We start from the raw sequence: 115,343 nt of genomic DNA, 5'->3' as shown, positions 1-115,343 counted from the left end.
TTGGTCCCGATCTGACGGTGCAACTGGCCCAGCAGGACTGGCCAGTTGAACTGGTGGTGTGCGCCTCGCCGGCGCTACTGCAGCAGCGCGCAGCGCAGCTTGGCCTGCCGCTGACGCTGCGGACTTACCAGCCTGGCGTAGCGGCACAGCCGCAGCAGGCCGGCACGCTGACCATCCTGCCGGTCGATACCGCACAGCCGGTTACGCCAGGCGAACTCTGCGTGGCCAACAGCGATTATGTGCTGACCACGCTGGCGCGCGCCTGTGACGGTTGTCTGAGCGGTGAGTTTGCCGCCCTGATTACCGGCCCGGTGCATAAAGGCGTGATCAACGATGCCGGTATCGCCTTCACCGGTCATACCGAGTTCTTCGCCGATCGCGCAGGCGGCCATCGGGTCGTGATGATGCTGGCAACCGAAGCGCTGCGGGTGGCGCTGGCCACCACCCATTTGCCGCTGAAAGAGGTCTCTGCCGCGGTGACGCGCGAGTGCCTGCATGAAGTCATCACCATTTTGCATCACGATTTGCAGCAAAAATTCGCCATTGCCGAGCCGCATATTTACGTTTGCGGTCTTAATCCGCATGCGGGCGAAAGCGGCCACATGGGTCGGGAAGAGATCGACGTTATCATCCCGGCGCTGAATGAACTGCGTCAGCAGGGTATTCAGTTAACCGGCCCGCTACCGGCGGATACGCTGTTCCAGCCCAAATATCTGCAACATGCGGATGCGGTGCTGGCGATGTATCACGATCAGGGCCTGCCGGTGCTAAAATTTCAGGGGTTTGGCCGGGCGGTAAATATCACCCTTGGCCTGCCCTTTATCCGGACTTCAGTTGACCACGGTACCGCGCTTGAACTCGCCGGACTGGGTCAGGCTGAGCCGGGCAGCTTCATCACGGCGCTTAACCTCGCCATCACTATGATCAAGAGCAGTAATGAATAATCGCGTCCATCAGGGGCACTACGCCCGTAAACGTTTCGGGCAGAACTTCCTGAACGATCAGTACATTATCGACAGCATTGTCTCCGCAATCCACCCGCAGCGCGATGAAGCGCTGGTGGAGATCGGTCCTGGCCTGGGTGCCTTAACCGAGCCGGTGGGCGAACGCCTCGACAGCTTAACGGTGGTGGAACTGGACCGCGATCTCGCTGCGCGCCTGCAAACCCATCCGTTCCTCGGACCAAAGCTGACCATTTTCCAGCAGGATGCCATGACCTTCGACTTCGCCGCGCTGGCGCAGGAAAGAGGCCAGCCGCTGCGCGTATTTGGCAACCTGCCGTACAACATTTCGACCCCGCTGATGTTTCATCTTTTCAGCTATACTGGTTCGATCAAAGACATGCACTTCATGCTGCAAAAAGAAGTGGTCAACCGTCTGGTCGCCGGTCCGGGTAGCAAAGCCTACGGCCGTCTGACGGTGATGGCGCAATATTACTGTCAGGTGATTCCGGTGCTGGAAGTTCCTCCGCACTCGTTCACGCCGCCGCCGAAAGTTGATTCTGCCGTGGTACGCCTGGTGCCGTTTGCCGAGCCGCCACATCCGGTCAGCGACGTGCGTATCCTGAGCCGCGTGACCACTGAAGCATTTGGTCAGCGTCGTAAAACGCTGCGCAATAGCCTGAGTCACATGGTGACCGCCGGTGCGCTGGAAGAGTTGTCGATTGATCCAACCCTGCGGGCTGAAAACGTTTCGGTCGCGCAATATTGTCAGCTGGCAAACTGGCTGGCGAACCATCTGGGAAAATCGCAGGAGTAAGTGATGAGTGAAACGGCCCGCGTCTCGGTTCATGTGCAAAGCCAGTACGTCGCCTCGCAATCCTCACCGGATGACGAGCGTTACGTCTTCGCCTATACCATTACCATTCGCAACCTCGGCCGTTCACCGGTGCAACTGCTGGGACGCTACTGGCTGATTACCAATGGTAACGGCCGGGAAACCGAAGTTCAGGGCGAAGGCGTGGTCGGCGAACAGCCGCATATCGCAGCCGGCAATGAATTTCAGTACACCAGCGGTGCAGTGATTGAAACCCCGATGGGCACCATGCAGGGACACTATGTGATGATCGACGAACAGGGTGAAACCTTTCAGGTCGAAATCCCGGTTTTCCGCCTTGCAATTCAAACTCACATTCATTGATTTGCACGCCTGTTGCCCGCTTCGTCGGGCAAATTTTCATACTGGATAAAAGTCTATGAGCACATACCTGATTGGCGACGTTCACGGGTGCTACGACGAATTACGTGCGCTGCTGCAGCAGGTCGATTTCAATCCTCAGCAGGATACTCTGTGGCTGACCGGCGATCTGGTGGCGCGCGGCCCGGGTTCGCTTGAGGTGCTGCGCTACGTGAAATCACTGGGCGATGCGGTGCGGCTGGTGCTGGGCAATCACGATCTGCATCTGCTGGCGGTCTACGCAGGTATCAGCCGTAACAAGCCTAAAGATCGCCTGACGCCACTGCTGGAAGCGGACGATGCGGATGAGCTGATCAACTGGCTGCGGCGTCAGCCGCTGTTACAGGTCGATGAAGAGCACAAGCTGGTGATGGGCCATGCCGGTATTACGCCGCAGTGGGATATCGAAACCGCGCAAAAGTGTGCGCGTGAAGTGGAAGCAGTGCTCGCCAGTGACAGCTATCCGCTGTTCCTGGATGCGATGTATGGCGATATGCCGAACAACTGGAGCGACGATCTTACCGGGCTGGCCCGCCTGCGCTTCAGCACCAATGCTCTTACCCGGATGCGTTACTGCTTCCCGAATGGTCAGCTGGATATGATCTGCAAGGATGCGCCGGAGTCGGCACTGCCGCCGTTAAAGCCGTGGTTCAACATCGAAGGACCGGTGGCGCGCGACTATACCATTGTGTTCGGTCACTGGGCCTCGCTGGAAGGCAAAGGCACGCCAGAAGGAATTATTGGCCTGGATACCGGCTGCTGCTGGGGTGGCACGCTGACCCTGCTGCACTGGGAAAGCCAGCGCTACTATGTGCAGCCTTCCAATCGCCAGCAACCGTTGCCGGATGAGGTTATCTCTCAGCAATCCGCCGGCTGACCCGACAAACAAAAACGCCCTGCAATATGCAGGGCGTTTTTTTATTGCGATCGGGCTTAACGGCGGCGATCGAGGATCTCAAAACAGTAGCTGTGTGAGTTCTGTGCATCAGCGTCATGAAATTCGCTGAAGGTCGACTGCCACTCGTCCGGCTCGTAGTCCGGGAACTGAGTATCACCCTCCACTTCTGCATCAATGTGGGTCAGATAGAGACGGTCGGCACGCGGCAGCATCTGCTCATAAATCCGGCCACCACCAATCACCATAACCTCTTCAGCATCACCGGCGGCCTGCAACGCCGCATCCAGCGAGGTGACCCAGGTGACGCCTTCGGCGCTACCCGGCTTGCTGCTGACCACGATGTTCAGCCGGCCCGGCAGCGGACGACCAATAGATTCAAAGGTCAGCCGGCCCATAATCACCGGCTTTTTCAGCGTATTGCGCTTAAACCACGCCAAATCTGCAGGCAGGTCCCACGGCATGGCGTTCTCCATACCAATAATGCGATCTGCTGCTAATGCCGCGATAAGACTAATCATGTTAACCACTCACTGGAAAAAATTGGCGCCATCATACGTAAAGGCGAAACTTTCGTCGATAGCGAGAAAGGTCTATTTGAGTAAAGCTTTTTTGCCACCGCTTTTTTGCGCTGAGGCAGAGTTTTTCACCGTGCAATGACGATGGCTGGCCGCAGCACGCCAGAGATCCGGCTTATGCTGGTACAAAAGGAAGAGAGACAAATAAAAACGGCTCCCGCAGGAGCCGTCAGCGTAATCAGAAATCGTAGCGCAGACGCACCAGATTCATATCACCGAGGTTATCGGTGCTGGAGGTGAAGACGTGTTCGTAATCGACGCGGAAACCGTAGTCGAGGAACAGCGTCACGCCCAGTCCGTTATCGATGCGCTGGTAGTTACGGCCGTTAGCATATTCGATACGGTCACCCATCACGTAAGGCTGCACCGCTTTCAGACCATATTGCGCCACCGGGACTTTATAACCGGCAAAGTACTCAATGCCCCACGCGTCGCCAGCAAAGTAGTCATGCACATCTTTGCGCTTGGTGGTCATGAAGTTCTGATACCAGCCACCGCCTGCTGACAGGGTCCAGTTGCCTGGTGTCCAGCTCAGTGCGGTACCCAGAATGTTCTGGTCATAATCTTTGCTGTCGCCGTTGTCCGGGTTACGCATCGCCGCATGCGTATAGTTCCACGCCGTGCCCCAGCTAAGATCGTCGGTAATGTGATAATCCAGCCCCAGCGAGCCGCCGCCTTTGCGCTTGTAGCGCAGGCCGTTACCCGGCAGGTATTCGTTATCCTCGAACAGATAAGAAGCGTAGAGATCGACATCGCCGAAGGTGTTTTTATACTTCAGCTGCTTACGCGAACGGTAAGATCCGTCATAGTCACCGTTGATTCCGTTGCCCGGTGCCTGGCCAATCATGTCGTAATCCCAGATATCGGTTTTAGCGCCGACCGTATCGTAATAAACGCTGTTCTGCTGGCCAAAGGTCAGCTGGCCCCAGGTCTTGCTTTTCAGGCCGGTGTAAAGCTGGCGACGGGTGGTGTTATTCGCGCCATCTGCGTAGTGGCGATCCCAGTCGAACACGGCGGGTACGTTGACGCCCAGCTCGTAGTAGCTGATCCAGCTGACATCATCAAACAGATAATAGTCAGCGCCAAAACGGAAACGGGTACCGCCGTCAAAGCCGTCGCGCTTGTAAGATTTGTCGTTCACGCCAGTCTGGTGATTAACCTGGGCACGAATACTGCCGCCCACGGTAAAGTTCAGCCGGCTAAGCGGATCGCCCGCCTGCGGGTCCTGTTTTAACAGGGTGATTTCCGCCTGGCTGGCGAAAGGAAGCATTGCCATCAGTGCAGCCACTGCACTCAGAGAAAAAGTACGCATTTTCATTTTATTTATGTCCTGAAGCCGCTCTGGTAATGAGCGGCAGGCATAGTACTGATGAAAAATCTGTACAGGAAGTGTTTCATTTATAAAAATGTGCGAAACGGCGTTATTCGCACCGAAAGCTAAAAAATTAAGCCAAATCAGCAGCTTTAATTCAAATGCGTCTGTTTCTGATACGCGATTCAGGGCCAGCGAATGCCAAAAAAAACGGCCCCCGAAGGAGCCGTTGCGACGATTATTTCGCTTTGATTTGCGCGTGCATTTCCTGCACCGAGATAACCTGCTCGGTTGGATCAGCATTCAGCGCCATCGCCGTGGCGAATCCGCCGTTCAGCGTGGTGTCATAGTGCACTTTATACTGCAGTGCGCTGCGGCGAATCAGCTTCGAATCTTCAATCGCCTGACGTCCCGCGGTGGTATTGACGATGTAGGTATATTCGCCATTCTTCAGACGATCCTGAATGTGCGGACGCCCTTCATGCACTTTGTTGACCAGGCGCGGATTGATGCCCGCTTCACCCAGCACCACCGCCGTACCGTGAGTCGCATCCAGTTCGAAACCAAACTTCTGCAGCTTGGCCGCTAGGTCGACGATACGTTTCTTATCGCCTTCACGTACCGACAGCAGCGCACGGCCTGACTTCTTCATGTTGCTCTGCGCACCGAGCATCGCTTTGGCAAAGGCTTCAGCGAAGGTCCGGCCGACACCCATCACTTCACCGGTAGAGCGCATTTCCGGGCCAAGAATCGGGTCGACGCCCTGGAACTTGTTGAACGGCAACACCACTTCTTTCACCGAGTAGTAAGGTGGGATCACCTCTTCGGTCACGCCCTGCTCGGCCAGCGTTTTGCCGGCCATCACGCGCGCCGCTACTTTTGCCAGCGGCACACCGGTCGCTTTGGAGACGAACGGTACGGTACGGGCCGCACGCGGGTTGACTTCAATCAGGTAAACTTCGTTGTCTTTGACCGCGAACTGCACGTTCATCAGACCACGTACGTTGAGTTCAAACGCCAGCTTCTCAACCTGCTGACGCATCACATTCTGAATCTCCTGATTCAGGGTGTAGGCGGGCAGCGAACAGGCGGAGTCGCCGGAATGCACGCCAGCCTGCTCAATGTGTTCCATGATGCCGCCAATCAGCACCCGCTCACCGTCGCAAATCGCATCGACATCAACTTCTACCGCGTCATCAAGGAAGCGATCCAGCAGTACCGGCGCATCGTTAGAGACCGAAACTGCCGTCTGGAAGTAGCGCTTGAGGTCGATTTCGTCGTAGACAATCTCCATCGCGCGACCGCCGAGCACATACGAAGGACGCACCACCAGCGGATAACCCAGGCCGGCAGCTTTCTCAACCGCCTGCTCCAGCGTCGCTACCGTGGCGTTAGCCGGCTGCTTAAGGTTCAGGCGATCGACTGCCTGCTGGAAACGTTCACGGTCTTCAGCACGGTCAATCGAGTCCGGGCTGGTGCCGATAACCGGCACGCCGGCCGCTTCCAGTGCACGTGCCAGTTTCAGCGGCGTCTGACCGCCATACTGGACGATGACGCCTTTCGGCTGCTCAATGCGCACAATCTCCAGCACATCTTCCAGCGTGACCGGTTCGAAGTAGAGGCGATCAGAGGTGTCGTAGTCGGTCGACACGGTTTCCGGGTTACAGTTGACCATAATGGTCTCGTAACCGTCTTCACGCAGCGCCAGCGCCGCGTGAACGCAGCAGTAGTCGAACTCGATGCCCTGGCCGATACGGTTAGGCCCGCCACCCAGCACCATGATTTTTTCACGGTCCCGGTTCGGATTCGCTTCGCACTCTTCTTCATAAGTGGAGTACATGTAGGCGGTGTCGGTCGCGAATTCTGCGGCGCAGGTATCAACGCGCTTGTAAACCGGATGCAGGTTGAACTGCTGACGCAGCTTACGAATTTCGCTTTCGGCCACACCGGCCAGCGTCGCCAGACGTGCATCGGCAAAGCCTTTACGCTTCAGGGCACGCAGGAACGTATAGTCGAGGCTGTTCACCCCTTCGCGTGCGACCTGCTCTTCCAGCCGCACCAGCTCTTCAATCTGCACCAGGAACCAGCGGTCAATGTTGGTCAGGTTGAACACGCCGTCGACGGACATGCCAGCGCGGAACGCATCAGCGATGTACCAGATGCGGTCGGAACCGGCATCTTTCAGTTCGCGACGGATGCGGGTCAGCGCTTCCGGGTCGTCGAGATGAACTTTCGGGTCGAAGCCGTTGGCACCCACTTCCAGACCACGCAGTGCTTTCTGCATCGACTCCTGGAAAGTGCGGCCAATCGCCATCACTTCACCCACCGATTTCATCTGGGTGGTCAGGCGATCGTTAGCGCCGGCAAATTTTTCGAAGTTGAAACGTGGGATCTTGGTGACAACGTAGTCAATCGATGGCTCAAACGACGCTGGCGTTAAGCCACCGGTGATGTCGTTCATCAGTTCGTCGAGGGTAAAGCCGACCGCCAGTTTGGCCGCCACTTTGGCAATCGGGAAGCCGGTGGCTTTCGAGGCCAGCGCGGAAGAACGCGAGACGCGCGGGTTCATCTCGATCACAATCAGCCGGCCGTTTTTCGGGTTGACTGAGAACTGCACGTTGGAGCCACCGGTTTCGACGCCGATTTCACGCAGCACCGCCAGCGAGGCGTTACGCATGATCTGGTACTCTTTATCGGTCAGCGTCTGGGCAGGCGCTACCGTGATCGAGTCACCGGTGTGAATGCCCATCGCATCAAAGTTTTCGATCGAGCAGACGATGATGCAGTTGTCATTCTTATCGCGCACCACTTCCATCTCATACTCTTTCCAGCCAATCAGCGACTCATCGATCAACAGCTCATTGGTTGGAGAGAGGTCGAGACCGCGTTCGCAAATCTCTTCAAACTCTTCGCGGTTATACGCGATACCGCCACCGGTGCCGCCCATGGTGAACGAAGGACGGATAATGCACGGGAAGCCGACATCTTCAGCCACTGCCAGCGCTTCTTCCATGGTGTGCGCGATGCCTGAACGGGCAGTATCCAGCCCGATGCTTTTCATCGCGACGTCAAAACGGCGACGGTCTTCGGCCTTATCAATCGCATCGGCAGTGGCACCAATCATGGTGACGCCAAACTCTGCCAGCACGCCCTGACGTTCCAGTTCCAGCGCACAGTTCAGCGCCGTCTGGCCGCCCATAGTCGGCAGTACCGCATCCGGACGCTCTTTTTCGATGATTTTACGGACCACTTCCCAGTGAATCGGTTCGATGTAGGTCGCATCGGCCATTTCCGGGTCAGTCATAATGGTCGCCGGGTTGGAGTTGACCAGAATGACGCGGTAACCCTCTTCACGCAGCGCCTTACACGCCTGCGCACCGGAATAGTCAAATTCGCAGGCCTGGCCGATCACAATCGGACCGGCGCCAAGAATCAGGATGGATTTTATGTCTGTACGTTTTGGCATGATTAGCTCCTGATTACTTCGCTTTCGAACGGAATGCGTCAATCAATTCAATAAAGTGGTCAAACAACGGCGCGGCATCGCCCGGTCCAGGACTGGCTTCAGGGTGGCCCTGGAAACTGAAAGCCGGCTTGTCAGTGCGGTGAATGCCCTGCACGGTCTTATCAAACAGTGAAATGTGGGTCACACGCAGATTAGTCGGCAGATCGGTTTCATCAACCGCGAATCCGTGGTTCTGCGCGGTAATCATCACGCGGTTGTTATCGAGATCTTTCACCGGATGGTTACCACCGTGGTGGCCCAGCTTCATCTTGACGGTCTTTGCACCGCTGGCCAGCGCCAGCAACTGGTGGCCGAGGCAGATACCAAACAGCGGGATATCGGTGTTCAGAAATGCCTGAATGGCGGTGATCGCATAGTCACACGGCTCCGGGTCACCGGGACCGTTGGAGAGGAAAATGCCATCCGGGTTCAGCTTCAGCACTTCTTCCGCAGACGTCTGAGCCGGCACTACCGTCAGGCGACAGCCGCGATCCACCAGCATCCGCAGAATATTGCGCTTGGCACCGTAGTCGTAGGCGACCACATGGTAAGGCAGCGCATCGGCTGATGACTGCTCTGGCAGTCCTCCTTCCAGCTGCCAGCTGCCCTGCTGCCAGCTGTAGGTTTCGGCCGTGCTGACTTCTTTCGCCAGATCCATGCCTTTCAGACCCGGGAACGCCTGGGCTTTTTGCAGCGCCAGCGCTGCATCCGGGTTGTCACCGGCGATGATGCAGCCGTTTTGCGCCCCTTTCTCGCGCAGTAAGCGAGTCAGCTTACGGGTATCAATATCGGCAATCGCCACAATGTTATTGCGCTGCAGATAGGCGGATAAGCCCTCTTCACTGCGGAAATTGCTGGCAATCAGCGGCAGGTCGCGAATAACCAGGCCCTGAGCGTGAATCTGACTGGATTCTTCGTCGGCGGTATTGGCACCGACATTGCCGATATGAGGATAAGTGAGAGTGACGATTTGGCGGGAATAGGAGGGATCAGTGAGGATTTCTTGATAACCGGTCATTGAGGTGTTGAAAACGACTTCCCCCACTGCCGACCCTGTTGCCCCGATGGCCCGACCGTGGAATTGGGTTCCGTCTTCCAGAACCAAGAGCGCTGACTTAATCAAAACATCCTCCAGGGAATAAACAGTCACAATATCTGCATATTAATTCAAAATAGTGGCCTGAATCAATGCAAAAACCGCCTGAATTGTCGATTTTTGGCAAATTGCGCGCATTCTAATGATCGACCTGGTACTTGTCTACCCTGAGCCGGAATTTTTTTTACTATTATCTGCCTTCTGAACGTGAAACCGCGCATAAGCGGTAAAAAGAGAGGAAAACTCGGCGGAATAATCGTTTGCCAGACGGCAAAAAAGCGAAACAGCCAGCAGGATACTGTTATTTTTGACCAAATGGTCAAAAACAGCGAAAGCGGCAGAAAAAGATCACAGCAAATAACGAAAAATAACACTTACGAGAGGGATTTTATCAGAGAGGCTTATTTTTTATAAAATTAAGGGCAATGAAAACATTGCCCCTTTTCAATCAAGCTATTACCGATTGAAATAACCACATCACGATGGTTCACAACACTCACAACATCGACAAATCCAGCACATCACGCATGTCAAACAGGCCAGATTTCTTATCTTTCAACCAAAATGCCGCCTTAACCGCCCCCTTTGCAAAGGTCATTCGGCTTGAAGCCTTGTGGGTTATCTCTACCCGCTCGCCGATATCTGCAAACATTGCCGTATGCTCGCCGACGATATCCCCTGCGCGCACCGTGGCAAAGCCGATGGTCTGCGGCTGGCGTTCGCCGGTGTAACCTTCACGGCTGTAAACCGCATGCTCATCCAGTTTCCACTGCATGGCATCGGCAATGGCTTCCCCCATCGCCAGCGCGGTGCCAGAAGGCGCATCCACTTTGTGGCGATGGTGAGCTTCAATAATTTCGATATCCGCGTAGTCGCCCATGACTTTGGCGGCCTTCTCCAGCAACTTCAGCACCAGGTTAACGCCAACGCTGAAGTTAGCGGCAAACACGATCGCAATCTCTTCTGCGGCCGCCCGGATCGCCGCTTTACCGGCTTCATCAAACCCGGTGGTGCCAATCACCATCGCTTTACCGTGCTCACGGCAGACAGCCAGATAATCCAGCGTACCTTCAGGACGGGTAAAGTCGATCAGCACATCGAAGTCATCGATCACCGCGCGTAGGTCGTCAGCGATGATGATGCCATTTTTGCCGATACCGGCTAATTCACCGGCATCGCTACCGATCAAAGAGGAGCCAGGACGCGCCAGTGCCGCACCCAGTTCCACCGCTTCCGTCTGCTGCGTCGCCTGGATCAGATTACGGCCCATACGACCCGGTGCGCCGACAATTGCAATACGGATAATTTTCATATTTATTCATTCCTAAAACAAAACTATGCATCCAAAGCGTGATCAGGTTAACCACGAGTTAACAGGCACGCCACTATTAATCAGGGATAATAAGAATTTTATGCCAGCCGCGCACGATTATCAGTAAAAGCAATCGCGATGGCGTAAAGTGCCGTGTCGGCTGTATAGAAAAACAAAAAAGGCCGAACTGAGTCGGCCTTTATTTTTGAATTACATCAGAAGGTTACTGCACTTCACGTACATCGACGCGCAGCTCTTTCGGCACTTCGAAGACGATATTCTCTTCCCGGCCAATCAGCTCAATCGCCGCTTCGCCGCCCATCTCACGCAAACGCTGGATCACCTGCTGCACCAGAATATCCGGCGCAGAGGCACCCGCGGTGACGCCGATGCACTCAACGCCCTTGACCCACTCTTCCTGAATATCATCTGCCGAGTCAATCAGCTTCGCCAGCTTACCGGCACGCTGTGCCAGTTCCGCCAGGCGGTTAGAGTTGGACGAGTTCTTCGAGCCGACCACCAGCACCACGTCTGCGTCACGCGCCAGAGTACGTACGGCTTCCTGGCGGTTGGTAGTGGCGTAGCAAATATCATCTTTGCGCGGCCCGATAATCGACGGAAAACGCTGACGCAGCGCGTCAATGATGTCAGAGGTATCGTCCACCGACAGCGTGGTCTGGGTCATGAAGCTGAGATTGCTCTCATCTTTAACCGTCAGCTTAAACACATCTTCCGGCGACTCGACCAGGTACATTCCACCGTTGGGGTTGTTGTACTGCCCCATGGTGCCTTCCACTTCCGGATGACCAGCGTGACCAATCAGAATCGCTTCCACACCCTTACGGCTGGCGCGGGCCACTTCCATATGCACTTTGGTCACCAGTGGACAGGTAGCGTCAAACAGCATGGTGAGATTGCGCGCTTTGGCTTCTGCGCGCACGGCCTGAGAAACACCGTGCGCAGAGAAAATCAGAATCGCGTCATCCGGCACTTCGCTGATCTCTTCAATAAAGATCGCACCACGCTCACGCAGGCTGTTGACCACGTAGCGGTTGTGCACCACTTCATGACGCACATAGATCGGCGCACCATACATCTCCAGTGCGCGCTCGACAATACTGATTGCCCGATCAACGCCAGCGCAGAAACCGCGCGGATTAGCCAACAGGATTTGCATCGTTCGCCTCCAGCGCCGGATCAATTTCCAGCACCTCAATATCAAACTGAATGCGATGGCCTGCCAGCGGATGGTTGAAATCCACAGTGATGGAATCACCCGAGACTTCACGGATCACGCCTGGCATTTCGCTGCCGCCCATGCCGGTAAACAGCATAATGGCACCCACTTCTGGCTCGCCCGCATCGATAAAATCACGCCGGGAGAAGTACTGAATCAGATCAGGACTGACGCTACCGAACGCCTCTTCCGGTGCCAGGGTGAACTGTTTAGTTTCACCGGCTTTCAGCCCGAGCAACGCCTGTTCCAGCGCGGCCGACAGGCTGCCATCGCCCAGACGAAACAGCGCCGGCTTACCGTTTGCACGGGTCGATTCCGCCGTCGAGCCATCTTCCAGCTTCAGCGTAAAATGCACCAACACCGCGCTGTCGCGCTGTACAGACTCACTCATCACTTACCCTTTCTGTTTTGCCTGTTTGCCGGTAGGGCTGAGAAAGCCCTCCAGCACCACTAACGCCGCACCAATACAGATGCCGCAGTCAGCGATATTAAATGTAGCGAAGTGCCAGTTACCGACGTAGAAATCGATAAAATCGACCACAAAGCCGTGATAAGAGCGATCGAACAGGTTGCCTATCGCCCCGCCGATGATCAACGCATAAGCGATGTTGGCGATCTTCTGACTGGCACGGTTGCGATACATCATCACCAGCAGCGAGACCACAATTGCCAGCGCGATGCCGGCAAAGAACCAGCGCTGCCAGCCACCTTTGTCCGCCAGGAAACTGAACGCCGCACCGTAGTTGTGGGCGTAAAACAGGTTCAGGAACGGTATCAGCGGCTGCGTTTCGTGCAGCATCATGTTGTTCATCACCCACTGCTTACTGGCGAAGTCGACAACAATTACCACCAGCACCAGCCACAGCCAGCGCAATCCGGTTGATAAAATAGGTTTACGCATCAGGCAAATTTACGCTCTTCACCGTTACCGGCTACGTTGGTATAACAACGACCGCAGACCTCAGCGTGCTCCGGGTTCTGACCGACGTCGGTAGTGTAATGCCAGCAGCGCTGACATTTCTCGCCTTCCGCTTTATGCAGGGCAATTTTCAGACCTTTCAGCAATTCGCTCTGCTGCGCTTCGTCGTTCGCCAGGGCGTAATCCGCCACCTGCGCACCTGAGGTCAGCAGCACAAAGCGTAGCTCATTGCCCAGCGCCTGCAGTTTGGCTGCCAGCTCCGGCTCGGCATACAGCGTCACCGTTGCTTCCAGTGCACCACCGATGCGTTTGTCGGCACGCGCCTGCTCAATCACCTTGTTCACTTCACCGCGTACTTGCAGCAGCTCAGCCCAGTAGGCGTCGTTCAGCGCTTCATTGTCCGCCAGGCCAAACAGGCCCTGGTACCACTCTTCGGTGAAGACGTACTGAGCGCGTTCGCCTGGCAGGTAGCCCCAGATCTCATCCGCAGTAAACGACATGATCGGTGCCATCCAGCGCACCAGCGCTTCAACGATGTGCCACAGCGCGGTCTGACAGCTGCGACGCGCCAGGCTGTCGCCTTTGGCGGTGTACTGACGGTCTTTGATGATGTCGAGATAGAAGCTGCCCATCTCCACCGAACAAAACTGCATCAGACGCTGAATCACTTCATGGAAGTCGTAGTTTTCGTAGGAGGCGGTGATATCGGCCTGCGCCGCCTGTGCGCGGCCCACTGCCCAGCGATCCACAACCACCATCTCTTCCGGCTGCACCAGATCGGTGGCCGGATTGAAACCGCTGAGGTTAGCCAGCAGGAAACGTGCGGTGTTGCGGATACGACGATAGGCATCGGCAGAGCGTTTCAGGATCTCATCCGAAACCGCCATTTCGCCAGAGTAATCGGTAGAGGCGACCCACAGACGCAGAATATCAGCGCCCAGTTTGTTCATCACATCCTGCGGCGAGACGGTGTTGCCGATCGATTTTGACATCTTACGGCCCTGACCATCCACGGTGAAACCGTGCGTCAGTACCTGACGATAAGGCGCTTTGCCTTTCATCGCCGTCGAGATCATCAGTGAAGACATAAACCAGCCGCGATGCTGATCCGAGCCTTCCAGATACATATCCGGGGTGTGACCGCCAAATTCAGGACGCGCATCGACCACCGAATAGCTGGTTGAACCGGAGTCAAACCAGACGTCCAGCGTGTCAGGCACCTTAACGTAGTGATCGGCATCGTCGCCCATCAGGTCACGCGGATCGAGATCCCACCACGCCTGAATGCCATCCTGCTCAACGCGCTGCGCCACTTTCTCCATTAGCGACAGGGTGTCCGGATGCAGCTGCTCTGTCTCTTTATGGACGAACAGCGCCATCGGCACGCCCCAGGTACGCTGACGCGAGATGCACCAGTCAGGACGGTTAGCCACCATTGATTCAATACGCGCCTGGCCCCAGTCCGGGATCCACTGCACGCCTTTGATCTCCTGCAGCGACTGCGCACGCAGGCCTTTCTGATCCATGCTGATGAACCATTGCGGCGTGGCACGGAAGATAATGGGCGTTTTGTGACGCCAGCAGTGCGGATAGCTGTGCAGCAGTTTCTCAACGTGCAGCAGCGCGCCTTTCTCTTTCAGCAGCTCAACGATCATGTCGTTGGCTTTAAATACGTTGACCCCATCCAGCGTCGGATAGGTGCCTGGCAGATAGCAGCCATCCGGACCGACCGGATTGGCGGTTTCGATGCCATATTTCTGGCCGATGACATAGTCATCCGGGCCGTGGCCAGGCGCCGTGTGTACCGCACCGGTACCGGCTTCCAGCGTCACGTGATCGCCCAGCACCACCAGCGACTGAATCGCCAGGAACGGATGCTGGAATTTCTGCAGCTCCAGCGCCGCGCCTTTGCATTCGCCCAGCACACGCCATTCGCTGACGCCCGCGCGCTTCATTACGCTCTCGACCAGATCTTTCGCCAGGATCAGCGCACGACCGTCGATCTGCAGCAACTGATAGTCAAATTCCGCGTTTAACGAGATGGCGCGGTTAGCCGGCAGCGTCCACGGCGTGGTGGTCCAGATCACCAGTGAAATCGGACCCTCAACCTGCGCAGCGCCAAAGGCCTGACGTACCGCATCGGCATCAATAGCGTTGAACATCACGTCAATCGAAGGGGAAGTCTTGTCGTAGTACTCTACTTCCGCTTCTGCCAGCGCAGAACGGCAATCAAGGCACCAGTGCACCGGCTTGGCGCCTTTGTGCAGGTGGCCGTTGTCGATGATTTTACCCAGCGCGCGAATGATGTTGGCTTCGGTCGCAAAGTCCATCGTCAGGTAAGGACGATCCCAGTCGCCCAGCACGCCCAGACGGATAAAGTCCGCTTTCTGGCCTTCAACCTGTTCGGCGGCATATTTACGACACGCTGCGCGGAACTCGGCAGCGCTGACCTTCTCGCCTGGCTTGCCGATCATCTGCTCAACTTTGTGTTCGATAGGCAGACCGTGGCAGTCCCAGCCCGGTACGTACGGCGAGTCATAGCCCGCCATGCCTTTCGACTTGACGATAATGTCTTTCAGAATCTTGTTAACGGAGTGACCAATATGAATGCTGCCGTTCGCATACGGAGGGCCATCATGCAGGATAAAGGTTTTTTTCCCTTTTTTGGCTTCGCGGATAATGCCGTACAGGTTGTCAGCATTCCAGCGTTGCAACATTCCCGGTTCGCGTTTGGCCAGATCGCCACGCATCGGGAATCCCGTTTCCGGCAAATTCAGGGTAGATTTATAGTCACTCATCAGATTCTCGATTCCGTTTTTCGCTCAGGTTAACGCCCGAAGAACTGCCGGGCCGTTACCACATCTTTCGCAATTTGTTCTTTCAACGCCTCCAGTGAGGCAAAGCGCTGCTCGTTTCGTAATTTCTGCTTCAGCACCACGTCAATGTGCCGGCCATATAGATTCATATTGATGTCAAGCAGGTGAACTTCAAGCTGCTGGCGTAAACCTTTTACGGTCGGACGGGTGCCAATGTTGGCCACGCCGGGGATCGGCTCAGGCGTCAGGCCATGAACCTCAACCGCATAAACGCCTTTCACCGGCGAAACGCTGCGGCGCAGAGGAAGGTTAGCGGTCGGAAAACCCAGCGTGCGTCCCAGTGCATCACCGTGCACCACACGACCTGAAATACTAAAAGGGTGGCCTAACAGCGATTGCGCCAGCGCTAAGTCATCTGCGGCCAGTGCCTGACGCACGGCGGTGCTGCTGATGCGCTTGCCGCCGTCACAGAAGGTTTCAGTGCTGACAACATCAAAGCCATACTCCGCACCGGCTTTCTGTAATAACAGGAAATCGCCCTGGCGACCAGCGCCGAAGCGGAAGTCATCGCCCACCGCGAGGTATTTCACGTCGAGTTTTTCAACTAATAATTCGCTGATAAAACTCTGCGCCGACAGCGCCGCAAAACGGCGATCAAAGCGAACGCACAGCACTTTATCGACACCGGCTTCAGCCAGATAGCGCAGTTTTTCACGCAGACGCGTCAGACGCGCCGGGGCTTTGTCGCCAGCAAACAGTTCCAGCGGTTGCGGTTCAAAAACCATCACCACCACCGGTAAATTACGCTTCCGTCCCTCTTCACACAGGCGGGACATCAGCGCCTGATGACCGCGGTGCACGCCATCGAAATTACCAATGGTCAGAACGCAGCCGCGATGCTGCTCGTTAAGATTATGAATACCGCGGATAAACTTCATGGCTGACTCAAACCGGTGGAAATCGGCGGATTATACCCTTGAAACCGGCTAAGGTTAACCCGTCAGCACGCCTTTCATGCTTAACGGTGCGCATTTACTGGCGCGGAGGCCGCGGATAAGAATTTTGTCGCGAAATACTGTATTCAGCGAGGGGAAGCTGGTAGAATCTTGCGCCATCAAATACGTAACCGAGTGCTGCTCATAGAGCGACGCTTATTTGCACAAATCCATTGACAAAATCAGGTTGGAAGGGCATAGTCCTCGGCCTTTGATTTGTCTCTATAGAACACATTTGGGAGTTGGACCTTGGCTAATATCAAATCAGCTAAGAAACGCGCCGTAACATCTGAGAAACGCCGTAAGCATAACGCTAGCCGCCGCTCTATGATGCGTACCTTCGTTAAGAAAGTATACGCGGCGATCGCTTCAGGCGACAAAGCTGCTGCGCAGAACGCATTCAATGAAATGCAACCAATCGTGGACCGTCAGGCTGCTAAAGGTCTGATCCACAAAAACAAAGCTGCACGTTATAAAGCAAACCTGACTGCACAGATCAACAAACTGGCTTAATCGCCGCTTGTTCATCGCTTTGTTGAAAGAACCGGCTTTTACGCCGGTTTTTTTTCGTCTGTAACAGGGCGTGGAAACAGCGTGCTGAAGTCTGCATGACAGATGCGCTGTACCGCCGGATGCTGAATCATCCGCTCAGCAAAGATGATGTGATACTCCTCTAATACCGTATCCAGCCGCCCGACCTCTTCGATCACCTCACGCTGCCAGATATCCTGCCGGTCCAGCACCGGAGCGACAAAAATGGCATTCTGCCCGGCCCCGAACGCTTTCATTAACGCCGCATCATCAAATTCGCCCAGGATGTCGACCTGCAATCCCTGACTGCTGATCCAGTTAAGAATCTTACGTCCCAGCATCGAACGGCGTCCCGGAATCAACAGCCGGCGCGTCTCCAGACAGGCCGGAAAAGGCCGCTCGGGCAGCGGCAGCGTTGACCAGAAGCTGACCGGACACTCGCCCAGCTTGACCGAAAACAGCCCCTCCTGCTGGGTCGAATCGATCGGGCAGTCAGAGATAATCATATCCAGCTTGTGCTGGCTGAGCTGCTCCAGCAGCATTTCATGGGTCGACTCAAAGCAGCGCAGATGAATCTTCTCATCCGCCACCACCGCCGTCTCCAGCACCTTGCTCACCAGTTGTTTAGACAGCGCGTCCGCCACGCCGACGTCAAACAGCAGATGCGACTCTTTGCGGTAGTTAACAATATCCAGCATCTCCTGGCCGAGCATGAACATCCGGTCCGCATAGCGGAACACCAGCTGTCCCAGCTCGGTCGGCACCAGCCCGCGCCCCTGCCGGCGGAACAGCTTGCCCTGCAGGCGCTCCTCAAGCGCCTTAATCTGTCCGGTGATGGTTTGCGGCGTCAGGGAGAGCGCCTCAGCGGCACCGACAATCGATCCGGTCCGGCAGGCGTGCCAGAAGTAGTAGAGATGATTGTAGTTAATGTGCGACATCATTCCTCACTCCCTGCTGCTCAGCCGGCACGCTGTGCCAGACGCCGCCACAGAATCAGGTAGCCCAGCACCGCGGAGAGAATCGATCCGATCAGAATGCCCAGCTTCGCCAGGGTAATCAGTTCAGCATTAGTGTCGCCATAAGCCAGCGAGCCGATGAAGATCGACATGGTAAAACCGATGCCACATAACACCCCAACCGCTGCGATATCCTTAATGTGAGTATTTTCAGGCAGCCGGGCGAGGCCCATTTTTACCGCCAGCCAGCAGAACAGCGTGATACCCAGCGGCTTACCAATCAGCAGACCAGCAATGATGCCGAGCGGCAGCAGCGAGAACAGGCTGTCGAAGGAGACGCCATCCAGCGAGACGCCGGCATTAGCGAAGGCAAACAGCGGCAGGATCAGCCAGCGCACCCACGGATGCAGCGCATGCTCAAGGTGGATTGCCGGTGAATGCCCCTCTTTCTTCGCCAGCGGGATCAGGAAACCCACCACCACACCGGCCAGCGTGGCGTGTACGCCTGACTTAAGCACCGCGGTCCACAGCACCATGCCCACCAGCAGATAGAGGCCGGTATTGCGCACGTTAAGCAGGTTCATCAGCGCCAGCACCCCAATCGCGGCGGCAGCGACGCCCAGTGACGCGACCGACAGATCGTGGGTATAGAACAGCGCGATAATCACAATCGCCCCGAGGTCATCAATGATCGCCAGCGCCATCAGGAAGATCTTCAAAGCCGGTGGCACCCGGCTGCCTAGCAGCGCCAGAATACCCAGCGCAAATGCAATGTCGGTGGCGGTCGGGATCGCCCAGCCGCTGCGCGTCTCAACGTCAGCGCCGTTAAACAGCAGGAACAGTATTGCCGGGGCCACCATGCCACCCAGCGCGGCGATCAGCGGAAAGATGGCCTGCTCACGTTTCGCCAGCGCGCCCATCACCAGTTCACGCTTAACCTCCAGCCCGACCATCAGGAAAAACAGCGCCATCAGCGCGTCATTGATCCACAGCAGCAGGTTTTTGTTGATATCGAGATCGCCGAAACGGAACTGCACCGGAATCGCCAGCAGATCGCGATAGCCCTGCTGCGTTGCGTCGTTATTGGCGAGGATCATCGCCAGCGCGGCGGCCAGGATTAATACCACGCCACCGGTGGCATCACTATGCAGGATTTTTTTTAGTCTGATATTCACACGCAGGGTCCTTCTCCAGAGATCAATCAAGGCTCTAAGAATACCGATAATGATAGCTCGAAAAAAACAGATTATTTAGCGTATATCACTCGGAAAAGACGAGTTATGGTAACAGGCAAAAAAAAGCCAGCGACAATGCGCTGGCTTCAGAGGGTGATGCGCTTAACGGGTTAAGTCATCAAAGAATTTTTTCACGCCGTCGAAGAAGCTTTTGGAGCGCGGGCTGTTGTGTTCACCGCTCGGGCCACCAAAGCTCTCTTCCAGTTCACGCAACAGCGCTTTCTGTTTCTCATTGAGGCTGACAGGCGTTTCCACCACTACCCGGCACAGCAGATCGCCGACCGCGCCGCCGCGTACCGACTTCACGCCGCGTCCACGCATGCGGAACAGTTTGCCGGTCTGGGTTTCAGACGGCACTTTGAGCTTCACGCGACCATCCAGCGTTGGCACTTCAATCTCACCGCCCAGTGCTGCCATCGCAAAGTTGATCGGCACTTCACAGTAGAGGTTGTTCTCTTCACGTTCGAAAATCGGGTGTTTCTTCACCGATACCTGAACGTAGAGATCGCCGGCTGGTGCGCCCTGCTCACCCGCTTCACCTTCACCGCTCAGCCGAATGCGGTCACCGGTGTCGACCCCGGCCGGGATTTTCACTGACAGCGTTTTCGACTTCTCTACCCGGCCATGACCATGACAGGCATTGCACGGATCTTTAATCACCGAGCCACGACCGTGGCAGGTCGGACAGGCTTGCTGTACGGTGAAGAAGCCCTGGCGCATCTGCACCTGGCCGGCACCGTGACAGGTCGAACAGGTCTGAGGCTGCGTGCCCGCTTTCGCGCCGCTGCCGTGGCAGACGTCACACTCTTCCAGCGTTGGAATGCGGATCTCTTTGGTCACGCCGCGTACCGCTTCTTCCAGCGACAGCTCCATGTTGTAGCGTAAATCGGCGCCACGGGCTGCGCGCTGACGGCGGCCACCACCAAAGATGTCACCGAAAACGTCGCCAAAGATATCGCTGAAATCTGCGCCGCCGCCACCAAAGCCGCCGCCGCCGAATCCACCGCCGCCCATGCCGCCCTGTTCAAAGGCTGCGTGGCCATATTGATCGTAAGCCGCCCGCTTCTGCGCGTCGGTCAGGATTTCGTAGGCTTCCTTAACCTCTTTGAATTTGGCTTCGGCCTCTTTGTCACCGGGATTACGGTCCGGGTGAAACTTCATTGCCAGGCGTTTGTAAGCCTTTTTGATTTCACGCTCGTCTGCGGATTTGGCGACGCCTAAAATCTCGTAGTAATCACTCTTCGCCATATTTATTTAGCCCTTAACATGATCGCACGGGCGTGGAGAGAACTCCTACGCCCGTGCTGGTTTCAACGGCTGTCAGGCCAACCGTCGCGCCCGGTCAGGGGCAATTATTTCTTGTTGTCTTTCACTTCTTCGAATTCAGCGTCGACAACGTCGTCATCTTTCTTCGCTGACGCATCGCCGGCATCCGCCGCACCCGCCTGAGACTGCTGTGCTGCTTCCATCAGTTTGCCGGACACTTCCATCAGCGCCTGCATTTTGGCGTCGATTTCCGCTTTATCTTCGCCTTTCAGCGCGGTTTCCAGTGCAGCCAGCGCAGCTTCGATAGGTGCTTTATCGTCAGCGGTCAGTTTGTCGCCCGCTTCATCCAGCTGCTTACGCGTGCTGTGGGCAATCTGGTCACCCTGGTTACGCGTCTGTACCAGCTCTTCGAACTTACGGTCAGATTCGGCGTTCGCTTCCGCGTCGCGCACCATTTTTTCGATCTCTTCATCGTTCAGACCAGAAGAGGCTTTAATGGTGATTTTCTGCTCTTTACCGCTGTTCTTATCTTTCGCTGACACGTGCAGGATACCGTCCGCATCGATGTCGAAGGTCACTTCGATCTGCGGCATACCGCGCGGTGCAGCCTGGATACCGTCGAGGTTGAACTGGCCCAGTGACTTGTTGTCATTGGCGCGCTTACGCTCACCCTGCAGCACGTGAATGGTCACGGCTGACTGGTTATCTTCAGCAGTTGAGAACACCTGGCTATGCTTGGTCGGGATCGTGGTGTTCTTGCTGATCAGCGACGTCATCACGCCACCCATGGTTTCGATACCCAGTGACAGTGGGGTAACGTCCAGCAGCAGCACATCTTTCACGTCGCCGCCCAGTACACCACCCTGAACCGCTGCACCCACTGCAACCGCTTCATCCGGGTTCACGTCTTTACGTGGCTCTTTACCAAAGAACTCAGTCACTTTGGCCTGAACCAGTGGCATACGAGTCTGACCACCGACCAGGATAACGTCGTTGATGTCAGAAACGGACAGACCGGCATCCTGCAGCGCAACTTTCAGCGGCGCGATAGAACGGGCAACCAGATCTTCGACCAGTGATTCCAGCTTCGCACGCGTCACTTTGATGTTCAGGTGTTTAGGACCGGTCGCATCAGCCGTGATGTACGGCAGGTTCACGTCGGTCTGCTGAGCAGAAGAGAGCTCGATTTTCGCTTTTTCTGCCGCTTCTTTCAGACGCTGCATCGCCAGCGGATCGTTGTGCAGATCGATGCCCTGATCTTTCTTAAATTCAGCCACCAGGTAGTTGATCAGGCGGCTATCGAAGTCTTCACCACCGAGGTGAGTATCACCGTTGGTTGCCAGTACTTCGAAAGTTTTCTCGCCGTCAACTTCGTCGATCTCAATGATTGAGATATCGAAGGTACCGCCACCCAGGTCGTAAACTGCGATGGTGCGGTTGCCCTGGCCTTTATCCAGACCATACGCCAGCGCTGCTGCCGTTGGTTCGTTGATAATACGCTTAACTTCCAGACCCGCGATACGGCCGGCATCTTTGGTCGCCTGACGCTGCGCATCGTTAAAGTAGGCCGGAACGGTAATCACGGCTTCAGTTACTGGCTCACCGAGGTAATCTTCGGCGGTTTTCTTCATTTTTTTCAGCACTTCAGCAGAGATCTGCGGCGGTGCCATTTTCTGACCTTTCACTTCCAGCCAGGCGTCACCGTTGTCTGCATTGGTGATTTTGTACGGCATGATTTTAATGTCACGCTGTACTTCTTCGTCCTGGAAGCGACGACCGATCAGACGCTTAATCGCGAACAGGGTGTTCTGCGGGTTGGTCACTGCCTGACGTTTAGCCGGTTGACCGACCAGAGTTTCGCCGTCCTGCGTGTAAGCAATAATTGAAGGCGTGGTGCGATCGCCCTCGGCATTCTCCAGCACGCGTGCTTTAGTGCCATCCATGATCGCAACACAAGAGTTGGTTGTACCCAGGTCAATACCAATAATCTTACCCATCTAAACATCTCCCACTTAAATTCGTTGCCAATTTGGGTTGTGAACCTTTTATGTGGGCGAGTTGTTTGCATTCAACCTGCCAGCACATGCTTTTTTTCCAACGTTCACAACGCTCGATGACAAGTAAATGGGGCCGCTTCGATGCGCATCAAGGGTTAAACCAAAAAAAATTTTTCAATATTGGCCCTGTTGGGATCAAAGACCGTGGGCAGGACACTGAATATGATGCGGCGCTCTGCTCACCTCGCGGATCGAGGCTGAGACCTTTTTTATCATCAATGATCATTTTACCGCCGAGGAACTATGGCAAATTCAACACTGGCTAACCCTGCCCCGCTGGGATTAATGGGATTTGGCATGACAACCATCCTGTTAAATCTGCACAACTCGGGCCTGTTCGCCATGGACGTGGCGATTCTGGCCACCGGCATTTTTTATGGTGGTATTGCGCAGGTGCTGGCCGGACTGCTGGAATACAAAAAGAACAATACCTTTGGGCTGACCGCGTTTACCTCTTACGGCATGTTCTGGCTGAGCTTTGTGGCGATACTGTTGCTGCCGCAAATGGGCCTGACAAAAGCCACTGATCCACACTTTCTGGGAGCCTGGCTGGCCCTGTGGGGCATCTTCACGCTCTTTATGTTCGTCGGGACGCTGAAGGGTGCGCGGATGTTGCAGTTTGTGTTTGCCTCGCTCACGCTGCTGTTTGCCCTGCTGGCGGTAGCGCATCTCGCCGATCTGCCGGCTCTGGTGCCGTATGCCGGCTGGGTGGGTATCGTCTGTGGTGCCAGCGCCTGTTATCTGGCCATGGGTGAAGTGCTGAACGAAACCTTCGACCGTACCATTCTGCCGATTGGCGCAAAGCCGGTCTGATTGCGTTAACACGCGGAGCCCGGCTCCGCGTGTCGCTACTACGCCTGTTTCACCGCCTCAGGCAGGCCAGGCGCATGGCTGATATCACGCCGCAGCCAAATCCCGGTAACCAGTCCTGCCAGCGCCAGCGCCATCACATACCAGCACGGTGCCATCACTGAAACATTCATCAACAACGACACACAGATCGGCGTCAGGCCGCCAAAGATCGCATAGGAAAGATTGTAGGAAAAAGAGAGTCCGGTGAAGCGCACTTCCGGCGGAAAGGCCCGCACCATCACAAACGGCACCACGCCGACCACGCCGACGCTCAGCCCGACCAGCCCATACAGCAGGAACAGCTGCTGCGGATAGAGCGCGGTCAGGTGATAAAACTGCCAGCTGCAGAGTGCCAGCAGCACACTACCGGCACACAGCGTACGGCTGGCACCAAAACGGTCAGCCGCCATACCGGCAATAATACAGCCGAAGCAGAGCATAATACTGGCGATGCTGTTGGCCTGCAGGGTCAGCGCAGGCGCCATCCCTTGCTGCTTCTGCAGCCAGACCGGTGACATCAGGATCACCACCACAATGCAGGCGGAGAGCAGCCAGGTCAGCAGCATTGAGATCACAATCGATTTCTTATGATTCGCCAGCACGGTTTTCAGCGGCAGGGTTTCGGCCAGCGCTTTGCGCTGCTGCATCTCAGTAAACACCGGCGTTTCATGCAGCCAGCGACGCAGGTACATCGCAGCCAGTCCAAACAGGCCGCCGAGGAAGAACGGGATACGCCAGCCGCCATCATGAATCGCCTGCGGTGACAGTGAGGTATTGATCAGCGTCGCCACCACCGAACCCAGCAGAATACCGACGGTCAGCCCGGCCGTCAGCGTGCCGCAGGCGATGCCGATGCGTTTATAGGGCACATGCTCAGCGACAAATACCCAGGCGCCCGGCACTTCGCCACCAATCGCCGCTCCCTGCAACATGCGCATCAGCAGCATCAGCAACGGTGCGGCGATACCGATAGTCTGATAAGTCGGTAACGCGCCCATCATCAGCGTCGGTAACGCCATCAGCAAAATGCTCAGACTGAACATCTTTTTACGCCCGACCTTATCGCCAAAGTGCGCCATGATGATGCCGCCCAGCGGACGCGCCAGATAACCTGCCGCAAAGATGCCAAAGGTTTGCAGCTGACGCAGCCATTCCGGCATGTCGGCGGGGAAAAACAGTTCGCCAATCACCGTGGCGAAGAAGACAAAAATAATGAAGTCGTAAAATTCCAGCGCGCCGCCCAGAGCGGCCAGCGCCAGCGTTTTGTAATCTTTGCCAGTCAGGCGCTGAGCAGGTGTCGGATTCATAATATTCCACAGGCAAAAGAAAAAGGTTGTAAAGCTGGGCTTACTATACCGTCAATCTTTTGCCACACCAGTCAGGCTGTAGCTTATGCCTGAAATGCGGAATATTTAGTTATTTATCTCACGTATCGCGCTTTTAGGCCGAAAAGCTGCTACCACTTCGGCGTGCGTTTCGACGTACGGCCCTTCCAGCAACTGTAAACAATAAGGTACGGACGCGAAGATACCGTGCACCTTCACCTTGCCCTGCTGGTCCTTCAATCCTTCCAGCGTCTCTTTAATCGACTTTGGCTGGCCGGGCAGGTTGAGGATCAACGATTGCTTACGGATCACGCCGACCTGACGCGACAGAATGGCGGTTGGCACAAACTGCAGGCTGATCTGCCGCATCTGCTCACCAAAACCGGGCATTTCACGGTCGGCGACGGCTAAGGTGGCGTCGGGTGTGACGTCACGTCGTGCCGGTCCGGTACCCCCGGTGGTCAGCACCAGATGGCAGAAACGCTCATCAACCAGTTCACAAATGGCCTGCTCAATCATCGGTTGCTCATCCGGCACCAGCCGTGACTCAATCTCAAATGGCGTGCTGATGGCGCTGCTCAGCCAGCTTTCCAGCGCCGGAATGCCCTGATCCTGATAGATGCCGTTGGCGGCGCGATCGGACACCGAGATCAGGCCTATGCGTAGTGTGTTCATGATTATGTTCGCTGTGATGTACCGCAGTGCGGCAGAAAAAAAGGGAAGAGCAGAAAGGATAATACAAAGCGAAAGTGACGGAAAAGGGAAACCGTGACGGACGGTGCCGTCACGGTGAATCATTACAGCAGTTCTGCCAGCATTTTCTCAAGTTTGCCCTGATCAACGGCAAAATTGCGGATACCTTCCGCCAGTTTCGCCACCGCCATTGGGTCCTGGTTGTGCTGCCACAGGAACTCAGACTCGGTCATTTTAGCCGGACGCGCTTTCACTTCGCCGCTGTAGCTCAGTTTACGCTCCAGTGTGCCTTCGCTCTCTGCCAGCTCTTTCAGCAGCGCAGGTGAAATGGTCAGACGGTCACAGCCAGCCAGCTCGATGATTTCGCCGACGTTACGGAAGCTGGCGCCCATCACCACGGTTTCATAGCCGTGCTGCTTGTAGTAGTTGTAGATTTCAGAGACGGAAACCACGCCTGGATCTTCGTGTGCCGCATACTCTTTCTTATCGGTGTTGGCTTTGTACCAGTCGAGGATACGGCCAACAAACGGTGAAATCAGGAACACGCCCGCTTCGGCACAGGCACGGGCCTGAGCGAAGGAGAACAGCAGCGTCAGGTTACAGTTGATGCCCTCTTTTTCCAGCTGTTCCGCCGCGCGGATACCCTGCCAGGTTGAGGCCAGTTTGATCAGGATGCGGTCGTTGCTGATGCCGGCATCGTTATAGAGTTTGATCAGGCTGCGGGCTTTAGCGATGCTGCCTTCAGTATCGTAAGAGAGACGGGCATCGACTTCAGTCGAGATGCGGCCCGGGATCAGCTTAAGAATTTCCAGACCAATGTTAACTGCCAGCTTGTCAGAAACCAGCTGCAACTGCTCTTCTTTGTTGCTGCTCTGCTCACGCGCCCAGCCGATCGCTTCATCGATCAGTTTGCGGTATTCAGGGATTTGTGAGGCGTTGAGAATCAGAGAAGGGTTGGTGGTAGCGTCTTGCGGCTGATACAGCTTCATGGCTGCAATATCACCGGTGTCGGCTACCACGGTGGTGAGCTGACGCAGGGAAGTAAGTTTGTCCGTCATGTTCTTTTCTCTTAGTTAACTGTCAGGGTGAAAAAAGGCTGTTGCGATAATATCACGCGGCACCGGTGGCGCAAGGTCAGGGAATGCCGTTTACCCTCGCCTGAACAAATCGGTGTGATTCGTCATTCTTTACGCCTTTTTTGTTACACTGCGCGGCTATACCCACTGCCAATGCCCTGTAAAACCAGGTGTTAACCGAGGAAGCAACTATGTTGATGGTGATCTCGCCCGCCAAGACGCTGGATTATGAAAGTCCGCTGGCGACCCCGCGCTTTACCCAGCCGGCCCTGTTAGAAAAGTCACAACAGCTGATTGAGATTGCGCGCGATCTGTCACCCGCCAACATCGCCTCGTTAATGGGGATCAGCGACAAACTGGCCCACCTCAACGCCGAGCGTTTCAATAGCTGGCAGCCTGATTTCACCCCGGACAACGCCCGTCAGGCGATTCTGGCGTTTAAAGGCGATGTGTATACCGGTTTACAGGCAGAGACCTTCAGCGATCAGGATTTCGACTTTGCTCAGCAGCATTTGCGTATGCTGTCAGGTCTGTATGGCGTACTGCGTCCGCTCGACCTGATGCAGCCCTATCGGCTGGAGATGGGCATCCGGCTGGCCAATCCAGCGGGCAAAGATCTCTACAGCTTCTGGGGCGATTTACTGACTGAGACGCTGAATGCGGCACTGGCGGAACAGGGTGATGCGGTGCTGATTAACCTCGCGTCAGACGAGTACTTCAAAGCGGTCAAAGCGAAGAAACTGCAGGCACAGGTGATCAAGCCGGTCTTCCTCGATCAGAAAAACGGCAGTTATAAAGTGATCAGCTTCTACGCCAAGAAAGCGCGTGGATTGATGAGTCGCTATGTGATTCAGCAGCGCCTGACGCGACCGGAGCAGCTGAAGCAGTTTGATCTGGAGGGTTACTGCTTTGATGCCGCCAGCAGCAGCGAGACTGAGCTGGTCTTCAAACGCGCCGAACAGTAAGCGTCCGTATCGCCTGTGCTGACCAGCAACGGCAAGCACAGGCGGAACCGGGTTCGCGCTTATTTCAGTAAAAACGCCCGCAGCGCGGCAAAATCGGCCTGCATCGGGTGTGACAGCAACGGCAATTCTGCCCGCTCGGCTAACTCTGGCGGCAGCGTCAGCGTCTGCTGCAGAATCTCTTCTACGCTCTCTCTGAATTTCGCCGGATGCGCGGTGCCGAGGAACAGACCATATTCCCCTTCCTGCAGCTGATCGCGCAGCAGACGCCAGGCAATTGCAGCGTGCGGTTCAGAGACATAGCCAATTTCGGCCAGCTCACGCATCGCAGCGCGGGTGGTCTCATCCGAAACGGCACCGTAGGCCAGATCGGTTAAACGCCAGGTCTTACGACGGAACAGCTCTTCGACGCGCGGCCAGTTGTTTGGCTGGCTGACATCCATCGCATTCGACAAGGTAGACACCGTCAGATTAGGCTGCCACTCACCGTTCCCCAGGAAGCGCGGCACCGTATCGTTGGCGTTGGTGGCGGCAATAAAGCGCTTGATCGGCAGGCCCAGCGATTTCGCCAGCAGACCGGCAGTCAAATCACCAAAGTTACCGCTCGGTACTGACACCACCAGCTGATTCCGCTTCTCTTGTGGCAGCTGGGCGACCGCTTCAAAGTAGTAACAGATCTGCGCCAGCAGACGGCTGATGTTGATCGAGTTCGCAGAGTTCAGGCCAATCGCCTGCTTCAGTTGCTGATCGTCAAACGCCTGCTTCACCAGCGACTGACAGGCATCAAAGTCACCGTCGATGGCGATGGTTTCGATGTTGCCGCCCAGGGTACAGAACAGTTTTTCCTGCAGCGGACTGATTTTGCCCTGCGGATAGAGGATCACCACCCGCACATTTTTCATGCCGTAAAAGGCGTGCGCCACCGCTGCGCCGGTATCGCCGGAGGTGGCGGTTAAGATGGTGATTTGCTCATCTGAGCCGCTGACGTAAGCCAGCATCTGGGCCATAAAACGGCCACCGAAATCTTTAAACGCCAGCGTCGGGCCGTGGAACAGCTCAAGGCAGGCGATATCTTCACTGACCGCTTTGACCGGTGCCGGGAAAGCAAACGCGGCTTCGACGCGCTCGGCCAGCTGGTGGGCCGGAATTTCGTCACCAATATAAGCCGAGAGAATTTTGCTGCTGCGGCTGACAAAATCCATCTCCAGCATCGCGTCGATGTCGGTCAGTTCAAACTCTGGCAGCTCGAGCGGAAAAAACAGCCCCTGCTGCGAACCCAGACCCTGTTTCACCGCCTGGGCGAAGCTGACCTGCTCGTTGTGATCCTTAAGATTGTAGAGTTTCATGCGTTATCCCAATTGTCGTGCGCCAGCCGTGTCAAGACGGCAGATATGGACGAAGCCTTCATCATTCTGCAGATAGTGCTGGCTCAGCCAGTCAGCCATCCGCTGTGCCGTTTCCATCTGATTGCAAACGGCGAAAAGGGTCGGACCGGAGCCGGAAATACCGCAGGCCAGTGCGCCAATATCCTGCGCGGCCTGTCGCGCTTCGGCAAAGCCGGGCAGCAGGCGGGTGCGATAAGGTTCGGCAATCACATCCTGCATAAGTTTAGCTGCCAGCTGCGGCTGACGCGTATGGCAGGCATGAATGAAGCCCGCCAGCAGGCGACCGTGCTTGATGCAATCCTCTTTGCGGTACTGCGCCGGCAGGATCGCCCGCGCTTCGGCGGTAGAGACTTTAATGCCCGGATAGGCCATCACCCACAGCCAGTCATCAAAGCCCGGCACCGGCTGGCTGATGATGCCATTCTCTTCCAGCATCAGCTGAATGCCGCCGAGGAAGCACGGTGCCACATTATCATAATGGACGCTGCCGGAAATCCGCCCTTCCAGCTCACCCATCAGGCTCAGCAGCTGGCTGTCGCTGAGCGGTTTGCCGCAGAATTCATTCATCGCCATCAATCCGGCAACCACCGAACAGGCGCTCGACCCCAGCCCGGAGCCGATCGGCATGTTCTTCTCCAGCGTCATCGCCACCGGAATCTCTTTACCCACCGCCTCGCAAAACCGCTGCCAGCACTGATAAACGATATTCTCTTTGGGATCGGCCGGCAGCTTGCTGACAAAGCGGCCCGCGTTGGTCAGGGTGAAACGATCGGCCGCTTCGACCGAAACGCAGTCGCCCAGCAGTGAACCATCCACCGGCGATACCGCCGCGCCCAGCACATCAAAGCCGACGCTGACGTTGCCTATTGAGGCCGGTGCATAAATTTTTACCATTATTAAACTCCCAACTTCCACGACAGCGTGCGCAGCAGGTCAGCAAAAACACCGGCTGCCGTCACATCATTTCCTGCACCGTATCCGCGCAGCACCAGCGGAATCGGCTGATAGTAGCGGCTGTAAAACGCCAGGGCATTCTCGCCGTTTTTCACTTTATACAGCGGATCGTTACCGTCGACTGCGTCGATTTTCACTTTGCAGACGCCGCCCTCTTCAATCACACCGACGTAGCGCAGCACTTTACCCTCATCGCGTGCCTGTGCCACTCGCGCGGCAAACGCATTATCCAGCTCGGGCAGACGCTGCATAAACTGTTCGACATCCTGAATGGCGGTCAGGTTATCCGGCAGCAACGGCTCAATCTCAATGTCGCTCAGCTCCAGCTGATGACCCGCTTCACGCGCCAGAATCAGCAGCTTGCGCGCCACGTCAGTACCGGAGAGATCGTCACGCGGATCGGGCTCGGTGAATCCCATCTCCCGCGCCATGTTTGTCGCCTGCGACAGCGACACGCCCTCATCCAGCTTACCGAAGATAAACGACAGCGAGCCGGAAAGGATACCGGAGAAGCGCAGCAGCTCATCACCGGCATTCATCAGGTTCTGCAGGTTTTCGATCACCGGCAAGCCCGCGCCGACGTTGGTGTCGTAAAGGAATTTACGCCGTGACTTCGCGGCCGCCGAGCGCATCTGCTGGTAGTAATTCCACGACGAGGTATTGGCTTTTTTGTTCGGCGTCACCACGTGGAAGCCCTCGCTGAGGAAATCCGCATACTGATCGGCCACCGCCTGGCTGGAGGTACAGTCGACGATCACCGGATTCAGCAGATGGTACTCTTTCACCAGACGGGTCAGACGGCCGAGGTTGAACGGCTCTTTGGCTTCGCTCAGCGCCGCTTTCCAGTTGCTGAGATCGATGCCGTGTACGTGGGTCAACAGCGCGCGCGAGTTGGCAATGCCGCAGACCCGCAGATCGATATGTTTCTGCTTCAGCCACGTCTGCTGACGATGTAACTGATCCAGCAGCGCGCCGCCAACCCCGCCGACGCCGACGACAAACACCTCGATCACCTGATCGGTGGCGAACAGCATCTGGTGTACGACGCGTACCCCGGTGATCACTTCGTCATTGTTAACCACCACCGAGATTGAGCGCTCGGAAGAGCCCTGAGCAATCGCCACGATATTGATATTGGCGCGCGCCAGCGCCGAGAAGAATTTTGCCGAGATGCCGCGCAGAGTGCGCATGCCATCGCCGACCACCGAAATCACCGCCAGGTTTTCAATGATATCCAGCGGATCAAGCAGGCCATCTTTCAGTTCAAGATAGAACTCCTCTTCCAGCACGTGACGCGCCCGCGCCAGCTCATTTTGCGGCACGCAGAAGCTGATGCTGTATTCGGAAGAGGATTGGGTGATCAACACCACTGAGATACCGGTGCGTGACATCGCAGCGAACACCCGGGCCGCCATGCCCACCATCCCTTTCATGCCGGGACCGGAGACGTTCACCATCGCCATATTATTCAGGTTGGTGATGCCTTTGACCGGATTCTCATCCAGCTCGCCGTGGCCGCCGATCAGCGTGCCTGGCGCCTGCGGATTGGCGGTATTTTTAATCAGGCAGGGGATCTGGAACTGGGCGATGGGCGCGATGGTGCGCGGGTGCAGAACTTTGGCGCCGAAGTAAGAGAGCTCCATCGCCTCCTGGTAGGACATCGACTTCAGCAGACGCGCATCCGGTACCTGACGCGGATCGCAGGTATAGACGCCATCCACATCGGTCCAGATTTCGCAGCAGTCGGCGCGCAGACAGGCTGCCAGTACCGCCGCCGAATAGTCTGAACCGTTGCGCCCCAGTACCACCAGTTCACCACGTTCGTTGCCTGCGGTGAAGCCGGCCATCAGGATCATGTTGTGCGGCGGAATCTGGCTGGCGGCAATGCGGCGGGTCGATTCGGCGATATCCACGGTCGATTCGAGGTAGTGACCGACCGCCAGCAGTTTTTCCACCGGATCGATTACGCTAACTTCGTGACCACGCGCCTGCAGCAGCGCTTCCATGATCGCAATCGAGAGTTTTTCACCACGGCAGATAATGGCCGCATTGACGCTGTCGGGGCACTGGCCTAACAGGCTGATGCCATGCAGCACCTGTTTCAGCTGCGCAAATTCAAGATCAACGCGGGTTTTCAGGCGATCATACTCAAAGCCGGGCTGGGCGGCAGCCAGACCCGTCAGTAGCTCGCTGAAGATGCGTTCGGCATCGCTGATATTCGGCAAAGCATCCTGACCGCTGATGGTTTTTTCAATCATCGCCACCAGATGGTTAGTAATCTTTGCTGGCGCAGAGAGCACGGTTGCAACCTGTCCTTGTTGCGCATTACTTTCCAGAATGTCGGCGACGCGAAGAAACCGTTCCGCATTCGCCACCGAGGTCCCGCCGAATTTCAGCACTCGCATGATATAAACTCTCCTGAATTTAAGCCGAAAAAAAAGCCCGCACTGTTTAGGTGCGGGCTTTTTTCTGTTTTTTCCTGTATGCGTCAGCCCGCACCGTTACCTGTGGTAATGGTGGTGGTAATAATTGTGGTGTTCAGGCTGATTTTACGCATTAAGATTTATTTTCTGTCTGTTTTTGTCTGTCCGTCTGGCTTTCAGAAGTAAAGCAAAGCGCACGTTAAGTCAACGAATTTGTCCGAAGCTCAAATTTACATCACTGCGCACAGCTGCCTGTGAAAGCGCAAAATGGTGTGCGATCGTTTGCCTTGCTAAAATTCTCTACGATCTGTTGCTGTGAAATCAGCTTTTTCCCGAGGATTTATCTATAAGTTTTTTTTCTATGTCGTGCAGCAGGCGATGCAACATCGCGCTGTCACGCTGTTCCAGCAGGCCAATACGCTGATCGATCCAGTCTGCCATTTTCTCGTCGTCACTGACCTCCAGCGATTGCAATAACTGGTGAAAACGCTGACGCAGCGCCTGCAGCTGCTGCCCATCTGCCGCTGGCACCGCCGGTGCCGCAACCTGATTCAGCTTCGCCAGCTGGTAACAATAAACCATCACCGCCTGCCCCAGATTCAGCGACGGGTAGTCATTTGCCATCGGGATACCGGTCAGCAGATCAACCTGCTCCAGCTCCTCGTTAGTCAGCCCACTGTCTTCGCGGCCAAACACCAGCGCCATGCTGTTTACCCACTGCCGTTTTTCCAGTAGCTGGGTTTCGACCTGTTCAGGCGTGGCGTAGTAGCGGAACTTTGCCCGGCTGCGCGCGGTGGTCGCTACGGAGAAATCGATGTCAGCTAACGCCTCGGTCAGGGTCGCAAACGTCTGAAGGTTATCGAGAATATCACCGGCGCCATGTGCAACCCGGCGTGCAGCCGGCTCCTGCCAGGCATCGCTGGCGACAATCCGCAGCTGGCTAAAGCCCATGGTTTTCATGGCACGCGCCGCAGCGCCAATATTTTCAGCCCGTGCAGGCGAGACGAGAATCAGGGGGAAAAGCATGTTTATTCCATTGGTTTGCTGACATAACGCCATATTAACACGGCTGTTAATGATTAAGCCGCCCGCTGAGAATAAGAAAACAGGATGTTAAAACTGGTTAAAATCATCGATCGGTGGCCTTTTCGGCCTTAAGCATCTGTTCTTGACGAAAGGTTTATAAAGTTTTTTTAATTCAATAAGATAAAATATCATTGCCGGCCGGTTTTAGTTTGCGATTTGTCCGTCATAAATGTAGCGAAAAAGCTGCTTTTTGTGAGCTAAGCAGGCAATCTACGAGAAGTTTTTCACAAAAGTGTTAACGTGCTACAATTGCATTTGATATAAGTCAACGAAGCGTTGTTTTTATGCTTATCGGTTGTAGTTGGTGCTGTTAGGTTGCTGTTAATGCAGTTAGGATATGCGCCATTATTATTCTCTCACGGGGCATGCAATTTTCATCCTGACTGGCTGAGCTAATCCTGTTGTTGACGTTGATAGATGGCTTATCAAAATAGTATTCCATACAACGGTTCAGCACGGTCCGCCGCTCTCGATGATGAAGAACGCCATACCGATGTACGCCCTGTTTTCAATTTGTTGGCAAATTTTAGGTAGCTAAACATGCAGACCCCGCACATTCTTATCGTTGAAGACGAACTGGTCACGCGTAATACCCTCAAAAGCATTTTTGAGGCGGAAGGTTATGTGGTGTATGAGGCGACTGATGGTGCTGAAATGCATCAGGTGCTGACCGACAATGACGTCAATCTGGTGATCATGGACATCAACCTGCCCGGTAAAAACGGCCTGTTACTGGCCCGTGAACTGCGCGAACAGGCTAACGTCGCCCTGATGTTCCTGACCGGCCGTGATAACGAAGTCGATAAAATTCTCGGTCTGGAAATTGGCGCTGACGACTACATCACTAAACCGTTTAACCCGCGTGAACTGACGATTCGTGCCCGTAACCTGCTGTCACGCACCATGAATCTGGCGCTGCCAAGCGAAGAGCGTCGTCAGGTTGAAAGCTATAAGTTCAACGGCTGGGAGCTGGATATCAACAGCCGCTCACTGATCAACCCGAACGGTGAACACTATAAGCTGCCGCGCAGTGAATTCCGCGCCATGCTGCACTTCTGCGAGAATCCGGGCAAGATCCAGACCCGTGCGGATCTGCTGAAAAAAATGACCGGTCGCGACCTCAAGCCGCATGACCGCACCGTTGACGTCACCATCCGCCGGATCCGTAAGCATTTCGAATCCACGCCGGACACGCCAGAGATTATTGCCACCATTCACGGTGAAGGTTATCGCTTCTGCGGTGATCTGCAGGACTAATCGCTGCGCAGAGAAAAAACGCCCTGACGGGCGTTTTTTTTTGCCTTAGTGCCACGGCATTATTGGTACGGCGCTCAGCGCATTTTTCGGCGAGCCTTCCACCACTTTGTCGGAGTAGGTCAGATAGACTAAGGCGTTGCGCTTTTTATCGAAGAAGCGTACAACCTGCAGCTTCTTGAAGATCAGCGAGGTGCGCTGGCGAAACACCACGTCGCCCTGCGCTTTGCCCTGCGCAATCTTGTCGCTCAGCTCGACCGGACCGATCTGCTGACAGGAGATTGCCGCATCCGAGGTATCTTCCGCCAGACCCAATCCGCCTTTAATGCCGCCGGTTTTCGCCCGACTGATATAACAGGTTACATTTTTAACATCGGGATCATCGAAAGCCTCAACGACAATTTTATGGTCGGGGCCAAATATCTTGAATACCGTATCTACCGAGCCGATCTCCTCGGCGAGCAGCGGGCTGGAAAAGGTCAGGGTGGCAAATGCGGCGATCATAAGGCGAGATATTGTCATGGAGTTACCATTGCAAATGGAATAGATGTGACTGTAATGTACTGTCAATCGAGTTAATGACCAAACCAAAACGGGTTTAAGCCCGCACTGACGTAGCACAATCTTCCCGAGAAAGCTGCCCACGCCTTTTGAGCATTTAGTGCTATTATTCGACGACTGCGTTTAGCTGCACCACCAGAGTATGAGGATGTTTTATGGACCAAGCCGGTATCATTCGCGATTTGCTTGTCTGGCTGGAGAGCCATCTGGATCAACCCCTTTCACTGGATAACGTTGCCCTGAAAGCCGGTTACTCTAAATGGCATTTACAAAGGATGTTCAAGGACGTCACCGGCCACGCGATAGGCGCTTATATTCGTGCGCGGCGTCTGTCAAAAGCCGCGGTCGCGCTTCGCCTGACCAGCCGTCCGATTCTGGACATCGCCCTGCAGTATCGTTTCGACTCGCAGCAGACCTTCACCCGCGCGTTTAAAAAGCAGTTTAATCAGACGCCGGCCTGGTATCGTCGCTCTTCGGAGTGGAACTCATTCGGTATTCGTCCGCCGATTCGCCTCAGCGATGAGAAGCAGCCTGAACCGACGTTTGTCACCTTGCCGGAAACAGTGCTGGTGGGTCAAACCCAGAACTACACCTGTACACTGGAACAGATTTCCAGTTACCGCGACGAAATGCGCATCCACTTCTGGAAGCAGTTCCTGCTGGAAACCGACACGGTGCCGCCGGTGCTGTATGGCCTGCATCAGGTGCGCGCCAGTCAGGATAAGGATGACGAGCAGGAAATTCTCTATACCACGGCGGTGCCGGCCGACAGCGCAATGAACCTGCACTCCGGCCAGAGCGTGATCCTCGAAGCGGGCGACTATGTGCAGTTCACCTACACCGGGCCGCGCGTCGAGCTGCAGGAGTTTATCCTGTTGCTGTACGGCACCTGTATGCCAACGCTGGGGCTGACCCGCCGTCAGGGACAGGATATTGAACGCTTCTACACCCACGGTGGCAAAAAGCGCAGCGAGCCGCCATCCGAAATCCAGTGTGAATATCTGATTCCGATTCGTCGCCAGCCCGCCGGCAACTAAGCGATTCTGCCGTCATCACGACGGCAGAGGCGCTTCACCGTCGTTAGCGTTGCAGCTCATCGAGCGCAGGCGCATCCAGATGGGAAATATCCCCGGCGGTTTCCACCACCCAGCCTTCTGCCAGCCAGGCGCTCTGCTGATGATCGACGCGTGAGATCGAGCAGTTGCGCAGCCGCAGGCGCCGTTCCGCATGCGCTGGCAGGCCGAGGATGGTGCTGACCAGCACGCCCAGCGCCATACCGTGACTGACAATCAGAGGCCGGCTGCCGGCAGGCAGTTCGAGACAGGCATTTAGCGCCTGATGCATCCGCTCCGCCATCTCGGTCATCGACTCACCTTCAGGGATGCGCCCCCCTTCCGTGCCGTTAACCAGCGTGGCGCGCCACTGTTCCTCTTCGGCGGTTAACTCATCCAGCGGGCGCTTCTCCAGCACTCCCATGTTCAGTTCGCGCAGCCGGGGATCGAGCGTCACCACGCAACCACAGGCATCAGCAATGATCTCAGCAGTGCGACGTGTACGCCCGAGATCGCTGGAGATGACGTGCGTAATGCCCAGTTTTTTGACGCGTTCTCCCACCTGATGGGCTTGTTGCTCACCTTTTTCCGTCAGCGGACTGTCGGACTGACCCTGAATGCGGCGTTCCGCATTCCATACCGTTTCACCGTGACGAACAAGATAGACCTGTAGCATGCTTAGTTTCCGTTATACTGCGACAAAAATCGCCTTAGAGCCTCCCCCCATCAGGCGTCATTGTTGCAGCCAGTCTGGACACGGATAGCGCGAAACAACCGGAGCGTACACGGAGTACGTGAGGATTGTGAGCACTGCCCAACTTCAGACTGCCAAATAAAATAGCCCGATGGGATAGGCTCTTAATCACCTAAGGGTTCAATCAATTATGTACCATGTTGTCGCAGCCACCACCAACCCAGCGAAGATTCGCGCGATTGCGCAGGCATTCAACGACGTTTTCGGCGAGGGATCCTGCCATATTGAGGGGGTCGAGGTCGATAGTGGCGTTGCAGCACAACCGTTAACCCACCTTGAAACGCGAACCGGCGCACGCCAGCGCGTGATGAATGCGCGACAGGTCCGACCTGAGGCGGCATTCTGGGTGGCCATCGAGGCCGGCATTGAAGATGACTGCGCCTTCGCCTGGATGGTGGTAGAAAATCAGAAACAGCGGGGAGAATCGCGTTCGGCCAGCTTCACCCTGCCGCCGGTGGTACTGGCTGGATTACGTGAAGGCCGCGAGCTGGGCGAAGAGATGGCACGGTTAACCGGCATTGAGAATATTAAACAGCAGGGCGGCGCGATTGGTGCCTTTACTCAGGGTCTGCTCAGCCGCTCCAGCGTCTATCATCAGGCACTGATTCTGGCGCTCTGCCCGTTTGTTCATCCGCTTTATCAGCAGTAATCAGCCGCGACCCAGGCGCGCTTCCAGCCAGCGTTTCAGCTCCGGTGGCGCCTCTTTCAGACTGTTTGAGCCACGTGTGATGGTCGCGATGCCGACGCCAAGCTCGTTTTTCAGCTCGCGCTGGCTCATCTCGCCGTTCATCAGCTCTTCAATAATCCGCAGACGGGTGCCAAAGGCTTCGCGCTCATCTGGCGTCATCATCAGCTGCATCAGCGGCAGCGCATGGCCGTCTGCAAAGGCCTGCTGCATCAGCGCGACAAAGCGATGCCAGCTATCTTCGGTGGCGGGAGAATCAGGTTGGGTCATGAAGAGGCTTCCGTACTCGCTAAAGAGTACGGAAGCTTAGCACAGCTAGTAACGGCGATTCCACTCGCCATCTGACAGGATCTTGTCAGGCTGGCCCATGAAGTGACGATAGTAGGCGTCATACGCCAGCACGTTCTTCACGTAGCCGCGGGTTTCTGAGAATGGAATGGTCTCAATAAACGCCACCGCATCGAGATTACCGCCACTGGTTTTCTGCCAGCTACGTACCCGGCCGGGACCGGCATTGTAAGCCGCCGAGGCGAAGATCCGGTTCTGACCAAACTGCTGGTAGACATACTCCAGATACTGGGTGCCGATCTGAATATTGGTCTCAGGGTCCAGCAGCTGACTGGCGTTCGCATAGCCCGGCATGTTGTACATCTTAACGGTATGCGCCGCAGTGGCGGGCATAATCTGCATCAGGCCGCTGGCTCCGACCGGTGAACGTGCTTTCGGGTTCCACGCGCTCTCCTGACGTGAAATGGCCATCGCGTAGCTCGGTGGAATCTGCTTATCCTGAGTATTACGCTGATAAACGCTCTGCCACGCCAGCGGGAACCGCTCTTTCAGGCTGTCCCACATCTTCGCAGTAATGGTGGCCTGCACGCTGAGATCCCACCAGTCCTGCTCGTTAGCGTAACGCGCCAGCATCTGCTGCTGATTGTGCGGACGGCTGGCAATCAGGTTGGCCCATTCGCTGCGCGCCAGGTTATCCAGACCCCAGTACATCAGTTCACGCACCCGGGCCAGTTCTGCGCCCTGCACCGTTGCGCTATCCGGCTTCGGTGCTTCATCAACCTGCAGCGGATAATCGACGCCTAACCGCTGCGCCGCCACCATTGGATAGAAACCGCGAGCCCGCATCAGCTTGCGCAGGATCTCTTCCGCTTCCTCTTTACGATCTTTCTCAAACAGCAGATCGGCCTGCCAGTACTGCCATTCATCTTTCTGTTTGGCTTCCAGCGGCAGACGGGCGATCCAGGTATTCAGGCCGCGTCGATCGTGCTGGCTGAGCGCCAGCCGCACCCGGCGCTCCACCAGCGCGGTCGATTCACTGTTCATGACTACCGCATCACGCCAGCGCGCCTGTTCCGATGTCAGATCGCTGCCCATCATGCGCCATACCACAATCTCTTTCAGCGCCTGCTCATCTTCCGGCCCCATCTTCTGCGCCCGCACCAGAATCGGGATCAGGCTGCGGGCATTCTCCATATCCTGGCGGGCGACCCGGGTGAAGGCGTAGATCGTCGCCTGGCGGGTAAAGTCTGTTGGCCCGACGGCGCTGGCAAAGGTGCTGACCGTCAGCGGGTCCTGCTGCAACGCCTGGATCGCGTCAGACATGGTCTGGTAATCAGCCGGCAGCGTTTTCGCCAGGAAGCTCACCAGGCTGTCGTTACCGGCTTTCATCGCCAGCCGGATACGTTCGAGAATGGTGATCGGTGAGAGCTGGCCAGAGGATTGCCATACCGAGAAGAGTTTATCGCAGTCATTGGGCAGCGCCGTGCCGCGCAGCCAGATCTGTTTGGCACCATCAAAGGCCGCCTGCTGCTGACCGGTGGCCCATTTGGCGTAGTACCAGTTACAGCGTGCCTGCACCGGTTTCGGCTCGGTCGGGCTGAAGTTGAGCACGCCCTGCCAGTCCTGACGATGCGCCAGCACGTTGATAAAACGGGTGCTGAGCGATCGCGCCGGCGGCAACGTCGGATATTGTCGGATAAAGTTTTGTACCGCCAGGCTGGTCTCCTGATCGAGATCCTGCGCCAGCAGGCGATATTGCAAATAAGGATAGAGCGGATAATCCTGTAGCGTTGGCAACAGTTGATCCACCGTGGCCATCTGGTTACTGTCCCAGGCCTGTTTAATTTGTTGATAACGCTGTCGTTGTTGATCAAGCGAATCGGCCCATGCGCTGCTGGCCGTGCCGACCAGGCAGATCCCTACCATCCAGTTACGCCACTTCACCACGTAAATCTCCTCTGTTGCTGGGCGTCGGCGAGTTGCCAGACTCCCTTCATGCTAACCAGGCCACCCGGCTCTTGCCATGTTCTTCACAAAATTTACGCACGGCAGGACTAAACGCACCGCTATCGCCCGCCTCCTGCGCCGCCATTGTGCAAATAATCATCACAAATTCTTATGACAAACGCGGATAACCCGTTGAATCAGGGTGTTAAAAAAATGGCACAGCCTTTGCTCTGTTGAACTCCATCTTGTATACCAGCTGGAATTCATCGTATGGCTTCGACCTTTGGCTTAACCCTTCACGACTGGCAGCAACGGCTGCAACTGGCCCCACAGCAGATCATTCCGCTGCTGGCGTCCCATCTGGCGGCGCTGGATCCGCAGGATAATGCCTGGATCTATCTTGCCACGCCGGCGCAGCTAATGGCGCAGCTGGAACCGCTGCTGGCACAGTTTCAACGCGATCCAGCGTCGCTGCCGCTGTTTGGCGTCCCGTTCGCCGTCAAGGACAACACCGATGTCGCTGGCTGGCCGACCACCGCCGCCTGTCCGGCCTTCACTTACATCGCTGACAATGATGCGACGGTGGTCGCCAGGCTGAAAGCCGCCGGCGCGGTAGTGATCGGCAAAACCAACCTTGACCAGTTCGCGACCGGCCTGGTCGGTAGCCGCTCGCCGTATGGCGCGGTCACTAATACCTTTGATGCCGACTACGTCAGTGGCGGCTCCAGCTCCGGTTCAGCTTCGGTACTGGCGCGCGGGCTGGTCGGCTTCTCCCTCGGTACCGACACCGCCGGATCGGGTCGGGTCCCGGCCGGGTTTAACAATATTGTCGGTCTGAAACCGACCAAAGGCTGGTTCTCTGCCCGCGGCGTGGTGCCAGCCTGCCGGCTGAATGACACCCTGTCGGTGTTCGCGCTGACGGTGGAAGACGCTTTTACCGTCGCCAGCCTCGCCGGGGGATTCGACGCCAGTGACGCCTATTCGCGCGTCAATCCGCATACGGCCCCGGCCAGCCTGCCCGCTCATCCACATTTTGCCGTACCGGCCAATCCCGAATTCTTTGATGATGCGGCGGCCGAAGCGGCCTGGGATCAGGCGCTGGAAGCGCTGCTGGTGGCGGGCGTGACGCTGCATCCGATTGATTTCACTCCGTTCCGCCAGCTGGCTGAGCAGCTCTATTCCGGTCCCTGGGTAGCCGAGCGCACCGCCGCAGTCGGCGAGATGCTGCAACGTCCGGCTGAGATGGACCCGGTGGTGCACGGCATCGTCGCCAGCGGCCTGAAATACAGCGCCGTTGAGGCTTATCAGGCGGAGTACCTGCGGGCCGAACTGACGCGACAAATTCAGCAGACCCTGGCGCAGTTTGACGCGCTGGTGGTGCCGACCTCCCCCACCATCCACACGCTGGCGGAGATGGCTCAGGAGCCGGTGCATTACAACTCGCAGTTCGGCACCTATACCAACTTCACCAATCTGGCCGACCTCGCCGCGCTGGCGCTGCCCGGTCCGTTCCGCAATGACGATTTACCGGCGGGCATCACGCTGATCGCACCCGCCTGGCACGATCGTGCACTGGCTGAGTTCGGTCTGCGCTGGCAGCAGCAACTGGCGCTGCCGCTCGGTGCCACCGGCCAGCCACAGCCCACCCGATCGCGCGCCCTGCCGCCCTCCTCCGATCACGTGCGTGTTGCGGTGGTCGGCGCTCACCTCACCGGTATGCCGCTCAATTTCCAGCTGACCAGCCGGGATGCGGTGTGGGTAGAGGAGACGCAAACAGCCGCTCACTATCGGCTGTTCGCACTGCTGGACGGCGCGATCAAAAAACCGGGCCTGATGCGCGATGAACGCGGTGCCGCCATCACCGTCGAGCTGTGGGATATCCCGCTGGCGCGCTTTGGCGAGTTCGTGGCAGAAATCCCGCCACCGCTGGGCATCGGCAGCCTGACGCTGGCAGACGGTCGGGTAGTGAAAGGCTTTATCTGTGAAGGCTCGGCGCTGAACAACGCGCTGGAAATTACCGAAACTGGCGGCTGGCGCAACTGGCTGGCGACACAAGGGAGTCTCTGAACCATGTTCAGCACCGTATTAATTGCCAACCGCGGCGAAATTGCCTGTCGCGCCATCCGTACCCTGAAGCGCCTCGGCGTGAAAAGCGTGGCGGTCTACTCCGATGCCGACCGTAATGCGCAGCACGTTCAGCAGGCCGATGTGGCGATTGCGCTGGGCGGCGATAAAGCCAGCGACAGCTATCTGCGCATCGACAAAATTCTGGCAGCGGCACAGCAGAGCGATGCTGACGCTATCTGGCCAGGCTACGGCTTCCTGTCAGAGAGCCTGCCGTTCGCCGAAGCCTGTGAGCAGGCGGGAATCGCTTTTGTCGGCCCGACGGCACAGCAGATCGGTGAGTTCGGCCTGAAGCACCGCGCCCGTGAACTGGCCGCGCGAGCCGGTGTGCCAATGACGCCCGGCACGCCGCTGCTGGATTCGCTGGAGACGGCGTTGCAGGCCGCCGAACAGATCGGCTATCCGGTGATGCTGAAGAGTACCGCCGGCGGCGGTGGGATTGGTCTGACGCGCTGCGCCGATGCCGCCGCGTTAGCCAGTGCCTGGGAGAGCGTGCGCCGCCTCGGCGAACAGTTTTTCAGTGACGCGGGCGTCTTTCTGGAGCGCTGCATCGATCGCGCGCGTCATGTTGAAGTGCAGATTTTCGGCGATGGCCGCGGCACCGTGGTGGCGCTGGGTGAGCGCGACTGCTCGCTGCAACGCCGTAATCAAAAGGTGGTAGAGGAGACCCCGGCGCCGGGCCTGTCCCCGGCCACGCGTGACGCGCTACTGGCCTCGGCGGTCCGTCTGGGCCAGCTGGTCAACTACCGCAGCGCCGGCACCGTGGAGTACATCTACGACGTCACCCAGCAGGCGTTTTACTTTCTCGAAGTGAATACCCGTCTGCAGGTTGAGCATCCGGTTACCGAATGCGTGACCGGGCTGGATCTGGTCGAGTGCATGCTAAAAGTGGCGGCGGGCGATGAGATTGACTGGCCGCGCCTGCAGCAGGCTCCCCAGGGTGCCGCCATTGAAGTACGACTCTATGCGGAAGATCCGCTGAAGAACTTCCAGCCCAGCCCCGGCCTGTTAACCGCCGTCAGCTTTCCCGCTGGCGTGCGCATCGACAGCGGCATTGAAACCGGCAGCGAAGTCTCCAGCTTCTACGATCCGATGGTGGCGAAGCTGATTGTACATGCCGACAGCCGCGAGGCGGCGCTGGCAAAAATGCAGCAGGCGCTGGATGCCACCCAGCTGCACGGCATCGCCACTAACCTCGACTACCTGCGCCAGATCGTGGCGACTGAGGCCTTTCACAGCGGCACGGTCTGGACACGCTTTCTCGACAGTTTCACCCCGGCCGCCCCGGTGATTGAGGTGCTGCAGCCGGGTACCTTCAGTTCGATTCAGGATTATCCGGGCCGCCTCGGCTACTGGGATATTGGCGTTCCGCCGTCTGGTCCGATGGATGATTTCGCCTTCCGTCTGGCGAACCGGATTGTCGGCAATGACGAATCGGCGGCCGGCCTCGAGTTTACCTTGCAGGGCCCGACGCTGCGCTTCCACACTGATGCGACGGTGGCACTGACCGGCGCTGACTGCGCCGCCACGCTGGATGGCGAACCGGTCAGCAACTGGCAGCCGCTGACGGTGAAAGCGGGACAAACCCTGGCACTGGGCCGCGCGCAGCAGGGTTGCCGCGGCTACCTCGCGGTACGCAACGGTTTCGACGTACCGGAATATCTCGGCAGCCGCAGCACCTTCTCGCTGGGTCAGTTTGGCGGCCATGCCGGACGGACGCTGCGGGTTGCGGATATGCTGCCGATCTCCCGGCCTGCGCTGGCAGCCTGCACCACTCCGCCTCCGGTCAGCGCCCCTCAGGCGCTTGATGCCGCATTGATTCCGCACTACGGCACCGAATGGCGTATCGGCGTGCTCTACGGTCCGCACGGCGCACCAGACTTCTTCACCCAGGCTGCCATCGACGAATTCTTTGCCAGCGACTGGCAGGTACATTACAACTCCAACCGTCTCGGCGTGCGGTTAGTCGGTCCGAAACCGAGCTGGACCCGCGCCAACGGCGGCGAGGCGGGCCTGCACCCTTCTAACGTTCACGACTGTGAATATGCCATTGGCGCCATCAATTTTACCGGTGACTTTCCGGTGATCCTGACGCACGACGGCCCGAGCCTCGGCGGATTCGTTTGTCCGGTGACCATCGCCAAAGCCGAACTGTGGAAAGTCGGTCAGGTTAAACCAGGCGATCGCATTCGTTTCCATCCGATCAGTGCCGATGACGCGCTGGCACGAGAAAAGGCGCAGCAGCAGGTGATCGCCACCCTGCGTCCGCACCATGCGCCGACGTTTGCCGTGCCGTCGCTGGCCGAAACCGCCAGCGGCTCCGCGACCATACTGGCGGCGATTGACGCCACCGCAACCACGCCGCAAGCGGTCTACCGTCAGGCCGGTGACAAATATGTGCTGATTGAATATGGCGACAACGTGCTGGATCTGGCGCTGCGACTGCGCGTTCACCTGCTGATGATGGCGCTGAGCGAACGAGCGGTGCCCGGCGTAGAAGAGCTGTCACCCGGCGTGCGTTCACTGCAGGTGCGCTACGACAGCCGCATCATCAGCCAGTCCGACCTGATGTCGCTGTTGCTGGGGCTGGAGGCGACGCTGGGCGATGTCAGCACGCTGAAAGTGCCGTCGCGAGTGGTGTGGATGCCAATGGCGTTTGAAGACAGCGCCACCCTCGGCGCGGTAGCGCGCTACCAGGAAACGGTTCGCGCCAGCGCTCCCTGGCTGCCGAACAACGTTGACTTTATTCAGCGCATCAACGGCTTAACCCAGCGTGAACAGGTGCGCGACACCCTGTTCAACGCCAGCTATCTGGTGCTCGGACTGGGCGACGTCTATCTTGGCGCGCCCTGTGCAGTACCCATCGATCCGCGCCATCGTCTGCTGAGTTCCAAATACAGCCCGGCCCGCACCTTCACCGCCGAAGGCACGGTCGGCATCGGCGGCATGTACATGTGCATCTATGGCATGGACTCACCCGGCGGCTATCAGCTGGTCGGCCGGACGTTACCGATCTGGAACACCTTCCTGAAAAATCCCCAGTTTGCCGCCGAACAGCCGTGGCTGCTGCGCTTCTTCGATCAGGTGCGTTTCTATCCGGTGAGTGAAGCCGAGCTGACGCAGCTGCGGGAAGATTTCCGCGAAGGCCGCGCCAGCCTGCGGATCGAAGAGACGCTGTTTGATTTTGCTGCCCACCAGCAGTTCCTGGCGGACAACGCTGATGATATCGCCGCATTCCGCCAGCGTCAGGCCGCCGCGTTTGAGCAGGAGGTGACGCTGTGGGCGCAGGAAGAGCAGAGTGCGCCGCTGACGCTGGACCCGCCGCCCCCGATCGCTGAGCAGGATGACAGCGCGCTGGCGGTGCAGGCCGATATGAACGGCAACATCTGGAAAGTTTTGGTGCAGCCGGGTGAAACGGTCAGCGCCGGTCAGACGCTGGTTATCGTCGAAGCGATGAAGATGGAGCTGGCGATTGTCGCTCCCCGGAGTGGTCAGGTGAAACGCATTGCCTGCCAGGCGGGCCGTCCGGTCAGTCCGGGCGAAACCCTGCTGTGGCTGGAATAAGGAGTCACCATGACGATGCAGTCTCCCTCCCCGAAAGCCCGCCCGGAAGCGCTGGCGGAACGGGTTTATCAGGCGCTGAAGGAGGAGATTTTCGCCTTTCGCCTGATGCCCGGCGATCGCTTCAGTGAAAGTGAAATTGCCGGGCGGATGGCGGTCAGCCGCACGCCGGTACGTCAGGCGCTGTTCCGGCTGGAACGCGAAGGCTTTGTTGAAGTCTGGTTCCGCAGCGGCTGGCAGATCAGGAACTTCGATTTCGCCTGGTTCGAAGCGCTGTATGACCTGCGAACCGTGCTGGAGTGTGAAGCGGTAAAACGGCTGTGCGCCCTGCCCGCCGCCCAGTGCAGCGCCCTGTTAACCGGGCTGACGCGCTTCTGGTGCCAGGCGGAGCGACTGACCGCCGGCCTGACGGTATCGCAGCACGATGAGGCGTTTCACATGACGCTGGTGGCCGCTGCGGGTAATCCGGAAATGGCGCGTATTCACGCCGAACTGACGGAGAAAATCCGCATTATCCGCCGTCTCGACTTCACCTCTGACGATCGAATAACCGCCACCTATCAGGAGCATGAACAGATTTTACAGGCAATTTTTCAGCAACAGACCGAGGAGGCACAACGCATCCTGACTGACCACATCGCCGTCAGCAAGGCGGAAGTCAGGAAAATTACTTTGCACCGACTCCAGCAGGCCCGGCTTCAACCCATTGAATAACAAACACAACATTGAGGGGTTTTAACACGATGAAAAGACGTTCATTGCTCAAGGCTTTTGCTCTCTCCGCTACCGTTGCCAGCATCGGCCTCGCCTGGGGCGCGCAGGCGGCTGACACCATTAAGGTCGGCATCATGCACTCCCTGTCAGGGACCATGGCGATTTCGGAAACGCCACTCAAAGATGTGGCGCTGATGACCATCGATGAGATCAACGCCAAAGGCGGCGTGCTGGGGAAAAAGCTGGAGCCGGTGGTGGTCGATCCCGCCTCTAACTGGCCGCTGTTTGCCGAGAAGGCACGACAGCTACTGACCCAAGACAAGGCGGCGGTGGTGTTTGGCTGCTGGACCTCGGTATCGCGCAAATCGGTGCTGCCGGTGTTTGAGGAGCTGAATGGCCTGCTGTTCTATCCGGTGCAGTATGAGGGCGAAGAGATGTCACCTAACGTGTTCTATACCGGCGCAGCGCCCAACCAGCAGGCGATCCCGGCGGTTGAATACCTGATGAGCGAGGATGGCGGCAGTGCTAAACGCTTCTTCCTGCTCGGCACCGATTATGTCTATCCCCGCACGACCAACAAGATCCTGCGTGCCTTCCTGCACAGTAAGGGCGTCCAGGATAAAGATATCGAAGAGGTCTACACCCCGTTTGGTTACAGCGATTACCAGACCATCGTCTCAAACATCAAAAAGTTTGCTGCCGGCGGCAAAACAGCGGTGGTTTCCACCATCAACGGCGACTCTAACGTTCCGTTCTATAAAGAGCTGGCTAATCAGGGCATTAAAGCCACCGATATTCCGGTGGTCGCCTTCTCGGTCGGCGAAGAAGAGCTGCGCGGTATCGATACCAAACCGCTGGTCGGTCAGTTAGCGGCGTGGAACTATTTTGAGTCAATCGATAACCCGACCAACGCTAAATTTGTCGCTGACTACCGTGCTTATGCCAAAGCCCACAACCTGCCGAATGCCGCCAGCGTGGTCACCAACGATCCGATGGAAGCGACCTATGTCGGTATTCATATGTGGGCGCAGGCGGTAGAAAAAGCTGGCACCACCGACGTGGATAAAGTACGGGCGGCGATGGCCGGTCAGACCTTCAAAGCGCCAGACGGCTTTACCCTGACCATGGATCAGACCAACCACCATCTGCATAAGCCGGTGATGATCGGTGAAGTGGAAGAGAACGGTCAGTTCAACGTGGTGTGGCAGACCGATCAACCGGTACGCGCTCAGCCATGGAGCCCGTACATAGCCGGTAATGATAAGAAGCCCGACCACCCGGTGAAAGCCGCGCAGTAAGCGCGTGACGCGCCGGTCTGCGGCTCTGCCGACCGGCGCCTGCCCGTTGCGCTGATGGCGTACGGCAAATCAGGTCGTCCGCCGCCATCCATTTAACGAGGTCCTCTCTATGAACCTTTGCCGCTGCCTTTTCAGCCTGCTGCTGCTGATGCCGCTGTTTGCCAGTGCCGGACCGGCGGCAGACTTCGCCGCTGCCAGCCGTAGCCAGCAGGCGACGCTGCTGCAACAGTGGGCCGCCGCGCCAGACAGCAGCCGGTTACCGCTGCTGGAAGCGCTGCACGCCGAAAACGTGGTCATCGACCAGAATAAACAGCCGTTCAGCCAGCAGGGCAGCAGGTTGCTGCCGCTGGATGCCCAGCCACAGCCGAACGGCAGCCTGAAAAAACTGTTTATGAACAACCGGCTGCGGGTGCTGGTCAACGGCGCGCTGGCGGCGCATCAGCTGGTGAGCGACGATGCCGGACTGCGGTTGCGCGCGGCGCGACAGTTGCAAAATGACGGCGCGGCCGATCAGCTGTCGCTGATTGAGCAGCGGCTGGCCGCCGAAAAGGATAGCCGGGTGCATGCCGCACTGGCACTGGCGCTGGCCAACCTGCAGCTGGCAGATGCCCAGCCGATGGTGCGGCTGAAGGCAGTTAAGCTGCTGGGCGAATCCAGCGATCCCAATACTCAGGCCAGCCTGCAACGCTTAACCCAGCCGGCGAACGAACCGGACGCCACGGTGCGTGCCGCCGCCGCCGACAGCCTGCAACAGATTCAGAAACGCCTGATGTGGGGCGATCTGCTGGGTCAGGCGTTCAGCGGCCTGTCGCTGGGCTCGGTTTTGCTGCTGGCGGCGCTGGGACTGGCGATCACTTACGGTCTGCTTGGCGTAATCAATATGGCGCACGGTGAAATGCTGATGCTCGGTGCTTATGCCACCTGGTGGGTACAGAGCCTGTTTCAGCAGTTTGCGCCGCACTACCTGGCCTGGTATCCGCTGCTGGCACTGCCGGTGGCGTTTATGGTGACGGCCGCCATCGGAATGGCGCTGGAACGCACGGTGATCCGCCATCTTTACGGTCGCCCGCTGGAAACGCTGCTGGCAACCTGGGGTATCAGCCTGATGCTGATTCAGGCGGTGCGCATGCTGTTCGGGGCGCAAAACCTCGAAGTGGCAAATCCGCAGTGGCTGTCAGGCGGACTGCAGGTGCTGCCTAACCTGGTGCTGCCGTGGAACCGCATCGCCGTGATTCTGTTTGTGATCTTTGTGCTGGCACTCACCTGGCTGTTGCTGAATCGCACCCGTCTTGGCATGAACGTGCGCGCCGTAACGCAGAACCGCACCATGGCCGACTGCTGCGGCGTGCCGACCGGCCGGGTCGATATGCTGGCGTTTGGTCTGGGGTCTGGTATTGCCGGACTGGGCGGCGTGGCGCTGTCGCAACTCGGCAACGTCGGGCCAGAACTGGGACAGGGCTACATTATCGACTCGTTTCTGGTTGTGGTGCTGGGCGGCGTTGGCCAACTGGCGGGCACCGTGGTCGCTGCCTTCAGCCTCGGCATTGTTAATAAAGTGCTGGAACCGCAGATCGGCGCGGTGCTCGGCAAGATCCTGATTCTGGTAATTATCGTGCTGTTTATCCAGAAACGTCCTCAGGGACTGTTTGCGGTGAAAGGAAGGGTGACTGACTGATGACGCAACCCATAACGCTCCGTGCCGCGCGCAAAGCGCCGCGCCTGACCCTCAGCATCGGCATGGTGGTCACTCTGGCGCTGCTGGTGATGCCGTTTCTGGCGCTGCTGCCCGCCGGCCATCCGCTGGCGATCTCCACCTATACCCTGACGCTGATCGGCAAAATCCTCTGCTATGCGGTGGTGGCAGTGGCCCTCGACCTGGTGTGGGGTTACGCCGGATTACTGTCGCTGGGTCACGGCCTGTTTTTTGCTCTCGGTGGTTATGCGATGGGCATGTATCTGATGCGCCAGGCGGCAGGTGAAGGCTTACCGGCGTTTATGTCCTTTCTGTCGTGGCGTGAGCTGCCGTGGTTCTGGAGCGGAACCGAGCACTTCGCCTGGGCGCTGTGCCTCAGCGTACTGGCACCGGGATTGCTGGCGCTGGTATTTGGCTTTTTTGCCTTCCGTTCCCGCATCAAAGGCGTTTACTTTTCGATCATCACCCAGGCGCTGACCTACGCCGGTATGCTGCTGTTTTTCCGTAATGAAACCGGCTTTGGTGGCAACAACGGTTTCACCGGCTTTACCACCCTGCTCGGCTTTTCAGTGAGCGCGACCGGCACCCGCATCGGCCTGTTTATCGCCACGGTAGGATTGCTGTTGCTGAGCCTGGCGATTGGTTTCGCACTGGCACGCAGCAAGTTTGGCCGGGTGCTGACTGCGGTGCGCGACGCCGAAAACCGCCTGATGTTCTGCGGCTACGATCCGCGCGGCTTTAAGCTGTTTGTCTGGACCCTGTCGGCGATGCTGTGCGGACTGGCCGGGGCGCTTTACGTACCGCAGGTCGGGATCATTAATCCCGGCGAGATGTCGCCAGCCAACTCGATTGAAGCCGCCATCTGGGTGGCGCTGGGGGGGCGCGGTACGCTGATCGGCCCACTGCTGGGTGCCGCGATTGTTAACGGCGCGCGCAGCTTTTTCACCGTCGCTTTCCCGGAATACTGGCTGTTTTTCCTCGGCCTGATGTTCATCCTGGTGACGCTGTTTCTGCCGCACGGCGTGATTGGCCTGCTGCGCCGGAGGAAACATGACTGACGCACTGTTTACTCAACCTCATCCGGCGGATCGCCATCGGGCGCAGCGCGATCCGGTGCTGCAACTGGAGAAGATCAGCGTCTCGTTCGACGGCTTCCGCGCCCTGAGCGATCTCTCGTTACAGATCGGCGTCGGCGAACTGCGCTGCGTGATCGGCCCCAACGGCGCGGGCAAAACCACGCTGATGGATGTGATCACCGGTAAGACGCGGCCCGATTCCGGGCGGGTGATCTACGATCAGGACAGCGATCTTACCCGCCTGTCGCCGGTTGAGATCGCCCGTGCCGGGATCGGCCGTAAGTTCCAGAAACCAACGGTGTTTGAAGCGTTAACCGTGTTCGAGAATCTTGAGATCGCCCTGAAAGCCGAAAAAACGGTGTGGGCCAGTCTGCGCGCGCGCCTCAATGGCGAGCAGCAGGATCGGATCGATGAGGTGCTGAAGCTGCTGCGGCTCGGCGCAGAACGACAGCGTAGCGCGGGCCTGCTGTCGCACGGCCAGAAGCAGTTTCTGGAGATTGGCATGCTGCTGGTGCAGGAGCCGCACCTGCTGCTGCTGGATGAGCCAGCGGCGGGAATGACCGACGCTGAAACGGACTACACCGCCGAGCTGTTCCGCAACCTGGCGGGTAAGCATTCGCTGATGGTGGTGGAGCACGATATGGGCTTTGTCGAAACCATTGCCGACCACGTGACGGTGCTGCATCAGGGTCAGGTACTGGCCGAAGGATCATTGCGTGATGTGCAGGCCAATGAGCAGGTTATCGACGTTTATCTGGGGCGATAAGATGTTACAGGTTACTGAACTGAATCAATATTATGGCGGCAGTCATATTTTGCGTGGCCTGTCGTTTGAGGTAAAAGTGGGCGAGATCACCTGCCTGCTGGGCCGCAACGGCGTGGGCAAAACCACGCTGCTGAAATGTCTGATGGGGTTAATCCCGGCTAAATCGGGTGAGATCCGCTGGCAGCAGCAGAAGCTTAACGGCCGTAAACCGCACCAGCGGGTGCAGTCCGGCATTGCTTACGTGCCACAGGGTCGGGAGATTTTTCCGCGGCTGACGGTGGAAGAGAATCTGCTGCTCGGTTTGTCCCGCTTTCCGGCATCGCAGGCTCGCCAGGTGCCGGATGAGATCTACCAGCTGTTTCCGGTGTTGTTTGCCATGAAGTCGCGGCGCGGCGGCGATCTGTCCGGCGGCCAGCAACAGCAGCTGGCGATCGGCCGGGCGCTGGCCTGTCGGCCGCAGCTGTTGATCCTGGATGAGCCAACCGAAGGGATCCAGCCGTCGGTGATCAAAGAGATCGGCGCGGTGATCCGTCAGCTGGCGCAGCGCGGGGATATGGCGATCCTGCTGGTCGAGCAGTTTTATGACTTTGCGGCTGAACTGGCGGACAGCTATCTGGTGATGTCGCGCGGTGAAATCGTGCAGCGTGGCCGCGGCGACAGCATGGAAGCCGATGGCGTGCGCGGCCTGGTGGCGATTTAGGCCGCGCATCGGGTTTACAGCAATCCGGTCTCGACGGAAAAGTGGCGTTGTTCGCCGCTGGCGAGGGTGATTAAGCTGCCTGCCTGCTGCGCCGCCAGAAACCCTTCCGGCCGACAGGTGGCCGGCAGGATATAGGCCGCGACCTGTTGGTCGGCATTGTGCAGCAGCCAGCGGGTGGCGTGAGGAAACTGAGCGGTAGAGAAGCGCGTCATCATGGCGTATCCCGCCGGCGCGTGCAGCTCAAACTGCACCTCATCGCCATACTGCGGCAGATCGTCGGCGAAAAAGACGATCTCCGGATCGCATAACTGTGGCTGATCGAGCTGCTGCAACGCCTGCGGATCCTGCGCCAGCCGTGCGGTGTAGTCGCGCCAGGCGGGCGTCGGCCGTAAATGTGCCGGTATTGAGGTGCGCAGCCGGAATGCCCGATCCGGGATCGACTGCCGGAAACGTCCCTGCGCAATCCAGCTGCTGTTGAGATGACACATATACTGCAACGGCATCGGCGCACCGGCCAGATTGGTCACCGTCATCTCAATCTGCAGCCGCGGCCGATCGGCGTGCAGGCGTACCGCCGGTGCGGCCAGATAGTGATGGCCGAAGCCTTTGACATATTCACACTCGCCCTCCAGCGACAGCATATCTGCGTCCAGCACCAGCCACGCACTGTCCATCCGGGCGCAGGGCATTTCGCCATGCAGCGGATGATCGTCCTCGGGCGACGGACAGCCGTTAGCCAGCAGTCCGGAGTGGAAAGCGAAACAACCATAGGTGTCGATGATCGAATTGCCGGGCAGCGGCTGCTTAAAGCTGTTGCCCATGGTCAGCGTATGCCCTTCAAACTGCACATCCCAGATCATCTGACCAAAGAACGGCAGCACCGTCACTGACCCGCGCCGGTTATGGATCCGCACCGCTTCAATCCCCGCCGGATAACGGAACAGTTCCACCCGGAAGTCATCGCTCTGCAGCAGAACCTCAGGGGTAAAATGAAACTGCTCACGGCGCAACGGTAAACGGGTTTTCATGATGCATCCTCCACCAGACGACCGCCGGACACGGTCTGTTTCTTGTGGCGCAGTTCGCCATAGAAGTAAAAACCGACCCAGGCGAAGCAGAGCAGCGAGACGCCAAACGCCAGCTGCATTGAGCCAACCGAGTCAGAGACCAGCCCCTGCAGCGCGGGCACAAATGCTGCACCGACAATCGCCATCACGATAAACGCCCCCGCCACTTCGGTATATTTATTATCGACCGTCGCCAGGGTACCGGCGTAAATGGTCGCCCAGCAGGGACCAAACAGCACGCTGACGAACACCGCGGCGTAAACGGCGGTAAAGTCAGGCACCAGCATCACATAAGCCAGCGTCAGCACCCCCAGCACCGAATAGGCGATCAGCACTTTTTCAGCGCGGAAACGGGTCATCAGGAAGTTCGCCACGAACTTGCCGATAAAGAAGCAGATAAAACTGTAGATCATGAAGTTAGAGGCGTGACGTTCATTGGCTGCGCCCAGCGTCAGCGCCAGACGAATGGTGAACGACCAGACCGCTACCTGCATCCCGACATAGAGAAACTGCGTCACGATGCCGCGTTTAAAGTGACGGTTGGTCGCCAGATAGCGAAAGGTCTCCGCCAGTGAAGGCAGCGATGTTTCGTTACTTTGCGGTTTGCAGCGCGGATAGCGGGTGAACATAAACAGCAGCATCACCACCACTAACACCATCACCAGATATTTGTAGGGTTCCAGCGTATGCTCCAGCATCGTCAGGCGAAACGCATGCGCCTGTTCAGCGGTCATGGTCGCCATCTGGCTCTGCAGGCTGTCCCCCTCCTGGAACACCAGATATTTACCCAGCACGATGCCCATCAGTGCGCCAATCGGATAGAACGTCTGGCTGATGTTGAGCCGCAGAGTTGCGTGATCCCGATGCCCAATCATTGAGCTGTAGGTATTGGCCGCTGTTTCCAGAAAGCTCAGGCCGATGGCGATGGCAAAGATCGCCGCGAGAAACATGGTGTAGGTCGCCATGTGCGAGGCGGGATAAAACGCCACGCAGCCCAGGATGTAGAGCGCCAGCCCGGTCAGGATCGCCAGCTTGTAGCTGGTTTTGCGGATCACCAGTGACGCCGGGATCGCAATCAGAAAATAGCCGCCGTAAAAGGCACTCTGTACCAGCGCGCTGGCAAAATCGCTTAAGGCGAAGACGCTTTTGAACTGGGTAATCAGGATATCGTTAAGGCTGGCAGCGCAGCCCCACAGCGGAAACAGGCACGACAGCAGAATGAACTGAAAGCGCGGCGTTTTATTCAGGTAGCCATCCGATTGCTGAACAATTTTCTGTTGCATAGCATCACCTCAGTGAAGATTAAGAAAGCGCTGAAAACCCTCTGCGTCGGGATAGGCGCGCTGGGTGCCGCGTCCGGTCACGCTGCAGGCGGCATAGGCCGAAGCCTGGGTCATGGCGGCCGCGATATCGCCGGTTTTAACCAGCAGGTGAGCAAAACAGCCGATAAAGGCATCGCCGGCACCGCTGGTGTCGACCGCCCGGACTGGCGTTGCCGCCACCCGGTGCACCGTATCGCCGTTCATCCATACCGAACCGCGACTGCCCAGTGTGATAATCAGGTTTTTCAGACCGCGCTTCAGCAGCGACCGCCCGGCAGCGATCACCTCCTCATCGCTGGCTACCGGCAGACCGGTGAGGATCTCCAGTTCGGTTTCATTAGGCATAAAGAAGTCACACTTGCAGGCGTAGTGGATGTCGAGATCGGCCACCGCTGGCGCAGGGTTCAGGATCACTTTTATCTGATGCTGACGGGCAAAATCGATGGCGTAATAGACCGTTTCCAGCGGGATCTCCAGCTGCAGAATGATCAGCTGGCAGGCTTTCAGCGCCTCAGCGGCGGCGTCGATATCGGCCGGCTTCAGCTGCTGGTTGGCACCTTTAATAATCAGGATGCGGTTCTGTGACCGATCGTCGACAAAGATCGGCGCCACACCGCTTGAAGTGCCCGCCGCCGTAGTGACGAAGCGGGTATCCACGCCCTGCTGTTGCAGATTCGCCACGGTATTAGGCGCAAACAGATCGTCGCCCACTTTGCTGACCATCATCACTTTCGCACCCATTCGGGCGGCAGCAACCGCCTGGTTAGCCCCCTTTCCGCCACAGCCAAGGGCAAAATCGGGTGCTTCAAGGGTTTCGCCCGCTTTCGGCAGGCTGTTGGTATAGGTAATCAGGTCGACCATGTTTGAGCCGATGACCGCGATATCCATGACTGTTTTCTCCCGGATGTTTTTTAACCATCAAATGTTATAAAATTAACAATAACAATTCTAAAAGGTTAAATATGTGATAAAAACCACATCCTGAAGGCGCAGTTCTGCGAATATATGCCGAATCACGGCCGCCCATCGTGTTACGATTGTAACAATCAGACATTACCGGACACCACCGCGCCGGACGCCGCCTGGCCGGTTTGATATCACCGCCGGACGGTTGAGGATGAGGTTTGCGGGGTTTAGCCGTTGCAGGTAAGATTGAAAATCAGCCTGGCGGAGAGGACGCAACTCCTTAAAATCTGTTAGGTTTGTCGCGATGATTACGCCGGTTTCCGGCTCCCTCAATCAGCCCAGCAGGATACTGAACAGACAGAGATGACCATGGAAACCCGGCGCGACGAACGTATCCACAAGCTGACTCAGGCGCTTAAACGCACCGATAAACTGCATCTGAAAGACGCAGCTCAACTGCTTGGCGTGTCAGAAATGACCATTCGCCGCGATCTTAGCGAGCCCGCCTCCAGCGTGGTGCTGCTGGGCGGCTATATCGTCAGCGACCCGAAGAGCCACGCCAGCCACTACTTTGTTACCGATCAGCACGGTCAGAATGCCGCCCGAAAACAGCGGCTGGCCCAGGCTGCGGCTAGCCTGATCGGCGAAAATGACACGGTATTTTTCGACTGCGGCACCACCCTGCCTTATATCGTCGATGCGATCCCGGACACCCTGCCGTTTACCGCGATCTGCTGCGCTATGAATACCTTCCTGGCGTTAAAGGAGAAACCGGCCTGCAATGTGATCCTCAGTGGCGGCGAGTTCCACGCGGATAATGCGCTGTTCACACCGATCGGCGGCCATTCGATCCTCGACGATCTCTGTCCGACGCTGGCGTTTATCTCGGCGGCCGGGATCGACAAAGATCAGGGTGCAACCTGCTACAACACCAATGAGCTGGCGATGAAGCACCACGCGATGCTGCGGGCGCGTCAGTGCATTTTAGTGGCTGACAGCAGCAAATATGGCAAGGTGCTGCCGGCCCGCATCGCCGAACTGCGCCGCTTTGATCTGCTGGTCAGTGACAGCGCGCCCGATCAGGCGCTGCAGGACTGGCTGGCACAACAGGCGATTCCGCTGCGCCTGCCGTAAGTTCACGCCCAGCGGTTTGCCACCGCTTCGCCGTCACGCAGGCGGCGCAGGTTGTCACACACTCCGCTCAGGTTGCCCGCCAGAGAGATATCTGTGACGCCGCCAATGTGCGGCGTGGCGATGACGTTATAGCGAAACACCTCATCCTGCGGATCGGGCGGCTCCTGCCAGAATACATCCAGCCCGGCCCCGGCCAGCGACCGGTTTTTCAGCGCGCTGAGAAAGGCCGCTTTGTCGATTAATCCACCGCGACCAAGGTTGATCAGAAAGCTCTGCGGTTTCATCTGCGCCAGCGCCGTGGCGTCAATAATCTGGTGAGTCTGCGGGTTATCCGGCAGGCTGAGCACCACAAAATCGGCCTGCTGCAACAGCTGCGGCAGTTGTGTCATGTCACCCAGCCACGCCAGGCCGTGCTGGTGAGCGAAAGCCGCATCGGCTTCACGCCTGACGCCGATCATCCGCATGCCAAACGGCCTGAGCCGCGCCGCCAGTGCTTTGCCGATGCCGCCTAAACCGACCAGCCCGACCGTTTTGCCCTTCAATCCCAGGCCGACCGGCTGGCCCAGCTGCTGCTGCGCCAGGCAATCAGCGATTTCGTGATAGCGACGCGCCAGGCCAATCATCATCCAGATACCGAGTTCTGCCACCGAATCGGCATTGCCTGAGCTGTCGGACGGCACATTGGCGACCATGATGCCGCGCTGTTTCGCCGCCGCGATGTCGATCCCCTCCAGCCCGGTGCCCGCCTGCTGGATCAGCGCTAAGCGATCGGCGGTCGCCAGCAGCGCCGCGTCCACTTTGCACATGCCGGGGATCAACGCATCGAAGCCGGCGAGACTTTCGGCGGCGTGGCCTGCCGAGGCGACAAACTCCACGTCCGGTAGCCGCTGACGAATAGACGGAATCAATCCGCCCCAGGCGTGTTCATCTGCTGCGATCAATACTCTCATCGTCACTCTCCCGGTTTTTAAGGCAAAAAAGCAGCATAGTGTCGGGGTTGTGCGGAAATCAAACAGTTATCCCGAACTGCGGCACGCATCGGAATATTCGCCGCGGCCCGGCTGTGATTAGACGGTGAAAAAGGCTAAACTTCGACATCATCCAAATGACCAACAGACCCAGAGGCTCAATACAACGTGGCTCAATTCGTCTATAGCATGCACCGCGTCGGCAAAGTCGTTCCGCCGAAGCGACACATCCTGAAGAACATCTCCCTTAGCTTCTTCCCGGGCGCCAAAATCGGCGTACTCGGCCTGAACGGCGCGGGTAAATCCACCCTGCTGCGTATCATGGCCGGCATCGATAAAGATATCGAAGGGGAAGCGCGTCCGCAGCCTGGCATCAAGATTGGCTACCTGCCGCAGGAGCCGCAGCTTAACCTCGAACATACCGTGCGCGAGTCCGTTGAAGAGGCGCTGTCTGAAGTGGTTGGCGCGTTAAAACGCCTCGACGAAGTCTATGCGCTGTATGCCGAAGAGGGCGCGGACTTTGACAAACTGGCCGCTGAGCAGGGCCGTCTGGAAGAGATTATCCAGGCACATGATGGCCACAACCTGAATACCCAACTGGAACGTGCGGCAGATGCGCTGCGTCTGCCAGACTGGGAGGCGAAAATCGCCACTCTCTCCGGGGGTGAACGTCGCCGCGTCGCACTGTGCCGTCTGCTGCTGGAAAAGCCAGACATGCTGCTGCTCGACGAACCAACCAACCACCTGGACGCCGAATCTGTCGCCTGGCTGGAACGCTTCCTGCACGACTTCGAAGGCACCGTGGTGGCGATTACCCACGACCGTTACTTCCTTGATAACGTTGCCGGCTGGATTCTGGAGCTGGACCGTGGCGAAGGCATCCCGTGGGAAGGTAACTACTCTTCCTGGCTGGAGCAGAAAGATGCGCGTCTGGCGCAGGAAGCCTCTTCTGAAGCGGCCCGCCGCAAGTCGATTGAGAAAGAGCTGGAGTGGGTTCGTCAGGGCACTAAAGGCCGTCAGTCTAAGGGCAAAGCCCGTCTGGCGCGCTTCGAAGAGCTGAACAACACCGAATACCAGAAGCGTAACGAAACCAACGAACTGTTTATTCCGCCTGGCCCACGTCTGGGTGACAAAGTGCTGGAAGTCAGCAACCTGCGTAAATCGTACGGTGACCGCGTGCTGATCGACGATCTCTCGTTCTCCGTACCGAAAGGGGCGATTGTCGGCATCATCGGTCCGAACGGCGCCGGTAAATCGACGCTGTTCCGCATGATGTCCGGTCAGGAACAGCCTGATTCCGGCAGCATTGTGCTGGGCGATACCGTCAAACTGGCGTCAGTGGATCAGTTCCGTGACAGCATGGATAATTCCAAAACCGTGTGGGAAGAAGTCTCCGGCGGTCAGGACATCATGCGTATCGGCAACACCGAAATGCCAAGCCGCGCCTACGTCGGCCGCTTTAACTTCAAAGGCGTCGATCAGGGTAAACGCGTCGGTGAGCTGTCGGGCGGTGAGCGTGGTCGTCTGCATCTCGCCAAGCTGCTGCAGGTTGGCGGCAACATGTTGCTGCTGGATGAACCTACCAACGACCTGGATATCGAAACCCTGCGCGCGCTGGAAAACGCCCTGCTGGAGTTCCCAGGCTGCGCGATGGTGATCTCGCATGACCGCTGGTTCCTCGACCGCATCGCGACCCACATTCTGGACTACCAGGATGAAGGCAACATCGAATTCTTCGAAGGTAACTTCACTGAATACGAAGAGTACAAGAAGCGCACCCTCGGCGCTGAAGCGCTGGAGCCGAAACGTATCAAGTACAAGCGTATAATTAAGTAACAGAACAGTGTTAAAGGCGGCAGCAATGCCGCCTTTTTTATTGCTCGATTAACGATAAAACTCCCTGAACACCGGCGAGTGCAGCGCGAACTCCACGAAGCGTGCCAGCGCCGGGGAATTGAGTTTACGTCCCGGATAGACCAGCCACAGCTCATTTCCTTCCATCTGCCACTCCGGCAGCACCGGCACCAGACGCGGGTCCGCCATCATTCCATCGGTGAGAAAACGCGGCAGCAGCGTGATACCGGCATCGCCGAGCGCCGACTCACGGGCATAGATCAGATTATCGGTCAGATGCGCGGGCGGCAGCAGCCAGCGATAAAATTCCTCATCCCGCTGTAATACCCATTCATTCCAGGCACGATGGGCGATGCAGCGATGGGCAGAAAGCTGTTGCGGATGAATAATGGGTGGATGCTGATCAAGATAGTGCTGCGAGGCCACCAGCAGCCGCTGGCAGTAACCGACCCGACGACCAATCAGCGATGACTCCTGCGGCTGACCGGTGCGCAGCGCCACATCAAAGCCCTCCTGCACCAGATCGCGAATATCATCTGAGATCGAAATATCCAGCGTCACATCGGGATAGAGCCGTAAAAACTCCGCATTGCAGCGCGCCAGCAGGGTTGCGCCGATGCCCGCCGGGCTGGTGATGCGCAGCCGGCCGCTGGGGTTTTCACGCAGGCTGGCGATCGCCTGATCGGCACGTTCGCTGGCCTGCATCATCTCCTGGCAGTGCAGCAGATAGCGCTCACCGGCAAAGGTCAGGTTGAGCTGGCGGGTGGTGCGATTCAGCAGCCGGATGCCGAGTCGCTGCTCCAGCTGGCTGATGCGCTGGCTGACGCTCGATTTTGGCAAACCGGCGCGTTCCGCCGCGCCGGTAAAACTGCCGCACTCCGCCACCAGCGCGAAAAGAGCCATGTCCTGCCACTGACGAAACGCCATTGTTCACCTCAGACGAACACTCTATGAAAGATTGTCCATCTTATCACCGCTAAATCCAGGTTCTACACTTAGCGTAACAATACAGGAGATCCACTATGTCTATTCGCGCTATTGCTGTTAATCCAGAGAGTCCTGAGAACTTCATTGAAATCTTCCCCGAAACCCCGACGCCAGGCGAGTACGACCTGCGGGTTGAGGTCAAAGCCGCCTCGGTCAACCCGGTCGATACCAAAGTTCACAAAGGCGCAATCAAAAACGGGCTGCAGGCACCGCGTATTCTCGGCTGGGATGCCAGCGGCGTAGTGCTGGAAGTTGGCAGCAAAGTCAGCAACTTCAAGCCGGGCGATGAAGTCTACTATGCCGGCGATCTGACCCGTGCCGGCAGTAACAGCACCGAGCAGCTGGTCGATTCACGTATCACCGGCCACAAGCCGAAGAGCCTCGACTGGGCGCAATCGGCGGCGATCCCACTGACGGCACTGACGGCGTGGGAAGGATTGTTTGAGCGACTGAATCTCGACGCGGCGACCGCAGATCAAACGCTGCTGATCGTGGGCGGCGCTGGCGGTGTCGGATCGCTGGCGATCCCCCTGGCGAAGCTGCACAGCAAGGTGAAAGTCATTGCAACAGCCTCGCGCGAAGATTCGGCGCAGTGGTGCCGCGATCGCGGTGCCGATCTGGTGATTAACTACAAAGATATGCCGGGTGAACTGGAGAAACAGGGGATTAAGCAGGTCGATTATATCTTCTGCCTCAACGATACCGACGGTCACTGGGAAACCATGGCGAAGCTGATTGCGCCGCAGGGCCACATCTGCACCATCGTTGAGAACGAGCATCCGCTGTCGATGGATCAGCTGAAGCTGAAAAGCGCTGCGCTGCACTTTGAGCTGATGTACACCCGCAGCATGTTTAACACGCCGGACATGGCGCGCCAGGGTGAAATTCTGGATGCCGTGGCAGCCTTGCTGGATGAAGGTAAGCTGCAAACCACGCTGAGTGAGACGCTGCAGGGCTTAAGCGTTGAAACGCTGAAAGCGGCCCATCAGCGGGTGCTGGAAGGCCATATGCGTGGCAAGGTCGTGATGGTCTATTAATCTGTCCGCCAGGGGGGCCGCGCCGGTCCCCCTGGTTCGATCACGGCTGGGCGTTCTTCTCGCCCAGCATCGCTCTCACCAGTTCAATGCAGCGCAGGAAACGGGTGTCGTAATCATCCTCACGCACATGCACAAAATCGATATTGTTTTCACGCAGCATCGTCACCAGCATCGACTGGAATTCGCGACGATCGACTGAACTGCCCAGACTGCGCAATCCATCCGCCACCCACGGCACATTGTTCTCAAGCAAAATGACTAAATCGAAGCGATATTCGTCGATCAGTGCCTGAACAAAGGGATGTTCGCGCCCTTCGTACTTCAGGCAGAACGCCTGGGTCGTCACGAAATCGGTGTCGATAAACGCCACCTTGTTGGCATATTTCACCGCGAAATCGATGTACTGCGCCTGACCGAGCGCGATTTTGTCGTAGTCCGAATATTGCAGCGCCATTTCATCGCCACCGAGGTGCGAAAAGACATAGTCGCGGCCATATTCCCAGGCACTGGTGGTGTTGAAAATATTAGCGAGCTTATTCACCAGCGTCGATTTGCCGCTTGATTCCCCGCCCAGTATCGCCACGGTGCGCACAAAGAACGGCTTCACTTCGGTCGGGATATATTCCCAGAAGCGGAACGGATCCTGACGGATCTGCGCGCCGCTGATGCTCATGAAAGATCGGTCGGGATCGACCAGCACCGTCCGAATCCCCAGGTGCTGCTGATACATCTCCGCATCAGGCGCTTCGCTGGTGTAAATGCAATCCGGCGCGATGCCGTGCTCGCCGAGAAACGCGCTGACCCCTTCACTCCAGACGTCCCAGCCGTGCGGATACGGCTCAATCCCCTCCTCGTTAAAGGCGTGGATACGGATGTTTTTCTGATATTTAAAGGTCTGTAGCAACCAGCGCAGTCGGTCGCTGACCGTCGGCTGCTGCGACATGGCGCTGTTATCAAACAGCTGGCGATCGCGCGGCTCGTCATAGCCCATGATGATGTGCAGCTCATCCACCTGACTACAGGCGCGCTGAATCAGATAGATATGGCCGGTGTGCAGCGGGTAAAACTTGCCGAATACCACGCCGACCGTTTTATCACGGCGCGGAAACTCCAGTCCGAGAAAGCGGTGCAGTGCTTCCAGTTTCTGCGCGCTGGGGCTTTTGATTTTGGCGTTGAGCAACTGGCTCAGATAGCCTTTGGTCATGCCGCTGGCATCAGCGACCTGTTGCAGCGTGTGGCCCTGCTGGCGAATGGCCGTTTTCAGATAATCAAACGACGACATGTCGTGCCTCCTGCGTGAATGCGTATAAGGTTGAACGCGCCGCCCTCGCCCGCTGACGGCAAGCCATCAGCGGACGCCAGCCGCATTACAGATCGTCGAGAATCGCCAGCGCGTCGGCCAGCTTCTTCGCGCTGAAAACCTGCATGCCATCGATCGGTTTTTTCGGCGCATTGCCAGCCGGCACTATGGCGCGTTTAAAGCCATGTTTCGCCGCTTCCGAAATTCGTTCCTGACCGCTGGGGACCGGACGGATTTCGCCCGCCAGCCCCACTTCGCCGAAGATCACCAGATCCTGCGGCAACGGGCGATCGCGCAGACTCGATACCATCGACAGCATCAGCGCCAGATCGGCACTGGTTTCGGTCACCTTGACCCCGCCAACCACGTTAACGAACACATCCTGGTCCGCCATCTGCAGGCCGCCATGACGATGCAGCACCGCCAGCAGAATCGCCAGACGGTTCTGTTCCAGCCCGACCGCAACGCGACGTGGATTGCCCATCATCGAATGGTCCACCAGCGCCTGAATCTCCACCAGCAGCGGACGCGTCCCTTCCCACAGCACCATCACTGAGCTGCCGGAAGTGACCTCTTCGCCGCGCGACAGGAAGATAGCCGACGGGTTGCTGACTTCACGCATTCCCTGCTCGGTCATGGCGAAAACGCCTAACTCGTTGACCGCGCCGAATCGGTTTTTATGGCTGCGCAGGGTGCGGAAGCGGGAGTCGGCATCGCCATCCAGCAGTACCGAACAGTCGATGCAGTGCTCCAGCACTTTAGGACCGGCCAGCGAGCCATCTTTGGTGACGTGACCGACCATAATGATCGCCACGCCGCGCGTTTTGGCGAAGCGCGTCAGGTAGGCGGCAGTTTCTCGCACCTGCGCCACGCTGCCCGGCGAAGACTGAATCTCCGCCATGTGCATCACCTGGATCGAGTCGATTACCATCAGCTGCGGCTGCTCCTGCTCGGCGATCAGGCAGATCTGCTCGATGCTGGTTTCCGACAGCATATTGACGTTTTCGGTGGGTAATCCCAGACGATGGGCGCGCATCGCTACCTGTTGCAGCGACTCTTCCCCGGTGACGTAGAGGGTTTTCATCCCTTCCGACAGGCGGCACATCACCTGCAACAGCAGGGTCGATTTACCGGCACCCGGACTACCGCCGATTAAAATGGCGCTGCCCGGCACTACGCCGCCGCCGAGAACCCGGTCAAACTCTTTAAAGCTGGTCGAGAAGCGCGGTAGCGCCTCCAGACTGATTTCGGACAGCTTCTGTACCCGACTGGTACCGGCACTGCCCGCATAGCCGCTCAGACGCTCGTTACGCGCCGCAGCAGGCGAGGCGGCAATCCGCACCTCGGTGATGGTGTTCCAGGCGTGACAGGCGCTGCACTGCCCCTGCCAGCGTGGATAGTCTGCGCCGCATTCGTTACACACAAATGCGCGTTTTGCCGCTTTGGCCAAATCAATACCTCAGTTAACGCTCTTCATGGATCAGGCTGCCGGAGAGGATGCAGAACACCCCCATCAAATCGGCATGGCGAATGGTGACCGCAGTCTGCTCATTCACCTTAGGTTTAGCATGGTAGGCAATGCCCAGCGCTGAGGCTTTAATCATCAGCAGGTCATTGGCCCCATCGCCGACCGCGACGGTCTGTTCCGGCGCGATGTCAAAACGCTGCGCCAGCTTTTTCAGCGTATCGGCTTTGTATTGTGCGTCGACAATCGGACCCAGCAGGTTGCCGGTCAGTTTGCCGTCGCGAATTTCCAGTTCATTGGCCACTACCGCCGACAGATGCAGCTTATCGCGCAGGTATTCGGCGTAATAAGTAAAGCCGCCCGAGGCAATCGCCACCTGCCAGCCCAGCGCCTGTAATTTTTGCGTCAGGGTAGTCAGGCCCGGCATCAGCGGCAGCGCATCGCGCACCTGCTTCAGAATATTAGCATCGGCCCCCTGCAGGGTCGCCACCCGCTGACGCAGGCTGGCAGTAAAGTCGAGTTCGCCGCGCATCGCGCGTTCGGTCACTTCTGCCACCAGCTCGCCACTGCCAGCCAGTTTTGCAATCTCATCGATACACTCGATCTGAATGGCGGTCGAGTCCATATCCATCACCAGCAGGCCCGGCGTTTTCAGGTGCGGGATTTTGCCGAGTGGCGCCACGTCCAGTCCGGCGTCGTGCGCCAGTCTGCTGGCGAACGGCGTCAGCGAGCCAGCCAGGCGAATCACCTGATATTCATCTACGTTCCAGGCACTGACGATCACCATCGCCGCACCCAGCCGGTGCTGGTAATCGGTCAGCCGTTGCTTATCCAGCCCGCGGCCATACAGTAGCCAGCCAGTCCGGCCAGCGCGATAATCCAGCGGCATCACTTCATCACCGCTAAGGGAAAGGGGCAAACCCGGCCAGAGGGAAACATCGGCGGGCAGATCGCACCAGGTTAAACGATTTGGCATCACAGCTCCTGTAGGGACAACAAAACCACGCAAGAGGCTACCTTGTCTGCGCCGCTTCTGGCAACATAATCTCCAGGCTTTCTGTTGTGACGTGACACGGATTATTGATGGCTAAAACCGCACTAAAATTTCGCTTACATCGCACGGTGATCGTTCTGATCTCAATGGCACTGCTGGTGGCCCTGATGCAGGGTGCCTCCTGGTTCAGTCTCGGCCATCAAATGGCACGTTCTGAACAGGTTGAGGAGCTGGCGCATACCCTGACCAATCAGGTGGCGTTCAGCCTGAAGCCCCTGATGGACAACAGCGAAAATAACCGCAACCAGATTGAAGCCATTCTCAATCAGATGACCGCTAACAGCCGCATTCTCGACGCCTCGGTATATGACGGCGACGGCAGCTTAGTGGCGCACAGCGGTGAAAATATCAACGTGCGCGACCGGCTGGCGCTGGACGGCAAACGCGCTGGCAGCTACTTCAATCATCAGATTGTGCAGCCGCTGGCGGGTAACGACGGCCCGCTTGGCTTTTTGCGCGTTACGCTCGATACCCACGTGCTGGTCACCGAATCGCGTCAGGTGGATAACACCACCAATATTTTGCGCCTGATGATGCTGCTGGCGCTGGCGATCGGCATTATTCTCTCCCGCACCCTGCTGCGCCATCGCCGTACCCGCTGGCAGCAATCGCCGTTCCTGCTCACCGCCAGCACACCGGTGAAAGAGGATCGCGATGAGGACGACGAGAAGAAAGAGTAACGCTCCGGCTGCGGTAAAGATAAAACGAAAAGGCCCGCTATGCGGACCTTTTTTATGCTGCCACTTTAGATTTGCGAGGTGGCTTCCGTCAGCCGATCAGCAGCGCTTCCAGCTCGTTCAGCGATTTGACCTGCCAGGTCGGATGGATATGTTGCGGCAGCGGTCGGGTGCCGTGATCGAGCCAGCAGGTTTTCAGACCGGCATTGATCCCGCCGAGAATATCTGACTCCGGGGTATCCCCCACCATCAGCACCCGCTGACGATCCGGGTTACCCATCTGCTTCAACGCATAATCAAAAATTTCTGCGGCCGGTTTCGGCACGCCCACCTGCTCTGAGATCACCAGCGCGGAAAAATAGTCACGAAAACCGGTACGTTCCAGCCGTATCTGCTGCAACGCGGTAAAACCGTTGGTGATGATGCCCATCTTCACCCGGCCATGCAGCCGGTTCATCAGGCTGACCGCGCCCGGCAGCGGGGTGCAGATCTCGCCCATCGCGCTGAGAAAACCGCTGTTCAGAATCTCCGGCGCTACGCTGAGCTTTTCGCTCCAGTGATTAAAACGCTGAGTCTGCAGCTGTAGCGCTGAAATGGTACCGTTCTGATAATCGACCCACAGCGGTTTGTTAACCGCCTGGTAGTCGGCGTAATCCTGATCGGTAAACTGCACGTCGTAGCCAGCGAACAGACGCTGCAAACCGGCATAGGCGTCGAAGTGAAAAAGGGTATCGTCTGCATCAAACAGGATGCAATCCCAGTTATCTGACATCAAAGCTCCTTAACACCGCTACAGCGTCAGCGCCATGATGATGGCATCTTCACGACCGCTGGCAGTGGGATAATAGTTTGGGCGACGACTGACCTGGTTAAATTCCAGCTGCTGGTAGAGCGCAATGGCGGGCAGATTTGAAGCCCGCACTTCCAGCCACAGCGTCAGCACGTCGCGTTTAATCAGTTCATCAATCAGATGCTGTAACAGCTGGCGGCCAAATCCCCGGCGCTGCCAGGCGGGATCGACCGCAATGTTGAACAGCGAGGCTTCATCCAGCACCACCTGAGTGATGGCGAAGGCGGCCATTTGACCGTCGACGTCGAGCCGCAAATTAAGAAAGCGTTCGCCCTGATTTCTGGCAAAGGTCTGTTCACTCCATGGAAAGGCGTGACTACGACACTCGATGGCGAAGGCCTGCGCCCGATCGTCAGGGGTGAGAAAAGAGATGGCTGTCATGGTTACACATCTGTTGCCAGAGCGCGCGTTTGGCGGCGCCGCTGCTGATCAGTTCATTGAAGGAAGCGCTGGTTAATGCCACGCCGTTAAAGGTTTGTTCACTCCCAACGCCGAGCAGCCATCCTGCGCAATGCAGCGTCTCCGGCAGCATTTGCAGCTGGTCCGGCGTCACGGTCATCACCTGAGCCGGTTGCAGATTAAGCGTATGTAGCACGTCGCGCATCAGCGGTTCGTGCAGGCCGGGGGGTGTCTCAGCCACGATAATCAGCTGCGTCTCCGGTGCCAGCGTGACGGCAATTTCGCCCTGAAGCACGCGCGGGCGGCGCAGCTGATACTGCGTAATTCCCATTTGCTGTAAAAGCCAGTCGCGCCTGGACGTCATGGTGTTACCTGTTCTGCTGCCTGAATGCGACGCTATGCTAGCAAACCCATCGAACATGCGCCAACAAACCACTATAATCCCCGCTCAGATCTTACAGGAGCCCCACATGTCTGCTTTTACCCCGGCCAGCGAAGTCATTCTGCGCCACAGTGATGAATTTACCGCCCGCCATGTTTTATTTGCTGGCGATCTGCAGGATGACCTGCCCGCTCAGCTGGAAACCGCCTCTTCGCGGGTGCATACCCAGCAATATCATCACTGGCAAAACCTGAGCCACCGTATGGGCGAACAGGCGCGTTATGGACTGGTTGCGCAGGCGGAAGATGTGCAGGGCTGCGATACGCTGGTCTATTTCTGGACCAAGAACAAACCGGAAGTGCAGTTCCAGCTGCAAAACCTGCTGTCACTGCTGCCGGTGGGCTGCGATGTGTTCGTGGTGGGTGAAAACCGCAGCGGCGTGCGCAGTGCCGAAGGGATGCTGGAACAGTGGGTCACGCTGGAGAAGATCGACAGCGCACGTCGCTGTGGCCTCTATCACGGCCGCCTTGATCGGCAGCCGACCTTCGACGCCAGCGCCTTTGGTCATACCTATCAGCTGAACGATCTGACCGTGCATACCCTGCCGGGCGTGTTCAGCCGCGACGGCCTGGATAGCGGCAGTGCACTGCTGCTCTCGACCTTCACCGCACATACCAAAGGCAAGGTGCTGGATATCGGTTGTGGTGCCGGAGTGCTTGCCGCGTCGTTGCCGGCGCGTTCGCCAAAAGTCCGTTTGTGGCTGTGCGACGTGCACGCCGCGGCAATTGAAGCGAGTAAAGCGACGCTGGCCGCCAACGGACTGGAAGGCGAAGTGTTCGCCAGTAACGTCTTCTCGGACGTGACCGGCCGTTTCGACATGATTATCTCGAATCCGCCGTTCCATGAAGGCACCCAGACCAGTCTGGATGCGGCACAGACGCTGATCCGCGGCGCAGTGAAGCATCTCAATACCGGTGGCGAGCTGCGTATCGTGGCTAACGCCTTCCTGCCCTACCCGCAGGTGCTGGATGAAACCTTTGGCAGTCACGAAGTGCTGGCGCAAACCGGCCGCTTCAAAGTTTATCGTGTCGTTTACGGTCGCGGTGCCAAAGCGCGTTAAGACTTTTTCCGCTGTTTAACCGCGTCGCCGGGCTGAAAACGTTGCTTTTTACAGCGATCGTTTCAGCCCGACAAAATAGTTGTTGACGCATTGAGTAAAATCTCTAGAATGCGCCTCCGTGGTTGTAACATTCTCAAGGTGTTACGGGTATGCGAAGGTGGCGGAATTGGTAGACGCGCTAGCTTCAGGTGTTAGTGTCTTAACGGACGTGAGGGTTCAAGTCCCTCTCTTCGCACCAAAATCACAAGTTTCATATCGCGAGCACTGCGCGAAGGTGGCGGAATTGGTAGACGCGCTAGCTTCAGGTGTTAGTGTCTTAACGGACGTGAGGGTTCAAGTCCCTCTCTTCGCACCATTGCGGTGATATGAACAGACAACTCGATGCGAAGGTGGCGGAATTGGTAGACGCGCTAGCTTCAGGTGTTAGTGTCTTAACGGACGTGAGGGTTCAAGTCCCTCTCTTCGCACCAACGTTGTCATCTCCCTGCGTTACTTCCCCTTTATGATCGTTTCTGTTACCGCAACCCGGTTACACGCTGTTCACTCCCTGCCTTTAATTCAGATGAAAATTCACTGACACTGCCGCCAGTCCGCCCGCTAATGCCAGACAGGATGGCAGCAGCAGATAATGACGTAAGCGCTGGTTAAACAGCATGACAATGGTCAGCAGCAGTGCCACGATCATCACTACCCGCCACTGGCTGAAGCTCGGTCCCCATAACGCGAACAATGGCATTGCGGCGCACGGCAGCAGAACGCCCCAGGCGCTATCCAGTTTCTTCCCCATCACCCAGCTAAATCCCCACAGGCCGCAGGCGGCAATAATGGCCATCCCCATGATCCGAACCTCAAATGATAAGCATTCCCATTATCATATGACAGTTTTGTGCCTTATGCAGCCTGTTTTTGTCTGGCCCGGCCAGGAAGATGACAGACCAGTTGGAAAATGCTAGATTGCGGCCGATAACACTATTAATAACAGCAATAATTTGCTCACTGTCCGGTAAAGCGCTTTACCGGTTTGCGCTTTGATATTTCAGGGCCGTTACGAGTATTTATAATGAAATTACAATCTTATGAAGAACTGAAACACAGCAAATATCGGCTTTCGCTCATGCTTTTGTTGTTTCTTAACGTTGTTATTACACTATTCTGCTGGACGCCGGTCAGAAAAAGCGAAATGACGTTACCGGTAATTTGCGTCGCCATTTTCAGTAGCGCAATATTATGTCTTTGTTTAATCCGTCCTAAACTAAAATTACCGTTATTAAATCCGGTGTCGTTTATACTAGGTGCTCTCTGGGCCTGGCACATTAACTATCGCTTTCATCAGGCATCTTATTTTGATGATGGCTTTCTGATTATCAGTTTGCTCAGCGTTTTTTTTATCAGCGCCATCGCTCTGAGCGATCATCTGCTGGCGTTTTGCCTGCATATCACCCCGCCGGTGGTCACCGTATTGCTGCTGGATAAGGGGGAACATCTGCCGCTGATCCTGCTGAACATCACCCTGCCGCTGATTGGTTTTTCGTTGCAGCATCTGATGCGTCGTCGCGCCGATAACTTTACCCTGCGCCTGATGCGCCAGCTGTATCAGGAGAAAGAAGCCTTCAGTGACCTCAGCATGCTCGATCCGCTCACCGGACTGTATAATCGCCGCGGACTGAAAAACCGGCTCGACAATATTCTGGAAAACCATGCAGGCAGTCATTATGTCCTGCTGCTGGATATCGATCATTTCAAAGCCTATAACGACAATTACGGTCATGCGATGGGTGACCAGGCGCTGGCGCGGGTGTCGGTGGCCATTCGCGATGCGGTGCGTTCACGGGATGTGGTTACCCGTTATGGCGGCGAAGAATTTCTGGTGCTGATGACAAACGTCAACAGTTCCATTGCAATGAAACTGGCGGAGCGAATTCGTCAGTATGTGGTCGATTTAGAAATTCCTCACCGCTTTAATGAAAAAGTTTCGACCCATGTAACGATTAGCGCCGGCATTGCGCCTATTTATGATAATGAATTTGATCAGGCGGTGGCGAACGCTGACCGCGCATTATATGTGGCTAAAAATCAGGGAAGAAATACCATTCTCGCCTGGGAAGATTTACCTAAAGCGCATCATCCAACGTCCGGCGAACACGCGTAATACCCTTGCGTATTAAGCGGCTATTATTATGCCGTAACCGCGGTATAGCGGATTTTTATTCTATTAGTTCCTGTTCCTGACTTATTTCCTCTCCCCGGCCAGCCGCCCTTTCCTGCTGATGTTTTGTACGGCTTGAAGAGTGAATCAATAACGATTATCATTTGCTTTCTTATCTACTCTTTCGCGAGTCGACATGGCAACCGTAACCGCTCAGGAAAATCGCTTTAGCTCCCAGTCGATGATCTTCCGGCAAAACGACCGTCCGCTGGCGGAAAGTTTGCAGCAACGGTTATTGCAGCAGCCTGACTATCTGCAGCAGTCGATTAAGCTCGATCAGCCTGCCGCGCCCGATTGCCTGACGCTCGCCGACTGGTCACAGCCCGCCGTGTTTACGCCGCTGATTCAGCGTTACAGCGACTATCTCTATCGCGATCATCCTGATGCCGTGCGGGAAGCAAAACCGGTGCTGTCACTGTGGGCGCAGTGGTATTTTGGTCTGCTGCTGCCGCCACTGATGATCGCCCTGCTGCAGGAGTCGCGCGCGCTCGACTGCTCGCCCGAGCATATCCGGGTGGAGTTTCAGCATGGACATCCCGCCGCGTTCTGGATTGCGGTGCAGGAGGATGAGGATGCGCACTACCTGAATGCACAGCAACGCCTCGATCGGCTGATACAGCAGCATCTGATCCCGGTAGTGAACAGCATTACCCGCCACGGCGATATCAATGCCAGGCTGATCTGGAACAACATGGGCTTTTCGTTTCAGTGGTTCCTCGGCGAGCTAAAAAACACCCTCGGTGAGCTGCCGGTGGCACAACTGGAACAGGCGCTGTTCTTCAACCAGCAGCTGCTGGATGGCAGCGATAATCCGCTCTACCGCACTATGATCCCCCGCAACGGCGAACTGGTCCGTCGCAGCTGCTGCCAGCGTTACCGCATCCCCGATGTGGCGCAATGCGGCAACTGCACCTTAAGCAGCAGCTGATCGCGACGCATTCTGTCACTAAATCTCCGTTTATCTCGTTTACAGGCTGCGAGGCTTGTGGCAATTTTTACGCCTTCGATCAGCCTGGAGAGAAAGATGAGCCTGGAGTCAGTACGCCAGTTCTTTGCCGAACACGCCCCTGAAATTGAGATTATTGAGTTGGCCGAAAGCACCGCAACGGTTGATATGGCCGCCCGCGCCCACGGCGTTACGCCAGGCCAGATCGCCAAGACCCTGTCATTGAAGGTCAAAGATGAAGTGGTGCTGATTGTGACGCGTGGCGACGCCCGGCTGGATAATCGCAAGCTGAAAGCGGCGCTGGGAGCCAAAGCGCGGATGCTTAGCGTGGATGAGGTGATTAACTGGACCGGCCATCCGGTCGGCGGCGTCTGTCCTTTCGGGCTGGAAAATCCGCTGACCGTTTACTGCGACGTTTCGCTGCGCGGTTTTGACGAGGTGTTACCTGCGGCGGGCGCCATCCATAGCGCCGTGCGCATCAGTCCGCAACAGATGGCCGAGCTGACGGCTGCCCGCTGGGTCGACGTCTGCGAAGCGCGTTAATCGGGCTGCCGGGCCACCGCGCCGGAGATTTCGATGCCGCGCGTCTCGCGACCAAACGCCACTAACAGAGAGATCAGCACGGCTACCGTGCCCGCCACTATCGCCATGCCCAGTCCGTAATTGCCGCCGTGGGCTTCTGCAATACGCGATTGCAGCGTGGCGTTGACCGAAGCGATCAGATTCCCCAGCTGGTAGACAAAGCCCGGCAACACGGCGCGTGCGTTGGCCGGAACCAGCTCGGTCAGATAGGTCGGAACGACGCCCCACGCGCCCTGCACCATAAACTGCATCAGGAACGCACCGATGCCAATTGCCCATGAGCCGCTGGAAAAAGCCCACAGCGGCAAAATCGGCAGCGTCAGCAGTGATGCCAGAATAATCGCTTTTTTACGGCCGATACGCTCAGACAGTGACCCAAAGCAGATGCCGCCCAGCATCGCCGCAATGTTGTAACCGATGGCGATCAGGCTGACGGTATGGGCATCAAACTGGTGCTGCACTTTCAGGAAAGTGGGATAGAGATCCTGGGTGCCGTGACTGAAAAAGTTAAAGCAGGCCATCAGCAGCACCATATAGAGACAGATTTTCCAGTGCTGGCGAATGATCGGCATCAGCGCCGAACTGGTTTTATGCTGGCGCGCCGCCAGCCAGACCGGGGATTCAGGTACTTTAAAATAGATAAACGGCAGCAGCAGAATCGGTACTGCGCCAATCAGGAACATGCCCCGCCAGCCAACAGTGGCAAAGAACAGGCCAAAGACAATCGACGCCAGCAGATAACCGCACGGATAGCCCGCCTGGAAAATACCGGACATCAGCCCGCGGGAGCGATCCGGAATGGTTTCCATCGCCAGCGACGAGGCCACGCCCCAGATGCCGCCCATCGCCACGCCGTAGATCACCCGGAACGCCAGAAACGCGCCAAAGGTCGGTGACCAGGCGGAGAGCAGTTCAAACAGCGAAAACAGCACGATATTCAGCATCAGAATCGGCTTGCGGCCGTAGCGCTCCGCCAGGCGACCAAACAGCAGCGCCCCGATCGGCCGCACCGCCAGCGTCAACATAATCGCCAGCGAGACCTCCGAAACCGAGGAGTGAAAGTAGTGCGCCAGATCGCTGAGCACAAAAACCAGAATGAAGAAGTCGAAAGCATCCAGCGTCCAGCTGGCAAAACTGGCAAACGCCACGTTTCGCTGGGTAGGAGTCCAGTTAAGCATGTCACTATCCTGTCTGAGCGGCTTCGGCACAGCGGCCGGAAAGGGGTGGGCGCAACCCACAGCGTGGTTGCAATTTTGTTAACCACTTGTATATATCATGTCAGAAAGGTTAGCGTGCTACGTAATTGTCAGCCGCTGCTTCAGGCTGTAAATAAGCGTGTCAGAATGGCGATTCAGGAAGGGTACGGGGCGGATTGCGCCCCGGTATTCAGGCTTTCATGATTTCATGATTTCATGATTTCATGATTTCATGATTTCATGATTTCATGATTTCATGATTTCATGATTTCAGGCTTTCAGGCTTTCAGGCTTTCAGGCTTTAGGATTCGGGATTCAGGCGACTGAAAGCCTGGCCGATGATCGCTAACAGCCGGGCATTATCGACACGATGCAGCACGTGCACTAACGCGCCACAGTTCTCCGGGATGCCGGTAGTGACGCGCAGCGGCTGACGATAACGCCAGCTTTTCCCGCGCGTCGGCCCGGCCCGCAGTTCGATATCCACCCGGTAATCGATGCCGGATGCCACCCGCTGATTCATCAGCCAGGCGATCACCAGCGCATCATGGATCCAGCAGCCTGCCAGCTGGCGGGTCTGTATGGAATAGTCGATCCACGGCCGCAGAGTCTCGCGCACAAACTGCGTCAGCGGATGATCAACCGCGGTCAGCCGGGTTAAATCCTGCTGGGTCAGCAAGGTCTGGGTGGTGACATCCATCGGCACCAGCGTCAGCGTGGCACCACTGTGTAACACCTGATGTGCCGCTTCCGGATCGAGTCCAAAATTGGTGTCTTTGATGTAATCATCCAGCGCGAATACGCCGCCCATGATCACAATCTCCGCCACCGCTTCCGCCATGGCCGGATAACGCTGCATCGCCAGCGCCACATTGGTCAGCGGACCAATCGCTACCAGCGTAATCTCGCCCGGATTGTCGCAAATCAGCTTACCGATGGCGTCGGCCGCCTCGCCCGCATCCGCCGGTAAATCTGCAGGCTGGCGCACATCCTGCCACAGCGTACTGAGTCCTGACTCTATCACCCGATTATCCAGTGCATCACGCCACGGGGCCGGATCTTCCTCAAGTGCCTGCTGAGCGCCCTGCACCACCGGAATGGCTAAGCCCAGCCGGGTTACCAGATCTTTGGCGACGCGCGTACCCAGCTCGCAGGGCGTGTTGCCCGCCACGGTGGTAATTAATTCCAGCGATAGCGCCGGAGACGCCAGGGCCAGCGCTATCGCCAGCCCGTCATCGGTATTAGCACCGGCGATACCGTTGCCCGGATCGCAATCAATAATTATTCGTTTCATGGTGTTATCTGGTTAACTCTGGCTTTGCGGTTTACAGCCGCAGGATTCGCCGATTTCAAGATAGTGGGGAAACTCTTTCAGCTGTGCTTCGTTCTGACCCGCTTTCAGCATCTGAATAGCGCAACGCGCCATCTCACGCAGCGGCTGGCGCACGGTAGTTAACGTCGGAACATGAAAAGCGGCGTGTTCAGTGCCATTGAAACAGACCAGTGCCACATCCTGCGGCACGCGAATCTGTTGTTCGGAGAAGGCGCGGAGCGCGCCAAGTGCCTGACCTTCATTGCTGGCAAACAGGGCGCGCGGCACACGACGCTGTGTAATCATGGTGCGGGCCGCCGCATAACCGCCCTCGCGGCTGTAACTGGCCGGGAAGATCAGCGACTCATCAACCGGCAGGCCACGCTCCTGCATCGCGTCACGCCAGCCCTGGATACGATCCTGGGCGTTAAGCATCTCTGTCGGACCGCTAATCATCCCTACCTGCTGATAACCGTGACTCAGCAGATGCGATGTGACCTGCCAGGCCGCCTGGCGCTCATTGACCCGCAGCATACTGACGCCCGGCTGCGGCTCGACCCGTTCCAGCATCACCAGCGGCGTACCGCTGGCTTTAATCATCTCAATGTAGGGATGGCGATCGACGCTGTTATAAAACAGTCCATCCACCTGCCGGTTCAGCAGCCCCTGAATCAGCTCCAGCTCGCGTTTACGGTCATCGCCGGCATCACCCAGCAACATCACGTGACCGTGGTTCAGCGACTCCTGCAGCAGCACATGCGCCATCGAGGCGACAAACGGATTGCTGATATTCGGCACCACCAGGCCAAAGGTTTTGGTATTGCCGGAGGCCAGGGCGCGCGCCGCAGCGTTTGGCCGGTAACCGGTCGCCTTAATCGCTGCCAGCACCCGCTGACGTGTCGCATCGGCAACCGGACGTGGCCCGTTATTAATCACATAACTGACCACCGCCACCGAGGTGCCTGCCGCTTTCGCGACCTCACTGCGGGTGACTTTTCCTGTTAACGACTTAGCCACATCACTTTCCTCCATAAACAAAGCAGGCCGCATTACACGGCCTGCTGTACTTTTTTGTTGGTCCGGCTATATCGCATCATCCGGCAGGTTGAGATCCCGCCCTCGCGTCTCCGGCGCCACAAAGGTCGTCAGGAACCCGACAGTGGCCATCGCCGAGAAGTAGACCGCAATCGGCCACCAGTGACCGCTGTAAGAGAGCATCGCTGCGGCGATCAGCGGTGCGGTGCCGCCAGAGAGAATGGAACCCAGCTCTTTGGCGACCGCCATTTTGGTATAGCGGTGGTGGACGCCGAACATCTCCACGCCCCAGGCTGCCTGAACGCCAAAGATACCCAGCGACGCCAGCGCCATTCCCACCACGATTACCGGAATGACCAGCATCGGCTCGCGGCTATCCAGCAGCGTAAAGGCCGGCCAGGCGTAGACCATCAGCAACAGGCAGAACACGCGGTAAACCACCCGGCGGCCAAAGCGGTCCGACAGCCAGCCCGCGCAGGGGATAATGATAAAGCCTAGCAGCGACGCCAGAAAAACGGCGGTGGTCGGCACCGATTTATCCACCATCAGCACCTTCGCGACGTAACCGACAATAAACCCCTGCGCCAGATAAGAGGGGCCATTCTCGCCGATACGCAGACCCACCATGGTCCAGAAGGCGCGGGTACGCTGAAAGAAAGGACGCGAGTCGACCGCTGGCTGCGCCGCCAGCACGCCGGCACGTTCCGCTGCCATCTGCGCTTTTTTACGCTCAAATACCGGCGTTTCACGCAGGTGACGTCGAATCCATAAGGCGACCAGCGCAATCAGCGCACTGCTGAGGAACGGGATGCGCCAGCCCCATTCGAGCAGGCTCTGCTGATCCATCTGCACCACGATCAGCCAGACCAGCGAGGCCAGCAGCGTACCGCTGTTGGAACCAAGCGCGATCACGGAAGAGACCAGGCCGCGACGCTCCACTGGCGCATATTCGCCCAGCATCACCGTACCGCCCGACAGTTCAGCACCCGCGCCAAAACCCTGGGTAAAGCGCAGCAGCACCAGACAGGCCGGTGCCCAGACGCCAATCGAGGCATAGCTGGGGATTAAACCGATAAAGGTGGTGGAGGCGCCCATCAGGATGATGGTGGCGATCATCACCACCTTTCGCCCTTTGCGGTCGCCGAGCCAGCCGAAGAACAGTGCGCCAATCGGGCGGGCAACAAAGCCGACCGACCAGGTGGCAAAACTGGAGAGCAGCGCCATCGCCGGGGTCGATTCCGGGAAGAAAACGTCACCAAAAATAATGCCGGCGGCAAGGCCATAGAGCGCGAAATCCGCGTACTCCATGGCGGTACCTAACCAGCATGAGAAAGTGGCGCGCCAGAAATCTTTGCGGCCGGAAGGCGTATTAAACCGCTCGTCGGCGGCTGAGGAGGAAGGCAGTGATGCCTGCTGCTTAACGGTGCTGTGTGCCGTCATAACCCTGTCCCTGAATGAGTATGCAGATCGATAAACGCCCGTCCGTGGGTCGGTTCCCTGGGTGTAAGCGGAACATCCCGGTGGCGACGTTCAGTTGACTAACCATGATGAAAGGTTAAAGGATTCCCTGGTGTTGGAATCTGGCCCCTCGCCCGCTTTCGCCGATCTTTTTTGACCGGTCGCTTTAACGAAGCGAATGTAACTTCACAATCAATGGCGCCTGCTGTGCATCGTGCACCGTGAGCAATCACTGGAGACATAGTGTATCTACGCGCGTAGATAAATCAATAGATCTTCAGATAATTTGTTAGATAAACTTCATTATCACACTGCGTCATCAAAAGTTTTTATCGCAAATTCAGGCAGTTAACCGAGAGTCGTCGCGCATAAAAAATACATCAGGGCGTGCGAAGTAGAATTTTCTCTTAACATTAAGCTAAATCGGGAGCAGGCCCCTTTCATCGCGCTCCGTTATCGCACCGCGCTGTTACCGTGGCATGACAGCCGGGTTATTCTCCGAAAAAATATCCAGGGATTGGCAAATGCAGACAATGCTTTACCCTGTGGTGAAAGCGGTACAGGAGAGTTATGACGATTATTCTAATGCGGCACGGTAAGCCCAATCACCAGCCCGGCGGACGGCACAACGTGCAGGCGCTGGCGGACTGGTGCGAAGCCTACGATTTGTCACAGGTCAGCGACGGACCGCCGCCGCGTAGCCTGTCTATTGCGCGTCAGGCGACGGTGGTGGTGTGCAGCCCGCTTCCCCGCGCCCGCTCCTCACTGCGCCAGCTCGGGTTGCAGCCGCACGAGGTCGACGCGCTGTTTAGCGAGGTGGCAGTGCCGCTGCTACCGGGCAGTCAGCTCCAGCTACCGACGCTGATCTGGCTGGCGCTGCTGCGGCTGCTGTGGCTGTGCGGTTATGCCGGCCAGAGCGAGTCATTGCAGCACGCCCGCCATCGCGCTTCACTGGCGGCCGACCGGTTAATTGAGCACGCCCGCCACGGCACGGTGCTGCTGCTGGGTCACGGCATCATGAACAAGATGATCGCCCGTGAGCTGCGCAAACGCGGCTGGCAGGCGGAAAAGCACGCCAGCAGCCGTCACTGGAGCTCGGCGATCTATCATCGTCCGTTTATCTGATCGCGCGGATAGTAGCTCAGCACTTCACAGCCGGTGCCGACCCGCGGCGTGGCAATCACTTTGCGCTGAGCCAGATCGATCACGCTCAGGGTGCCATCGCCCTGATTGGCGATCAGCAACAACTGTTTGTCAGGGCTGAAGCAGCCATCCATCGGCATAGTGCCGACCGCGATATCGCCCAGCGGATTGAGCAGATCGTCAAACAGGGTGACAACCGGCTCACCCTCGCCAATCGCCACCAGCTGTTCCCCATCCGCGCTAAAACGCACCACCTGACAAGGCTGCTGATGACCCGGCAGCGCCAGACGCTGGCGAATCCGGTGGCTTTGCCGATCGATAACGTACAGCAGCGGCGCGTCGGCGGCGCTGGCCACCAGGTAAGGGTGTCTGGGTGAGGCGGCGATACCGGCAATCGGCCCCGGCAGCAGGATGGTATCGATGATCCGCCCTTCCGCTTCGCACAGATCGACGACCGTGATGGTGGCGTCCTCTTCGTTATCGGTAAACAGCTTGCGGCCGCTGGGTGACAACGTCAGACGATGCGCATTGTGCGAAGGGATCGGAATGACTTTTTCCAGCCGATCGGTGAGCGGATCGATCACCGCCACAGCGGCACTCTGCTCACAGCAGAGGTAGACTTTGCCGTCGCGCCCCAGCTGACTACTGTGCGGCGCCCGCAGCGGAGACAGATCGATAAAGCCGCTGATCTCCCGATGCTGCAAATCAATTATCGCCACTTTATGGCCCGGATGCGGATTGTTGCCATGAACGCCATCGCCATAAATCGGCACATAGGCTTTGCCCCACGCCGTCAGCATCAGCAGTTCATGCGGTCGCGGTGGAAAGGCGTTCAGCTCCCGCTCGACCGCAAACGTCTCCGGGTTAAGAAACAGGACGCGATTGCCCCGTTTATCTACCGCCAGTAAACCGTGAGAATCACTCTGCATGCGCGCTCCTTTCTCAGTAAGATCCTCTTAAGCGTAGACAATCGTTAACGCGCGGCACGCCGTGAGCGATTGATGAGCCGGGCTAACGCGGCAGTTTAAGCGCAATCCGCTGCCGAAAAAGCCACCAGGCCGCAGCAGCGGCGATAACTCCGCCGCGCGATTCAGACTTTCCTTATACCGGCGAAAAAGAGTGATTAAATAAATAATACAGTCCGCTTAATCTATTATTTTCATCGGCTGCCCGGTTTATTTCCGTATTATCCGAAAGTCAAAAAAAGACATAGCTTATAGGTAAATAATGTTTTATTAAAAAGGTGCAGTGCAATTTAAACCGCCGTGAGGAAACTAGCGCGCGCTTTTACACTGCGCCACCATCAGGGAAACCCTTTAATAATTCCCGCACTGATTGAGATTGCCGCCAGGCTGCATCGCCCCGCCATCGCGTTAATTATGGGGCGCGCAGGTGCTGCAATATGACGGGAAAATAAAAACAACAGGTGCACCATGACTTTACATCGCCAACGACCTGCGCATAAGATCTGGCGCAACTGGAAAAGAATATCATTCAGTAGCCAGATGTTATGGAATAAAAAACGACACAGCGTCTTTAGCGCACCGGAATATGACCCGGGGCAGGAAGAGAACGTCGTGTTGATATCGCAGCAGAAAAGCTTGCCGGAAATTCCGAAGATTGTCTGGATGTACTGGCATAACGATCAGCTGCCTACCTCAATGGCGCTGAATATCAGTAAAATCCGGCGGGATAATCCCGATCACCAGGTTTATCTGATTACTCAGCACATCCTGTCGCAGTGGCTGCCCGATCTTGACTTTATCTCTTCCGATCTGACGCTGGCGCATAAAAGTGAAATCATTCGTCTCGAACTGATTCACCGTTACGGCGGCATCGGCATTGATTGCAGTACCCTGTTATTTGAAGATCTCGCCTGGGTCCATCGCGTGCATCTGGAGCGGTCGATGGATTTAATCGGTTACTACCGCGAACAATCAACCCTGAATTTCCTCGCCCCGGTGATCGAAAGCTGGTTTGTCGCCGCTGCGCCGCAAAATCCGTTTATCCGCGAGTGGCTGAAACAGCTGGCACCGGTGAAAAACGTCGGCATTCAGAACTATTTTCAGGAACTGAAAAAGCGCGATGATTTCCCGATGATTGTGCAGAACATTGATAATCCATCGCGCCAGCTATTGTCACTGGCCCAACAGGTAGCGATGCGCGAATACCGACGGGCCAATCTCTACCTGCGGAAAGGGGAAGCTAACGCTTACTACTATCAGCGCCTGCACGCTGACAGCAGCAGCGCCTTCGCCCATTCCGTGCTGTTTCAGCAACGACCGCAAACGCCGCCGCCAATCATCAAGTTAACCGGAAACGAACGGCTGCATCTCGACTTCAATCTGCGGCTGGGTTTGTACAATCGCCGCAGCCTGATGGGTGAGATGATGCAGCAGACCGCCCCGACGCTGGCGCTGCCGCTAACCGTCAAAGCGCGCGCGTAACCAGTGGGCAAAGGTGGTGACCGCACGTGGCACCTGCGCCGCCCAGGGACGCACAATCCACAGGCGGGCGGCGAACGCCTCGACCGCCTGCCATTCAGGCAGAACCTGTTGCAGTGAACCGGCTGCCAGCGCCGCCCGGGCGCTGAAGTCCGGCAGCATCGCAATGCCTAATCCCTGCAGCGCCGCATCGCGGATCGACTCACTGTTATTGGTGGCAAAACAGCCCTGAATCCGCACCTGGATCCGCTCATTATCGCCGTCGGTCACAAAGCTCCAGCGTGGCGATTCCACCCCGCGTGGATAGTAAAGGCAGTTATGCCGGGCCAGATCCTGCGGCATCAGCGGCGTACCCTGCGCCGCCAGATAGGCCGGTGACGCCACCAGCAGCGTGCGCGTCTCACACAGCGGCAGCGCCACATGGGTTTCCGGTAGCGTGTCGCTGTGGCGTATCGCCAGATCAAACCCTTCACTGCTGAGCGACACAATGCGGTCCGTTACGTCGAGCTGCAGGCGGACCTGCGGATAGTCACGCAGAAACTCACCAATGATCGGCACCAGCTGCTGACGGGCAAACGCCACCGGCGCGGTGATGCGCACCAGTCCCCGTACCGGACCGGCAGTATCACGCACGCTGAAAAAGCTCTGTTCGATACGGGCAAACGGCTCGCGCAACTCCTCCACCAGCTTTTCACCCGCCGAGGTCAGACGCACGCTGCGGGTAGTACGCTGTACCAGCAGCACGCCCGCCATCTGCTCCAGCTCTTTGATTTTTTGGCTCATCGCCGCTTTGCTGACGTCGAGCCGCTCTGCGGCACGGGTAAAACTGCCCTGCTCGGCCAGCACCGTCAGCCAGTGCAGGTGATCCCACAGCGCATCGGTCTTCATCTCTTTCATCTTGATTGTTCAATATAGTGAATAATAAGTTCAGGCTACGCGCTTTTTCCCGGCGGATAAAGTGGTCACTATAGTCACAACAGACTATCACTCTCACCGCGAGGAAAAGCCGATGCCACTGCTGCAATTTGATGTTATTCAGGGTCGTTCAGAATCCGAACTGCGTACGCTGCTGGATGCAGCACACCGGGCCGTGCTCACCGCGTTTCAGGTTCCTGAGCGCGATCGTTACCAGATTGTTCAGGAAAACAAGCGCCACCAGATGGTGTTTCAGGATACCGGGCTGGGATTCAGCCGCAGCGATAATCTGGTCATGGTGCGGGTCTACACCAGCCCGCGCAGCAGCGAACAGAAACAGCACTTCATGGCGGAGCTGGCGCGCGAGCTGCGCGAAAGTTGTGGCGTGCAGGGTAACGATTTAATGATCAGCTTTATCACCAATGACAAAGGCGACTGGAGCTTTGCTGATGGTGAGGCGCAATACCTGACCGGCAAACTCTGAAATTACAGTCCGCTTTGCTCTGCTGACGGTGCGCGCCAGCCGCCGTCAGGCCTGATAAACTCCCCGCCGATGCTCTCTGTCACCAATATGATCCTCACCGCACAAATCTGGCTGGATGTGTTGCAGCCGGGTTACAGCCAATATAGATTGTCGAAAAACCATCCCCCCGAAGGTGGCCGGCAGTCTGAAGCGCCGCGTACTCATATCAACAGAGGATTTGCCGTTGTCCGAATTAGCGTCACTTGGGCTGTTTCTGGCCGCTATTGCTATCTATTCCTGTAAAGCCGGGCGTAACAAATTTTGGTTCTTTGTGGTGTTAATCCTGCTGGTGTTGTTTGTGGTGCTGAATGCAACGCTTTACGCCAGCAACTACTTCACCGGCGACGGCATCAATGATGCCGTGCTCTATACCCTGACCAACAGCCTGACCGGTGCCGGTATCAGTAAATATGTGGTGCCGGGCATAGGGCTGATCATCGTGCTGTTTCTGCTGTTCTGCCTGCTGTCGTGGATACTGCGGCGGCGTGAGCGGCCACATCATATCGGCTGGTCGCTGCTGGCGGTGGCCTGCGCGCTGGGTTCAGTGCAGACCACACCTGCATTTCGTCAGGTGGCGTCCCTGATTGTGTCGCACACCCAGCTGGCCGATTCCGACTTCGATGCGTTCTACAAAGTGCCACGTAACCGCATTGCGCAGCCGCACCTCAACGTGGTCTATATCTACGGCGAAAGCCTGGAGCGCACCTATTTTGATCAGCACGCTTTTCCCGGCCTGGCACCGGAGCTCAGCCGCCTGAAAGAGCAAAGCATCGACTTCAGCCAGACTGAGCAGCTGCCGGGTACCGATTACACTATCGCTGGCATGGTCGCCTCAATGTGCGGCATTCCGCTGTTTGCGCCGTTTGACGGCAATGCCTCAGCCTCGCTCTCCAGCTTCTATCCGCAAAACGTCTGTCTGGGCGACATCCTGAAAAACTCCGGCTACGACAACTGGTTTATTCAGGGCGCTGATCTGCGCTTCGCCGGCAAAGATGTGTTCCTGAAATCACACGGCTTTGATCCGGCCAACCTTTACGGCGCGCAGGAGCTGAAAAGCCGCGTTGCCGATCCGACCTATCGCAACAACTGGGGTTATTACGACGATACGGTGATGGATGAGGTGTTTGAAAAATATCAGGAACTGTCAAAAGCCAACAAACCGTTTGCGCTGTTCACCCTGACGGTCGATACCCATCATCCCGATGGCTTTATCTCCCGCAGCTGTGAACGCAAGAGCTACAGCTTTGATGGCAAACCAAACCAGTCATTTAGCGCGGTGGCCTGTTCGCAGGAGCACGTCGCGCGCCTGATTGACCGGATTAAAGCCTCACCGTGGTTTAAACAGACGGTGATTGTGGTGACCTCCGATCATCTGGCGATGAATAACACCGCCCACCAGTACCTGATTAAGCAGCCGCGCCACGATCTTTTTATGGTGATCCGCGGCGATAAACCGCAGGCAGAAGTGATTGATGCGCGCCGCAGCACGCTGGATAACGGCGCGACGCTGCTGGATATTCTCGGCGGTGACAACGCGATTGGTCTGGGCCGCAGCAGCCTGAGCAGCGTTTCGCTATCGACGCAGTTTGAAGATATGAAAAGTAAGGTGATGAGCTGGAAGCCGGATATTATCCAGCTGTGGAATTTCCCGAAGATGATGGACAGCTTTACCGTCGATCAGGTGAAAAATACCTTTAGCTTCTCGGGTACCACCTTCCGGTTACCGATTCTGTTCCGCATCAGTGATAAGCATGTTGAGCCGATGCCGGAAGGGGAATATTCGGCACCGCTGCGCTATCAGCTGGCCGATTTCACCTCGACCGATAAGTTTCTGTGGGTCGATCGCTGTTTCAAAATGGCGCGACTCTGGCAGCCGTCGCTGGCGCTGTCCGGCGATCTCTGTGTGGCAATGGGCCAGCTCGGCGCAACGCCTGCGGTAACGCATATCGATCAGCCACAGTGGAAAGGTAAAGTGAAATTCCCGACCACACCGACCAGCGATGCGGCTTATCAGCGCAATCTGGCGCAGATCCGCATCGAAGATAACGACATTCGCTACAGCGCCGACAGCTTCCGGCTCGACGTGCCTGGCGCACCGCAGAGCATCAAGCGTTTTAGCGGCATTTCCCGACCGGAAAGCTGGGGTCGCTGGTCTAACGCTAATCTCGCGCCGGAAGTGAAGATAGAGTACGTCGATCCGCTACCGCCGAAGTTTGACCTGGTGATTACCGCTCGCGCTTATGGAGCTAACGTCCACCGCCAGATCCCGGTGCGGGTTGGCGATCAGCAGCAACTGCTGTCGCTGGGTGAAACCTTCTCTACCCATACGCTGCATTTTGACAACCCGACCGCCACGCACCAACTGACCATTGCGCCGCCGGAACCGCAGCTGAGTAATATCGGCAATATCACCGGTCAGGACCCACGCAAACTGGGCATTGGCATGGTGGAAATCAAGATCGTGCCTCAGCCATAACGCCTGCTTTTCTCTTCTCCTCTGCGGATTCACGCAGAGGAGATCTTCCCGCATCAGACGCCGAAGGTTGCGAGACCGCTCGCAATCCACTGCACGTTACTTGTTGAACTAATTGATATTTTTCGGAAAGGCGCGCAAAGTACAACCGGCTTAGTGGTACCCTTTGTGTGATCTGTCATCCTCTCGCTATCGCCGTATTGCCGGGAGAGAGGCAGACATGACAAGCACCATGATGAAGACCCACCAGGCCTTTAAAGCCCTGCAGCGGGCAGGGATCGATGAGCAGCAAGCGGAGGCGATGGTGGAGATCTTTACGGATATGCAGCAGGGAAAACCGGACCAGCCAGACGATAAGCAACTCAGCCGGGTTGAACAAAAAGTCGACCGGGTCGATGAGCGCGTCGGCCACGTTGAGCAAAAAGTCGATCAGGTCGAACAAAAAGTTGAACTGATCGATGAGCACGTTGGCAATGTTGAACGCAAAGTCGATCAGGTCGACCGAAAAGTTGAACAGACAGATGAGCGCGTTAGCAATGTTGAACGCAAAGTTGATCAGGTCGACCGAAAAGTTGAACAGATAGATGAGCGCGTTGGCAATGTTGAACGCAAAGTCGATCAGGTTGACCGAAAAGTCGAACAAATCGATGAGCGGGTTGGCAATGTTGAACGCAAAGTCGATCAGGTTGACCGAAAAGTTGAACAGATAGATGAGCGACTCGGCAATGTTGAACGCAAAGTCGATCAGGTTGACCGAAAAGTTGAACAGATAGATGAGCGACTCGGCAATGTTGAACGAAAAGTCGACCTGATGGATGAGCGACTCGGCAATGTTGAACGAAAAGTCGACCAGATCGATGAGCGACTCGGCAACGTGGAACGCAAAGTTGACCAGATCGATGAGCGTCTGGGGCACGTTGAAAGAAAAGTCGATAAGCTGGGTATCCGGCTTAACCAGGTTGAAATCAAAGTCGATAAGCTCGAGGCTGGCCTGATCAGCTTAACCCGAACGGTCGAGAATCTCAGAGATGAAGTGATGACAGTGAAAAACGACATGCGCTGGATTAAGCGACTGTTAATGGTGATGACCACCACCCTGCTGGTGGCGGCCGTGAAAACCCTGTTTATCTGAATAAGCAGCGACCGGTCAGGGCAGCTTGCGCAATGTTTCCAGCTTTTCGCGCTGCTGGCCATCGGCAGTAAAGTTGTCGCTGGCCAGCCAGCGCTGCAGGCCCTTTTTCACCTGCGGCCATTCGCCATCAATGATCGACAGCCAGCTGGTATCGCGACTGCGGCCTTTGTAAACAATCGCCTGGCGGAAATCGCCTTCGTAGCGGAAACCAAGACGTTCTGCCGCCCGACGTGATGGCGCATTGCAGCTATCACACTTCCACTCATAGCGGCGATAACCCAGCGTCTCAAAGGCGTAACGCATCAGCAGGAAATGGGCTTCCGTCGCCATGCGGGTCCGCTTCAGATGAGGTGAAAACGCCACATGTCCGACTTCGATCACGCCATGTTCCGGCTGAATCCGCATCAACGCCAGGCTGCCTGCCGCCTGCCCGCTGACAAGATCGATTACCGCAAAGTGCAGCGGGTCACGGCTGGCCTCCAGCTGCGCCGCATGCTCCTGCCACACCTGCCGGTTATCAAACGGCCCGACAAACATATAGGTCCAGTCGCGGCCATCTTCCGCCGCGGCGTAGGCATCGAACAGCGCTTCGCCATGGCGCGCCACGCTGAACGGCTCAAGCCGGCAAACTTCGCCAGTGAAAACCTGCGGCTGCGGAAAAGGACGGGGTTGCCAGTCCGGTAAATCGACCCCGACCGGCTGACCATACTGATTAGTGTGTTGTGACATATCGCCTCCAGGCTTCAGATGATGCCTGCAGATTGCCACTATCATGGTGGGTTAAAAAGTACCACAATGTTTGAAAATGATAGATCCACGGGAGCGCGCCATGAAGCCGGAGAGCCATCCTTTACTGCTGGCACCGTTAACGCCAGCCGCCGGAACCACGCTGCAGCAGCAGCTTTACCAGCGGATTAAACAGGGCATTTTGCAGGGCCAGCTGGCTGCCGGCGCGATGTTACCTGCCACCCGGCAACTGGCCGCTGAGCTACAGGTCTCACGTAATACGGTGCTTAACGTCTGGACCCAGCTGCAGGCGGAGGGCTATCTGATGAGCGATCGGCAGGGTAGCCGCGTCAGCCTGCTGGCGTTACCGACAGCCCGGCCAGATGACAACGGGTTGGCTCACTGGCCGCTGGCAAAACGGCTTGATGCCCTTCAGCTCAGCCAGCGTTTCGATACCGGAACGCTGCCGCTGCGCCCCGGCATTCCGGCGCTGAATCATTTTCCGTTAGCCGCCTGGCGTCGGGCGCTTAATCATGTGCTGAACCACACGCCACCGCGCCAGTTGGGTTATGGCGACCCGCTGGGTGATCCTGAACTGCGTGCCGCACTGGCGCAGCAGTTGCGTATCACGCGCGGTGTTCGGTGTGATGCCGGACAGATTGTGATTACCGAAGGAGCGCAACAGGCGCTGATGCTGTGCGTCACTCTGCTGAGCGATCCGGGTGACCACGGCTGGGTTGAAGATCCAGGCTATCGTGGGGCCAAAGCGGCCATGCAAGCCGGCGATCTGCGCGTGGTTCCGATTCCCATCGATCAGCAGGGCCTGGCTCCGCAGCCGCAACACTGGCAACAGTCCCCACCGCGCCTGATCTACACCACGCCAACCCATCAGTATCCGACTGGCGCGGTGATGAGCGCAGCCCGGCGGCTGGCGCTGATTTCGGCGGCGCGGCAGCAGCAGGCGTGGATTATCGAAGATGATTATGATGGCGACTTCCGGCACCACGGCGAGCCGATTGCCGCCATGCAGGGGATGACCGATAACGCGCCGGTGATCTATCTCGGCTCCTTCAGCAAGACGCTGTTCCCTGCCCTGCGTATCGGCTTTATGGTGCTGCCCGCGCCGCTGGTCAGTAATCTGCGACCGGCGCTGCATCAGCTGCTACGTGGCGGTAATCCGCTGGAGCAGCAGGCGCTGGCACGCTTTATTCTCAGCGGCGATTACAGCCGGCATTTGAGTAAAATGCGCCGCCTCTATCGCCAGCGTCAGGCCCTGTTGCGCAGTGAACTGCAGCAGGCCGCGGGCCAGCCGATACCCTTACTGGGTGGCGACAGCGGAATGCATCTGGTCTTGCCAATCGAGGCGCATCAGAATGACGTGGCGATAGCCAACAGGCTGATCCAGGCTGGCTACGCGCCTGCGGCACTCTCGACCTTTTATCTGACCGAACCGGCACAGCGCGGCCTGGTGATTGGCTATGGCAACAGCAGCAGCACGCAGATCACCGCGGCGGTACGACAGTTGCGCCGGGTGCTGGGCTGGCCGGGTTAACGTCTGCCGCGTGGCTCACTGTCGCTGGCCGGAGCAGCAATCGATTCCCGCAGTATCAGCCGGGCATCAAAGCGCGGCATTGGACCGGCCGCTTCGCCACGAATTTCGGCAATCAGCCGGCGTGCCGCTTCACGCCCCATCTCGTATACCGGTTGCGCCACTACCGTCAGCGGCGGCGTCACAATTTCGCTCCATGGAAAGTTGTCATACATCACGAAGGAGAGATCCGCCGGGATGCGCAGCCCGCGCTGCGTCACTTCACGCAGCAGCCACATCGCTACTACGCTGTCAGAGGCCACCAGCGCACTGGGTGGCTGCGGGCGCTGCCACAGCTCAGCCACGATGCGGGCGATCTGCGCTTCATCCAGCGCATTCACTTTTACCAGCGACGGATCAAATTCCACTCCCGCCGCGGCAAACGCCTGCATCATGCCACCGACGCGCTGGGCAACCGGCGTCAGGCCAAAATCAGCTGGCGCACGGTAGTCACCGGTCAGCGCCATGCTGGTGACATAGGCGATATGACGATGGCCGGCCTGCAGTAACCGTCTGGTGGCGTCAGCCGCCACTTTGGTGAATTCACAGCAGATCGCTTCGACATCAAGGCCGGTAACTGCACGATCGAACAGTTTCAGCGCCCGGCCCTCTTCCAGCACCTGCATCAGATGGCTGTTTTGATCGCGCTCTGAACAACTGGGGGCCACGATAATGCCGTCGACCCGCTTCTCCAGCATCACCCGTACCGCATCCTGTTCAGCCTGCAGCTTTTCGTCGCTGTTGCTGAGCAGCAGATGGTAACCGGCGGTACGCGCCACATCCGCCATGCCGCGCAGGGCGAGGCCGAAGTGGGGATTTTCAATATCCCCGACAATGACACCGATGGTGTTAGAGCGCCCGGTATTCATGCTGCGCGCCAGCTCATTCGGACGGTAGCCCAGTGCGGCAGCGGCGCTGTTTACCCGCGCCTGCACCTCATCACTGACCGCGCCATAGCCCCCGAGCGCACGCGCCGCCTGGGCCTTGGAAACCTTTGCCGCGCGCGCCACATCCGCCACGGTGGGTGCTTTAGAACGTAATTTCTGGCTGGTCATAATTATTTTGAATCACAGGTTGATGACAGGAAGATTGACGCCGAAAAAAGGCTGTGCTTAAACTCATTGTAACCCCTTGAGACCGGTCTCACAACGCCCACGTCCACAAGGTGTCACCTGCGTTGAGACCGGTCTCAAAAATAATCACCGGCTCAACAGTCTCTGATGTTTAAACCTGCAAAAACGGATGAGCTATGAAATCGCAAACCAAACCGGGCAAACGGCCTGGCATGCTGTTCGGCACTGTGTTCAGTAAGACGTTCAGCACCCTGCTCGCACTCTGTGCACTTTCGTTCTCTACGCTGGCTGCCAGCGATGACAATCCCTACGGCCTGATCGAACCGGGCCAGCTACGCGTCGCCAGCGTCGGCGATTCCAGACCTTATACCTTCACCGATGCCAGCGGTCAGTTCACCGGCTTTGACGTCGAATTCTTTAAAAATGTCGCCCATCGCATGGGAATCGATAAGGTCGATTTTGTCGGTCAGGACTTCTCCGCCATCATGCCGGCGGTCGCCAACGGTCAGTATGATGCGGCGGTCGCGGCGATCGGCATCACCCCGGCACGTGAAAAAACCGTCGATTTCTCTACTGGCTATCTGGCGGGCTTTCTCACCGTGCTGACCCGCAGCGACAGCGGCGTGAAGAATGTCGCCAGTCTGGCAAAACGGCGGCTTGGCGTCGTTCAGGGCACGCTGCAGGAGAACTACGCGGTGGAACACTTCACCCAGACCGACATCGTGCGCTTCCCGGATAACAACAGCGCGGTCTCGGCGCTCAATAATGGCACGCTAGACGCCATCTTCCTCGACTATGAGGCCGCCAAAAGCTACGCCGAACGCTTCAAGCTGGTCTCTGCTGCCGATATCCCCTCTTTTGACGCCCCGGCCGGTATCGCCATCGCCAAAGGCAAACCCGCCTTTAAGGCCGCACTGGACAGCGCCATTAAAGCGGCGATGCAGGACGGCACCTGGCAGCGGCTCTATCAGAAGTGGTTCCCCGGCTCGCCAATGCCCAAACAGTATCTGCCTGGCGGTCAGTAAAGCGGCGGACGTTCGCGTCCTGAGTTAACCGGGGAATGCCCCGCACTGCATGGAGACGGCGATGGACTTGCTCACGATTCTTTCCCGCACCTTCTTTGATTTTTCCTCAATGAGGGAAGTGCTGCCGCAGATGCTGACCACCGGGCTGGTGAATACGGTGATTATCTCGCTGGCGGCCACCCTGCTTGGCACACTGTTTGGCCTGCTGCTGGCGCTGATGGGCATTTCGCCCTCGCGCTGGCTGCGCCTGCCCGCCCGGCTGTATACCGATCTGTTTCGCGGTCTGCCGTCGATTCTGACCATCCTGCTGATTGGTCAGGGCCTGGCGCGATTCAGCTATCAGCTGTTCGGTCCGACGCCTTACCCGCTGGGGATCTTCGCCCTCAGCCTGATTGCCAGCGCCTACATGGGCGAGATTTTCCGCGCCGGCATTCAGAGCGTCGAACGCGGCCAGATGGAAGCCTGTCGCGCGCTGGGGATGAGCTATGGCCGGGCGATGCGGCTGGTGGTGATCCCGCAGGGGATCCGCCGGGTGCTGCCCGCCATCGTCAATCAGTTCATCGCCATCATTAAAGACTCGTCGCTGGTCTACCTGCTGGGGCTGATGACCCAGCAGCGCGAGCTGTTTCGCGTCGGCCAGGATGCGGCGGTGCTGACCGGCAATCTGTCGCCGCTGATGCTGGCCGGGCTGTTCTATCTGATCATCACCGTGCCGCTGACGCACATGGTCAACTACGTGGATGTGCGTTACCGCACCGGCCGCCGTCGCCTGACCGCGCCGCAAAGTGGTTTAAAAGAGGTGGAGGAAGTCAGACGGCCCAACGGCACGCTGGCCACTCACCCGCTGACCGGAGGCAACCATGAATAACCGCTCAACCAGCGCCAGCTGGCACGGAGCCAGCCTGGAGCTGCGCGATCTGACCCTCGCCTATGGCCCGATTGAGGTGCTGCGTAACGTCTCGCTGCGGGTCGCGCCCGGCAGCACCACCTGCATTATCGGGCCATCCGGCTCGGGCAAATCGACCCTGCTGCGCGGTATTAACCGGCTGCATGAACCGAAATCGGGCGATGTGTTGCTGGCCGACCGATCGGTACTGCGCGACAAACCGGACGCACTGCGGCTGCGGATTGGCATGGTGTTTCAGCACTTCAACCTGTTTCCCGATCACAGCGCGCTGGAGAACGTGGCGCTGGCCCCGTGGCGCGTCAAAGGCTTGCCCAAAGCGCAGGCGATGGCGATTGCCCGTCAGCGGCTGGAAGAGGTTGGTCTGGGTCCGCGCGCCGATCACCGGCCACGCGATCTCTCCGGCGGCCAGCAGCAGCGGGTGGCGATTGCTCGCGCGCTGGCGATGGATCCGGAGGTGATGCTGTTTGATGAGGCGACCTCGGCGCTCGATCCCGAACTGGTGAAAGGCGTGCTGACGCTGATGGCCGATCTCTGTCGTCGCGGCATGACGATGGTGGTGGTAACGCATGAAATGGGCTTTGCGCGCAAAGTGGCGGATCAGGTGGTGTTTATGGACGAAGGCGAGATTGTCGAAGCCGGGCCGCCAGCCGCTATTTTCGATGCGCCGCAGTCACCGCGCCTGCAACGTTTTCTCTCTGAAGTGCTGTAACTGAGTAAGGAACCTGATAATGGCGGTAAAAACTGAAATGAAAGTGGTGGTGCTGGGCGGTGGCGTGCTGGGCGTATCGACGGCGCTCGAGCTGGCGAAACGCGGGGCAGCGGTAACCTTAGTGACCGAAGCCGCGCTCTGCTCCGGCGCCTCAGGACGCTCGCTGTCGTGGCTCAACTCAGCGGGCGAGCGGTCGAAACCTTATCATGCGCTACGTATGGCCGGCATCGATCGCTATCGCACCCTGTTTGCCCGGCATCCGACACTCGACTGGCTGCGGTTTGACGGCGGGATCTGCTGGTCGGATAACGATGTTGCCGCGACGGAGGCGCGCCACGACTATGAAAAAGCCCACGGCTACGATTCACAGCTGATCACGGCTGAAAACGTGGCGCAGGCGGATGCTGCGGTCGATCCCGATGCGCTGGCGGCCCAGGCAATATTTAATCCCGGTGAAGGCTGGGTCAGCCTGCCGCATCTGGTGGATTATCTGGTCAATCAGTTCCGCGCACTGGGCGGCGAAGTGGTAGAACACGCCGGTAAAGCCAGCGTGATCACCGATCGGGGCCGGGCCTGTGGCATTCGTAGCGATAAAGGCGAGCTGCGCGCCGATGCGGTGCTGGTTGCCTGCGGTCCCTGGACGCCGGATGTGGTGGCACCGCTCGGTGTGACTATCCCCAACGGCTCGCCGGTTTCGATGCTGGTGATCACCGAACCGTCCGCCCAGCCGCTGAAAGCGGTGCTGAACACCCCGCGCGCCGCGGTTCGTCCCAATCCTGGCAACCGTTTTGCGCTCGATCACGACTGGTATGAAGCTGATATCCAGCCGCTGGCCGACGGGGAATACCGGATTGATGAGCAGGTGGTGGCGCAGCTGGCGCAGGAAGCCAGCCGGTTATTGCGTGGCGATCGGCCGCTCAAAGCTGAGAGCTGGAAGATTGGCCTCAAGCCGATTCCAGGTGATGGCGATCCGGTGCTGGGTGAACTGCAAAAGGTGCCGGGCTGTTACGTGGCGTTCAGCCACTCCGGTGCCACGCTGGCGCTGATTGTCGGGGAATTACTGGCGGACGAGATGATCAGCGGCGAAAAACATCCGATGCTGGCAAGCTTTGGTGCGGAGCGTTTCAGCTAAAAAAAAGCCGGTCGTGCTGACCGGCTGATTTTTTAACCGCTTATTTTAACCGCGGAAGAAGATATCGCCCGATTTCCCCATGACGATTTTGCCGGTGTCATTGGTAATCAGGATGTAATTGGCGTTGATATAGGCCCAGTGGGTATTCTCCTGCGGCGCAGGCAGATTACGTTTTTGCCACTCGGTAATGGTGTAGGTTTTATCAGTGTACTTCTCTGGCACCGTGTCGCCGACTTTATACTGTTTGTAGTCGATGATGATGGTGTTGAGATCGTAGTTCGGCTGTCCGCCAGTCGACGGCGCTGGCGTGGTCGGCGTAATGCCATCATTCGATTGTGAGCTGGATGGCGCCTCAGTCTGTGCGGCACCGGCATCCGGCTGAGCGTTAACCGCGCCAGGCTGCGACTGGGCATCAGGATTAGCAGGCTGAATCTGTGGCGGCGGCGGAACGGTATCCGTTGCTTCACCGGCGGCCTGCACAGCAGGGATCAGGCTCAGCGAGCCAACCAGTAATCCCATTGAGAAAAGTACACGTTGAGTCCTGCGCATAATGATTTCCACGTTAAATTGATTTTAGTGACGGTAGACAGGCTAAAGACAATCTTTATAGCGATACAGTTCCCCTCGCGTCAAAGCTAAGTGTAAGGAAAGACGACGCTATTCGTTTCACCACGCACCGGTTACTGTCCAACCACTTTATCCTTAGTTGCCAGATCGACCAACAACGCAATGCCTAAATAGTTGCTCCAGTTAAAGGCGTTTTGCAGCACTACAATCGCGTTGCCACGGGCTTTATCGTAGCCGATAAAGCTGGCATAGCCGCCAATGTAACCGACCTGGTAGGTTATTTGCTCTCCCGCGACCCGATCGGTGACCCAGGCGATATTCTGTGCCTGGCTTCCCTGTTGATACCACGCCCGATTCACCGCGGCAAAGGCCTGATCCAGCGACCGATCGCCGGTGGCGCTCAGATGCGCACGCAGATAAGCGATCAAATCGCGTGCATTGCTGTAAAGACTGGCTGCCGCCACCATGTTGCCGTGGAAATGCCAGTCCGGCGTCAGCGCGCCACGGGCGATAAATTTGGGCTGATCGCCGGCGTGACCGAGTGCGCGCAGCGGATACCCGGCCAGCGTTTCGGGCCGGAAGCTGCTGTGCGTCATCTGCAACGGCGTAAAAATCAGCGTTGAGGCCAGCGACTGGATATCCTGATGAAAGCGTTCACGCAGAATATAACCGAGCAGCGCATAGCCGAGATTGGAGTAATGCGGCACGCGCACCGCTGGCGCAGAGAAATCGGCGAGATAATCGAGCAGCGCATCGCTGTCGAGATTGCTATAGAAGTTTTCGCCATTGCCCAGATAGCGGATGAACTGATGCAGCATCGGCAAGTCCATATCCTGACGCGGCAGACCAGCGGTGTGGGTGACCAGTTGCAGCAGCGTAATGCGTTTTGCGTCCTCGCTCAGCCGCACCCCAGGCAGCAGATCGGCCAGCGTGTCGTGCCAGTGCAGCTGGCCCTGATTCACCAGCTGGCTAATCACCTCTGCCGTCACCCCTTTACTCAGCGAACCGAGCGCAAACAGCGTGTCGGGCGTAATCGGATAACGGTGCTGCCGATCGGTCACCCCATAAGCGTAAAATTGTGCCGGACCACCACGATGAACGATCGCAATGCTGATGCCGGGAACCTGCTTTTGCTGCATGTAGTGACGCACAATGTCGTCAACATTTTCATGGAAGGTGGCGTGAGTCAGGTAAACGCGGTCGCCGACCGGGGCCGACGTCTGCGACAGAGTGCCACAACCCGCGAGGATCAGGATGATGGCAGGCCACAGCAGGGCTATTATTCTGAATCGGCCTGAGGCACGGCGGTGGAGATCCCGCCAGGTGCGAAGCGTGCTCGCCCGACCGGAGAAAAAGTCTGTTCTCATTTTTTATTATAATAATCAGTTAATTAAGTTTGATCGTGATGTAACAGACCCGCTGTCGCGCAAAAATGTATCACAAAGCGACAGTCGGCTATAGCGCGCTAAACCGACTAAAAGTGGTGTAACCGGCGGATTGAGGGTCGCCGTGCCGGCAACTGAAACCACCTGCCCGGCCTGAGGTAAGCTGTGTTGCAGCGCGCAAGGGTGTACACTGCTGCGGCTTTATGGCTTGAACGCCGTGCTCACATTTTTGAAATGCCCGGGAGGCAACCGCATGAAAGAAGGCCCACTGTCCGAGAAAGAGCTGCAATGGCTGGAAGATATGCTGGAAAAATATGGCAGCGAAGCGTCGATTCTGGATGTCTCCGAGCTGGACGGTCTGCTGACCGCCGTGCTGTCCGGACCGACCACCGTCGAACCCAGCAAATGGCTGGTGGCGCTGTGGGGCGGCGAGAAGCAGATCCCAAAATGGAGCAACGAACGTGAAATGACGCGTTTTATGGAGCTCTGTTTTCAGCACATGAATGATGTGGCTGACCGGCTGTCTGAATTCCCTGAGCAGTTCGAACCACTGTTTGGCATCCGTGAGATGGAAGGTCTGGAATTTACCGTGGTTGAAGAGTGGTGCTTCGGCTACATGCGCGGCGTATCGCTGACCGACTGGTCTGCCCTGCCGCAGGATCTGCAACCGGCGCTGGACGCCATCGCCTTACACGGCGTGGAAGAGAATCTCGAAAAACTGGATGCGATGACGCCGGACGAGATGGAAGCCAGTATTGAGGCGATCCGCCCTGCTGCGCTGGCGCTGCACGATCACTGGATCTCCCAGCCTGAAGCGGTGCCGGTGCCGCAGAAGCCGATCTCGGTAGAAAAGCTGCCAGGCCGTAACGATCCCTGCCCGTGCGGCAGCGGTAAAAAATATAAGCAGTGCTGTCTGCATTAATTCGTCACCTGGCCGGAGCGGGATCGCCGCCCGGCCTGCCACGCCAGACGATCCTGCCGCTGCGCTGACGATCGCTCCGATCCCACCGGGATCAACATCCCGCCACCGTCCTCGTGCCAGACTGCTCACGACTTGAACAGCCACGCGCTTATCGCTAAGGTAAGCGCGAATTTACCCGCCAGGAACGCATCATGATTACCATCGCGCTTATTGACGATCACCTGATCGTCCGCTCCGGGTTTGCCCAACTGCTGGGACTGGAACCCGATTTTCAGGTTGTGGCCGAGTTTGGATCGGGCCGTGAGGCGCTGGCGGGTTTACCGGGACGCGGCGTGCAGGTCTGTATCTGCGACATCTCGATGCCCGATCTCTCCGGTCTGGAACTGCTGAGCCAGCTTCCCGCCGGCTTAGCCACCATTATGCTGTCGGTACACGACAGTCCGGCGCTGGTGGAACAGGCGCTTAACGCCGGCGCGCGCGGTTATCTCTCCAAACGCTGTCGGCCCGATGAGCTGATCGCTGCCGTGCGCACGGTCTCGGCCGGTGGCTGTTACCTGACGCCGGAGATCGCCCTTAAGCTGGCCGCCGGACGTCAGGATCCGCTGACCCGACGCGAACGCCAGGTAGCCGAGAAACTGTCGCAGGGGATGCCGGTGAAAACCATTGCGGCCGAGCTGGGCCTGTCGCCAAAAACCGTTCACGTCCACCGCGCCAACCTGATGGAAAAGCTCGGCGTCAGCAACGACGTCGAGCTGGCGCGCCGCATGTTTGACGGCTGGCAATGACGCCGCTTCTGTCGCGGCTGATATCGGTGGCCGCCAGCGTCTGCATCTTTTCGGCGGCGTGGTTCTGCCTGTGGAGCATCAGCCTGCATCTGGTGCAACGGCCCGAGCTGGCGGTGCTGCTGTTTCCGTTTGGCCTGCGGCTGGGCCTGATGCTGCAATGTCCGCGCGGCTACTGGCCGGTGCTGCTGGCCAGCGAGTGGATGCTATTGATCTGGCTGTCGCACCAGGTCGCGCTGGCGCATCTGCCACTGCTGATGGTCGGCGGCGTGCTGACGCTGCTGCCGGTGGCGCTGATCTCCCGTTATCGCCACCAGCGCGACTGGCGCACGCTGCTGCGTCAGGGTGCCGCGCTGATCGCCGCCGCACTGCTGCAATCGCTGCCGTGGGCCGGTCAGCAGGAGATGCTGAACGCCCTGCTGCTGACGCTCACCGGCGGGCTGACGCTGGCCCCTACCTGCCTGGTCATCTGGCACTATCTCACCCGTACCCGCTGGCAGCCGCTGGGACCGGCGCTGATCTCCCAGCCGGTTAACTGGCGCGCCCGACATCTTATCTGGTATCTGCTGTTGTTTATCATCAGCCTGGGATTGCAGCTTGGCCTGCCGGCAGAGCTGGCGCGCTTTACGCCATTTTGTCTGGCGCTGCCGATTATTGCGCTGGCGTGGCACTACGGCTGGCAGGGTGCGCTGATCGCTACCCTGATGAACGCCATTGCCCTGATTGCCAGCCAGACCTGGCACGATCATCCGGTCGATCTGCTGCTATCGCTACTGGCGCAAAGCCTGACCGGACTGCTGCTCGGTGCCGGTATCCAGCGGCTGCGTGAGCTTAATCAGTCGCTGCAGCATGAGCTGGCGCGCAACCGGCGGCTGGCTGAACGTCTGGTCGAGACCGAAGAGAGCGTGCGCCAGGAGGTAGCGCGTGAGCTGCACGATGACATTGGCCAGACCATCACCGCGATTCGTACCCAGGCGGGCATCGTCCAGCGGCTGGCACCCGATAATGGCCGGGTGATCCAGAGCGGCGCGCACATCGAGCAGCTGTCGCTGGGAGTGTACGATTCGGTGCGGCGACTGCTGGGACGGTTACGGCCGCGTCAGCTAGACGATCTCTCGCTGGAGCAGGCGGTCCGCTCGCTGATGCGTGAGATGGAACTCGACGATCGCGGTATCGTCAGCCATCTCGACTGGCACATTGATGAGAACCTGCTCAGCGAAGGCCAGCGCGTCACGCTGTTTCGCGTCTGCCAGGAAGGCCTGAACAATATCGTGAAGCACGCCAGCGCCAGTGCGGTGATGCTCAAAGGCTGGCAGCAGGATGAACGAGTGATGCTGGTGATTGAAGATGATGGCTGCGGCCTGCCGTCCGGTTCCGGCCAGCAGGGTTTTGGTCTGGCCGGAATGCGCGAACGGGTGGCCGCGCTGGGCGGCACGCTGGCGATATCCTGTACCCACGGCACCCGCGTCAGCGTTCATTTGCCGCTGCGTACGGTGTGAGGAGTGAATGTGTTTAGCTTTCTGAAAACTCCGGCCAACGCCGCCCCGCTGCAGGATAAAGCGGAGATCGATCGCCGCTATCGCTACTGGCGACGGCATATCATGGTGACCATCTGGCTGGGCTATGCGCTGTTCTATTTCACCCGCAAAAGCTTCAACGCCGCCGCCCCGGAGATCCTCGCCAGCGGCGTGATGACCCGTACCGATATCGGCCTGCTGGCGACGCTGTTTTACATCACCTACGGCCTGTCGAAATTTTTCTCCGGCATCGTCAGCGACCGCTCCAACGCCCGCTACTTTATGGGGCTGGGACTGATTGCCACCGGGGTAGTGAACATCCTGTTCGGCTTCTCCACCTCGCTGTGGGCCTTTGCGTTGCTGTGGGCGGTTAACGCCTTCTTCCAGGGCTGGGGCGCGCCGGTCTGCGCCCGCCTGCTGACCGCCTGGTATTCGCGTAACGAACGTGGCGGCTGGTGGGCGCTGTGGAACACCGCGCACAACGTCGGTGGCGCACTGATACCGATGATGATCGGGGCGGTGGCGCTGCATTACGGCTGGCGCAGCGGGATGATGGTGGCCGGCGGATTAGCGATTCTGGCCGGTCTGTTTCTCTGCTGGCGACTGCGCGATCGGCCTCAGACCGTTGGCCTGCCCGAGGTCGGCGACTGGCGGCAGGATGAGATGGAGATGGCGCAGCAGCAGGAAGGCGCGGGCCTGAGCCGCAAAGCGATCCTCACCCGCTACGTGCTGCTGAACCCCTACATCTGGCTGCTGGCGCTGTGTTATGTGCTGGTTTACGTGGTACGCGCGGCGATCAACGACTGGGGCAATCTCTACATCTCGGAGACGCTGGGCGTCGATCTGGTAACCGCCAATTCAGCGGTGACGATGTTTGAGCTGGGCGGATTTATCGGCGCGCTGGTGGCCGGCTGGGGATCGGATAAGCTGTTTAACGGCAACCGCGGCCCGATGAACCTGATTTTCGCCGCCGGGATTCTGCTGTCGGTGGGATCGCTGTGGCTGATGCCGTTCACCAGTTACGTGATGCAGACGGCGTGCTTTTTCACTACCGGCTTCTTTATCTCGGGTCCGCAGATGCTGATTGGCATGGCGGCGGCCGAGTGTTCTCACAAGGAGGCGGCGGGTGCGGCGACCGGCTTTGTCGGGCTGTTCGCCTATCTTGGCGCGTCGCTCTCCGGCTGGCCGCTGGCGTGGGTGATCGACAGCTGGCACTGGAGCGGCTTCTTTGCGGTGATTGCGATTGCGGCCGGTATCTCCGCACTGCTGCTGCTGCCATTCCTCAATGCGCAGGCGCCGCGTCCGGTCGACGAAGCGTGATGCGCCTCTCCTTTTTGCCGCTTGTGGGGCAAAACTAAGAAATTTTCCTGGTTTCGCCTGGCGGCTGTCTCAGGCCAGGCGGGCGGCTGATTTTTACAATGCCAGCCATTCGCTGCCCGTTGCAGCTTTTCCAACCAGGAGAACCCCCATCCATGCTGGCCTTTCTTAATCAGGTGCGCAAGCCGACCCTGGACCTGCCGCTCGACGAGCGGCGCAAGCTGTGGTTCAGACCCTTTATGCAGTCCTATCTGGTAGTGTTTATCGGCTACCTGACCATGTATCTGATCCGCAAGAACTTCAACATTGCGCAGAACGATATGATCACCACCTACGGGCTAAGCATGACGCAGCTGGGGATGATTGGTCTCGGCTTCTCGATCACCTACGGCGTCGGTAAAACGCTGGTCTCCTATTACGCCGACGGCAAAAACACCAAGCAGTTCCTGCCGTTTATGCTGATCCTGTCGGCCATCTGTATGCTCGGCTTCAGCGCCAGCATGGGCACCGGATCGGTCAGTCTGTTCCTGATGATTGCGTTTTATGCCTTGAGCGGTTTCTTCCAGAGTACCGGCGGCTCCTGTAGCTACTCGACCATCACTAAATGGACCCCGCGCCGCAAGCGTGGCACCTATCTGGGGATGTGGAATATTTCGCATAACCTCGGCGGTGCCGGTGCGGCAGGCGTGGCGCTGTTTGGTGCCAATTATCTGTTCGACGGCCACGTGATTGGGATGTTTATCTTCCCGTCGATTATTGCGCTGATTGGTGGCTTTATCGGTCTGCGTTTCGGCAGTGATTCGCCGGAGTCGTATGGGCTGGGCAAAGCCGAAGAGCTGTTTGGTGAAGAGCTGAGCGAAGAAGATAAAGAAGCCGAAGATGAGTCGATGACCAAATGGCAGATCTTCGTTGAGTACGTGCTGAAAAACAAAGTGATCTGGCTGCTGTGCTTCGCCAATATCTTCCTGTATGTGGTGCGCATCGGCATCGATCAGTGGTCAACCGTTTACGCGTTTCAGGAGCTGAAACTCTCTAAAGAGGTGGCGATTCAGGGCTTTACCCTGTTTGAAGTCGGCGCGCTGGTCGGCACGCTGCTGTGGGGCTGGTTATCCGATCTGGCCAACGGTCGTCGCGGGCTGGTGGCCTGTGTAGCGCTGGCGCTGATTATCGCCACGCTGGGGATCTATCAGCATGCCAGCAACCAGTATATTTATCTGGCTTCGCTGTTCGCGCTCGGTTTTCTGGTATTTGGTCCGCAGCTGTTAATCGGCGTCGCCGCGGTCGGCTTTGTGCCGAAAAAAGCCATCGGCGCAGCGGATGGCATCAAAGGTACCTTCGCCTATCTGATTGGCGACAGCTTCGCCAAACTCGGCCTGGGCATGATCGCCGACGGCACGCCGATATTCGGCCTGACCGGCTGGGCCGGCACCTTTGCCGCGCTGGATGCCGCCGCTATCGCCTGTATCACTCTGATGGCGATGGTTGCAGTGATGGAAGAGCGCAAAATCCGCCGCGAGAAACGGCTGCAGCTGCTGAAGATGGCGTGATGTTAGGTAGCTGATAGGTGCCGCTGACGGTAAATCGCAACGGCCAGCGTGGCGGAGAGCAGTACGCTCTGCTGCGCTGGCCGTTTTTTTCATTAACAAGTTAATTAAAAGGTTAGTTAACAGGACTGGTGCCGGGCAGATGGCTGCATTTAACCGGCGCGCCGCTGGTTGCTTCACTATGTGAAGCAAAAAAACGATTCAATCTTTGCTCCACCTCACGCAATCCTCGCCCGTTCCGACATGCTGCGACTAAAGCTCATACGCTCATTCCAACAGCCACCCGATGTGGTCATCGTTATTACCCTCAGGAGAGCGTATGGATCATTCAGCCCGCCAGTACGGTATTGAGGTCGCGCCGACGACAGTTAAACGTTCGCCCAGACGCACCGCCAAAATTATGATGTCTGCCGGGATAGGTCACTTTATCGAGTGGTTTGACTTTGGCTTGTACGGCACCCTGGCGGCCATTATCGCCAGCAACTTTTTTGTCAGCGCCGATCCGGCGACCGCGCTGTTAAAGTCTTTCGCCGTGTTCGGTTCCGGCTTTCTTATGCGTCCATTGGGCGGGCTGTTCTTTGGCTCAATGGGCGATCGTCTGGGCCGACGCAAAGTGCTGGTCACGGTGATTGTGATTACCTCACTCTCAACCTTTGTGATGGGGATTTTGCCGACCTGGCACCAGGCAGGCATTATCGCCCCTATCCTGCTGGTAATAACCCGACTGGTGCAGGGCTTTGCGGCGGGCGGTGAAAGTTCCGGGGTTATTACTTATCTGGCCGAAAGCGCCGCACCGAACCGGCGGGCTACGCTCACCTGCTGGAGCGAAAACTTCAGCTTTATGGCCTTCGTTTGTGGCTCGGGGCTGGTACTGCTGCTGACCCATACGTTAGGCGACGCCGCAATGAACGACTGGGGATGGCGCATTCCCTTTCTGCTTGCCGCCCCGCTCGGCCTGGGTGGGCTGTATATGCGCCGCAATATGGAAGACTCGGCTGCATTTCACAAACTGCAGGCTAGCGGAAAGATCGAGAAATCGCCGCTGCGCAAAACGCTCAGCTCATCTGGCCGCGCCCTGCTTTTCTGCGTCGGCTTTGTGGTGGTTAAAGCGGTCAGCAGCTGGGTGCTGCAATCCTTTATGCCGGGCTACCTCTCCACCCATCTGCATTACAGCCGGACCGACTCTTATCTCATCACCACGCTGGGCTTGCTCAGTGTCGCTGTCTGTATGCCGCTTACCGGCTATCTTTCCGATCGCTGGGGCCGCCGTCCGTTAATGCTGATGGGATGTGGCGGCTTCATTCTGCTGACCTATCCCGCCATGTTGCTGATGACGCAAGGTTCGGTGATGACGTCGATAGCGGCCATGAGCCTGCTGGGCGTATTTGTCGCCATGTTTAACGGCGGCTGTGGCGCAGCGATGGTGGAGCTGTTTCCCACCGCCATTCGCTACGGCGGCATTGCCGTCGCCTACAACCTGACGGTAGCGGTATTTGGCGGCGTAACGCCTCTGGCCTCAGCCAGCCTGATTGCCTGGACCGGCGATCCGCTCTCTCCCGCCTGGTACGTAATGATCACTGCCCTCGTCTCTTTTATTGCGGTGTGGTTCGCCAAAGAGACCGCCGGCAAAATCCTTGATTAATCTGAACCGGAGTTAATATGCAAATCAGTCAGGTTGAATGCTTTCCGCTGAAAATTGCCGCTGACCAGATCTATCTGGGCGGCAACGCCACTGGCGATGAAGCGGATTATTATTATCGCCCTGAATACCGCTGCGTCTATTCCCGCAAGATGGAAACCTGCCTGGTAAAGATTACCACCCACGACGGCCACGTCGGCTGGGGCGAGGCGCTGGCACCGGTGGTGCCGCAGGTGATTGCTGAACTGATCAACCAGCTGTTCAGGCCGTTAATTATCGGTCGATCGCCGTTCGATAGCGCCGTGCTGAATTCACGCATGTACGATGCGATGCGCGATCGCGGCCATATCACGGGCTACCATATTGATGCGCTGGCCGCCGTAGATATCGCTCTGTGGGATCTTAAAGGCCAGATCCTCAATTTGCCGGTGTATCAGCTGCTCGGGGGAGCCTACCGCGAGACCATTCCTTGCTATGTCTCCGGCTTGCCGGAACCGGATCTGGAATCCCGCGCTGTGCTGGCCAGACGCTGGCAGGAAAAGGGGTTCAGCGCCTTTAAACTGGCATTGGGTTATGGCGTCAGCGAAGACATCCACAATGTAAAAGTTATCCGTGAAGCGCTCGGCCCGGAAGCACAACTGTTCGTTGATGCCCACTGGAATTACAGCGTTACCGAAGCGAGTGAACTCGCACAGCGCCTGCACGCGCTTGGTGTTGGCTTCCTTGAAGCGCCGCTGCTGCCAGAAGATGTTGCCGGTCATCGTGAACTGCGCGTCAAAAGCCCGATAGCCATTGCGCTGGGTGAAACGGAACGCACCCGCTATCAGTTTAAGCCGCTGATTGAGCAACGCGCCGCAGACATCCTGCAACCTGATGTTGGCCGTACCGGTATCAGCGAACTGATGCATATCGCCGCGCTGGCGGAAACCTGGAACCTGCGTGTAGCCCCTCATCTGAGCGTGGGTCAGGGGCCGTGTATCGCCGCCTCAATCCATGCCGCTGCCGCAATACCTAATCTGTTCATGCTTGAGTACCAGCCTCCGGTTTTCAACGTCGCTAATCAGTTACTTAAACAGCCGCTGGTCTGTGAACAAGGCGCATATCAGTTGCCAAGGGGAGCCGGACTGGGGATTGAAATCGATGAAGAGGGTCTACGTAAACATCTGACGGAGGCAACATGCTAAAAGGTAACGTGCCTATTCTGGCCACCGCGTTTACTGAACAAGGCGAGCTGGATCTTGCCTCGGTTGAACGCCTGGTCCACTTTCTGTTGCAGCAGGGCGTTGATGGGCTGGCGCTGTTTGGAAATGCCTCTGAAGGTTATGCCCTGACGCAGGATGAGAAGCAGGCGCTTTTTTACTGCGTCAAAAAACAGGTCGGCGATTTGCCGCTGGTGGCGGCGGCGGGCGGTGCCTCTTCAGCCGTCGCAATTGATGAGATCAACCGGGTACAGCGTTGGGGTGCCGATATCGCTATGGTTAATCCCCCCGCCGTGGTTAAACCCGGCCCGGAAGAACTCTACCGCTTCTGGCGGGATATCAGTCAGGCCTGCAGCATCGATATCATGATTCAGGATGCACCGCTGATGACCGGTGTGACCATGCCGGTAACGACGCTGGTTCGTATTTGCGAAGATTTCCCGACCATCAAGTACATCAAAGTTGAGCAGCCACCGACGACGCTAAAAATCAGCGCACTGAAACAGGCATTAGGCGATCGGGTCGGCCTGTTTGGCGGCCTGAATGCCGGCTTTCTGTTTGAAGAACTCTGCCGGGGGATAACCGGCACGATGCCGGCCTGCGAATTCCCGGACGTGATTAATACCATTCTTCACTGCTGGCATCAGGATCGAAAAGCAGCCCAGAGCCATTTTTACCGTTACCTGCCCTTTCTTCGCTACGGTGTCCAGCCCGGTATCGGCGTGGCTATTCATAAAACCGTGCTGCACCGGGCAGGGATTTTTAGCAGTGATTACGTCCGCGAACCGGCAAAAAGTCTGGATGAGATTACCCGTCTGGAGCTGAAGGAACTGACCGATGCGCTGCCGCTGGCGGTACTGGAGAGGCAGGCATGAACTATATCGCGGTCGACTGGGGCACCAGTAATTTTCGGGCGCTGAGCGTACGAGATGGCAGGATGATCAAAACGGTCGAGGCGGACTGCGGGGTCGGTAAATGCCAGCGCGATGCCTTGCCGTTAATATTGCAGCAGCAACTGTTACGGCTCGGCGAGGCTTATGATGAACAGCTGCCGGTTATATTGTGCGGCATGATTGGCAGCAATATCGGCCTCGCTGACGCGGGATATTTCAGTTTACCGCTTAGCTTCAGCGCGCTTTTCGGTAAAGGCCAGCCGCTGCCGGGGATCATCCCGAACCCGGTGAGTCTGCGCCCGGGTATCTGTGACCGACGGGTGAATGAAATATGCCGCGGGGAAGAGATGCAACTGGCCGGCGGGTTGATGCTCTCTGCTGCGCAGAACTTTGCCGCTGTCGGCACCCACAGTAAGTGGCTCCGAGTCGATCGTCAGCAGCAGCAGGTGACCCGATTACAGACGCTGATGACCGGTGAGCTGTATGCGCTATTGCTTAATCACTCGGTGCTGGCAAGGGATTGCCCGAGCAATGCTGGTCACACCAAGCCTTTCTAAGCGGTATTGAAACGGCGCAGAGTATTCAGCATCAGCAAACCGATTTGATTAGCGAGCTTTTCCGCTGTCGGGGGCGTTATATCCTTAAGGCCCTCGCGGCAGAGGCGGCTGCGGCATGGCTATCCGGATTACTGATTGGCCATGAACTTTTATCCGGGGCGACTAACCCGGAGACGATCTGTTTTATCGGCAGTGAAAGCCTGTTAGCGCATTACCGGCTGGCCTGTGAGGCGCTAAATCAGCCGGCAGAATTTCTGCCTGCGGAAACCGCCCTGATAGCCGGACTGAATGAGGTGTTCCGCCATGGCTATTAACTCACAGGTTATCGCTATATTACGCGGCATTCGTCCGGAAGAGGTTAATCAACATATCCGCTGCCTGCTGGATAATGACATCAGCCAGATAGAAATCACAGCTAACTCGCCTGACTGGCAATCCAGTATTCACAGAGCGGTTAAGCACTTCGGTTCCCACCTGAATATTGGTGCAGGAACGGTGGTTAATCGCCGCCAGGTCGATGAAAGCCTGGCCGCCGGAGCCCGATTTATTCTCACACCCAATCTTGATCCGCAGCTGATAGCCGAAGCGAAAAAGCAGGGATTAACGGTGTATGCCGGAGTGTTTAGCGCCAGTGAAATTTTCCTTGCTGCCGGACTGGGCGTGGAGGTAATGAAAATATTTCCGGCCTGCGCATTGCCGGTTAATTATCCGCAACTGATCAAAGGCCCGCTTTCTCAGCCGGTACGGTTTTCAGCGGTCGGCGGGATAACGGTCGATAATGCGGCTGACTATCTGGTTCACTATGACAGTGTCGGGATAGGTTCGTCGTTGTACAAGCCCGGGCAGTCGGTTGCTGAAACGGCGAAGCGCTGTAAGTTATTGATTTAATATAGTCATTGGTTCGCCACTGATTTTTTTCGCGGCAGATATCAGGTACAAACTTAACATCTCAACGTCCATCTTTTCACTGTTGATATTGGATAAGGCGATGGCCGCTGGCATGCCGGGGATATTACATGCCAGTCGGTAATCATGCTGACCATAGGCTTTGGCGAACACCTGATGGCGGCGTGCCTGTTCAATATCATTTTTCAGCAGCCGATAATCATGAATACCGATTTGGCTGATAATTTCCTCATCACTCATTGCTGATAATAATTTGATGCCAATCACCGAGTCATGCACCGGATAGGATTGATAATTCCCGATAGCACGGGCAATACTTTCTCCTCCGCGTGTATGGATGATGTAGACCACATTGGTGCCGCTCAGGACGCCGATAACAATAGAAATAGCCGGGTTGCCGCTCTCTTCCAGAATGCCGATCACCGCATTATAAAACGCTGAATTATGGATAGCGTAGGCCGAGAGACGATGGATACCGATGCCGAGGCTGTATTTGCGCCGCGCATCGCGATGCACCATATCCAGCGCCAGCAGCGTTTTCATCAGGCGCGTTATTTTGGCCGAGTCGAGCGACAGTTCACGTCCCATTTCACGAATGCCCTGCGGCCGGCTCGCTGAAGCGAGCAGCTCCAGGCAGCGGAAAGCGTCATAGACGGTACTGTTCATAATGAGTTCCGGGTGCGGGCGTGATTCATGCCGTTATTCTCCAGCCTTTACTGACGCAAGCAACCCGCAATGGTCAGATCTGGAACCTGTTTCAAATGCTGAGAGGAATGGTTTTTTTAAAGCTGGTTCTGTGAGGAGCAGGTCAGCACCTGAATGATTGGTAAAACTGCTGCGGTTGAGAACATATGCAGCACGCTGAGTGACTGACGTGCGCCCATTGAATCTCCTCGTTTTTAAGAGCATGATCGCAATAATTTTTCACTGCTTACCCTCGATTATGACCTCAGGTAAAACGCTGCAAGCCGCTATTTCCGATGTTGCTGTATGGCGCAAAGGTGACCAATGCGCCCCGCACAAGCCTCTTTTGCTCCTCTACGTCTTATCTCAATACAGGAAAGGACATTCCCGACTATTTGATTACGGCAATGAGATTCACGAACCGTTAACCCGGTTACTGATCGAGTTTGGTCCTAAAAGACGGGATTACTACCCGAATATGCCTTTCTGGCGCTTAAGGACGGATGGATTCTGGACGCTGGAAAACAGCGAGAGTTGCAAACCGCGTAAAGGCAACATCCAGCCGACAAAACGAGAGTTAATCGAAAATCAGGTTGCCGGTGGGTTTGATGAAGACAGCTTCCAGACTCTGCAAAAAAATCCAACCCTAATCGATAAACTGGCACAGCAGATTCTGACCGAGCGATTTCCGGAAAGCCTGCAGATAAAGCTGGCCGAACTGTTGGGCTTCGATTTAGTTACGCTGATGAGAGCACGCGACCCTCGCTTTCGTGACATGATTTTACGGGCTTACCATTCGCAATGTGCTATCTGTGGATATGATTTAAGACTGGACGGAGCTTTGGTTGGGCTGGAGGCTGCGCATATACGCTGGAAGCAATATGGCGGACCTTGTGAAGTTAATAACGGGCTGGCGCTCTGCTCCGTACACCACTCTGCATTCGACAAGGGTGCCATCGGCATTGATGAACATCTCAGGATTCAGATATCAGGTGGAATCAACCGTAGTCCGATGGTGGAGCAGCTTTTCTGGTCACTTGAGGGGCAAACACTTCATCTGCCTAAAGATAAAGTACTGTGGCCTGCTGATCAGTTTATTGAGTGGCATCAGACGCAGGTGTTTAAGGCCTGAGTGGAATAAGAGATTCAACATTCGATATAAAGCAGGATAACTATTTCAGGATAATCAGTGTGTCATAAGCCTCACAGATTAAATGAACCCCATTCATCCCGATGATAAATGTGGTCAGATATTGAAGATTCGTTTTGATCAGGGAATGGGCTATTGGCGCATTAAATTTGCATCAAAGTGGTATAACGTTGACTTCAACGATAGCGTTTCTTTCCGGTCAGGCAATATGGCGCTGTCCTGCAAGGAGGGAAATGTGGCCAACAGTGAAGAAAGCTGGGCAACTGATGTGCTGGTTGAATTGATTGCATCATGATATTTAACCGCTCCCGATGCGATGTCGGGAGCGGTTACTCATTCAGACGACTTTCTGTTTACCGGCAATGACCTGAATAAACTCATGCACCTGCTTTTGTTTCCGCGCCGACAACTTGCATACCTGGCGCAGAGACTGCATCAATTCGCTCTCCTGCCGGGCGGTGATCACAATACAGCCTTGCATTACCTTTACGTCTACTGCTGTGCCAGTGGCAAAGCCAGCAGCTTCCAGCCATTGTCCTTTCATGGTGATGGCGGGTATCCGGCTGTAATCCGGATAGCGACTTGCATAGCCAACAGTTAATTGATGGTTATTTGCCGGATAGACTTCTGGTTCAGACAGTTGTGCAATAGAATGGGCGTCAGTCATGATTACTATTCCCTAAAATAGTGATTGTGATTAGCGGCGCGGGTGTGTTGGCGCACATTCGTGCCGCGCTAAATACCTGTATATATCATCAGGAAAGAGACGGAAAGTCCAGCTTAAAACAGCCTGGAATAAGCCATTTATAAAATCATTTGAATATAAAGCGTAAGGTTTATCTGGCAGAAAATAATAAAAAGCGCACCAGTAAGGTGCGCAATGAAATAAGTATCAGGATTTTTTACGCGAGGCTTTCTTACCTGTGCTGGCTGCACGTTCGGCTTTGATTTTTTCCAGCAACGCGGCGGCGCTGTTTTCACCGCTGATTAGTGCCGGGTTTTCTGCCCGCCACTGGGCGGTAAGTTCACCTCGGAAGGCTTTCGCCAGGATGGATTGCGTCAGGGTATTAACTCGTGAAAGCGCACTGTTGACCTGTTTTTCAATCGTGTCGGCATAGGCAAAGAACTGTTCGACACGGCGGACGATTTCGTGTTGCTCCACAATTGACGGAATATTAACTTCGAGTTTTTTAAAGTTCTTCAGGTTTACTTTCTGTTGAGCCACTCCGGCCGAAATTTCAACAACTTTTTCGCGAAAATTATTTGACATCATTGTAAGTAAGATAAATTTAGATAAGCAAAACTCTTCATTAACTCTGATTTTAATACAATCGGCTGTTATCACTGCTTCCTGGCAGTCTTCCGGATAGATTGCAACATCACCAGGAGGATCTCCCATTTTTGTTATAAGTAGATCACCAGGTTTAGCCCGGTGAGCCTTAAGCTCTTCAAATTTAAAATTATCAATATATTTTGTATTATTGTTAGAGAAATCACGGGCTCTTATATCCCGTACAAATATCAAGGGATGGCCTTCATTCTTATAATCTTCAACTTTTAAATTACTGCCAAACGGACCAATTCCAAATGAATGTTTATCATTCGTTGAAATTTGCTCAAGACGCATTTTTAAAAAATCATTTGCAAAATTATGTTTAACGCGCCAATTTTCGGTTAGGTCTCCAGCTATTGCTTTTGAAAGCACCGCCTGACGAAAACGTTTCAGGATTTTTGGGATTTGCTCAAGACGTGCTTTGGCGCTGTCTACCTGCGCCAGCAGCGTATCAAGTTTTTCCGCGATGTTTTTTTGCTCAGCGAGTGGCGGGATAGGTAACTCGTATTGTTCAACAAACTCTTTAGGTACCCGTTTATGCCCTACAGAACCGGACATATTCAATGCCCCATTAATTAAAAACTCTTTACTTTTAACCAAGGCAAGGAGTAAATATGGATTTACCCGATTACTAACTGAGCGTAAAACAAAATATTCTGTGCTGCCAGCACCATAACCATTGGGGAAATTATTAATTACAGCGGCTTTACCATTTTCAAAGCACGGCGTTATTTTAGCAAAAATAACATCATTATTTGCAAATTGGGTAAAACCTTTTTTTACATCTTTCCATTTTCTGGTTTCGTAGCTACATGTTCCTAAATAATCTGTAGGAACATCAGCCATAGGCATAAAACCTACATCAAGATCGTCATCATGTTTGTGCTTAGGATTGATATCGCATACTTCACCAATAGTGCTTACTACCCATCCTTCCGGCAATTTCCCCGCACTCATCCCTTCACCTCACCAAACGCTTCTTCCAGCAACTGACGCTGCGCATCGGCTTCATCGCTCGCACCCAGTTCACGCATCAGCGCATCCAGTTCGCCCATTGCCTGTACCAGCTCACCCATCGCTTCTGCCGCTAAAATATCCGGCTCCGGCAGGTTGTCGGCATCAATGCTGTCTTTATCTTTCAGCCAGGAGATATCCAGCGAATCAGATTTCGCCGTGCGGATCCACTCGCGGCTGAATTTGCGCCAGCGGCTGGTAGCCAGATGCTGATCGGTGTTTTTGTTCTCTTCGCTATCGGCAATTTCCGCCTCTTCAGCGTTAAAACTCCACTCACCTTCGCGACGCGGGCTTAAGCCGTGCGGATCTTCACCATATACGCGCTCGAATGGCTGTAAATGATCGTCGGTAAACGGCGTGCGTTTACCGAAGCTCGGCATATTGGTTCGCAGGTCATAGACCCAGACATCACCGGTGCAGTTTTTATCCTGAGTCGGCTTCTCCACCGTCCCTTTGGTAAAGAACAGCACGTTGGTCTTCACACCCTGAGCATAAAAAATGCCGGTTGGCAGACGCAGAATAGTGTGCAGATGACACTTATCCATCAGATCACGACGAATTTCGGTGCCTTTACCGCCTTCAAATAAAACGTTATCCGGCACCACCACCGCCGCACGCCCGCCGGGGAGCAGGGTTTCGATAATGTGCTGCATAAAGCACAGCTGTTTGTTGCTGGTCGGGTGAACGAAGGTGCGGGTGATGTTGGTGCCCGCTGCGCTGCCAAACGGTGGGTTGGTAGCGACCACATGCGCCATTGGCAGTGTTTCACCATCGCTACCCAGCGTGTTACCCAGGCGGATAGCACCACCGTGGTCGAGGTTCCCTTCGATGTCGTGCAGCAGGCAGTTCATCAGCGCCAGGCGGCGAGTGCCGGGCACCAGTTCCAGGCCGATAAACGCGCGGTGGATCTGGAAATCCTGCGTATCGTTATCAAGGTCATCCAGATCGTTGGTCTGCGATTTAACGTAGCGGTCGGCTTCAATCAGAAAGCCCGCCGTACCCGCTGCCGGATCCTGTACCACCTCGCGCGGCTGCGGCTTCAGCAGGTGAATAATGGTTTTGATCAGCGGACGCGGGGTGAAGTACTGGCCGGCACCAGACTTGGTTTCATTCGCGTTCTTCTGCAACAGCCCTTCGTACATATCACCGAAGTCATCACGGGATTTGCCGTGTGTACCGTTGTACCAGTCCAGCGAATCCATATTGCTGACCAGCTCGGTTAACTGTTTGGGTTGAGTAATAGTGGTATTCACGTTCTGGAATACCGCCTGCACCAGCTTTTGGTTGTCTGCACCCAGATGCACCAGCAGATTGCGATAGAACTGCAGTTGATCCTGGCCGATGCGGGATTTCAGGTCATCCCAGCGATAGCCTTCCGGTAGGTAGTCTGCTTCCTGGCCGGTCTCTTTACACATTTTCAAAAACAGCAGCGAGGCGAGTTCATTAACGTAGTTTTGATAGGAGACGCCGCCATCGCGCAGGTTGTCGCACAACTTCCACAGCTTCGCGACCAGATCGTTATTGTTCATAGAGTATTCCGTAAATAAACAGCGGCTCTAATCAGGGCCGCAGAAGAAGACATTGCCGGGGATGATAACGCGTTAAGCAGGCTCGTCCCAAATGTAATCGCTGAACTTATCGAGCAGGTTGTCGAGATCATCATCGAAGGTTTTTTGCAGCATTGTCTTGCCGCCACGACGATGAAAATTGCCCGTTTTGAAGACGTCGTCGTCAAGCACCACCTTCTCTTTCAGCGCAGTTGCCAAACGATCGAGCCAGGTCAGTTGCTCACTGTTCCAGTCGTTTTCGCCTTTGATGCGCTCAAGCGCATGATCGACACGCTCATCGAACGGCTTCAGCGCATCACCCACCGCCGCACGGCGTATGTGACCAATTAATCGGGCGGCGATATCCTGATTGCGCGTCTCTTTCCACGCTTTGCGCAGGGACGATTCCTCGAAGTGCTGGCGATCAAACCACTCCTGCAGTTCGACCAGTCCTTTGCGGGTAAGGTCGCGCGGACGATTGATCACCGCCTCTAAGGCTGGTTGCGCATTCGGGGAACGTTGCACCAGCGAATCAAAGGCTTCGAGGAAATCCTGCGGTGTGTCGTAATCGCCATAGAGCGATTTTACGCTCACCACTTCATCGTCAATGTCGAGGAAGATTGGCGCATCATTCAGGTTGTTGATGTCGGCTTTAAGCTTCTCCAGACGGGAAATAAAGCCTGGCAGTTTGTTGAAGACTTCGGCACTCCAGTGCGCTCCTTTATCGCGCAGGCATGAGGCAAAGCCATTAAAGTTTACGCCTGCCGCGTCCTGGCATAGCTCATCCAGACGACGCACCTGCTTATCTACTGTTTCGCTGCGGTCACGGTTAAACGTGGCCAGGCCGATAATACGCTGGAGCTTGGCCACCAGCTGTTCATGGCTGTGCTCGGCAAAGCTGCGGCCATCCACTTCGATGGTTTTGTAAGTCTCGGAATCAGTGATTTCATTGAACAGCGTTTGCAGTTCGACCTGAGGACGGACAACCACCGGGCGCATGGTATCGACACTTTCCAGCGAGCTATAGATATCGACACAGTCGAAAATCTTAAAGCTGGTTTTCGCCACCGCCGGACACAGACGCGTCGCACGGCCTTTCATCTGCTCGTACAAAATGCGGCTGCGTACCTTACGCAGGAAAACGATATTACAGATCGATGGAATATCCACACCGGTGGTCAGCAGATCGACGGTCACGACAATATTAGGCAGCCGCTCTTTGTTAAAGCGGGTGATCATGGTCTGCACTTTGCGCGCATCTTTATCGGCATCACCGGTAATCTTGATAATCGCATCGTGTTCCAGCTGCGGATACTTTTTCTTAAATGCGGTACGCAGCTCTTCCACCACCATATCGGCATGCGCATTGGTGACGCAGAACACCAGCGTTTTTTGTAGTCCTGTGGGGTCGAGGTAGTTAGTGAGTTCATTACAGACGGCGCGGTTAAACGCGGGAATAATCAGGTTGCGGTTAAAGTCGGCGACCTCAAAATCCTGTTCGTCTTCCAGAGTGTCGTTAATTACTTCACCCTGCGAGCTGATACGCTCGACCTGCTCACCCTGAGCAAGATAAACGCCATCCTGTGCGTTGCGGGTCGTGATCTGAATCGGCGGATCCTGGTCGATCAGATAACCATCGATTACCGCGGTACGGTAGGTGTAGCGGTAAACCGGATCACCGAAGATCTGCACTGTATGCAGAGCGGGCGTGGCGGTCAGCGCAACCTTTATTGCATCAAAATGGTCGAGAATACGGCGATAGGCAGAAACATAATCAAGCTGGCTGCGGAATTGCAACTCACCTTCGGTCTGCTCTTTATCGAGAATGTAGCCGCGATGTGCTTCATCCACGACGATACAATCGTAACGGCCAACCGGCATCGGTTCATCCGATTGCAGGATGCGTTTAACCAGCGACTGAACCGTGGCAACGTGAATTTTAGTGCTGTCTTCGGGGAATTTATCCGTCAGCCCTTTGATATCAAAGATGCTGTTAAAGGTGTCGCCGTTAATACGCGTATCGTCAAATGCACCAAGTGCCTGCTCACCGAGAGAACGGCGATCAACCAGGAAGAGAATGCGCTTAAAACGCTGCGACTGGATAAGGCGGAACATCAGGGCGATCGCGGTACGGGTTTTACCGGTACCGGTCGCCATTGCCAGCAGGATCTCTTGCTGCCCGTTTACGATGGCATTTTCGACCGCCCGAACGGCATCTTCCTGATAGTAGCGCAGGCCCAGTTCGCTCATTCCTGGATTTTCAGCAAACCACTGATTTTGTCTGTGCGGATCGCTACCGAGCATATCTAGCAGTTCTTCCGGACGATGCCACTCCGGCAATGCTTTTGACATGTTAGTAGTATGTCGGACGTCACGATACCAGATGCCGCTTTTGGTCTTCATTGCCGCGCGGTATTCGCGCCCGTTGGTGGAGTAGCAGAAGGGAATTTTAAAGCGCTGTTCGCCGCTGGTATCCTGCCAGCTGATTTCATACACCGGTACCGCTTCGTTCACGTCGTCGGGAGCGTACTCCTCCAGCAACGTATCGCGTAAGAATGCATTATCGAAGTATTTACTGTAGCGATATGACTCATTGAGTTTGGCGGGAACATCGATATTTTTACGCTTCGCTTCAACTACCGCGATAGGCTTGAGACCGACGAACAAAACATAGTCCGCAAAGCCCTGCTTACCCGTTTCATCTTTACCGGTGGGCCATTCAGCAATAGCTTTATTGACACCCGGTTCCGGACGTACGCCTTCAGAGAAGCGTAAAGCTTTGCTATCGGCCTGCCAGCCTGCTTTACGCAGCTGTGCATCAATCAGGAAGCGACTCTCTTCTTCACTGAGGTCAAGCGTACGCTTGATGGCCTGATCGGTGATTTCTTTTTGATATGCCTTACGTTCCTGTTCGGTCTGTTTCGCCAGCTCCGCATTTTTCTCGGCTAACTGGGCTTCCAGCGCCGCAAGCCGTGCTCGCGTTTGTGCTTCGGTTTCCTGCTGCTTACCTTCAAGAATAGCGATATAGCCGTTCAGGCTAATCAGCTTCTGCTGCTGTACTTCCAGTTCTGACTGACTCTGCGCTTTTTCCCGTACCTGCTGTTCAAGCTGCTGTTTCAGCGTCAGCACTTCCTGGTGATAAAGATTTTCTCCACGTTCAGGTAAAGCAAAAACAGGCACCGGAAAGTCATAATTTTTGGTGACCAGACGGTAGTACCAGACACCC

At 56.8% G+C, this 115,343-nt stretch carries 99 protein-coding genes, 3 tRNA genes, 2 pseudogenes and 1 other annotated feature (2 of these 105 only partly in view); of the genes and pseudogenes, 51 read left to right on the top strand and 53 right to left on the bottom strand.

What is annotated here, in order from left to right:
- The 4 genes in view from pdxA to apaH are tightly spaced (at most 55 nt apart) and all read left to right on the top strand, a layout consistent with a single transcriptional unit that may run on beyond the window.
- Positions 1–944, top strand: partial view of a 4-hydroxythreonine-4-phosphate dehydrogenase PdxA gene (gene pdxA / locus AABB92_RS15410; RefSeq protein WP_031375999.1) — the 3' portion only. Its footprint begins 49 nt before the window's first position; 944 of the gene's 993 nt are visible here — the last part of the coding sequence; its start codon lies off the left edge, out of view; the stop codon is at positions 942–944.
- Positions 937–1,758 (top strand): 16S rRNA (adenine(1518)-N(6)/adenine(1519)-N(6))-dimethyltransferase RsmA, encoded by an 822-nt coding sequence (gene rsmA, locus AABB92_RS15405; RefSeq protein ID WP_031376000.1) that lies wholly within the window; start codon positions 937–939, stop codon positions 1,756–1,758. Before pdxA ends, rsmA begins: the two co-directional genes overlap by 8 nt.
- Before the next feature lie 3 nt (positions 1,759–1,761).
- Positions 1,762–2,139: a Co2+/Mg2+ efflux protein ApaG gene (apaG, locus tag AABB92_RS15400; RefSeq protein ID WP_031376001.1), complete on the top strand. Its 378-nt coding sequence runs from the start codon at positions 1,762–1,764 to the stop codon at positions 2,137–2,139.
- Between the two features lie 55 nt (positions 2,140–2,194).
- Entirely contained in the window at positions 2,195–3,052 is an 858-nt protein-coding gene (gene apaH / locus AABB92_RS15395) for a bis(5'-nucleosyl)-tetraphosphatase (symmetrical) ApaH (protein WP_031376002.1), read from the top strand.
- A gap of 56 nt (positions 3,053–3,108) precedes the next feature.
- Here apaH and folA read toward each other — a convergent pair whose 3' ends face one another.
- The 10 genes from folA to ribF form a co-directional block, all read right to left on the bottom strand.
- Positions 3,109–3,591 carry a type 3 dihydrofolate reductase gene (gene folA / locus AABB92_RS15390; protein ID WP_031376003.1) on the bottom strand — a complete coding sequence of 161 codons (483 nt, stop codon included), beginning with the start codon at positions 3,589–3,591 and terminating at the stop codon, positions 3,109–3,111.
- Positions 3,592–3,826: 235 nt separating this feature from the next.
- Positions 3,827–4,960 (bottom strand): porin, encoded by a 1,134-nt coding sequence (locus AABB92_RS15385; protein ID WP_407719896.1) that lies wholly within the window; start codon positions 4,958–4,960, stop codon positions 3,827–3,829.
- Between the two features lie 238 nt (positions 4,961–5,198).
- Positions 5,199–8,426 (bottom strand): carbamoyl-phosphate synthase large subunit, encoded by a 3,228-nt coding sequence (gene carB, locus AABB92_RS15380; protein ID WP_031376005.1) that lies wholly within the window; start codon positions 8,424–8,426, stop codon positions 5,199–5,201.
- Positions 8,427–8,439: 13 nt separating this feature from the next.
- A complete protein-coding gene (gene carA / locus AABB92_RS15375; protein WP_046289183.1) occupies positions 8,440–9,588 on the bottom strand; it encodes a glutamine-hydrolyzing carbamoyl-phosphate synthase small subunit in 1,149 nt (382 codons plus the stop codon).
- Positions 9,589–10,057: 469 nt separating this feature from the next.
- Positions 10,058–10,873 carry a 4-hydroxy-tetrahydrodipicolinate reductase gene (dapB, locus tag AABB92_RS15370; protein WP_031376007.1) on the bottom strand — a complete coding sequence of 272 codons (816 nt, stop codon included), beginning with the start codon at positions 10,871–10,873 and terminating at the stop codon, positions 10,058–10,060.
- A gap of 223 nt (positions 10,874–11,096) precedes the next feature.
- Complete coding sequence (gene ispH, locus AABB92_RS15365; RefSeq protein ID WP_031376008.1) at positions 11,097–12,050, bottom strand: 4-hydroxy-3-methylbut-2-enyl diphosphate reductase; 954 nt, start codon at positions 12,048–12,050, stop codon at positions 11,097–11,099.
- Positions 12,031–12,501 (bottom strand): FKBP-type peptidyl-prolyl cis-trans isomerase, encoded by a 471-nt coding sequence (gene fkpB, locus AABB92_RS15360; protein ID WP_031376009.1) that lies wholly within the window; start codon positions 12,499–12,501, stop codon positions 12,031–12,033. The genes ispH and fkpB overlap by 20 nt, the downstream gene beginning before the upstream one ends.
- Positions 12,502–12,504: 3 nt before the next feature.
- A complete protein-coding gene (gene lspA / locus AABB92_RS15355) occupies positions 12,505–13,011 on the bottom strand; it encodes a signal peptidase II (protein ID WP_031376010.1) in 507 nt (168 codons plus the stop codon).
- Positions 13,011–15,827, bottom strand: a complete 2,817-nt coding sequence (ileS, locus tag AABB92_RS15350; RefSeq protein ID WP_031376011.1) for an isoleucine--tRNA ligase — start codon at positions 15,825–15,827, stop codon at positions 13,011–13,013. Before ileS ends, lspA begins: the two co-directional genes overlap by 1 nt.
- Before the next feature lie 29 nt (positions 15,828–15,856).
- Positions 15,857–16,783 carry a bifunctional riboflavin kinase/FAD synthetase gene (ribF, locus tag AABB92_RS15345; RefSeq protein ID WP_031376012.1) on the bottom strand — a complete coding sequence of 309 codons (927 nt, stop codon included), beginning with the start codon at positions 16,781–16,783 and terminating at the stop codon, positions 15,857–15,859.
- A 306-nt stretch (positions 16,784–17,089) separates the two neighbouring features.
- Between ribF and rpsT the strand changes: the two genes are divergently transcribed.
- Positions 17,090–17,353 carry a 30S ribosomal protein S20 gene (gene rpsT / locus AABB92_RS15340; protein WP_006117633.1) on the top strand — a complete coding sequence of 88 codons (264 nt, stop codon included), beginning with the start codon at positions 17,090–17,092 and terminating at the stop codon, positions 17,351–17,353.
- 38 nt (positions 17,354–17,391) lie between these two features.
- Here the strand turns inward: rpsT and nhaR are convergent, their stop codons facing one another.
- The 4 genes from nhaR to dnaK all read right to left on the bottom strand — a co-directional run bounded on the left by nhaR (position 17,392) and on the right by dnaK (position 22,825).
- A complete protein-coding gene (gene nhaR, locus AABB92_RS15335) occupies positions 17,392–18,309 on the bottom strand; it encodes a transcriptional activator NhaR (protein WP_031376013.1) in 918 nt (305 codons plus the stop codon).
- A 20-nt stretch (positions 18,310–18,329) separates the two neighbouring features.
- Positions 18,330–19,502 (bottom strand): Na+/H+ antiporter NhaA, encoded by a 1,173-nt coding sequence (gene nhaA, locus AABB92_RS15330; protein WP_031376014.1) that lies wholly within the window; start codon positions 19,500–19,502, stop codon positions 18,330–18,332.
- A gap of 162 nt (positions 19,503–19,664) precedes the next feature.
- Positions 19,665–20,810 (bottom strand): molecular chaperone DnaJ, encoded by a 1,146-nt coding sequence (dnaJ, locus tag AABB92_RS15325; RefSeq protein ID WP_031376015.1) that lies wholly within the window; start codon positions 20,808–20,810, stop codon positions 19,665–19,667.
- Positions 20,811–20,914: 104 nt separating this feature from the next.
- Positions 20,915–22,825 carry a molecular chaperone DnaK gene (dnaK, locus tag AABB92_RS15320; RefSeq protein ID WP_031376016.1) on the bottom strand — a complete coding sequence of 637 codons (1,911 nt, stop codon included), beginning with the start codon at positions 22,823–22,825 and terminating at the stop codon, positions 20,915–20,917.
- Between the two features lie 303 nt (positions 22,826–23,128).
- On the opposite strand from dnaK, the gene satP reads away from it, so the two are divergent.
- The gene (gene satP / locus AABB92_RS15315; protein WP_031376017.1) at positions 23,129–23,698 is read left to right on the top strand and encodes an acetate uptake transporter; all 570 of its coding nucleotides are present in this window, start codon (positions 23,129–23,131) and stop codon (positions 23,696–23,698) included.
- Between the two features lie 38 nt (positions 23,699–23,736).
- Here satP and AABB92_RS15310 read toward each other — a convergent pair whose 3' ends face one another.
- The 3 genes from AABB92_RS15310 to tal all read right to left on the bottom strand — a co-directional run bounded on the left by AABB92_RS15310 (position 23,737) and on the right by tal (position 26,813).
- Positions 23,737–25,044 (bottom strand): MFS transporter, encoded by a 1,308-nt coding sequence (locus AABB92_RS15310; RefSeq protein ID WP_031376018.1) that lies wholly within the window; start codon positions 25,042–25,044, stop codon positions 23,737–23,739.
- 105 nt (positions 25,045–25,149) lie between these two features.
- Positions 25,150–25,737 (bottom strand): molybdopterin adenylyltransferase, encoded by a 588-nt coding sequence (mog, locus tag AABB92_RS15305; RefSeq protein WP_031376019.1) that lies wholly within the window; start codon positions 25,735–25,737, stop codon positions 25,150–25,152.
- Between the two features lie 122 nt (positions 25,738–25,859).
- Positions 25,860–26,813, bottom strand: a complete 954-nt coding sequence (gene tal, locus AABB92_RS15300; RefSeq protein WP_031376020.1) for a transaldolase — start codon at positions 26,811–26,813, stop codon at positions 25,860–25,862.
- Between the two features lie 209 nt (positions 26,814–27,022).
- Between tal and yaaA the strand changes: the two genes are divergently transcribed.
- Positions 27,023–27,796 carry a peroxide stress protein YaaA gene (gene yaaA / locus AABB92_RS15295; protein ID WP_031376021.1) on the top strand — a complete coding sequence of 258 codons (774 nt, stop codon included), beginning with the start codon at positions 27,023–27,025 and terminating at the stop codon, positions 27,794–27,796.
- 59 nt (positions 27,797–27,855) lie between these two features.
- Here yaaA and thrC read toward each other — a convergent pair whose 3' ends face one another.
- The 5 genes from thrC to AABB92_RS15270 all read right to left on the bottom strand — a co-directional run bounded on the left by thrC (position 27,856) and on the right by AABB92_RS15270 (position 33,581).
- A complete protein-coding gene (gene thrC / locus AABB92_RS15290) occupies positions 27,856–29,139 on the bottom strand; it encodes a threonine synthase (RefSeq protein WP_031376022.1) in 1,284 nt (427 codons plus the stop codon).
- 3 nt (positions 29,140–29,142) lie between these two features.
- Positions 29,143–30,072: a homoserine kinase gene (thrB, locus tag AABB92_RS15285; protein WP_031376023.1), complete on the bottom strand. Its 930-nt coding sequence runs from the start codon at positions 30,070–30,072 to the stop codon at positions 29,143–29,145.
- Between the two features lie 2 nt (positions 30,073–30,074).
- Positions 30,075–32,537 carry a bifunctional aspartate kinase/homoserine dehydrogenase I gene (gene thrA, locus AABB92_RS15280; RefSeq protein WP_031376024.1) on the bottom strand — a complete coding sequence of 821 codons (2,463 nt, stop codon included), beginning with the start codon at positions 32,535–32,537 and terminating at the stop codon, positions 30,075–30,077.
- Between the two features lie 26 nt (positions 32,538–32,563).
- Positions 32,564–32,682, bottom strand: a sequence feature (Thr leader region).
- Positions 32,621–32,689 (bottom strand): thr operon leader peptide, encoded by a 69-nt coding sequence (thrL, locus tag AABB92_RS15275; RefSeq protein ID WP_071591720.1) that lies wholly within the window; start codon positions 32,687–32,689, stop codon positions 32,621–32,623. Its footprint overlaps the feature before it by 62 nt.
- A 187-nt stretch (positions 32,690–32,876) precedes the next feature.
- Positions 32,877–33,581 (bottom strand): tRNA/rRNA methyltransferase, encoded by a 705-nt coding sequence (locus tag AABB92_RS15270; RefSeq protein WP_031376025.1) that lies wholly within the window; start codon positions 33,579–33,581, stop codon positions 32,877–32,879.
- Positions 33,582–34,181: 600 nt separating this feature from the next.
- Here AABB92_RS15270 and arcA point away from each other — a divergent pair.
- Positions 34,182–34,898: a two-component system response regulator ArcA gene (arcA, locus tag AABB92_RS15265; RefSeq protein ID WP_046289182.1), complete on the top strand. Its 717-nt coding sequence runs from the start codon at positions 34,182–34,184 to the stop codon at positions 34,896–34,898.
- A 45-nt stretch (positions 34,899–34,943) separates the two neighbouring features.
- Here arcA and creA read toward each other — a convergent pair whose 3' ends face one another.
- Complete coding sequence (gene creA / locus AABB92_RS15260; protein ID WP_031376026.1) at positions 34,944–35,417, bottom strand: protein CreA; 474 nt, start codon at positions 35,415–35,417, stop codon at positions 34,944–34,946.
- A 194-nt stretch (positions 35,418–35,611) separates the two neighbouring features.
- On the opposite strand from creA, the gene robA reads away from it, so the two are divergent.
- The gene (gene robA, locus AABB92_RS15255; RefSeq protein WP_031376027.1) at positions 35,612–36,493 is read left to right on the top strand and encodes an MDR efflux pump AcrAB transcriptional activator RobA; all 882 of its coding nucleotides are present in this window, start codon (positions 35,612–35,614) and stop codon (positions 36,491–36,493) included.
- Positions 36,494–36,536: 43 nt separating this feature from the next.
- On the opposite strand, the gene gpmB is transcribed toward robA, so the two are convergent.
- Entirely contained in the window at positions 36,537–37,184 is a 648-nt protein-coding gene (gene gpmB, locus AABB92_RS15250) for a 2,3-diphosphoglycerate-dependent phosphoglycerate mutase GpmB (protein WP_046289181.1), read from the bottom strand.
- Between the two features lie 208 nt (positions 37,185–37,392).
- Between gpmB and yjjX the strand changes: the two genes are divergently transcribed.
- Entirely contained in the window at positions 37,393–37,911 is a 519-nt protein-coding gene (gene yjjX, locus AABB92_RS15245) for an inosine/xanthosine triphosphatase (protein ID WP_031376028.1), read from the top strand.
- Here the strand turns inward: yjjX and trpR are convergent, their stop codons facing one another.
- Both trpR and sltY read right to left on the bottom strand, forming a co-directional pair.
- Positions 37,912–38,217, bottom strand: coding sequence for a trp operon repressor (trpR, locus tag AABB92_RS15240; RefSeq protein ID WP_031376029.1), 306 nt, complete (start codon positions 38,215–38,217; stop codon positions 37,912–37,914).
- Positions 38,218–38,262: 45 nt separating this feature from the next.
- Entirely contained in the window at positions 38,263–40,182 is a 1,920-nt protein-coding gene (gene sltY, locus AABB92_RS15235) for a murein transglycosylase (protein ID WP_031376030.1), read from the bottom strand.
- A gap of 270 nt (positions 40,183–40,452) precedes the next feature.
- Between sltY and atzF the strand changes: the two genes are divergently transcribed.
- The 8 genes from atzF to urtE all read left to right on the top strand — a co-directional run bounded on the left by atzF (position 40,453) and on the right by urtE (position 52,114).
- The gene (gene atzF / locus AABB92_RS15230) at positions 40,453–42,249 is read left to right on the top strand and encodes an allophanate hydrolase (RefSeq protein ID WP_031376031.1); all 1,797 of its coding nucleotides are present in this window, start codon (positions 40,453–40,455) and stop codon (positions 42,247–42,249) included.
- Between the two features lie 3 nt (positions 42,250–42,252).
- Positions 42,253–45,870, top strand: a complete 3,618-nt coding sequence (gene uca / locus AABB92_RS15225) for an urea carboxylase (protein ID WP_031376032.1) — start codon at positions 42,253–42,255, stop codon at positions 45,868–45,870.
- Between the two features lie 9 nt (positions 45,871–45,879).
- Positions 45,880–46,581: a GntR family transcriptional regulator gene (locus AABB92_RS15220; RefSeq protein WP_031376033.1), complete on the top strand. Its 702-nt coding sequence runs from the start codon at positions 45,880–45,882 to the stop codon at positions 46,579–46,581.
- 29 nt (positions 46,582–46,610) lie between these two features.
- A complete protein-coding gene (urtA, locus tag AABB92_RS15215) occupies positions 46,611–47,879 on the top strand; it encodes an urea ABC transporter substrate-binding protein (RefSeq protein ID WP_031376034.1) in 1,269 nt (422 codons plus the stop codon).
- 109 nt (positions 47,880–47,988) lie between these two features.
- Positions 47,989–49,554 (top strand): urea ABC transporter permease subunit UrtB, encoded by a 1,566-nt coding sequence (gene urtB / locus AABB92_RS15210; protein ID WP_046289180.1) that lies wholly within the window; start codon positions 47,989–47,991, stop codon positions 49,552–49,554.
- Positions 49,554–50,630: an urea ABC transporter permease subunit UrtC gene (gene urtC / locus AABB92_RS15205; protein WP_031376035.1), complete on the top strand. Its 1,077-nt coding sequence runs from the start codon at positions 49,554–49,556 to the stop codon at positions 50,628–50,630. The genes urtB and urtC overlap by 1 nt, the downstream gene beginning before the upstream one ends.
- Positions 50,623–51,414 (top strand): urea ABC transporter ATP-binding protein UrtD, encoded by a 792-nt coding sequence (urtD, locus tag AABB92_RS15200; protein WP_031376036.1) that lies wholly within the window; start codon positions 50,623–50,625, stop codon positions 51,412–51,414. Before urtC ends, urtD begins: the two co-directional genes overlap by 8 nt.
- Before the next feature lies 1 nt (position 51,415).
- Entirely contained in the window at positions 51,416–52,114 is a 699-nt protein-coding gene (urtE, locus tag AABB92_RS15195) for an urea ABC transporter ATP-binding subunit UrtE (protein ID WP_031376037.1), read from the top strand.
- 14 nt (positions 52,115–52,128) lie between these two features.
- Here the strand turns inward: urtE and AABB92_RS15190 are convergent, their stop codons facing one another.
- From AABB92_RS15190 to rbsK, 3 genes are read right to left on the bottom strand one after another with little or no spacing between them, the layout of a single operon-like run.
- Complete coding sequence (locus AABB92_RS15190; protein ID WP_031376038.1) at positions 52,129–53,142, bottom strand: aldose 1-epimerase family protein; 1,014 nt, start codon at positions 53,140–53,142, stop codon at positions 52,129–52,131.
- Entirely contained in the window at positions 53,139–54,464 is a 1,326-nt protein-coding gene (gene fucP, locus AABB92_RS15185; protein ID WP_046289179.1) for an L-fucose:H+ symporter permease, read from the bottom strand. Before fucP ends, AABB92_RS15190 begins: the two co-directional genes overlap by 4 nt.
- A gap of 9 nt (positions 54,465–54,473) precedes the next feature.
- A complete protein-coding gene (gene rbsK, locus AABB92_RS15180) occupies positions 54,474–55,391 on the bottom strand; it encodes a ribokinase (RefSeq protein ID WP_031376039.1) in 918 nt (305 codons plus the stop codon).
- Positions 55,392–55,778: 387 nt separating this feature from the next.
- Here rbsK and deoR point away from each other — a divergent pair, with 387 nt between their 5' ends.
- The gene (deoR, locus tag AABB92_RS15175) at positions 55,779–56,543 is read left to right on the top strand and encodes a DNA-binding transcriptional repressor DeoR (protein WP_031376040.1); all 765 of its coding nucleotides are present in this window, start codon (positions 55,779–55,781) and stop codon (positions 56,541–56,543) included.
- A gap of 2 nt (positions 56,544–56,545) precedes the next feature.
- On the opposite strand, the gene AABB92_RS15170 is transcribed toward deoR, so the two are convergent.
- Positions 56,546–57,493 carry a 2-hydroxyacid dehydrogenase gene (locus tag AABB92_RS15170; protein ID WP_031376041.1) on the bottom strand — a complete coding sequence of 316 codons (948 nt, stop codon included), beginning with the start codon at positions 57,491–57,493 and terminating at the stop codon, positions 56,546–56,548.
- 186 nt (positions 57,494–57,679) lie between these two features.
- On the opposite strand from AABB92_RS15170, the gene ettA reads away from it, so the two are divergent.
- A complete protein-coding gene (gene ettA / locus AABB92_RS15165; RefSeq protein WP_072051008.1) occupies positions 57,680–59,347 on the top strand; it encodes an energy-dependent translational throttle protein EttA in 1,668 nt (555 codons plus the stop codon).
- A gap of 48 nt (positions 59,348–59,395) precedes the next feature.
- Here ettA and AABB92_RS15160 read toward each other — a convergent pair whose 3' ends face one another.
- On the bottom strand, positions 59,396–60,292 hold the full coding sequence (locus tag AABB92_RS15160; protein ID WP_031376043.1) for a LysR family transcriptional regulator: 897 nt from the start codon (positions 60,290–60,292) through the stop codon (positions 59,396–59,398).
- Between the two features lie 95 nt (positions 60,293–60,387).
- Between AABB92_RS15160 and AABB92_RS15155 the strand changes: the two genes are divergently transcribed.
- A complete protein-coding gene (locus tag AABB92_RS15155; protein ID WP_031376044.1) occupies positions 60,388–61,389 on the top strand; it encodes a zinc-binding alcohol dehydrogenase family protein in 1,002 nt (333 codons plus the stop codon).
- 40 nt (positions 61,390–61,429) lie between these two features.
- On the opposite strand, the gene nadR is transcribed toward AABB92_RS15155, so the two are convergent.
- The 3 genes from nadR to serB form a co-directional block, all read right to left on the bottom strand.
- Entirely contained in the window at positions 61,430–62,671 is a 1,242-nt protein-coding gene (gene nadR, locus AABB92_RS15150; protein WP_031376045.1) for a multifunctional transcriptional regulator/nicotinamide-nucleotide adenylyltransferase/ribosylnicotinamide kinase NadR, read from the bottom strand.
- Positions 62,672–62,756: 85 nt separating this feature from the next.
- The gene (gene radA / locus AABB92_RS15145) at positions 62,757–64,139 is read right to left on the bottom strand and encodes a DNA repair protein RadA (RefSeq protein WP_031376046.1); all 1,383 of its coding nucleotides are present in this window, start codon (positions 64,137–64,139) and stop codon (positions 62,757–62,759) included.
- Between the two features lie 13 nt (positions 64,140–64,152).
- Positions 64,153–65,130 (bottom strand): phosphoserine phosphatase, encoded by a 978-nt coding sequence (gene serB, locus AABB92_RS15140; RefSeq protein WP_031376047.1) that lies wholly within the window; start codon positions 65,128–65,130, stop codon positions 64,153–64,155.
- Between the two features lie 107 nt (positions 65,131–65,237).
- Here serB and AABB92_RS15135 point away from each other — a divergent pair, with 107 nt between their 5' ends.
- The gene (locus AABB92_RS15135) at positions 65,238–65,888 is read left to right on the top strand and encodes a YtjB family periplasmic protein (protein ID WP_046289178.1); all 651 of its coding nucleotides are present in this window, start codon (positions 65,238–65,240) and stop codon (positions 65,886–65,888) included.
- An 88-nt stretch (positions 65,889–65,976) separates the two neighbouring features.
- Here AABB92_RS15135 and yjjG read toward each other — a convergent pair whose 3' ends face one another.
- Genes yjjG through AABB92_RS15120 form a run of 3 tightly spaced genes read right to left on the bottom strand, consistent with a single transcriptional unit; the run spans position 65,977 to position 67,498 of the window.
- Positions 65,977–66,657, bottom strand: coding sequence for a pyrimidine 5'-nucleotidase (gene yjjG / locus AABB92_RS15130; protein WP_031376048.1), 681 nt, complete (start codon positions 66,655–66,657; stop codon positions 65,977–65,979).
- 18 nt (positions 66,658–66,675) lie between these two features.
- Entirely contained in the window at positions 66,676–67,116 is a 441-nt protein-coding gene (gene rimI, locus AABB92_RS15125) for a ribosomal protein S18-alanine N-acetyltransferase (protein ID WP_031376049.1), read from the bottom strand.
- Positions 67,088–67,498 carry a DNA polymerase III subunit psi gene (locus AABB92_RS15120; RefSeq protein WP_031376050.1) on the bottom strand — a complete coding sequence of 137 codons (411 nt, stop codon included), beginning with the start codon at positions 67,496–67,498 and terminating at the stop codon, positions 67,088–67,090. Before AABB92_RS15120 ends, rimI begins: the two co-directional genes overlap by 29 nt.
- Positions 67,499–67,604: 106 nt before the next feature.
- Between AABB92_RS15120 and rsmC the strand changes: the two genes are divergently transcribed.
- From rsmC to AABB92_RS15100, 4 genes are all read left to right on the top strand, one after another.
- Complete coding sequence (gene rsmC, locus AABB92_RS15115) at positions 67,605–68,636, top strand: 16S rRNA (guanine(1207)-N(2))-methyltransferase RsmC (RefSeq protein ID WP_031376051.1); 1,032 nt, start codon at positions 67,605–67,607, stop codon at positions 68,634–68,636.
- Between the two features lie 151 nt (positions 68,637–68,787).
- Positions 68,788–68,874: transfer RNA gene (locus AABB92_RS15110), tRNA-Leu, on the top strand.
- Positions 68,875–68,904: 30 nt separating this feature from the next.
- Positions 68,905–68,991, top strand: a tRNA-Leu gene (locus AABB92_RS15105).
- Positions 68,992–69,019: 28 nt separating this feature from the next.
- A tRNA-Leu gene (locus AABB92_RS15100) sits at positions 69,020–69,106 on the top strand.
- A gap of 83 nt (positions 69,107–69,189) precedes the next feature.
- On the opposite strand, the gene AABB92_RS15095 is transcribed toward AABB92_RS15100, so the two are convergent.
- Positions 69,190–69,474: a DUF1435 domain-containing protein gene (locus AABB92_RS15095; protein WP_031376351.1), complete on the bottom strand. Its 285-nt coding sequence runs from the start codon at positions 69,472–69,474 to the stop codon at positions 69,190–69,192.
- Positions 69,475–69,696: 222 nt separating this feature from the next.
- On the opposite strand from AABB92_RS15095, the gene AABB92_RS15090 reads away from it, so the two are divergent.
- The 3 genes from AABB92_RS15090 to AABB92_RS15080 all read left to right on the top strand — a co-directional run bounded on the left by AABB92_RS15090 (position 69,697) and on the right by AABB92_RS15080 (position 72,331).
- Positions 69,697–70,785 carry a GGDEF domain-containing protein gene (locus AABB92_RS15090; RefSeq protein WP_031376350.1) on the top strand — a complete coding sequence of 363 codons (1,089 nt, stop codon included), beginning with the start codon at positions 69,697–69,699 and terminating at the stop codon, positions 70,783–70,785.
- A 193-nt stretch (positions 70,786–70,978) separates the two neighbouring features.
- Positions 70,979–71,770: a siderophore-iron reductase FhuF gene (gene fhuF / locus AABB92_RS15085; RefSeq protein ID WP_031376349.1), complete on the top strand. Its 792-nt coding sequence runs from the start codon at positions 70,979–70,981 to the stop codon at positions 71,768–71,770.
- Between the two features lie 96 nt (positions 71,771–71,866).
- Positions 71,867–72,331, top strand: coding sequence for a YbaK/EbsC family protein (locus AABB92_RS15080; RefSeq protein ID WP_031376348.1), 465 nt, complete (start codon positions 71,867–71,869; stop codon positions 72,329–72,331).
- On the opposite strand, the gene AABB92_RS15075 is transcribed toward AABB92_RS15080, so the two are convergent.
- From AABB92_RS15075 to AABB92_RS15060, 4 genes are all read right to left on the bottom strand, one after another.
- A complete protein-coding gene (locus AABB92_RS15075) occupies positions 72,328–73,548 on the bottom strand; it encodes an MFS transporter (protein WP_031376347.1) in 1,221 nt (406 codons plus the stop codon). The genes AABB92_RS15080 and AABB92_RS15075 overlap by 4 nt on opposite strands.
- Positions 73,549–73,867: 319 nt before the next feature.
- Entirely contained in the window at positions 73,868–74,860 is a 993-nt protein-coding gene (locus AABB92_RS15070) for a nucleoside hydrolase (RefSeq protein WP_031376346.1), read from the bottom strand.
- Between the two features lie 12 nt (positions 74,861–74,872).
- The gene (locus tag AABB92_RS15065; RefSeq protein ID WP_046289218.1) at positions 74,873–75,895 is read right to left on the bottom strand and encodes a LacI family DNA-binding transcriptional regulator; all 1,023 of its coding nucleotides are present in this window, start codon (positions 75,893–75,895) and stop codon (positions 74,873–74,875) included.
- A 66-nt stretch (positions 75,896–75,961) separates the two neighbouring features.
- Positions 75,962–77,353, bottom strand: coding sequence for an MFS transporter (locus AABB92_RS15060; protein ID WP_031376345.1), 1,392 nt, complete (start codon positions 77,351–77,353; stop codon positions 75,962–75,964).
- A 588-nt stretch (positions 77,354–77,941) separates the two neighbouring features.
- On the opposite strand from AABB92_RS15060, the gene AABB92_RS15055 reads away from it, so the two are divergent.
- Positions 77,942–78,496 (top strand): histidine phosphatase family protein, encoded by a 555-nt coding sequence (locus AABB92_RS15055; RefSeq protein ID WP_031376344.1) that lies wholly within the window; start codon positions 77,942–77,944, stop codon positions 78,494–78,496.
- Here the strand turns inward: AABB92_RS15055 and AABB92_RS15050 are convergent.
- Positions 78,478–79,443, bottom strand: a complete 966-nt coding sequence (locus AABB92_RS15050) for a beta-propeller fold lactonase family protein (RefSeq protein WP_031376343.1) — start codon at positions 79,441–79,443, stop codon at positions 78,478–78,480. The genes AABB92_RS15055 and AABB92_RS15050 overlap by 19 nt on opposite strands.
- A 504-nt stretch (positions 79,444–79,947) precedes the next feature.
- Between AABB92_RS15050 and AABB92_RS15045 the strand changes: the two genes are divergently transcribed.
- A complete protein-coding gene (locus tag AABB92_RS15045) occupies positions 79,948–80,961 on the top strand; it encodes a glycosyltransferase family 32 protein (protein WP_031376342.1) in 1,014 nt (337 codons plus the stop codon).
- Here AABB92_RS15045 and AABB92_RS15040 read toward each other — a convergent pair.
- Positions 80,938–81,855, bottom strand: coding sequence for a LysR family transcriptional regulator (locus AABB92_RS15040; protein ID WP_046289177.1), 918 nt, complete (start codon positions 81,853–81,855; stop codon positions 80,938–80,940). The two genes, AABB92_RS15045 and AABB92_RS15040, sit on opposite strands and share 24 nt — an antisense overlap.
- Before the next feature lie 112 nt (positions 81,856–81,967).
- On the opposite strand from AABB92_RS15040, the gene AABB92_RS15035 reads away from it, so the two are divergent.
- From AABB92_RS15035 to AABB92_RS15025, 3 genes are all read left to right on the top strand, one after another.
- The gene (locus AABB92_RS15035) at positions 81,968–82,357 is read left to right on the top strand and encodes a tautomerase family protein (protein ID WP_031376341.1); all 390 of its coding nucleotides are present in this window, start codon (positions 81,968–81,970) and stop codon (positions 82,355–82,357) included.
- 223 nt (positions 82,358–82,580) lie between these two features.
- Positions 82,581–84,872 (top strand): phosphatidylglycerol--membrane-oligosaccharide glycerophosphotransferase, encoded by a 2,292-nt coding sequence (opgB, locus tag AABB92_RS15030; protein ID WP_046289176.1) that lies wholly within the window; start codon positions 82,581–82,583, stop codon positions 84,870–84,872.
- Between the two features lie 229 nt (positions 84,873–85,101).
- Positions 85,102–86,001 (top strand): tropomyosin, encoded by a 900-nt coding sequence (locus tag AABB92_RS15025; protein ID WP_342550276.1) that lies wholly within the window; start codon positions 85,102–85,104, stop codon positions 85,999–86,001.
- A gap of 15 nt (positions 86,002–86,016) precedes the next feature.
- Here the strand turns inward: AABB92_RS15025 and AABB92_RS15020 are convergent, their stop codons facing one another.
- Complete coding sequence (locus tag AABB92_RS15020; RefSeq protein ID WP_031376339.1) at positions 86,017–86,730, bottom strand: GNAT family N-acetyltransferase; 714 nt, start codon at positions 86,728–86,730, stop codon at positions 86,017–86,019.
- Between the two features lie 100 nt (positions 86,731–86,830).
- Between AABB92_RS15020 and pdxR the strand changes: the two genes are divergently transcribed.
- Complete coding sequence (gene pdxR, locus AABB92_RS15015; protein ID WP_031376338.1) at positions 86,831–88,279, top strand: MocR-like pyridoxine biosynthesis transcription factor PdxR; 1,449 nt, start codon at positions 86,831–86,833, stop codon at positions 88,277–88,279.
- Here the strand turns inward: pdxR and AABB92_RS15010 are convergent.
- Positions 88,276–89,370, bottom strand: a complete 1,095-nt coding sequence (locus AABB92_RS15010) for a LacI family DNA-binding transcriptional regulator (protein WP_031376337.1) — start codon at positions 89,368–89,370, stop codon at positions 88,276–88,278. The genes pdxR and AABB92_RS15010 overlap by 4 nt on opposite strands.
- A gap of 230 nt (positions 89,371–89,600) precedes the next feature.
- Here AABB92_RS15010 and AABB92_RS15005 point away from each other — a divergent pair, with 230 nt between their 5' ends.
- The 4 genes from AABB92_RS15005 to AABB92_RS14990 all read left to right on the top strand — a co-directional run bounded on the left by AABB92_RS15005 (position 89,601) and on the right by AABB92_RS14990 (position 93,161).
- On the top strand, positions 89,601–90,413 hold the full coding sequence (locus tag AABB92_RS15005; RefSeq protein WP_046289217.1) for an ABC transporter substrate-binding protein: 813 nt from the start codon (positions 89,601–89,603) through the stop codon (positions 90,411–90,413).
- Between the two features lie 61 nt (positions 90,414–90,474).
- Positions 90,475–91,281: an amino acid ABC transporter permease gene (locus AABB92_RS15000; RefSeq protein ID WP_031376335.1), complete on the top strand. Its 807-nt coding sequence runs from the start codon at positions 90,475–90,477 to the stop codon at positions 91,279–91,281.
- Entirely contained in the window at positions 91,274–92,029 is a 756-nt protein-coding gene (locus AABB92_RS14995) for an amino acid ABC transporter ATP-binding protein (RefSeq protein WP_046289175.1), read from the top strand. The genes AABB92_RS15000 and AABB92_RS14995 overlap by 8 nt, the downstream gene beginning before the upstream one ends.
- Before the next feature lie 19 nt (positions 92,030–92,048).
- The gene (locus AABB92_RS14990; RefSeq protein WP_031376334.1) at positions 92,049–93,161 is read left to right on the top strand and encodes an NAD(P)/FAD-dependent oxidoreductase; all 1,113 of its coding nucleotides are present in this window, start codon (positions 92,049–92,051) and stop codon (positions 93,159–93,161) included.
- A 45-nt stretch (positions 93,162–93,206) separates the two neighbouring features.
- Here AABB92_RS14990 and AABB92_RS14985 read toward each other — a convergent pair whose 3' ends face one another.
- Positions 93,207–93,710: an RcnB family protein gene (locus AABB92_RS14985; protein ID WP_031376333.1), complete on the bottom strand. Its 504-nt coding sequence runs from the start codon at positions 93,708–93,710 to the stop codon at positions 93,207–93,209.
- Between the two features lie 131 nt (positions 93,711–93,841).
- Entirely contained in the window at positions 93,842–95,095 is a 1,254-nt protein-coding gene (locus AABB92_RS14980) for a serine hydrolase domain-containing protein (RefSeq protein ID WP_082097604.1), read from the bottom strand.
- 271 nt (positions 95,096–95,366) lie between these two features.
- Here AABB92_RS14980 and AABB92_RS14975 point away from each other — a divergent pair, with 271 nt between their 5' ends.
- From AABB92_RS14975 to AABB92_RS14925, 10 genes and pseudogenes are all read left to right on the top strand, one after another.
- The gene (locus AABB92_RS14975; protein WP_031376331.1) at positions 95,367–96,035 is read left to right on the top strand and encodes a YecA/YgfB family protein; all 669 of its coding nucleotides are present in this window, start codon (positions 95,367–95,369) and stop codon (positions 96,033–96,035) included.
- A 191-nt stretch (positions 96,036–96,226) separates the two neighbouring features.
- Complete coding sequence (gene uhpA / locus AABB92_RS14970; protein WP_031376330.1) at positions 96,227–96,820, top strand: response regulator transcription factor UhpA; 594 nt, start codon at positions 96,227–96,229, stop codon at positions 96,818–96,820.
- Positions 96,817–98,316: a signal transduction histidine-protein kinase/phosphatase UhpB gene (gene uhpB / locus AABB92_RS14965; RefSeq protein ID WP_046289174.1), complete on the top strand. Its 1,500-nt coding sequence runs from the start codon at positions 96,817–96,819 to the stop codon at positions 98,314–98,316. Before uhpA ends, uhpB begins: the two co-directional genes overlap by 4 nt.
- A gap of 9 nt (positions 98,317–98,325) precedes the next feature.
- On the top strand, positions 98,326–99,654 hold the full coding sequence (gene uhpC, locus AABB92_RS14960) for an MFS transporter (protein WP_031375790.1): 1,329 nt from the start codon (positions 98,326–98,328) through the stop codon (positions 99,652–99,654).
- A 152-nt stretch (positions 99,655–99,806) separates the two neighbouring features.
- A complete protein-coding gene (gene uhpT / locus AABB92_RS14955) occupies positions 99,807–101,198 on the top strand; it encodes a hexose-6-phosphate:phosphate antiporter (protein WP_031375791.1) in 1,392 nt (463 codons plus the stop codon).
- Positions 101,199–101,595: 397 nt separating this feature from the next.
- Entirely contained in the window at positions 101,596–102,837 is a 1,242-nt protein-coding gene (locus AABB92_RS14950) for an MFS transporter (RefSeq protein ID WP_046289215.1), read from the top strand.
- A 17-nt stretch (positions 102,838–102,854) separates the two neighbouring features.
- Positions 102,855–104,018 carry a mandelate racemase/muconate lactonizing enzyme family protein gene (locus tag AABB92_RS14945; RefSeq protein WP_031375792.1) on the top strand — a complete coding sequence of 388 codons (1,164 nt, stop codon included), beginning with the start codon at positions 102,855–102,857 and terminating at the stop codon, positions 104,016–104,018.
- Entirely contained in the window at positions 104,012–104,908 is an 897-nt protein-coding gene (locus AABB92_RS14940; RefSeq protein ID WP_046289173.1) for a dihydrodipicolinate synthase family protein, read from the top strand. The genes AABB92_RS14945 and AABB92_RS14940 overlap by 7 nt, the downstream gene beginning before the upstream one ends.
- Positions 104,905–105,797: pseudogene (locus AABB92_RS23475) on the top strand (2-dehydro-3-deoxygalactonokinase). Before AABB92_RS14940 ends, AABB92_RS23475 begins: the two are co-directional and overlap by 4 nt.
- Entirely contained in the window at positions 105,787–106,371 is a 585-nt protein-coding gene (locus AABB92_RS14925) for a beta/alpha barrel domain-containing protein (protein WP_031375793.1), read from the top strand. The pseudogene AABB92_RS23475 and the gene AABB92_RS14925 overlap by 11 nt, the downstream one beginning before the upstream one ends.
- Here the strand turns inward: AABB92_RS14925 and AABB92_RS14920 are convergent.
- On the bottom strand, positions 106,360–107,055 hold the full coding sequence (locus AABB92_RS14920; RefSeq protein WP_031375794.1) for a helix-turn-helix domain-containing protein: 696 nt from the start codon (positions 107,053–107,055) through the stop codon (positions 106,360–106,362). The two genes, AABB92_RS14925 and AABB92_RS14920, sit on opposite strands and share 12 nt — an antisense overlap.
- Positions 107,056–107,332: 277 nt before the next feature.
- Between AABB92_RS14920 and AABB92_RS14915 the strand changes: the two genes are divergently transcribed.
- Both AABB92_RS14915 and AABB92_RS14910 read left to right on the top strand, forming a co-directional pair.
- Positions 107,333–108,205 (top strand): phosphorothioated DNA-binding restriction endonuclease, encoded by an 873-nt coding sequence (locus tag AABB92_RS14915; RefSeq protein ID WP_031375795.1) that lies wholly within the window; start codon positions 107,333–107,335, stop codon positions 108,203–108,205.
- A 112-nt stretch (positions 108,206–108,317) separates the two neighbouring features.
- Positions 108,318–108,518, top strand: a pseudogene (locus AABB92_RS14910) (hypothetical protein); the annotation flags it as partial.
- Between the two features lie 42 nt (positions 108,519–108,560).
- Here the strand turns inward: AABB92_RS14910 and symE are convergent.
- The 4 genes from symE to hsdR all read right to left on the bottom strand — a co-directional run.
- Complete coding sequence (symE, locus tag AABB92_RS14905; RefSeq protein ID WP_031375797.1) at positions 108,561–108,890, bottom strand: endoribonuclease SymE; 330 nt, start codon at positions 108,888–108,890, stop codon at positions 108,561–108,563.
- A 225-nt stretch (positions 108,891–109,115) separates the two neighbouring features.
- Positions 109,116–110,513, bottom strand: coding sequence for a restriction endonuclease subunit S (locus AABB92_RS14900; RefSeq protein ID WP_342550275.1), 1,398 nt, complete (start codon positions 110,511–110,513; stop codon positions 109,116–109,118).
- Entirely contained in the window at positions 110,510–112,099 is a 1,590-nt protein-coding gene (locus AABB92_RS14895; RefSeq protein WP_046289172.1) for an N-6 DNA methylase, read from the bottom strand. The genes AABB92_RS14900 and AABB92_RS14895 overlap by 4 nt, the downstream gene beginning before the upstream one ends.
- 72 nt (positions 112,100–112,171) lie before the next feature.
- Positions 112,172–115,343: the 3' portion of a type I restriction-modification system endonuclease gene (gene hsdR / locus AABB92_RS14890; protein ID WP_046289171.1), read on the bottom strand. Its footprint extends 341 nt past the window's final position; only the last 3,172 of its 3,513 coding nucleotides appear in the window; the start codon falls outside the window, past its right edge — the gene reads right to left on this strand; its stop codon occupies positions 112,172–112,174.

Origin of the sequence: Pantoea brenneri (assembly GCF_038594305.1) — a bacterium.
In the GTDB taxonomy this organism is placed as follows: Bacteria; Pseudomonadota; Gammaproteobacteria; order Enterobacterales; family Enterobacteriaceae; genus Pantoea; species Pantoea brenneri.
This window is presented reverse-complemented; position numbering and strand designations above follow the sequence as displayed.

What these genes read in the sequence shown, in the direction of transcription:
- uhpB (WP_046289174.1), top strand. Translation starts at nt 96,817, where the DNA reads ATGACGCCGCTTCTGTCGCGGCTGATATCGGTGGCCGCCAGCGTCTGC.
- AABB92_RS15025 (WP_342550276.1), top strand. Translation starts at nt 85,102, where the DNA reads ATGATGAAGACCCACCAGGCCTTTAAAGCCCTGCAGCGGGCAGGGATC.
- urtE (WP_031376037.1), top strand. Translation starts at nt 51,416, where the DNA reads ATGTTACAGGTTACTGAACTGAATCAATATTATGGCGGCAGTCATATT.
- AABB92_RS15000 (WP_031376335.1), top strand. Translation starts at nt 90,475, where the DNA reads ATGGACTTGCTCACGATTCTTTCCCGCACCTTCTTTGATTTTTCCTCA.
- arcA (WP_046289182.1), top strand. Translation starts at nt 34,182, where the DNA reads ATGCAGACCCCGCACATTCTTATCGTTGAAGACGAACTGGTCACGCGT.
- urtA (WP_031376034.1), top strand. Translation starts at nt 46,611, where the DNA reads ATGAAAAGACGTTCATTGCTCAAGGCTTTTGCTCTCTCCGCTACCGTT.
- AABB92_RS15170 (WP_031376041.1), bottom strand. Translation starts at nt 57,493, where the DNA reads ATGAGAGTATTGATCGCAGCAGATGAACACGCCTGGGGCGGATTGATT.
- urtC (WP_031376035.1), top strand. Translation starts at nt 49,554, where the DNA reads ATGACGCAACCCATAACGCTCCGTGCCGCGCGCAAAGCGCCGCGCCTG.
- AABB92_RS15020 (WP_031376339.1), bottom strand. Translation starts at nt 86,730, where the DNA reads ATGTCACAACACACTAATCAGTATGGTCAGCCGGTCGGGGTCGATTTA.
- folA (WP_031376003.1), bottom strand. Translation starts at nt 3,591, where the DNA reads ATGATTAGTCTTATCGCGGCATTAGCAGCAGATCGCATTATTGGTATG.
- AABB92_RS15270 (WP_031376025.1), bottom strand. Translation starts at nt 33,581, where the DNA reads ATGCTTTTCCCCCTGATTCTCGTCTCGCCTGCACGGGCTGAAAATATT.
- rsmC (WP_031376051.1), top strand. Translation starts at nt 67,605, where the DNA reads ATGTCTGCTTTTACCCCGGCCAGCGAAGTCATTCTGCGCCACAGTGAT.
- AABB92_RS14940 (WP_046289173.1), top strand. Translation starts at nt 104,012, where the DNA reads ATGCTAAAAGGTAACGTGCCTATTCTGGCCACCGCGTTTACTGAACAA.
- rsmA (WP_031376000.1), top strand. Translation starts at nt 937, where the DNA reads ATGAATAATCGCGTCCATCAGGGGCACTACGCCCGTAAACGTTTCGGG.
- AABB92_RS15095 (WP_031376351.1), bottom strand. Translation starts at nt 69,474, where the DNA reads ATGGGGATGGCCATTATTGCCGCCTGCGGCCTGTGGGGATTTAGCTGG.
- AABB92_RS15385 (WP_407719896.1), bottom strand. Translation starts at nt 4,960, where the DNA reads ATGCGTACTTTTTCTCTGAGTGCAGTGGCTGCACTGATGGCAATGCTT.
- AABB92_RS14920 (WP_031375794.1), bottom strand. Translation starts at nt 107,055, where the DNA reads ATGAACAGTACCGTCTATGACGCTTTCCGCTGCCTGGAGCTGCTCGCT.
- AABB92_RS14995 (WP_046289175.1), top strand. Translation starts at nt 91,274, where the DNA reads ATGAATAACCGCTCAACCAGCGCCAGCTGGCACGGAGCCAGCCTGGAG.
- thrA (WP_031376024.1), bottom strand. Translation starts at nt 32,537, where the DNA reads ATGCGAGTGCTGAAATTCGGCGGGACCTCGGTGGCGAATGCGGAACGG.
- creA (WP_031376026.1), bottom strand. Translation starts at nt 35,417, where the DNA reads ATGACAATATCTCGCCTTATGATCGCCGCATTTGCCACCCTGACCTTT.
- gpmB (WP_046289181.1), bottom strand. Translation starts at nt 37,184, where the DNA reads ATGCTACAGGTCTATCTTGTTCGTCACGGTGAAACGGTATGGAATGCG.
- ispH (WP_031376008.1), bottom strand. Translation starts at nt 12,050, where the DNA reads ATGCAAATCCTGTTGGCTAATCCGCGCGGTTTCTGCGCTGGCGTTGAT.
- AABB92_RS14915 (WP_031375795.1), top strand. Translation starts at nt 107,333, where the DNA reads ATGACCTCAGGTAAAACGCTGCAAGCCGCTATTTCCGATGTTGCTGTA.
- AABB92_RS14945 (WP_031375792.1), top strand. Translation starts at nt 102,855, where the DNA reads ATGCAAATCAGTCAGGTTGAATGCTTTCCGCTGAAAATTGCCGCTGAC.
- AABB92_RS15055 (WP_031376344.1), top strand. Translation starts at nt 77,942, where the DNA reads ATGACGATTATTCTAATGCGGCACGGTAAGCCCAATCACCAGCCCGGC.
- yaaA (WP_031376021.1), top strand. Translation starts at nt 27,023, where the DNA reads ATGTTGATGGTGATCTCGCCCGCCAAGACGCTGGATTATGAAAGTCCG.
- AABB92_RS15005 (WP_046289217.1), top strand. Translation starts at nt 89,601, where the DNA reads ATGCTGTTCGGCACTGTGTTCAGTAAGACGTTCAGCACCCTGCTCGCA.
- AABB92_RS15045 (WP_031376342.1), top strand. Translation starts at nt 79,948, where the DNA reads ATGACTTTACATCGCCAACGACCTGCGCATAAGATCTGGCGCAACTGG.
- uhpA (WP_031376330.1), top strand. Translation starts at nt 96,227, where the DNA reads ATGATTACCATCGCGCTTATTGACGATCACCTGATCGTCCGCTCCGGG.
- symE (WP_031375797.1), bottom strand. Translation starts at nt 108,890, where the DNA reads ATGACTGACGCCCATTCTATTGCACAACTGTCTGAACCAGAAGTCTAT.
- nadR (WP_031376045.1), bottom strand. Translation starts at nt 62,671, where the DNA reads ATGTCGTCGTTTGATTATCTGAAAACGGCCATTCGCCAGCAGGGCCAC.
- thrC (WP_031376022.1), bottom strand. Translation starts at nt 29,139, where the DNA reads ATGAAACTCTACAATCTTAAGGATCACAACGAGCAGGTCAGCTTCGCC.
- pdxR (WP_031376338.1), top strand. Translation starts at nt 86,831, where the DNA reads ATGAAGCCGGAGAGCCATCCTTTACTGCTGGCACCGTTAACGCCAGCC.
- AABB92_RS15035 (WP_031376341.1), top strand. Translation starts at nt 81,968, where the DNA reads ATGCCACTGCTGCAATTTGATGTTATTCAGGGTCGTTCAGAATCCGAA.
- AABB92_RS15190 (WP_031376038.1), bottom strand. Translation starts at nt 53,142, where the DNA reads ATGAAAACCCGTTTACCGTTGCGCCGTGAGCAGTTTCATTTTACCCCT.
- thrB (WP_031376023.1), bottom strand. Translation starts at nt 30,072, where the DNA reads ATGGTAAAAATTTATGCACCGGCCTCAATAGGCAACGTCAGCGTCGGC.
- nhaR (WP_031376013.1), bottom strand. Translation starts at nt 18,309, where the DNA reads ATGTCGCACATTAACTACAATCATCTCTACTACTTCTGGCACGCCTGC.
- atzF (WP_031376031.1), top strand. Translation starts at nt 40,453, where the DNA reads ATGGCTTCGACCTTTGGCTTAACCCTTCACGACTGGCAGCAACGGCTG.
- AABB92_RS15155 (WP_031376044.1), top strand. Translation starts at nt 60,388, where the DNA reads ATGTCTATTCGCGCTATTGCTGTTAATCCAGAGAGTCCTGAGAACTTC.
- AABB92_RS15050 (WP_031376343.1), bottom strand. Translation starts at nt 79,443, where the DNA reads ATGCAGAGTGATTCTCACGGTTTACTGGCGGTAGATAAACGGGGCAAT.
- AABB92_RS15135 (WP_046289178.1), top strand. Translation starts at nt 65,238, where the DNA reads ATGGCTAAAACCGCACTAAAATTTCGCTTACATCGCACGGTGATCGTT.
- ribF (WP_031376012.1), bottom strand. Translation starts at nt 16,783, where the DNA reads ATGAAGTTTATCCGCGGTATTCATAATCTTAACGAGCAGCATCGCGGC.
- robA (WP_031376027.1), top strand. Translation starts at nt 35,612, where the DNA reads ATGGACCAAGCCGGTATCATTCGCGATTTGCTTGTCTGGCTGGAGAGC.
- tal (WP_031376020.1), bottom strand. Translation starts at nt 26,813, where the DNA reads ATGACGGACAAACTTACTTCCCTGCGTCAGCTCACCACCGTGGTAGCC.
- satP (WP_031376017.1), top strand. Translation starts at nt 23,129, where the DNA reads ATGGCAAATTCAACACTGGCTAACCCTGCCCCGCTGGGATTAATGGGA.
- uhpT (WP_031375791.1), top strand. Translation starts at nt 99,807, where the DNA reads ATGCTGGCCTTTCTTAATCAGGTGCGCAAGCCGACCCTGGACCTGCCG.
- AABB92_RS14980 (WP_082097604.1), bottom strand. Translation starts at nt 95,095, where the DNA reads ATGAGAACAGACTTTTTCTCCGGTCGGGCGAGCACGCTTCGCACCTGG.
- fhuF (WP_031376349.1), top strand. Translation starts at nt 70,979, where the DNA reads ATGGCAACCGTAACCGCTCAGGAAAATCGCTTTAGCTCCCAGTCGATG.
- dnaJ (WP_031376015.1), bottom strand. Translation starts at nt 20,810, where the DNA reads ATGGCGAAGAGTGATTACTACGAGATTTTAGGCGTCGCCAAATCCGCA.
- carB (WP_031376005.1), bottom strand. Translation starts at nt 8,426, where the DNA reads ATGCCAAAACGTACAGACATAAAATCCATCCTGATTCTTGGCGCCGGT.
- dapB (WP_031376007.1), bottom strand. Translation starts at nt 10,873, where the DNA reads ATGAAAATTATCCGTATTGCAATTGTCGGCGCACCGGGTCGTATGGGC.
- mog (WP_031376019.1), bottom strand. Translation starts at nt 25,737, where the DNA reads ATGAACACACTACGCATAGGCCTGATCTCGGTGTCCGATCGCGCCGCC.
- rimI (WP_031376049.1), bottom strand. Translation starts at nt 67,116, where the DNA reads ATGACAGCCATCTCTTTTCTCACCCCTGACGATCGGGCGCAGGCCTTC.
- AABB92_RS15010 (WP_031376337.1), bottom strand. Translation starts at nt 89,370, where the DNA reads ATGACCAGCCAGAAATTACGTTCTAAAGCACCCACCGTGGCGGATGTG.
- rbsK (WP_031376039.1), bottom strand. Translation starts at nt 55,391, where the DNA reads ATGGATATCGCGGTCATCGGCTCAAACATGGTCGACCTGATTACCTAT.
- apaH (WP_031376002.1), top strand. Translation starts at nt 2,195, where the DNA reads ATGAGCACATACCTGATTGGCGACGTTCACGGGTGCTACGACGAATTA.
- AABB92_RS14985 (WP_031376333.1), bottom strand. Translation starts at nt 93,710, where the DNA reads ATGCGCAGGACTCAACGTGTACTTTTCTCAATGGGATTACTGGTTGGC.
- trpR (WP_031376029.1), bottom strand. Translation starts at nt 38,217, where the DNA reads ATGACCCAACCTGATTCTCCCGCCACCGAAGATAGCTGGCATCGCTTT.
- AABB92_RS15060 (WP_031376345.1), bottom strand. Translation starts at nt 77,353, where the DNA reads ATGACGGCACACAGCACCGTTAAGCAGCAGGCATCACTGCCTTCCTCC.
- AABB92_RS15220 (WP_031376033.1), top strand. Translation starts at nt 45,880, where the DNA reads ATGACGATGCAGTCTCCCTCCCCGAAAGCCCGCCCGGAAGCGCTGGCG.
- AABB92_RS15310 (WP_031376018.1), bottom strand. Translation starts at nt 25,044, where the DNA reads ATGAATCCGACACCTGCTCAGCGCCTGACTGGCAAAGATTACAAAACG.
- AABB92_RS14990 (WP_031376334.1), top strand. Translation starts at nt 92,049, where the DNA reads ATGGCGGTAAAAACTGAAATGAAAGTGGTGGTGCTGGGCGGTGGCGTG.
- AABB92_RS14925 (WP_031375793.1), top strand. Translation starts at nt 105,787, where the DNA reads ATGGCTATTAACTCACAGGTTATCGCTATATTACGCGGCATTCGTCCG.
- dnaK (WP_031376016.1), bottom strand. Translation starts at nt 22,825, where the DNA reads ATGGGTAAGATTATTGGTATTGACCTGGGTACAACCAACTCTTGTGTT.
- ileS (WP_031376011.1), bottom strand. Translation starts at nt 15,827, where the DNA reads ATGAGTGACTATAAATCTACCCTGAATTTGCCGGAAACGGGATTCCCG.
- urtD (WP_031376036.1), top strand. Translation starts at nt 50,623, where the DNA reads ATGACTGACGCACTGTTTACTCAACCTCATCCGGCGGATCGCCATCGG.
- AABB92_RS14950 (WP_046289215.1), top strand. Translation starts at nt 101,596, where the DNA reads ATGATGTCTGCCGGGATAGGTCACTTTATCGAGTGGTTTGACTTTGGC.
- AABB92_RS15090 (WP_031376350.1), top strand. Translation starts at nt 69,697, where the DNA reads ATGAAATTACAATCTTATGAAGAACTGAAACACAGCAAATATCGGCTT.
- yjjG (WP_031376048.1), bottom strand. Translation starts at nt 66,657, where the DNA reads ATGTCAGATAACTGGGATTGCATCCTGTTTGATGCAGACGATACCCTT.
- urtB (WP_046289180.1), top strand. Translation starts at nt 47,989, where the DNA reads ATGAACCTTTGCCGCTGCCTTTTCAGCCTGCTGCTGCTGATGCCGCTG.
- AABB92_RS15040 (WP_046289177.1), bottom strand. Translation starts at nt 81,855, where the DNA reads ATGAAAGAGATGAAGACCGATGCGCTGTGGGATCACCTGCACTGGCTG.
- fucP (WP_046289179.1), bottom strand. Translation starts at nt 54,464, where the DNA reads ATGCAACAGAAAATTGTTCAGCAATCGGATGGCTACCTGAATAAAACG.
- AABB92_RS14975 (WP_031376331.1), top strand. Translation starts at nt 95,367, where the DNA reads ATGAAAGAAGGCCCACTGTCCGAGAAAGAGCTGCAATGGCTGGAAGAT.
- AABB92_RS15070 (WP_031376346.1), bottom strand. Translation starts at nt 74,860, where the DNA reads ATGAAACGAATAATTATTGATTGCGATCCGGGCAACGGTATCGCCGGT.
- uca (WP_031376032.1), top strand. Translation starts at nt 42,253, where the DNA reads ATGTTCAGCACCGTATTAATTGCCAACCGCGGCGAAATTGCCTGTCGC.
- serB (WP_031376047.1), bottom strand. Translation starts at nt 65,130, where the DNA reads ATGCCAAATCGTTTAACCTGGTGCGATCTGCCCGCCGATGTTTCCCTC.
- deoR (WP_031376040.1), top strand. Translation starts at nt 55,779, where the DNA reads ATGGAAACCCGGCGCGACGAACGTATCCACAAGCTGACTCAGGCGCTT.
- AABB92_RS15080 (WP_031376348.1), top strand. Translation starts at nt 71,867, where the DNA reads ATGAGCCTGGAGTCAGTACGCCAGTTCTTTGCCGAACACGCCCCTGAA.
- apaG (WP_031376001.1), top strand. Translation starts at nt 1,762, where the DNA reads ATGAGTGAAACGGCCCGCGTCTCGGTTCATGTGCAAAGCCAGTACGTC.
- lspA (WP_031376010.1), bottom strand. Translation starts at nt 13,011, where the DNA reads ATGCGTAAACCTATTTTATCAACCGGATTGCGCTGGCTGTGGCTGGTG.
- fkpB (WP_031376009.1), bottom strand. Translation starts at nt 12,501, where the DNA reads ATGAGTGAGTCTGTACAGCGCGACAGCGCGGTGTTGGTGCATTTTACG.
- AABB92_RS15075 (WP_031376347.1), bottom strand. Translation starts at nt 73,548, where the DNA reads ATGCTTAACTGGACTCCTACCCAGCGAAACGTGGCGTTTGCCAGTTTT.
- AABB92_RS14895 (WP_046289172.1), bottom strand. Translation starts at nt 112,099, where the DNA reads ATGAACAATAACGATCTGGTCGCGAAGCTGTGGAAGTTGTGCGACAAC.
- yjjX (WP_031376028.1), top strand. Translation starts at nt 37,393, where the DNA reads ATGTACCATGTTGTCGCAGCCACCACCAACCCAGCGAAGATTCGCGCG.
- AABB92_RS15160 (WP_031376043.1), bottom strand. Translation starts at nt 60,292, where the DNA reads ATGGCGTTTCGTCAGTGGCAGGACATGGCTCTTTTCGCGCTGGTGGCG.
- AABB92_RS14900 (WP_342550275.1), bottom strand. Translation starts at nt 110,513, where the DNA reads ATGAGTGCGGGGAAATTGCCGGAAGGATGGGTAGTAAGCACTATTGGT.
- AABB92_RS15120 (WP_031376050.1), bottom strand. Translation starts at nt 67,498, where the DNA reads ATGACGTCCAGGCGCGACTGGCTTTTACAGCAAATGGGAATTACGCAG.